Raw genomic sequence first — 81,650 nt, 5'->3', positions numbered from 1 at the left:
CTCGGCCCGAGCAGCCGCCGGAACAGCACCAATCTCCGGCACCGGACATACGACGGTCCGCGCGCCCGCGGTGCTCTGGTCGCCGGTGTCGGCGCCGGCGAACGTGGTGAGGAACCACGTCAGCGCGCCGGCTCCGAGCAGGCCGACAACCGCGATCGCGATACGTCTGTTTCGGCGGGGGATCGCATGGGCACGCGACATCAACACACCTCACGAAGGTCTCGGGACGCCGCGCCTGGGGTGGCGGGGCTGGGTGAGCCGGCTCGCCCTTGAATACGGATCGGTAACGATCAGGGTTCAGATCCGTTGGCGGACGCGCCGGGTCGGACCGCCGGGTCGCCCGCCCCCACCGCCCGGGAAAGCGTTGCGCGCAACCCGCCGGGAAAATTCCCGTCGAGACCAGACAGGACATTACCGGACCTGTCAGGAATACCGTTTCCGCAGCTCCACGCGTCTTGTATGGGAAATTCCGCATGGCGCACCCACGACCCGACCCAGAGTAATATGTGGAATCTGCACGCCCATTCCTGGGGAGGTGAGCGCTGTGGACCGGGACCCCGCCGTGCACCGTGCGGTCGTCGTCGTGGACGTGGAGAAGTTCGGCGACTCCGCCCGGACCCACGCCCACCAGCTCGCGGTCCGGGCGGGCCTCTACGCCGCCGTCGAGCAGGCGTTCGACGAGGCGGGTGTCGCATGGGAACGGTGCGGCCACGAGGACCGCGGCGACGGCATCCTGGTCCTGGTGCCGCCGGACGCGCCCAAGAGCAGGCTCGTCGACCAGCTGCCGGGGCGGCTCGTGGCCGCGCTGCGCCGCCACAACGCGCGCTCGTCCGGTCCGGCCCAGATCCGGTTACGGGTCGCGGTGGACGCCGGCGAGGTCCACCTGGACACGCACGGCATCACCGGCGAGGTCGTCAACCGGGCGTTCCGGCTGCTCGACGCGCCACCGCTGCGGCAGGCGCTGGCCGCCTCTCCCGGCGTGCTCGCGCTCATCACCTCGGACCGGTTCTACGAGGACACCGTGCGGCACGAGCCGGCCGCGGCCCCCGGCGACTACCGGCCCGTGCGGGTCGTGGTCAAGGAGACCGACGTCCGCGCCTGGGTGTGCCTGCCGGACGGGCCGCCAACCGGGTCCACCCGCCGCGCTCCCGGCCTCGTCGGGTGGACGGTCTGGCACCTCGCCGGCGCCCTGGCCCTGCTGTTCGCCCTCGGGGGCGCCTCGGCGCTGGTCTGGTCGACCCGGGCCGAGCTGCTCGACCCGCGGGGTGTGCCGCTCGGCGTCGTCGGCGGGTGGGTCGCGGCGGCGGTCCTGGTCGCCGGCATGGGCGCCGGCATCGTCGCCGCCGTGCGGACCGCCGTGCGGCTCACCCGACCGGTCGGTGCCGACCCCGGCGGCGCGAGCACCGGCGCTGCCGCCGACCTCGCGCGCTGGGTGGAACGGCAGTGGCGCCGGGAGAGCGCCGCTCGTGCCCTCGACCGGCCGGAGCCGCTGCGGGTGCGGTGGTCCTCCACGTCCCGACCGGTCGCCGCCGCACCGGAGGAGGTGCTGGGGCCGGCCGGGCCGGGCGTCCGGGTGCTGCGCCTGCGGCTGGCCGGCGACGTGCACGAGGTCGTGGAGAAGTTCACCCGGCTCCCCTACCGGCAGCTGGTGGTGCTCGGGCGTCCGGGCGCGGGCAAGTCGGTACTGATGATGCTGCTGACCCTCGGCCTGCTCCGGCGGTGGAGCCCCGACCAGCCCGTTCCCGTGCTGCTGAGCCTGACCTCCTGGAACCCGGCCCGCGAGCACCTGCACGCCTGGCTCGCCCGGCGGCTGGTGGAGGAGTACCCGGGACTGGGCAACCGGGAGCGCTACGGGCCCGACGCGGCCGCCCGCCTCGTCGGCTCGCACGCCGTGCTGCCCGTGTTGGACGGCCTGGACGAGATGCCGCGGTCGAGGCAGGCGGCGGCCGTGGCCGGGCTGAACGACGCGGTCGCCGGTGGGCACCCCATCGTCGTCGCGTGCCGCGTGCGTGAGTACGAGGCGGCGGTGACCGCGAGCGGGGCCGCGCTCGGCCGGGCCGCGGTGGTGGAGCTGGAGCCCGTCGACGCGGCGGCTGCCGCCGCCTACCTCCCGGCCGGCCAGGCGGCCGGGACGCGACGGTGGGCGCCGGTACTGGACCGCCTGCGGGACGACCCGAGGGGCTCGCTCGCCGAGGCGTTGTCCACGCCGTTGATGGTCTACCTGGCCCGGGCGGTCTACCGCGGGCCGGCACGGGACCCGGTGCACCTGGGCGACCGGCGGCGGTGGCGCAGCGCCCAGCAGGTCGAGGACCACCTGCTCGACGCCTACCTGCCGGCGCTGTACGCCCCCGGCGGCGCCCCACCCGCCGGCGACCAGCAGGGGGCGCCCGCCCCGCGGGACTACCCGGTCGAGCGGGCCGAGTGCTGGCTGACCTACCTGGCGCGGCGGATGTCGGCGCTCGGTACTCGCGACCTCGCCTGGTGGCAGCTCTCCCAGACCGGCGGCCGGTTCGGCCTCCTGTTCGGGCTCGCCGCGCGCCTGCTCGCGGGCCTGGGGTTCGGGCTGGCGTTCGGGCTGACCTACGGGTTCACCCACGGTCCCGGCCGGGGACTGCTCTACGGCGTGACCTACGCCCTCGCGTTCGGGCTGGGGCTCAGCGCCGGGCTCCGGTTCGACCGGCCCTGGCTGGCCGCGGCGGCGGCCGGGCTCGTGGGGGCCGGCGTGGCCGGGGCCGGCATCGGACCGGCGCTCGGCCCCGCCCTCGGCACCCAGGCCGCACTGGAGGTCGGGTTCATCGCCGGGTTCGGGATCGGCCTGCTCGCCCGCTGCCGATGCCGTTCGGGTGCCCGGCCCCGCCAGATCGAGCTCAGCGCGGCACGGCTGGCCCGGGCGGTGGTCCGGTGGCTGCCGGCCGGCGTCGGGGTCGGGGTGTTCCTGGGCCTGGTCCTCGTTCTGGCCAGCGGCCGGCCCGACTACTTCGCCGCCGGGTTCGCCTACGCCGTCCCGTTCATGATCGGGTTCGGGACCTCCGAGGCCATCGTCATGCCGGTGGACCACCAGGACTCGGTGACACCGGCCTCACTGCTGCGCGGCGAGCGGGCCGCGACGATCGCCCAGGCCATGGCGATGGGCCTCGCAGCGGGCATCGCCGACCTGCTGACCACCTGGACCACGAGCGGGCTGCGGCCCGAGCTGCTGCCCCAGCTCGGGTCGAGCCTGCTGTTCGGTCTCGTCTTCGGCCTCGCCGCCGGCCTCGCGGACGGGGTCAACTCCCCCTGGCTGCGCTACGTGGCGGCCCAGGGCTGGCTGGCACTGCGTGGGCGGCTGCCCTGGCGGCTCATGCGGTTCCTCGACGACGCACACCGGCGGGGCGTGCTGCGCCAGGTCGGCGGGACCTACCAGTTCCGGCACGTGCGGCTACAGGACCGGTTGGCCGACCTCGGCCGCGACGGCGAGGTGCACCGCACGGGCGGGCGGCGGCCCGCGCCTGTCCCGGCCCGTCCCCCGGCCTGGCGCCGGTTGTGGGCAGACTCGCCCGGTGGGCGGACCGTCGTCATGCGCCACCCGTGAGGCGCGGGGGTCTCACGCGGTGGCCAGGCGGGAGACCAGGCGGGTGGTGAGCATCCGGCGCCAGCCACCGCGGTGCATCAACGCCATGACGGCCCCGCCCAGGCCGGGGAAACCGCTGTGCCGCAACAGGAGGTGGGTCCGGCCCGGCTCGGGTTCGGTGAGGGTCCAGACAACCTCGGTGGTGGCCCGCATCCTGCTGCCACGCCAGGTGTAGGCGAGCGTGTGCGGTTCGTCCACCGCCGTGACCTCGCAGTGGACCACGCCGTCCCAGCCGGGCATGGGCTTGGCGTGCACGGTGAACCGCCGGCCGACGACCGGTTCGAAGTCCCGCACCGGCATCATCCACTCGGCCAGCGCGGCCGGGTCGGTCAGCGCCAACCACACCGAGTCCGGCGGGTGGGGCAGTTCGACCTCCACCGTGATGTCCCGGGTCATCATCACTTCCCATCTGTTCGTGTCCGTGCGCGGTCCAGGTAGGACCGCAAGTTGTCGATCTTCTCCGGCCAGAAGTCGCTGAAGATCGCCGCCCAGTCGTACAGCTCGCGCAGCGGCTCGGGCTGGATGCGATACCACCGGCGCCGGCCGTCGCGCCGTTCGGCCACCAGGCCGGCCGCGCGCAGCACCGCCAGGTGGCGGGACAGCATCGGCAGCCCGACGCCGAGCTCCTCGGCGAGCTCGGTGACCGGCACCTCGCGGCGCCCGAGCGTCTCGAGCGCCGCGCGGCGGGTGGGGTCGGCCACCGCACGGAAGACGTCCTCGGCGGCGGCTGGGCGGGGCATACTCAAAAGTTATGGTAAGTGTGAAGTGTTGTCAAGCGTCGCTCCTCGGCGCGGAATCGTGCACGAGGTGGACGTCATCGTGCACCCGCCTGCGGTGAGAGTGGCCTCATGACCAGAACACCGGTGCGGTTGGGCCTGCTCCTCACGCTGCTCGTCGCGGTCCTCGGCCTCCCGGCCGGGATCGCCTCGGCGGCCGGCACGACCGCCCCGCCGGTCGCCCCGCTGGCCGACACCCCGGTCGGTTTCGCGAGCGTCGACGCGCTGGGGCAGAACGGCACGACGGGAGGCGCGGCCGGCCCGACGGTCACCGTCTCCACGGCCGCCGACCTCGAGCACTACGCGGGCCAGAACACGCCGTACACGATCCTGGTCTCGGGCCGCATCACCTTCGACGACATGATCACGGTGGTGGCCAACAAGTCGATCATCGGCGTCGGCTCGAACGCGGAGATCTCGGGCGGCGGCCTGCAGATGGGCTCGACCACCCGCCCCGGCAACAACGTGATCGTCCGCAACATCCGGTTCAGCGACGCGTCGGACGACTCGATCAGCGTGACGAACTCGGCCCACCACGTGTGGATCGACCACAACGAGTTCACCGCCGGCTTCGACGGCCTGCTCGACATCAAGCGCGCCTCGGACTACGTGACGGTGTCCTGGAACCACTTCCACGGCCACAGCAAGACCACGCTGGTCGGCCACTCGGACACCTTCACCGCTGACCGGGGGCACCTGCGGGTGACCTACCACCACAACTTCTTCGACGGCACCGACCAGCGCCACCCCCGGGTGCGGTTCGGCGATCCGGTGCACGTGTTCAACAACTACTACCTCGACAACTCCCTGTACGGCGTGGCCTCCACTGTGGACGCCGGTGTCCTGGTCGAGGGGAACTACTTCCAGAACGTCGCCCACCCGACCTACGTGGGGTACGACGACAGCGGCCCCGGTCGGCTGGTGGAGCGGGACAACGTCTACGTGAACTCGGGGACCCCGGAGACCGCGGGCACGGTCACCGAGCCGCGGACCTACTACGCCTACACTCTCGACGACCCGGCCCAGGTACCCGCGATCGTGCGGGCCGGCGTCGGTGTCGGTGTCGGCAAGGTCAGCGCCCCGGCCGCCCGGGTCGCGCCGGCGGCGGGGCCCGCGGACGGCTTCGCGAGCGTCGACGCCCTCGGGCAGAACGGCACGACGGGCGGGGCCGGCGGGCCCGGCGTCACCGTGACCACGACCGAGGCGTTCCTCGACCACATCGCCCGCCCCGGACCGTACGTCATCCAGGTCTCCGGCACGATCACCCTGCCCACCGGCTCCACCGACGGGATGCACGACGTCGCCTCGGACAAGACCATCGTCGGGCTCGGCGCCGGGGCGAGGCTCGTCGGCGGCGGGCTCAACATCGGCCTCCCGGTGGACGACGCGGTCACCTCGCCGCCACCGGGCGCGGTGCACAACGTCATCATCCGGAACCTGTCGCTGTCCGGGGCGACCGACGACCTGATCAACGTCCAGATGTTCAGCCACCACGTCTGGATCGACCACAACGACTTCTCCGACGGCGACGACGGCGCCGTCGACATCAAGCGCGGCTCCGACTTCGTGACAGTGTCCTGGAACCGTTTCCACGACCACGACAAGACCCTGCTGCTCGGGCACGACGACGAGAACGCCGCCCAGGACACCGGCCGGCTGCGGGTCACCTACCACCACAACTTCTTCGACGGGTCCGACCAGCGCAACCCGCGGGTGCGCTTCGCCGAGCCCGTCCACGTGTACAACAACTACTACCTCGACCTGAGCTACGGGATCGCCTCGGCGATGGACGCCGGCGTCGTGGCCGAGGGGAACTACTTCGACACGGTGAACAACCCCGGACGGGTCGACTTCAGCGGCGACCTGGGCCGGATGGTGGCCCGCGACAACATCCTGGTGAACTGCAACCACGAGATCGAGACGCGGGGCAGCGTCGTCGAGCCGAGGACGTACTACGCCTACGCCGCCGAGCCCGCGGCCAACGTGCCGGCCTCGGTGCGGGCCGGAGCCGGCGTCGGCAAGGTCGCCCCGGCCGCCGCCGCGGCGTCCCCGACGGGCTTCGCCGGCGTCGACGCCCTCGGGCAGAACGGCACGACCGGCGGCGCGGGCGGGCAGGTCGTGACCGCCACCACCACCGAGGAGCTGCTGAGCTACATCGACACCACCGGTCCACTGGTCATCCAGGTCTCAGGCCGGATCGCGATCGACAGCAAGAAAGGCGTCCGTCCGAACAAGACGGTCATCGGGCTGGGCGCCAACGCCGAGATCACCGGGGGCGGCCTGGACTTCCACCGCTCGTACAACGTGATCGTGCGCAACATCCGGTTCACCGACGCCGAGGACGACGCGGTGAACGTGGGCCAGGAGTCCCACCACATCTGGATCGACCACAACGAGTTCGTGAACCCGACCGACGGCGCCGTGGACATCGTGCGCGCGGCGGACTACGTGACCGTCTCGTGGAACTGGTTCCGAGGCACGGACAAGTCCATGCTGATCGGGCACTCGGACGGCAACGCGGGGGAGGACACCGGCCACCTGAAGGTCACCGTGGACCACAACTTCTTCGACGGGTCCAACCAGCGCCACCCGCGGGTGCGGTTCGGCGAGCCGGTGCACGTGCTGAACAACTACTTCCGCGCCAACAGCTCCTACGGCGTGGCCAGTACGATGGACGCCGGGGTCCTGGTGGAGGGCAACAACTTCGAGAACGTTCCCAACCCCGTCCTGGTGGGCTACGCGGAGAGCGGACCCGGTCGCGTCGTCCAGCGGAACAACGTCTTCACCGGCTCGGGCACCCCGCAGACGGCCGGCACGGTCGTCGAGCCGCGTACCTACTACTCCTACACCGTGGACAGCCCGGCGAACGTCCCGGCCATCGTCCGGGCGGGTGCCGGCGTCGGGAAGGTCTGACATGGCTCTGCGCGCCGTCCCCCGCCTCGCCGCGGTCCTCGTGCTGGCCGGGGGCCTGGCCGGCGGCGTCGCCGCCGCGCCCGCGACGGCCGACGCCGACCGGTCGGGCGGGGTCCAGCTCGAGCGCCTGGACCGCGGCCTGGTCGCGGCGACGACCGGGGACGGCGTGTTCCTCAGCTGGCGGCTGCTCGGCCACGAGGTCACTGGACACTCCGAGGCGGGCCTAATCGGCACGGACTTCCGGGTGTACCGGGACGGCAGGCCGGTGGCGACGGTGACCGACAGCACGAACTACCTCGACCGGGCCGGCACGGCCCAGGCCCGCTACCGGGTCGTGCCGCTGGCCGACGGGCGGGAGCGGCCCGGCGCGGGCAGCGCCACCGCATGGCCGGGGAACCACCACACGCTGCCGCTGCGCAAGCCGGCCGACGGCGTCACCCCGGCCGGCGAGGCGTACACCTACCGGGCCAACGACATGAGCGTGGGCGACGTCGACGGGGACGGCGAGTACGAGTACGTCGTGAAGTGGGACCCGTCCAACTCCAAGGACGTCTCCCAGGTCGGGTACACCGGGCCGGTCTACATCGACACCTACGAGCTCGACGGCACCCTGCGGTACCGGATCGACCTCGGGGTCAACGTGCGGGCCGGCGCGCACTACACCCAGTTCCTCGTCTACGACTTCGACGGCGACGGCCGCTCGGAGCTGATGTTCAAGACGGCCCCGGGAACCCGGACCCTCACCTACGACGCCGACGGCGACGTGGTGAGCGAGCGGTACGTCACGATGCCGGCGGAGGACGTCGCCGCGGGCGTCAGCCACGCCGACGACTACCGGCTCTCCCCCGCCGGCTACTACGAGCACGTCGTGACGATGTTCCTCCGCTGGCACACCCATCCCGAGGTGGTGGCCGGGCGGTGGCCGGCGACGCTGGAGGAGGCGTTCGGCATCGAGCCGAGGTACTCCTACCCGCTGTCCCGCGCCGACGCCGAGGCCCTCGCCGACCACTTCATCGACGTCTACGCGCCGAGCCGGAGCAGCCGCAACAACCTCCGCGCGTTCGCCGGATTCATCGTGGACGGCCCGGAGTACCTGACCGTGTTCGACGGCGCGAACGGCCGCGAGCTCCAGACAGTCCGCTACAAGCCGGGCCGCCACGACGACGGGCTGATGTGGGGTGACTACGCGATGCCCCGGATCGAGCCCGCCAACCGCGTCGACCGCTTCCTGGCGACCGTGGCCTACCTCGACGGCCGCCGGCCCTCGGCGGTCTTCGCCCGCGGCTACTACACGCGCTCGACGCTGGTCGCCTACGCCTGGGACGGCCGGCGGCTGCGGGAGCAGTGGTACGTCGACAGCGGCTGGACGCCGATGACCAACCCGTTCAACGACAGCCCGCACGGCCGCGACGGCACCGACCCCGAGTTCGCCACGCTCACCACCCAGGGCGCCCACTCGCTGAGCTCGGCCGACGTGGACGCCGACGGCCGCCAGGAGATCGTCTACGGCGGGGCCACCATCGACCACGACGGCGACCTGCTGTACAGCTCGTTCGACGTGCTGCCGCCGGAGAGCGGCGCGCCGGGCACCCTCGCCCGGCTCGGCCACGGCGACGCCATGCACGTCACCGACATCGACCCCGCGCGCCCGGGCCTCGAGCTGTACATGGTGCACGAGGGCGCCCGCTCGGCGCCGTACGGCCACGCGCTGCGCGACGCCAGGACCGGCGAGGTCCTGTTCGGCGACTACAGCGGCGTCGACACCGGCCGGGGCATGGTCGGCGACGTGCTGCCCGAGCACCCCGGCCTGGAGGTGTGGGCCTCCAGCGCCGAGGCCGCGGCCGAGGACGTGCTCGGCATGTGGACGGCGCGGGGCGAGTACCTCGGCCAGGAGGTGCCCGGGACCAACCAGAGCATCCGCTGGGCGGCCGACATGACCACCCAGATCGTCAACGGCGCCGCGACCGAGACCGTGGAGCCGGCCAGGATCGAGGACTGGCGGCGCGGGGTGCTGCTGGTCGCCGAGGGCACGCTGACCAACAACTGGACCAAGGGAAACCCGTGCCTGGTGGCCGACATCCTCGGCGACTGGCGGGAGGAGCTGGTGGTGCGCACCGATGACAGCACGGCGGTGCGGATCTACCTGAGCACCGAGGTGACCGACCGCAAGCTGTACACGCTCATGCACGACCCCCAGTACCGGGCGGAGGTGGCCCGCCAGCAGACCACCTACAACCAGCCGTCCCACCCGAGCTTCTACCTGGCCTCGGACCTCGACTGGTCACGGGTGCCGCTCCCCCGCGTGCACTACCCAGGCCGCGGGCCGGCCTGAGTCGCACCGGCCGCCTCGCCCTGGCGCCGGCTCGAGCCGGCGCCGGTGTCACCTCGGGCGTGGGGTCTCGAGCGGCTCGAGGAGCCGGCGCGGTGCGTTGAGCCGGACGGAGACGGGATCCACAACGGCCTTTCCCGGCGTGAACCCGGGTCCCGGCTCGATGCGGATCTCCGGGACCGGGACCACCTCACCGCAGCCCCGGCAGCGTCCGTCCGCGCCGAGCAGGGCGCCGTCGCGGTCGTGCCGCAGTGTGCGCTTCGCCCCCGCGGGTGAGTAGTGCGCATCGCCCCAGTTCATCAGGGCGTGCAGGGCGGGCCAGAGCTCGATGCCCTTGTCGGTCAGGCGGTACTCGACCGTGCCGGAACCGTCGTCGTCCCGCGTGAGCACGCCTTCCCGCACGAGGTGCCTGAGCCGCTCGGTCAGGACGGCGCGGGGGATTCCCAGCTGGGTCACGAAGTCACCGAACCGGCGCAGCCCCAGGAACGCGTCCCGGACGATGAGCAGCGTCCACCGCTCGCCGACGATCTCCAGAGCGCGCGCCAGCGAGCAGTTGCGGTCCGCGTACGTGCTGGGTAGCGCCATGACACCACCGTACCCTCGGTAGTTCATTGACTGAACTGGCTCGTGCTAGCGTCTGGTTCGGTCATCGAACTGCCCGGCCGCGGAGAGGACCACCATGAACGAACCATCCGGCGACGAACTCGTCCGGACCCGGACAGTGACCTGGGACGACCCGGAGAAGACCGCCGCCTCGGCGGCCGAACGCAGCGGCCTGGAGTTCATCCAGGCGCTCGCCGCCGGCGAGGTACCACCACCGCCGATCACGAGGCTGATCGACGCCCGGCTGGAGTCGGTCGCGCGGGGCGAGGTGGTGTTCGCCCTCGAGCCGGCCGAGTTCCACTACAACCCCATCGGGTCGATGCACGGCGGAATCTACGCGACGCTTCTGGACTCGGCGGCGGGCTGCGCCGTGCACACGATGCTCCCGGCCGGAGCCGGGTACACCAGCCTGGACCTGAACGTCCGGTTCCTCCGCGCCGTTCGGGTCACCACCGGGACGCTCACCTGTACCGGCACCGTCACCCACTACGGGCGCCGGACCGCGCTCGCCGACGCACGCCTCGAGGACGGCAGGGGCCGACTGATCGCCACCGCGACGAGCACCTGTCTGCTGTTCGACACCTGACGAGCGCGGCGCCCCTGCGGCGCGTCCGGCCCGGTGCCGCTCCCCCGCCTCGCCGGCCGGCCCGCTCAGGCCGACCCGGGGAGGCCGGCGGCGGTCAGCGTGAGGTGCCGGGTGAGCAGCTCCGCCGCCCGGTCGGCGTCGCGGGCCAGGGCGGCCTCCTCGAGCGCGCGGTGCTCGCCGAGGTAGTCGCGGTCCGGGGTGCGGCCCGCCGACCAGCGCCGGGCCAGCTCGCCGGCCAGCCACATCCGGTCGAAGGCCTCCAGCAGTACGGCATTGCCGCAGCCCTCCAGGAGCACCCGGTGGAAGACGTGGTGCGCGGCCGACCACTCGGCGGTGACCGCCCCCCGCTCCACCGCGGGCGTTCGAGCCAGGCGGTGGTGGGCCGCGCGCACCCGGGCCTCCCAGTCCAGGTCCCCCCGCTCGATCGACAGCCGCAGCGTGGCCGGTTCGACGACGCACCGCGCCTCGACCAGGTCCTGCCAGCGCCGGTCGGTCTGGACCGGTACGGCGAAACCGCGGTTGGTGAGGCGGTCGGCCAGGCCGTCGCCGACCAGGCGGACGAGGGCCTCGCGGACCACGGCCAGGCTCACCCCGTGCGTACCGGCCAGCTCCTGGGGCCGCAGCGCCTCGCCGGGTGCGAAGTCACCGCGCAGGATCGCGTCGCGCAGCTCGTCGTACACGCGTCCGGACAGCATCCGCTTCGCCGTCTCGCTCATACACACATCGTAGACCATTTGACAGATAATCGATTATCGGTGCTACTGTCGATCCCATGAACAACCCATTCGCTCGCCTCCCCGAGGCCGCCACCTTCACCGTCACCAGCACGTCGATCAGCGATGGCGGCCCGCTCGCCGCCGAGCAGCTCTCCGGCAGCGACATCTCTCCCCAGCTGTCCTGGTCGGGCGCCCCCGAGGGCACGAAGAGCTACGCCGTCACCGTCTACGACCCGGACGCCCCGACCGGCTCCGGCTTCTGGCACTGGGCGGTCGCCGACATCCCGGCCTCGGTCACCGAGCTGCCCGCGGGCGCCGGTGACGACAGCGGCTCAGGCCTGCCGGCCGGCGCCTACCAGCTGCCCAACGACGCCCGCCTCGCCCGCTTCATCGGCGCCGCCCCGCCGGCGGGCCACGGCCCACACCGGTACGTGACGGTCGTGCACGCGCTCGACGTTCCGACCCTCGGCGTCCCGGCCGACGCCACGCCCGCGTACCTCGGCTTCACGATCGCCGGCCACATCCTGGGCCGGGCCGTGCTGACCGCCACCGCGGAGACGCCCGCCTGAGCTGTCAGGTCCAGTGGTCCAGCCACCGAGGCAGGGGGAGCTCGGTCTCGGCGGCCAGCTCCTGGGCGTCCTGGCGGAGCCGGATCAGCTCGTCCTTGGGATCGGGTGCGGCCAGGACCGCGCGCACGACGCCGGCCAGGGCGTGGGAGTCGTGCTCCTGCGCGGCGGCGCGCAGGGCCGCGGGCACCGCCGAGTCGAAGGCGACGCCGAAGCGGGTCAGGCCGGAGCCGGCACGGGCGCAGGCCGCGCAGCCGCAGTCGGTCACCGCGGTGCCCCGCAGGTCGATCCCCCGCTGCCAGTTCAGCAGCCGGGGGACGAACACCTGCGGGCTCCGCCGGGGCCGGACACCGTCGGCACGGCGGGCCACCGGCCCGCCGAGGTGGCGGGTGGAGGAGGACAGGCCGACCGCGGCGAGCCGGGCGCCCGCGGCCACCGCGGGGATCCCGACCGGACCGGTGCGCAGCAGCTCGAGCCGGCGGCCGGTGCGGGTGCTCCAGCGCAGCAGCCGCTGCAGGCCGGCAACCTTGTAGGAGGAGTCCAGCGGGTCGAACGGCGCGCCGAGCACCAGCGAGACGTCCCGGTCGGCCGCCCGCAGCTGCTCGGCGAGCACACCGCTGTGCCGGGACCCGAGCCAGCCGCCGTCGAGGACCAGCGTCACCGAGACCGGGACCGGGTACTCGCGGTGCAGCTCCGCCTTGAGCTCGTCGAGCTGCCCGATCCGCAGCCGGGTGCCGGCACTGCGCACGACCGGCAGGCCCAGCTCCGCCTGCGCCTCCACCCAGTCGAACCCGGGCAGGTCGAGCTCGAGGCCCAGCTGTCCCTCGACCACCGGCGGCCGGGGCCGGCCCCGCGCCAGGTAGGCCGCCGGGTCGAGGTCCACCCCGCGCAGCTCCCCGGCCCGGGCGAGCGCCCTGGCCACCCGCAGCCCGGACAGGCCCTGCAGGGTCACCCCGCCGAACCGGTCGCGGTTGGCCACGGCCTCGGCCGCGCCGCACCGGCCGAGGTAGGCCTGGACACGGCCGGCCGAGGACCGCGCGGGACCCCGCGTTCGCCGCTCGACTCTGCCGTCCACCATCTGCCGCTCACCACCTCCGGACGTCAACGGTAGGCGAGAAGCGGCGGGTGAGGACTACGGACCTGCCCGGAAGGCGGCAAGCGAGGGCAGCGCGTTACCCGACCAGTCGAACATCGTGAGGTTGTCGTTCGGGTTGCCCTCGCCGGGCGCCCAGCCCACACCCGGCAGCCACTCCGGCTCCCAGGCGAAGAACCCCGCACCCCGGCCGCCCGGCACGGCGGCCAGCACCTCCCGCAGCCGCTCGAAGTAGGCAGCCTGGCCGGCCGGGGTCGCCGGGTAGGCACCGCCGTCGGGCAGCTGACCCGCACTGGTCACGAAGTTTCCGAGGCTGTCGCCGTTGGCCAGGGTCCAGGGGTAGGACGTCTCCACGACGACGAGGTCCTTGCGGTACCGCGTGGACAGGTCGTCGAGGTTGGCGCGCAGGGCGGCGATGTCGCCGTGCCAGAACGGGTAGTACGACAGGCCGATCACGTCGAACGAGACGCCCTGGGCGAGTACGTGGTCGAAGAAGTAGCGCGAGCCGGCGTTGTCCCCGCCCCGGTCGATGTGCACCATCACCAACGGCCGGTTCCCGCCCTGGCCGGCGTACACGCCCTCGATCCCCGCCCTGAGCAGCGTCGCGAACTCCGACCAGTGCTCGCCGTCGTCGCGGTAGACCTCGCCGAGCGGGAACAGCATGCCGCCCGTGATCTCGTTGCCGACCTGCACCATCGCCACCGGGGTGCCCTGGCGCTCGAACGCGGCGACGGCGTCTCGCGTGTAGGCGCGCACGGTTGCGGCGAGCGTGTTCAGGTCCTGCCCGGCCCAGGCCGCCGGCACCGGCTGTTTGCCGGGGTCGGCCCAGAAGTCGGCGTAGTGCAGGTTCAGCAGCACCCGCAGGCCGGCCTGGTGGGCGCGGCGGGCGAGGGTCAGGGCGTCGGCGAGGTCGCTGTAGCCGGCCGGCGGGGCGGTCCAGACGCGCAGGCGGACGTAGTTGGCCCCGCGTCCGGCGAGGATCCGCTCGACCGGGGCGGCACTCCCCCCGTCACGGTAGGTCGTGCCGATCGCCTCGTGCTGGAGGGTGAAGGAGATGTCGGCGCCCCGGATGCGCGGACCCACCGCGGCGGCGGCGGGCACCCGGGCCGCGAGGGAGGCGGCGGTGGCGGCGAGTGGGGCGGCGAGAAGGGTTCGGCGGCGCACAGTTCACTCCTTTGTGGACGGATTGCTACGCTGACTCTCTGACCACCAGCTCCGTCGGCAGGATCATCGCCGCGTTCTCCTCGCCGTCGAGGAGCCGCAGCAGCAGTCGCACCATCTCGGTGCTGATCCGGGCCCACGGCTGGCGGATCGTGGTGAGCGGCGGGTCGCAGGCGGCGGCGATCCGCGAGTCGTCGAACCCCGCCACCGCGACGTCCTCCGGCACCCGCCGCCCGGCCCGGCGCAGCGCCGCGAGCGCACCCGCCGCGGTGAGGTCGGAGGCGACGAACACCGCGTCGACGTCGGGCGCCCCGGCGAGCAGCCGCTCCATCGCGGCCACGCCGCTGGCCTGGGTGTAGTCGCCGGCCACGACCAGCCGCGGGTCGACCTCCCCGAGCACGTCGCGGTAGCCGGCCAACCGGTCCACCCCGCCCGGGGTGTCCGCCGGTCCGGTGATCATCCCGATCCGCCGGTACCCGCGCCGGACCAGGTGCTCGACCATCTGCCGCGCCCCCGCCCGGTCGTCGGAGGCGACATAGGAGATCCGGTGCTCGTGGCCCGCCGGGCGACCGCAGGCGACCACCGGGACCTGCTGGTCGACCAGCTCGTCGACCAGCGGGCTGCCGGTGTGGGTGGAGACCAGCAGCGCGCCGTCGACGTGTCCCGAGGTCACGAAGCGGCTCACCCGAGCGCGGTCGGCCGGCGTCCCGGCGAGGGTGAGCAGCACCGTGATGTCGTTCGCGGCCAGCGCCTGGGTGCAGCCGTGCAGCAGGATGTTGAAGTTCGGGTCCTCGAACAGCCGGTCCTGGGGCTCGGAGAGGATGAACGCCACCGACATCGAGCGCCGGGTGGCGAGGCTGCGCGCGTGCGGGTTGATCACGTAGCCCGTCCGGCGGACCGCCCGGTCGATCGCCGCACGCGCCGGTCCGCTCACGTGGTGGCCGCCGTTGAGCGCCCGGGAGACCGTGCCGCGGGAGACCCCGGCGACGTCGGCGACGTCGTCCATCGTGGGTCGTCTGCGCCTCGCCCCGGTCATCCCCGCACCGCTCCCGTCATCAGGTCGAGCCGCCAGTACCGCTGGAGCGCGAGGAACAACGCGACCAGGGGCAGCACCGACAGCAGCGCGCCGGTGATGACGAGGTTGTAGAGCGCGGGCTGGGAGTTGCCCTGCTTGAGCATGGTGACCAGCCCGACGGTCAGCGGGAACTTCCGGTCGTCGCCCAGCATGATGTACGGCAGCAGGAAGTTGTTCCAGATGCCGACGAACTGGAACAGGAACACGGTCACCAGCCCCGGCACCATCATCGGCAGTGCCACCCGGAGGAAGATCCGCAGCTCCCCCGCGCCGTCGGTGCGGGCCGACTCGACGACCGCGTCGGGCACGGCGGCGGCGGAGTACACCCGGGCCAGGTAGATGCCGAACGGGCTCACGATGCTGGGCAGCAGGACCGAGGCGTAGGTGTCGGCGAGCCCCATCCGGGCCAGCAACAGGTACTGGGGCACGGCCAGGACCACGCCGGGCACGAGCACGCCGGCGAGCAGGACGTTGAAGATCACCGTGCGGCCCGGGAAGGAGTACTTGGCCAGCGCGTAGCCGGAGAGCCCGGACAACGCCGCCGACAGCGCCGCCCCCACCCCGGCGTAGAGCGCGCTGTTGGCCGCCCAGCGCCAGAACAGCCCCGCGCGGTAGGCGGCCAGCTCGGCGATGTTGCCGGCCAGCGCGCCACCCGGCACGAAGGTGGACGTGCTGAACAGCTCCGAGCTGGTCTTGGTCGCGGCGACCAGCACCCAGGCCACCGGCAGCAGGCAGTACGCGGCACCGACCAGCAGGACGAGCGAGGGGAGCCGCGCGGCGCGGACCGGCGCGGCGGCCATCAGCTTCGCTCCCCGGCGAACGCCCGGCCGGCCACGACGCGGAGGAAGACCAGGGAGAAGGTGAGGGTGATCGCGGCCAGCACGACCGAGGTCGCGGCGGCGGAGTGGATGTCGTCCCGGACGAACGCGTCGTTGTAGACCTTCATCAGCGGCGTCCAGGTCGAGGGCAGGGCGTTGGTCAGCGGCGCCAGGGTGGTCGGCTCCGTGTACACCTGCAACGTGGCGATCAGCGTGAACAGCCCTGCCATGATCAGCGCCGGTGTGACGAGCGGGGTCTTCACCCGCAGCGCGATCTGCAGCTCGGACGCGCCGTCCAGCCGCGCCGACTCCGTGACCTCGGGCGGGACCGCGCGCAGGGCGGTGAGGATCACCAGCATGTTGAACCCGACCCCGCCCCACAGCCCGATGTTGGCCACCGCGAACAGCAGGCCAGGCCCGAGCAGCCCCTCCGGGACCGGCAGCGGTGTCAGCGCCGGCAGGTAGAGGAACCCCCACAGCACGCTCGCCACCACGCCCGGCACGGCGTAGGGCAGGAAGATGGAGATGCGGCTGAAGCGGGCGAGGCGAACCCGGGGCCGGTCCAGCAGGAGCGCGAACAGCAGCGCGAGGCCCAGCATCGTCGGCACCAGGAGCGCGCCGTAGCCGAGTACCCGCAGCGCGCCCCGCCAGAGCTCGGGGTCGCCGAGTGCCTGTCGGTAGGTGTCGAGCCCGGCGAAGACCTGGGTCCGGGAACCCCGCCCGAGCCCGAGCCCGCTGACCCGGACCCGGTGCAGGCTCAGGTAGGCCGTGTACCCGATCGGCACCAGCACGAACAACGTGAACAGCACGATCGCCGGGGCGAGGAACAGGTAGGGAACCAGGGCGGGTCCCGGCCGGGCGGCGCCCCGGTCACCGCGCCGCGCCACCGCTAGCCCCGCACCGTGAAGCCGTTCCTGCGCATGTCCGCGACCGTTCTCTCGTGCATGACGCCGACCGCCGCGGAGAACCGCGAGCCCTCGGTGATCGCCGCGCCGAACGCGTCGCGGTAGGCCTGGTAGGCGACGTTCACGTTCGGACCCCAGGTCCACCTCGCCGCGGTGTCCGCGATGGCCTTGGCCTCGGTGTAGAAAGTGGACTGTCCGGGGAGGAACGCCGGCGGCTGGTCCAGCGCCGGACCGGACTGCGCGTCCCTGGCCGCGGGGTAGAGCGAGCCCTCGGTGACCAGGGCCCGGGTGGCGGCGGGGTCGGTGTTGAGCCAGAGCGCGAAGTCCGCGGCGGCCTCGACGTGCTCGGAGCCGGCGGACACGGCGGTCGAGGAGCCGCCCCAGTTCCCGGTGCGTTCCTCACCGGGATTCCAGGTCGGCAGCGGAGCCATGGCCCACTTGCCCCTGGTCCCGGCGGCGACGCTCTCCAGCACCGCGGGCGCCCAGATCGCGCTCGGCCAGGCGAGCAACGTGCCGTCGCCCAACGCCTTGTTCCACTGCGGGGTGTACATCGCCTGGTCGTCCACCACCCCCTCGGAGACCAGACCGCCCCAGAAGTCGGCCACCTCCCGCGTCGGCTCGTCGTCGATGCCGACCGTCCAGCTCTCCCCGTCCACACCCCACCACTGGGCGCCCGCCTGCTGCGCGAGGCCGGCGAACCAGCCGGGATCGTTGCTGGAGAACGTGGTCAGGTAGCTGGACCGGGTCTTCGCCCGCAGGTCCCGGGCCACCTGGGCGAACTCGGTCCACGTCGTCGGCACGCGCAGGCCGTACCGGTCGAACAGGTCGGCGCGGTAGTAGAGCATCATCGGGCCGGTGTCCTGCGGGACCGCGTAGACGCCGTCGGTGCCGAGCGTGACCTGCTCCCAGGTCTCCTCGGCGAACTCCTCCCGCACTTCGCCGACGTGCTCGCCGATGTCGGCGAGGGCGTCGTTGCTGACGAAGGTGGGCAGTGCCTGGTACTCGGCCTGGAGCAGGTCGGGCGGGTTCCCCGCCTCGGCGGCGGTGAGCACCTTGGTGACCAGCTCGTCGCCCATCGTCTGGCGGCTGACCGTGACGTGGACGTCCGGGTGCTCGCGGTTCCAGATGTCGACGACCCGTTCGACGTTGGTCGCCCAGGTCCAGAAGGAGAGCTCGACCCGGCCACCGGGTCCGTCGGACGAGCCCTCGGAGGTGCAGGCCGCGAGCAGGCTCGCGACGGCCAGCAGGAGCGGGATCGGACGGAGCAGGGATCGCATCACACGGCCTCGTTTCGCTGCGTCGCGCCTTGAGGTACGAAAACTGTGAGCGCTTCCAGTCTTTGCCGTGCCGTGACACGCTGTCAATGGCTGACTTGCTGATGTGCCGACACGATCGCGACTGTGAGCGCTCACGGTCGGAGCGGAGGACGCATGCTCCCGCGGCTCGACCGGATCGCCTTCGGCGGCGACTACAACCCCGAACAGTGGCCGCCGGAAGTGTGGGTCGAGGACGTGGCGCTCATGCGCGAGGCCGGCGTGAACCTCGTGACGGTGGGCGTGTTCGCCTGGGCGGAGCTCGAACCGGCCCCCGGCGAGCTCCGGTTCGGTTGGCTCGACCACGTCCTCGACCTGCTCGCCGAGGGTGGGATCGCGGTGGACCTGGCCACCCCGACCGCGGCGCCGCCGCCCTGGTTCAGCCGCCGGCACCCGGACAGCCGGCTGGTCGGCGAGGCGGGCGAGGTGTTCGCGATCGGGTCGCGCCAGTCGTTCTGCCCGAGCTCCCCCGCCTACCGCACCGCCGCCGCGCGGATCACCGAGGAGCTGGCCCGGCGGTACGCCGGTCATCCCGCGATCGTGCTCTGGCACGCGCACAACGAGTACGGCGGCGCCAACCCGTACTGCCACTGCCCGGTGTCCGCGGCGGCGTTCCGGGACTGGCTGCGGGAGCGGTACGGGGACCTCGACGCGCTCAACGCCGCCTGGGGAACCACGTTCTGGAGCCAGCGCTACGGGGACTGGGCGGAGATCGGCGTACCAGGCCCGACCCCGGCCGGGGAGAACCCGGCTCAGCGACTGGACTTCATGCGCTTCTCGGCCGACGAGCACCTGGCCAACTTCCGCGCCGAGCGGGACATCCTGCGCCGCCTGTCCCCCGGTGTCCCGGTCACCACGAACTTTATGGTGCCGACCTGCAAGACCATCGACTACTGGCGCTGGGCGAGCGAGGTCGACGTGGTCGCCAACGACCACTACCTGCGCGCGGAGCGCACCGACAACCATGTGGAGCTGGCGATGGCGGCCGACCTCACCCGGTCGGTCGCCGGCGGTGCGCCGTGGATGCTGCTGGAACACTCGACGAGCGCGGTCAACTGGCAGCAGCGCAACCTGGCGAAGGGACCTGGCGAGCTACGGCGCAACAGCCTGACCCACCTCGCCCGGGGCGCCGACGCGGTCATGTTCTTCCAGTGGCGGGCGTCCCGGTTCGGGATGGAGAAGTTCCACTCGGCGATGCTGCCGCAGGGCGGCACCGACACCGGCGTCTGGCGCGACGTCGTCGCGCTCGGCGCCGCGCTCGGTGCCCTGTCCGAGGTGCGCGGCTCCCGGGTCGCCGCCGACGTCGGGATGGTGTGGGACTGGGAGTCCTGGTGGGCCGTCGAGCTCGCCGGGCGGCCGTCGGCGGACCTGGACTACCGGGAGCGGGTCGAGGCGTACTACGACCGGTTGTGGCGGGCGAACCTGACCGTCGACTTCGTCCGCCCCGGCGGCGCGGAGACCACCCTGCCGCTGCTCGTCGTGCCCAGCCTGTACCTGGTCACCGCCGAGGCAGCGGCGTCGCTGAGCCGTTACGTCGAGGACGGCGGAACCCTTGTGGTCTCGTACTTCTCCGGCATCGTCGACGCGAACGACAGGGTCCACCCCGGACCGTACCCGGGAGCGCTGCGCGAGGTGCTGGGGCTGACCGTCGAGGAGTTCCGCCCACTGCACGCCGGCGAGTCGGTCACCCTGGACAACGGCGCCGTGGCCGACGTGTGGACCGAGCTGCTCCACCCGCGCGGCGCGGAGACCGTCTACTCCTATGTAGACGGACCAGCCGCGGGCTCGCCCGCGGTGACCCGCCATGCCTTCGGCGCCGGTGTCGCCTGGTACGTCTCGACCCGGCTGCGCGGCGAGCACCTCGACCCGATCCTGACCGGCGCCTGCGCCGACGCCGGCATCTCACCGCGCCAGGACGTGCCACCCGGCCTCGAGCTCGTCCGCCGCGGCGACCACCTCATCGCGGTCAACCACACCGGGACCGACGTCGAGCTGGCCGCGACCGGCACCGAACTGCTCACCGACACCCCCTGCTCCGGCCGGCTCGTGGTCCCGGCACTCGACGTCCGCGTCCTGCGCACCGAGAGCGCCGGTTGACAATTGAGTTGAACTCAACTTAAGTTTCTCCCGTGACCACCACCCCGAAGGCGTCCCGCGCCGCCCTGGCCAGGGACCGGCTCCTGCGGGCCGCCACCGACGAGCTGGCCGAGACCGGCGAGCTGGAGGTGGCCGCGGTGGCACGCCGGGCCGGCGTGAGCGTGGGCCTGCCCTACCGGTACTTCGCCACGCGCAGCGGCCTGCTGATCGCGGTCCTGGACGCCTTCTACGAGCGGTTGGGCCAGGCCGCCGCGTTGCGCGTGTACGACGCCGCGACCTGGGCCGACCGTGAGCGCCGGCGAGTCCGCGACTGGGTGACCGCGCTGTATGCCGAGCCGTTGGCGCCCCTGGTGCTGGGTGGGCTGGTGGGTGACGCGGAGGTCGCCGCCGCGAACACCCGTCACCTGCACCTGTTGATCGAGCTGGGGGCCCGCAACATCGCCCAGGCGCAACGCGCCGGCGAGCTGCCGGACGACCGCGACCCCGAACTCCTGGCCGCCGCGACCCTCGGCGGCACCAACACCATGCTCTCGGTCGCGCTCAGCAGAACCCCCCGTCCGTCCGCCGAGAAGGTCATCACCGAGCTGTGGACGGCCGTCCGCGGCACCGTGGGCCTGCCCTCCTGAACACCCAGGCCTCCTGGAGAACACGGAGCTTTGCCATGTCAGAAGAACCGCAAGCGATCGTCGGGCTGGAGGACCTTGGCCGGGACCTGGCCGCGCGGCACCGGGTCACCCGGAGCGCGGGCTCCACTGTGGACCCCGCTGTCGTCGACGCCGACCTCGCCGCGGTGCGACGCCACGGATACGTCGTCCTGGAGAGCCTGATCGGCCCGGCGGAATGCGAGCGGATCCGGGAGGCCGTGACCCCGTTGCTGGACAGGACCGGCCGCAACACCTTCGAGGGCGAACGCACCCAGCGTGTCTACAGCGTGCTCAACAAGACCCGCGGATGCGACGGCCTCGTCGACCACCCGCGGGTGCTGGCCCTGCTGGACCGGCTGTTCCAGCCCAACTACCTGCTGTCCCAGCTACAGGTCATCAACATCAACCCCGGCGAGACGGCCCAGCTCCTGCACCCCGACGACGCGATCTACCCCGTGCCACGGCCGAGGCCGCCGCTGAGCGCGGCGACCGTGTGGGCGATCGACGCCTTCACCGAGGAGAACGGCGCGACCGTGGTCCTGCCGGGCAGCCACCGCTGGGACACCGACCGCAGGCCGGCCGACCACGACGCCCGGCGCACCGCCGTGATGCCGCCCGGGTCGTGTGTGTTCTTCGTCGGCACCCTGTGGCACGGCGGCGGCGCCAACCGCTCCGACCGGGCCCGCCTCGCCGTCACCGCGCAGTACTGCGAACCCTGGCTACGCCCCCAGGAGGCCTTCACCCTGTCCACCCACCGCGAGACGGTCCGCGCCGTCTCCGAGGACATCCGCCGGATGCTCGGCTACAGCATCCATCCACCGTTCGTCGGAATGGTGGACGGCATGCACCCCAAGCGCCTCCTCCACACCTGACGCTTCCCGGGCCGACCGGCCGGAGACCGCCAAGATCCTCGGGCGCCCCCCGGAAACCGCAGGTAGGCTCGGCCGGGTCATGGCCGAGGCGACCGGGACCGACAACTCAGTCCGTCCACATGCGCCGCACGCGGCGGCGGGCGTCGGTCGTGCCGCCGTCCCGGCGGTGGTGGGACTGGCCGCCCAGGGGTGGACGCGCAGGCGGACCACGGCGACGCTCGTCGCGCTGGTGTTGTTGGTCGGCTCGACCACGCTGGTGAACCTCGTGTTGCCGGGATGGGCCTATCCGGTCTGCGGGCTGGTCGTGGCGGGCGCTCTGGTCGCGGTCGCGCGCTGGGCGGGGCTGCGGTCGCGCGCCATCGGGTTCGACCGGCGGCTGCTGGGGCGGGCCGCGGTGTTCGGGCTCGTGGGACTGGGGGTGATCGGGCTCGCCTTCGGGGTGGCACTCGCCGTGCCGGGGCTTCGCGACCTGTTCCGGGACGGCCGGGTGGACACCTCCACCGTCGGCACCCTGCTCTGGGTAACCCTGGTCCGCATCCCGATCGGCACGGTGCTGCTCGAGGAGGTCGCGTTTCGCGGGGTGCTCCCCGCCCTGCTCGGCGCCGGTGCCGACCGGTGGCGGTGGCGACCCGTCCTGCTCACCGCGGCCCTGTTCGGGCTCTGGCACGCCTTCCCCTCGCTGGCGCTGGTGGAGAACGCCGCCGTCGGGCGCGCCTTCGCCGGTGTGCCGCTGGTGGTCGTCTCCGTGCTCGCGATGCTCGGCGCGGCGGTGGCCGGGGTGGTCCTGCACTGGTGGCGGCACACCGGAGGCGGCCTGCTCTCGCCGATGCTGGTGCACCTCGCCACGAACTCGGGCGGCGTCCTCGTCGCCTGGTGGGTGCTCACCAACACCTGACCACGCCGCGAAATCCGCTCAGTGCCCCCCAGGCCAGCCGTCGACGACGTTCGACAGGGCGAGTGCCGAGGACCGGAACGCGTCGCCGCTGTCGAGCTGGTGCGCGAGAACCTGGGTGATCCCGGCTATGGTGCCCACCCCCCGCCCGGCGGCCTTGGCCAGCGCGGAGGCCAGGTTGGCCGGCAGCTGGGCGGAGAGCGCCGAGTGTGAGCCGGCGGTCTGCGTGTTCCCCCAGACGTCGTCGAGCCGCTGGAGGACCTCGAGCAGCTGCCGCCACACCTCCAGCTGGTTGGTGCTCTTCTCCGGTGAGGTTCCCACCGTCTCGCTCATCGCGGTGCACCCGCCGGTACGGCGAGGCGGGCCAAGCGCTGCGGCGTGGGCCACCGGACCTTCCACGCCCAGCCGAGCTTCTCGAAGACCCAGATCAGCCGTGCCGAGATGTCGATCTGGCCCCGACCGACGCCGTGCCGGGCGGAGGTGGGATCGGCGTGGTGCGAGTTGTGCCATGACTCGCCCATGGACAGGATCGCCAGCGGCCAGAAGTTGGCGGACTTGTCCCGGCTGGCGAACGGCCGGTCGCCGATCATGTGACAGATCGAGTTCACCGACCAGGTGATGTGGTGCTGGAACGCGATCCGAGCCAGCCCTGCCCAGAGGAAACCGGTCAACGCGCCCCACCAGGAGAGCGTCAGCACGCCGCCCAGCACCGCGGGCAGGAGCACGCTCAGCGACACCCACAGCGGGAACAGCCGGTCCACCAGCAGGAGGTCCCGGTCGGCGGCCAGATCCGGGGCGAAGCGGTCGATGTTGGTCTTGTCCCGGCCGAACAGCCACCCCATGTGCGCGTGCCAGAAACCCTTGGCCAGGGCGATGGGCGAGGTGCCGAACAGCCACGGCGAGTGCGGGTCGCCCTCCCGGTCGGAGAAGGCGTGGTGGCGTCGGTGGTCGGCCACCCAGCCGATCACCGAGCCCTGGGCCGCCAGACCGCCGGCGATCGCGAGCGCGATCCGCAGTGCCCGGTTCGCCTTGAAGGAGCCGTGGGTGAAGTAGCGGTGGTAGCCGACGGTCACCCCGAGCGTGGACAGGGTGTAGAACACGGCGGCGACGATGATGTCGACCCACCCGATGCCCCATCCCCAGACCAACGGCACGGCGGCCACCAGGGCGAGCAGGGGAATGATCAGGAACGCGCGGATGGTCAGCAGCTCGGTCCGGCCGACCTGGCCGGAGAGGATCGGTTTGGGTTCGGGACGGGCGGGCTCGGCCGGGCGGGCCGGTGCGGCTGTCGTCATGAAAGACCTTTTGTTGTCGCTGAAGGAAGGAGGCGCTGAAGGACGTCGCCGAAGAAAAGGGCGGGGCGAGCGCGGCATGTGGGCCTGGTACCGGGAGACCCGGTACGCCGAAAGAAGACGCCGGCGGCATCGGCCACAGTCAGGGAGGGGTGGCACCGGATCACCGATCCGGATGAACCGCTGGGTTGGGAGCGAGGCCGAGTCTCCACACACCGGCATGCACATCGCTTCCCGCACAACCAACTGTACGGCATGGAACGCGGGCCGGCCGGTCTCGGCGGCGCGGCTCAGCGGTTGGAAGGCGGGAAACGGCCGTCCTGGATGCCGAGCGCGATCAGGTCGGTGTACTGGTCCTGCCAGGACCGTTCCGTCTCCAGCAGGTCCGACAGGCGCTGAACCCACGCGGCGTCCACCGGCGTCACCGCGGACCTCAGGTGGCGTCGCGTCTCCTCGCGGGCGTGGAGCCAGTCGTCCAGCGTCGGGTTGAGCGAGGGACCGCCCTGTTCATCCGCCATGGCCACACCAGACCAGACCGAACGACGTTCGTCCACCCCACGGTACAGGCGACGTGCGGTAGAGTGACCTCGTTGGGGACGGCAGGTGCCGACACTCGGTCGGCGCGGTCCCCAGCAGTTCAGCCCGGTCAGCTCTTGATCGGGGATGGGAGCACCGGCGAACCGCCCGGTTGTCCGCGGGTTTCCGGCAGGAGTTCGGCCGTGACCGCCCGCCGTCACCACCTTCCGACGCTGCCGTCGACCGCCCGACCACGGGCGCTGCCTCGACGTCCGTCACCGGCGGTACCCGGCGCAACCGCACAGAACGGAGTTGCATGATCCCGGTCAGACCCGACCGACCACGCCACGATCCCGGTGGCATTCCCCACGCCAGGGCGCTGCGTTCGACCCTCACCGAGGAGCGCGCCGCGGCCGACGACCTGCGCCCGCTCGCGCTGGCCCTCCAGTCCTACGTCCACGCGGTCGCCGACGCCGTCGGCGTCCCACACGACGCCACGATGTGCGAGGTGACCGACACGGCCACCGCCTACCTCGCCCTGAGCCGGCGCCACCCGGAGCGGCCGGAACAGGACCTGATGCTGCTCTGGAGCGAGGGCCAGGGCTGGTCCGTGGCGGTGGAGACCGCCCCCACCGCGACACCGGTGCTGATCGCCCGCCTCGGCGGCGACCCCGTTCCCCCGCCGCACACCGTCGCCCGCTTCGTCACCGACGCCATCGCCCACCCGGGCGCCCGGCGCCTGGTCGCCCTGCCGCGACCGGTCGACCGACCCGGCCTGATCGAGCGGATGGAGCGCTGCTCCTCTCCGCGATGAGGCCACCCCACCCCACCCATCGATCCGTCAGGACGTCCATGACCGACTCAGCAGTCCTCCTCCACCCGCACCCCACCGTCTTCAGCCACCCCAGTACGGCTGCCACGGTGCCCGACACCCACCCCGACTCCGCGCCTCAGCCCGCCCCGCAACCGGTGTTCTCGAACTCCGGCCGCTAGGGCACGTCCTCACCAGCCCTCGATCGCGGTCTTCGCGCCCCAGCCCGCCGCTGGCGGCGTTGTCGGGACAGGCCAAGTACGACCCCAGCCCGGCCTTCGGCGTGTTCTTCGCGCTCGCGCTGCTGCGGGCGTGGCTGCTGCCCGGGCGCGACCTGCGGCCCAAGCAGGTGGGCATCCTCGAGATCGTGCTGTCGACGCTGCTGCTGGTCGTCGTCACCGCGGCCGGGTGAGCGCCGCTCAGTCCCGGAACGCCTCGGCGCCCAGCCGCCGGCCCAGCACGGCGCGGGCGACCTCGAGCAACGGCTGGTCGTGGCTGAACGCGTGGGCGCGCAGGCGCAGGAACGCGTCCTCGACGTCGATGTCCAGCTCGGCGGCCAGCATGCCGGTGGCCACGTTCACGTCGTCGTAGTGGCCGGGTGCGTCCGCCCTGGCCCAGGGAGCCGACTCGGCCACCCCGTCGCCGGTGTCGACCACCAGCGCGGTGGCGGCCAGGTCGGCCAGGGCCGCCGCGTCGGCCAGCTGGTCGAGCGAGAGCGGGCCCCGGCGGCGGCGGTAGAGCTCCAACGTCCCGAGCGGCGCGGCCCCCTCGCGCAGGGGGAAGGCGAACACCGCGCCGACCCGGCCCGCGGTCAGCTCGGCGAACCCCGGCCAGCGGTGCCCGGCCGCGGCGAGGTCGGGCACCAGCACCGGAACCCCGCTCTGGTAGGCGTCCACGCCGGGGCCCTCACCCGCGGTGTACTGCAGCTCCTCGAGCTGTCCGGCCCACGGCCCGCTGACCGCCACCAGCTCCTCGGTGTGGGTGGAGGACCGCACGGCGATCGAGGTGGCGTCGACACCGACCTGCTCGGCGACGACCTGGCAGACCACCCCGGCCCACCCGGTGAACGTGCGCTGGTCGGCGCGGTCGGCGACCAGCCGCCACAGACGGGCCTGCCGCCTGCTGTCCGCCACCCCGCACCTCCACGCCCACCCGACACCGACCACGGCGGCCGGGCGAGGGCCGCCGTGGTTCACCTCACCGACCGCCGAGGTCCGGCAGGTCCAGCTCCTCGCGCCGCCCGACGACGGTCTGGGCGAGCTCGCGGAGTTTGAGGTTCATGTCCTGGGAGGTCCGCCGGAGCAGGTCGAACGCCTCCTCGGCGCTGATCCCCCGACGTGCCATCAGGACGCCCTTGGCCTGCCCGATCAGGTCCCGGCTGTCGATGGCCCGACGCAGCTGCTCCGCCTCCAGCTCTCCCCTGCGCACTGCCCGGGTGGTGGCGAGGGCCAGCGAGGCGTGGGTGGCCAGCAGCAGCAGCACGTCCCGGTCCTCGGTGGCGAAGGCGTTCCGCTGGCGGGAGTAGACGTTGAGGGCCCCGGACAGCCGCGGGCGTACCGCGTCGGGCAGCAAGGCCGTCGACACCAGCGACCGGAACCCCACCTCCGCCGCGGCCCGGCCGAACCGCGGCCACCGGTCGTCGGTCCCGAGGTCGTCGCTCAGCGCCATCCCCGGGCCACCGGGCCGCGCCGCCTCCACGCAGGCACCCTCGCCGAAACGGTACTGGAGCTGGTCCAGGTCGTCGGCCACCCGGTCGGTCCACACCGGGGTGTGGAACGCCTCGTCGTCGCTGCGCAACGTCACGCTCACCAGGTCCGCCCCCGGCACCAGCGCACGCGCGGCGAACACCACGCGCTCGAGCACCGCGGCGACCGAACCCGACTCGAGCAGCGCCCTGGTCAGCAGGACGAACTGCCGAGCCAGCGATTCGCCATCGAACAGCACGTCCGCGGCGCCCGGCGTCACCTCACGCCGCTCAACCTCGCTCAAACCCACACGCTCCAACCCAGGAGAACCGCCCCGCACGGGGACGGACACGAACCAGGATGCACGCGGGGCGGCCCCAGCCCGGTGCGTGGCCGGCCAGTCGTTTCCGGCCCCACGTCCGCACTTTAGCCCAGACGGCGCCGTGGACCTCGGGCGTCGTGGCGGGCGGGAGCGCTGGTGTGGCGGTAGTCACCGCGACGCACGAGCGCGGGCAGGCCCGGGCCCCTGACGGCCCGGGCCTGCCCGCGCTCGTTACTACCCGGCCCGTCCGTCGGCAGGCCGCCGCTCGTGCAGTCGCACGACCCGCAGACCCGGTGCCGCCTCGATGTCGCGTTCGCAGAACCGGGACGGAACCCACCGCTGCGCCGAGAACAGCCGGGTCTGGTCGGCGTGGTGGCGCGAGGTGGGGTCGCTGGACTGGGAGTAGGTGAGCAGCGTGCTCGCCCGTGGGCATCGGCCGCCGTCGAACGAGACCACCTGGACGTGGCTCGACCCGTGCACGACCTCGGTCGCGCCCCGCGCCGGATCCCAGGTGGTGACGATCATGTTCAGGACACCCTGCACGCCGTGTCCGCCCGAGACCGGGATCGTCCGGCCGCCCCGCACGACGTAGTGGCCGCGGCCGAGCGGGTCGCTCGGGGCCAGCCCGGCGGCGCGCAGCTCCGCGACGGCGTCCCCGAGCGCCTGCCGGACCGCCGGGTCGTCCGTGTCGAGCGTGTTCGGCGTGCCGACCGGGTCGGCCGGGTCGAACGGCACCCGCCAGGGATCCTCGATCTCGGCCACCCGCAGCCAGTACCGCTCGAACAGCAGGGCGCCGCGGCTGTCGGTGTCCATCCGGCGGTCCCAGGCGGCCAGCGCCTCGCACGCGTCGCCGACCGCGACGGTCCCGCCGTCCGAGGTGGGCGCGCGGCCGTCGGGGAAGGCGGCGCACATGGCCGCGGAGGCGGCGGCCGCCTGCTCGCCGACGAAGCTGCGGTTGTCGAACAGCAGGTCACGCATGGAGCGGTGGGTGACTCCGCCGCCGGCCAGCTGTTCCTCGAGCGCGGTGATGGCCATCCGGGTACGCGGGTCGCGCTCGGTGCCGACGGTGCCCATGATCCGCGGGTATCCGGTGATCGGCTGGTGCGGGTTGGTCAGCCAGGCGCTGTCGTTGGAGTTCGCCACGTAGTCGGTCCGGTTGAGAACGGGCATCCTGGCCGCGCCGAAGATCCCGGGCACGACCGCGTCCCGGTCCCGGCCCCAGACGCACTCGCCGCGGGAGCCGTCGAGGATGGGCAGCCCGGTGCGGGGGAACACCGACGAGCCCAGCGGCGTGTCGCACTCCCTGGCCAGCTCGTCGGTCACGTGCGGCACGACCTGGACGTCGGCGTAGAGCGCGTTGCCGGAGCGGTCGGTCGCGATCGTGTTCACCCAGGGGGCGCCCTGGGTGCGGGACAGCGCGCCGAGCACGTCCCGGGTGCTCCGGGCCCGGCCGAGGTCGAACCACGTGTTCAGGCCGCGCAGGTTGCCGAGGTTGGCGTCGCGGAGGGCGTAGGCGGTGGTGGCCGTCCAGGACAGCGGGAGGCCGAGCGCCGGGGAGACCATCGGGCCGTAGCGGGTCGAGTAGAGCGTGCGCCGCACCGTCGAGAGCGAACCGTCGGCCGCCCGGACCGGGACGGCGACCTGCCGGCTGGTCATCCGCTCGGGACGCCCGTCGACCAGGTAGGTCGTCGGTGAGCCGGGCACGAGGTCGAGCTCGTGGAGACCGAACGTGATCGGGGTGGCGACGGTGTGGCTCCACGCGACGTCGGCGTTGAAGCCGATCTGCACCAGCGGGAGACCGAGCAGGCTTCCGCCGCTCACATCGAGCCGGCCCGGCACGGTCAGGTGCGACTGCCAGAACCGCCGCCCGCCGTGCCAGGGGTAGTGCGGGTTGCCGAGCAGCACCCCGCCGCGGCCGTCGGTGCCCGCCGACCCGACGGCGATCGCGTTGCTGCCCATGTCGCCGGTGCCGAGCCCTTCGTCGAGGGCGGCACGCACCCGCGCTGCGGCATCGGGGACAGCGGCATCCGGAGCGGCGGCATCGGGAGCGGCGGCATCGGGAGCGGCGGCGGGGGTGCCGGGAGCGGGCGGGGCCGCGGCGGTGAGCGCGTCGACCATCCGGCCGGCACCCCCGAGCGTCGCCACCGCGTGGAAGTGGCGGTACACGTCGATCTCGCCGATCGGGCGCACCCAGTCCGCGTCGGCACAGGCCGGGTCGGCGATGTCCTCGCCGTTCTCCCGCAGGTAGCGGTTGTACCCGGCGACGTAGCCGCGGACGAGCTCGCGGACCTCGGCCCGCGGGCCGTGCGGCGGCGGCGCGGCCAGTGCCCGCTCCACCACACCGGAGTCGATGACCGAGCGGAAGTACACGTCGCTGCTCAGGCTCGTGCGCGCGGAGCCCAGCGCGCTGTTGCCCGGCGCGTCGGCGCCCAGGTACCGGGACCGCTCGCCGCGGACGGTCAGGTACATGTCGGCCAGGACGCAGACGTTGTCCCTGGCCGTGGCGAACCCGAAGCCGAAGCCGAGGCCGGTGAAGTCCCGCGCGGAGATGTGCGGCACGCCGTACTCGGTGTACCTGATCGTGGCGGAGAGCCCGCGGTCACCGCGGGAGCTCACGGCCGGCGCGGCCGAGGCGGCGCCGGCGACCGTCGCCAGCACGGTCGCCGCGGCCGCGGCGAATGTCGTGACGCGTCGTAGTCGAAACATGCCCCTGTGCATGGCATCTTCCTACCGCCTACCGGCGGCGAGCGGATCAGGGATGTCCCTGACACCATGTCCGGGTGCGCCATGTCGTGATCCAACCCTCCTACGGCACGCCCGAGGCGCGGCGCCACTGGGCGGACACCCTGGACCGGCTGGTGCCGTTCCGCGACCCCAGGTGCGCCGAGGTCCTGACCGACGACGAGCGGACGGCGCTGGAGGCCGCGCACCCCGGAGGCCGGGCCCGGTTCTGGGGCACCACCGACAAGCACGACCGGAAGCTCGACCGGCTGGGCGCCGGGGACGTCGTGCTGCTCACCGGGGGCAAACGCGTCCGGGCGGTCGGCGAGATCGGGTGCGTGCTGCGCAACCCCGAGCTGGCCCGGCGGCTCTGGACGCCGGACCCGGCGAAGTGCCTGTGGAGCAACGTCGTCAGCTTCCGGCACTACCGGGCCAGCGACGTCCCCTACGAGGCCGTCTGGGCCCTGCCCGGGTTCAACGCGGGCGACAACTTCATGGGACTGCGCCTCCTCGGCGAGGACAAGGCGGCGACGATCCTGTCCTGGCTCGGCCTCGACCACTCGGCCGACCCCGCGCCGCCCAGCACCGGGTCAGCAGCCACAGCAGCCCGGGGGCGCCGAGCAGACTGATCCGGAAACTGCCGCAACGCAACTGCTGATCTTGCGGTAAGAAAAGCAGCAGCGAATCGGCGACTGGGGTGATCGATGACTGCGACGCTGGACCCGACGGCACTGCGTACGGCGGTCGACCGGGCGATGTCCGGATCGGCCTACCTGCGGGAGAAACTCGGTGCGGCCGGGATGGGGCCGGACCGGATAGGCGAGCCGGAGGACCTGGCCCAACTTCCGTTCACCACCAAGGAGGAACTCCGGGACACCGCGCCGCTGGACTACGCCGCGGTGCCGGCCGAGCGGATCGTGCGGGTGCACTCCTCCTCCGGAACCACCGGGCGGCGGACCATCTGCGCCTACACCGAACGGGACCTGGCGGACTGGGCGGAGATGTTCGCCCGGTGTTACCGCTTCGCCGGCCTCACCGCGCGGGACCGGGTGCAGATCGCGGTGGGCTACGGGCTCTGGACGGCGGGCGTCGGCTTCCAGACGGCCGCCGAACGGATCGGTGCGATGGCCGTGCCCACGGGGCCGGGCAACACCGAGATGCAGCTGGAGATGATGCGCGAGCTCGGTACGACGGCGCTCTGCGCGACCTCCTCGTTCGCGCTCCTGATCGCCGAGCTCGTCGACCGGCGCGACCTGCGCCCCGGGCTCGCGCTGCGGACGGTGGTCACCGGGTCGGAACGCTGGGGTGAGGCCATGCGCGCCCGCATCGAGTCGCTGCTGGGCGTGGAGACCTTCGACGTCTACGGGCTGACCGAGCTGTGGGGCCCGGGAACCGGCATCGAGTGCGGCCACCACGACGGGATCCACGTCTGGGACGACTACTACCACATGGAGATCGTCGACCCGGAGACGCTGGAACCGCTCCCGCCCGGCGCGGTGGGCGAGATCGTGGTGACCACGCTGACCAAGGAGGCCACGCCGCTCATCCGCTACCGCACCCGGGACCTGTCCTACCTGTACCCGGACCCGTGCCCGTGCGGCAGCCGCTACCCGCGGATCGGACGGATCCTCGGCCGCTCTGACGACCAGATCAAGGTGCGCGGGGTCGCCTTCCTGCCGATGCAGGTGGACACCGTGCTCGCCGACCTCCCGGACGCCGGCCCCGAGTTCCAGGCGCACGTGCACCGGCAGGCCGACGGTCGGGACACGCTCACGGTCCGGGTGGAGGCGGTCGACCGCCCCGGGCTGCGCGAGGAGCTCGAACACCGGCTGCGGGCCAGGACCGGCCTGCGGATCGAGGTCGACCTCGTCGCACCGGGCACGCTGCCCCGCAGCGAGCGCAAGACCCGCCGCGTGTTCGACCACCGCGAGCCATGACCGGAACCGCACTGTCCGGTCGCGAGATCCTGGCCAGCGACGGTCGGATCGCCATCGCGGAGCTGGCCGAGGGGGACCTGGAGCGGGTCGAGGCCGGCGGCGACCGCAGCCTGAACCTGGGCACCGACGACCCCACGCTGCCCTTCCGGGTCACGAGGTCCTGGGCCGCGCTGCTGGACGCGGGCACGGGCGAGCTGCTCGGCGTGATGAGCTGGCGGGCCGTCCCACACATGGCCACGCTCACCGGAACCGCCTGGAACATGGGCATCGACCTCGTCCGGTCGGTTCGCCGGCGGGGGCTCGGTGCGGCGGCCGGCCGCCTGCTGGCCCGCTACCTGTTCGACACGACCGAACTCGACCGGGTCCAGGCCATCACCGCGATCGACAACGTCGGCGGCTGGCGCTCGCTGGAGAAGGCGGGGTTCACCCGCGAAGGCGTCGTGCGCGGCGTCCTGCGGCGCGACGACCGGTTCTGGGACATGGTCTGCTTCAGCGTGCTGCGCACCGACCTGCCGGCTCTCGACGGCGAGCGGGAGGTGCTCGCCCGGCGCGACGAGGTGGTGCTCGCGCGCGCACTGCCCGACGACCACCTGGCGGTCGCGGCGGCGGTCCGGGACGCCGACGACGCGCTCGCGCCCGACCCGGACCAGCGGCTGCCGCTGGTCGCCCAGCCGGTGTACCGCGGCGCGCTGCTGGGCGCGGCGAGCGGCAGCCTGCTCGGCGCGGTGAGCTGGCGCGCGGTGGACCACGGCGGCACCTTCGGCTGCTGCGCCTGGCACCTCGGCGTCGAGGTGGTGCCCCACGCGCGTGGCCGCGGCGTCGGCAGCACGGCGGCTCGCCTGCTGGCCGAGCACCTGTTCGCCACCACCGAACTGGACCGGGTCGAGGCGGCGGTCGACGCCGAGGACCTCGCCGCCCGGCGCGCACTCGAGCGGGCCGGCTTCCGGCGCGACGGGACGGTCCGGGGCGCGCGCGTGCGGGGCGGGCGCCGCCGGGACGCGGTGCTCTACGGGCTGCTGCGCACCGATCCCGGCGGTCCCTGAGCGTTGCTCCTCAGTGGACGTACGGCCAGCCGGCCGAGTCCCAGCCGAGCCAGTTGATGCCGAGCAGCGAGGCTCCGTTGTCGGCGTAGTAGTGGTAGACGATGATGTCGTGGTCGGTGTCGCTGAACACGTCCTGGTGGCCGGGACCGTGGATGCTGCCCTGGCCGGCCAGGATCTCCGTTCCGCCGCCGGAGTTCATCGCCTGCCCGGAGCGGTCGTAGTACGGGCCGGTGACGCTCGTCGCGCGCCCCACCATCACCCGGTACGTGCTCGACGCGCCCTGGCAGCAGCGGTCGAAGGAGACGAACAGGTAGTAGTAGCCGCCCCGTGCGACGATGTTCGGCGCCTCGATCGCCCCGCCGCCGCGACCGGCGATGGAGTGGATCGTGCTGTCGGCGCGCTTGCCGGTGGACGGGTTCAGCGCGACCATCTTGATCCCGGACCAGAACGAGCCGAAGCTCAGCCACCACCGCCCCTGACCGTCGACGAACAGGTCCGGGTCGATCGCGTTGAAGTTGTCCGAGGTCCGCGACTCGATGACCAGGCCCTGGTTGGTCCACGTGCCGGAGTCGCCGCTCGTGCTGGTCGCGAGGAAGATCGCCGAGCGGTTGGAACCGAACGTCGAGGCGGAGTAGTACAGGTAGTACTGGCCGTTGCGGTAGGACAGGTCGGGTGCCCAGAGGTTGCGGTCGCCGCCGGTGTAGGTGGTCGTCCACGGAGCGCCGCCCGGGAAGACCGCGCCCGCGTTGCGGAAGGCCGTCCGGTCCTGGGAGGTCTTCAGGGCGATGTTGGCCCCGGTGTGCGCCACCAGGTACCCACCGCCGGGGCGTTTGACCACGCTCGGGTCGTGCACGCCGACGTCGCCGGTGACGACACCGGGCGGCGGGTAGGCCGCCGCCGGTGCCGCGGTGCCGGTCACGACGGCCGCGACCGTCGCCAGAACGAGTGCGCTTCTTGCCAAGGCACGCATTGGCTGTCCTCGATTCCTGAATCCGCCACTGTGGACGAAATGCCGACAGTGCGGCGGAACTGTGGGAGCGCTCCCAGCGCACCGTAGCGCACGGAAGACGAGCCGGACAAGACCCGGAAAGGGCAAGCACCACAAGGGATCTTGTTGTCGCTAACAGCCGAACAGCTACCTCCCGAACAGCGATTGTTGCCGCAGTGGAGGAAAACTGCCGGACGTCGAAAACTTTCGGTTGTCGCGCCGGGAATCGCGTGTTAGCGTTAACACCAGAGTTGGAAAGTCGATCAGGCCGCCGTCCAACCCCCTGCTCCCGCGGCCCCGCTCCTCGTTCCCAACCGGTGCACCGAGCCGCGCACGCTGCCCTGCGGATCCACTTCGGACAGCGCCGCGCGGTCGCGCCGCGGGTCGAGGCGATCGAACCCCGTCCCGTGCAGCGTCGCAGGGAGGAAACCATGATCTCTACCAACGGGCGCCGGCGTTCACCCGCCCGCCGCCGCGTCGAGCTCGCCGCGGTGGTGACCGCGCTTGTCGCCACGCTCGCCCCGACCCTACCGGCGGCGGCCAGCGCGGCCGCCGGCACCGTCGGCGACGATGACCGAGTGGCCGCCGCCACGTTCACCAACCCCATCAAGCGCAACGGCCCGGATCCGTGGCTCCAGCACTACAACGGGTACTACTACCTGGCCACGACGACCTGGAACTCCACGATCACCATGCGCCGGTCGCGCACGCTCGGCGGCCTGGCCGCCGCGCAGGACACCGTGGTGTTCAACCTGTCCGGCCGGCCCAACGGGTGCTGCAACATGTGGGCACCGGAGTTCCACCTGATCAACGGGCGCTGGTACCTGTACTACGTCGCGGGGCAGAACGTCCAGGACTACAACCCCACCCAACGGCTGCACGTGCTGGAGAGCGACGGCACCAACCCGATGGGCCCGTACCACTTCAAGGCCGACCTCGGGAACACCTGGGAGCTGGACCCGAGCATCCTGAGGCACAACGGAGCGCTGTACCTGCTCGGCAGCGCCATGGACGGCACGCAGAGCCTCACGATCACCCCGCTGAGCAACCCGTACACGATCAGCGGCGCGCGCCGGACGATCAGCCAGCCCACCCTTGCCTGGGAGCGGCAGACCGCCCCGGTCAACGAGGGCGCCGAGCCGCTGTACCACAACGGACGCACGATGCTGGTGTACTCGGCCAGCGCCTGCTGGGGCCCGGACTACAAGCTGGGCCTGCTCACGCTCACCGGCAGCGACCCGCTCAACCGGGCGCACTGGACCAAGTCGCCCAACCCGGTGTTCCAACGCAACGACGCCAACGGGGTGTTCGCGCCCGGCCACAACGGCTTCTTCACCTCGCCGGACGGCACGGAGGACTGGATCGTCTACCACGCCAACGACTCGGCGAGCGGCGGCTGCGACATGAACAGGTCCACCCGGGCCCAGCGGTTCACCTGGAATGCCGACGGCACGCCCAACTTCGGTACCCCGGTCCGGCTCGGCACGCCGCTGGCGGCGCCCTCGGGCGAGCCCGCCGGCTGATCGTCCGCGGGTCAACGGCGCCCCGCGGGGGGCGGGGGCGGCTTCCTCCGGGCCGCCCTCGCCCGTCACCCCTCCGTCCCGAACCACGAGCGAAGACTGGACGACACATGCAGCTGCGACGACGCACCCTGCTGGCCGGCGGGCTGGCCACCGCGGCACTGGCCCGGGCCGGTGTCGGGAACGGGACGGCCGCGGCCGCACCCGGCGACGCCGCCTACGTCATGGGCTACTTCACCGAGTCGCCCAACCGGCTGGGCGACCGTTACGCACTGCACCTCGCGATCAGCACCGACGGTCTGAACTGGACCCCGCTGAACGGGAACAACCCCGTCGCGACCCCCACGGCCGGCACCGGCGGGCTGCGTGACCCGTTCATCATGCGCAAGCAGACCGGCGGGTTCGTGGTCCTGGCCACCGATCTCAACGGCACGGACTTCACCCAGCAGAACCAGTACATCCACGCCTGGGACTCCGCGGACCTGCGCTCGTTCACCGGGTACCGGAGACTGCGGATGCACACCATGCCCACCCACACCTGGGCTCCCGAAGCGTTCTGGGACGCAGCACGGGGCAGCTACGGCATCATCTACTCGGCCAACAGCGGTGGACGCGACGGGTTCTGGGTGAACTACACCACCGACTTCGTCTCGGTCGGCAGCCCACAGCTCTTCTTCGACCCCGGGTTCAACGTCCTGGACGGGACGGTCCACCTCGGAAACGGCGTGAACTACCTGTACTACAAGAGCTTCGTCGACGGCCGGCTCTACGGTGCCCGCTCGAGCACGCTCAACCCGCGCAGCTTCACCACCTACACCGGCGGGGTGGTCAGCGGCGGGATCGAGGCGCCGATCATCGTCAAGGCCAACGACCGCAACGAGTGGTTCCTGTGGGGCGACTCGTACTCCCCGGTCAACGGCGAGCTGTACGCCTGGCGCAGCGGTGACATCAGCCAGGACGCCTGGAGCGCGCTGACCAAGGCGCAGTACACCCAGCCGCTCAACGCCAAGCACCCCACGATCTGCCCGATCACCGCGGCCGAACACGCCGCCCTGCTGTCCCGCTGGGGCGCACCGGACTGGAACCGGGTCAAGTCGTTCAACTTCCCCGACCGGCTGGTCCGCCACGCCGACAACGTCGGGCGGATCGACCCCTACCCGTTCGACCCGTACCAGGACTCCCAGTGGCGCCTGGTCCCCGGGCTGGCCGACCCGGCGGGGGTCTCCTTCCGCTCGGTCAACTACCCCGACCGCTACCTCCGCCACGCCAACTACGCGGTCGGCCTCGCCGCGAACGACGGCAGCACGGGCTTCGCCGCCGACGCCACCTTCCACCGCGTCGCCGGCCTGGCCGACGCGGCATGGACCTCGTTCCGCTCGCACAACCTCCCCGACCGCCACCTCCGGCACGCGGGCTACCTGCTCCGCGTCGACCCGGTCAGCACCGCCACCGACCGGGCCGACGCGACGTTCCGTATCGGCTACTGAGGCGGCCCTCGCCTGGTACCCCATGATCGGACAACGCCACCCGTCGGGGTGGCGCGGCCCGCGGGCCGCCGTCACCGGTGACCTCCTCGCACCGCCGGTGACGGCGTCCTCGCGGCCGTCCCCCGTCCGGCAGTCGCGGATCGGCCGCCACGCCGTTACGTTTCCCAGGCATGCGGGGGTGAGGACACCGCGAACCTGGGGATGTGACATGACCGGAACGACACCACCGGTACGCCGGCTGCTGGCGGCGACCGTGCTCGCGGGCCTGGTCGCCGGCCTGACCGCCTGTACCGTCGACCGGCGCGGGGAGGCGGAGGAGGCCCCGGAGCCCGCCTCGGTGCGGTTCCGCCCGGTGCTCCACACCGTCCCCGCCGACCAGGCGGCCCCGCCGTCCTCGACGTACCCGCCGGCTCCATATCCGACGGCTCCACCCTCCGCCACGCCATCAGCCTCCGCATCGGCCTCCGCCACGCCATCAACCTCCGCGTCGGCCTCAGCGTCGGCATCGGCATCGGCATCGGCGTCGGCCTCAGCGACGCCGTCACCCATTGGCACCGCACCGGCCGAGCCCTCGCGGCAGCGGTTCGACGTCGACGACCTCCTCGCCGTCCAGGCCGCCGCCGACGCGATGGACTGCGCCGCCCAGGACCCCCTGCGGGGCCAGGACGACCCCGCCCTCCCGCTGGTGGCCTGCGACCAGGACGACGCGGTGGTCTACGTCCTCGAGCCGGTGCTGCTGACCGGTGAGGAGATCGCCCGCGCCGAGGCAAGGCGGGAGGAGAGCGGCACCGGCTACGTGGTCGACGTGACGTTCACGTCCACCGGGAGCACGGTCTGGGCGGACTTCACCGCCGACGCCGTGGGGCGGCAGGTGGCGTTCCTGGTGGACACCGAGGTGGTCTCCGCGCCGGAGATCAGGGAGGCCGTGACCGGCGGGACGACAACGATCTCCGGTGGCACGGACGGGTTCACCCGGCTCGAGGCGCAGCGGCTGGCCGCGCGCCTCGGCGGCCAGTGACGCGCCCTAGCTGTACCTAGCTCCGGGTCGACCTGCGGACTACCAGTTCGGGGGTGAACAGCACCTTCTCGTGGCGGTGGTCCCGGTCGCGCGTCTCGCGCAGCAGCAGCGCCGCGGCGGTGCGCCCGAGCTGGCGGCGGGGCTGGCGGACCGAGGTCAGCGGGACCGCGGCGGCGCTGGCGAACTCGATGTCGTCGTACCCCACGATCGCGAGGTCCTCGGGCACCCGGATCCGCATGCTGACGCACTGCTGGAGCAGGCCGAGCGCGAGCAGGTCGTTGGCGCAGAACACCGCGCTGGGCCGGCCGCGGACGGGCAGGCCGGCCAGCCGCTCCCCCGCGCCGCGCCCCTCGGCGACCGTCAGCCCGTTCGTCTCGACCTCGACGAGCCGGTCCGGGTCGAGCCCGGCCTTGGCGAGCGCCTTGAACGCCCCCTCCCGGCGTTCGCGGACCTGGCCGATGGAGGTCGGTCCGCCGACGAACGCAATCCGTTCGTGCCCCAGCTCGACGAGGTGGTCCACCGCCAGCTCCCCGCCCAGCACGTCGTCCACGGCCACCGAGCAGTGGGTGTCCGCCTCGCGCGTGCGGTCGACGATCACCAGCGGGGTGCCGCGCCGGGGCAGCTCGTCCAGGATCGGGGCGTTCGCGTCGGACGGAGTGATCAGGATGCCCTGCACCCGCTGCTGCTCCAGCCTGCTCAGGTAGGACAGCTCCCGCTCGGCGCGGTTGTCGCTGTTGCACATGTACAGCGACAGGTCGTTGGCCTCGGCCTCCTCCTCGATGCCCCGCGCGACGTCGGTGAAGAACGGGTTGCTCCCGTCGAGCATCACGTAGCCGAGGGTCCGGCTGCGACCCGCCCGCAGCTGCCGGGCCGACTCGTTGCGCACGAACCCCAGCTCCGCCATCGCCGCCTGCACCCTGGCCTGGGTGGCGGCGCTGACCGCCTCCGGGTGGTTCAGCACGTTCGAGACCGTGCCGAGCGACACCTTGGCCAGCGCGGCGACATCCCGCACGCTCACCGCGCGGTGCTCGCCGGACGCCACCATCTCCCGCCGCCCCTCGTTGAAACGTTACGCAGACCGGCCGAAGTCTAGCGTTGCGTGATCGGGAATCGGTAGAGCTGGTACAACGCAACCGTTAGCCGCCCGTGTCTTGACGGTTGTGACGGGGGACATATACGTTCCGGACAGCTCAATTGAAACCTTTCATTCACCGGGAGGTGCCGCGATGACGCGGCAGGACGCCACTCCGCTGCTGGAGGTTCGCGACGTCGCCAAGTCCTTCAGCGCCGTGGCTGCCGTCCGCGGCTGCTCCTTCCCGCTGTACCCCGGCGAGGTCCACGCGCTGGTCGGCGAGAACGGCGCCGGCAAGTCGACGATCGTGAAGATGCTGGCCGGTGTGCACCAACCGGACACCGGCACGCTGCTCGTGTCCGGCGAGGAGGCCGCGTTCGCCGGCCCCGCCGACGCCAAGGCGGCCGGGATCGCGGTGATCTACCAGGAACCCACCCTGTTCCCCGATCTGTCCGTCGCCGAGAACATCGCGATGGGCCGTCAGCCGCGCGGGCGGTTCGGCGCCATCGACCGGGGCCGGGTCCGCCGCGAGGCGGCCGAGCTGTTCTCCCGGCTCGGCGTGCGCATCGACCCGGAGCGGCCCGCCCGCGGCCTGTCGATCGCCGACCAGCAGATCGTCGAGATCGCCAAGGCGATCGGCGGCAGTGCCAGCGTGCTGATCATGGACGAGCCGACCGCCGCTCTGTCCGCTGTGGAGGTCGAGCGGTTGTTCGCCGTGGTGCGGACGTTGCGCGACGAGGGCGCTGCCGTCCTGTTCATCTCCCACCGCTTCGAGGAGATCACCGAGCTCTGCGAGCGGGTGACCATCATGCGCGACGGCGCGCACGTCTCCACCGACCTCGTCCGCGACCTCACCGTGGACGAGATGGTCCGTCGCATGGTCGGCCGCGACCTCGACGCGCTGTTTCCCAAGCAGGACGTCGAACCGGGCGCCGTCGTGCTCGAGGTCGAGGACCTGTCCAGGGAGGGCGTCTTCCGCGACGTGTCGTTCACCGTTCGCGCGGGGGAGATCGTCGCGCTCGCCGGTCTGGTCGGATCCGGACGGTCCGAAGTGGTACAAGCGGTGTTTGGTGTGGACGGACGGGACTCGGGAGCTGTCCGGGTGAACGGAAAACGGGTACGGCCGGGCGACCCGAGGTCGGCGATGGCCGCCGGGATGGCGCTCGTTCCCGAGGACCGGCGCCAGCAGGGCCTGGTGATGGACCTGTCGATCCAGCGCAACGTCACGCTCCCCCGCGCGGGCGCGCTCGCCAGGCTCGGCCTGCTGGGCGGCGGCGGGGAGCGCCGTGAGGCCGGTCGGTGGACCGAGCGGCTGCGGACCAGGTACGGCCGGCTCACCGACCCGGTCGGCACGCTCTCGGGCGGCAACCAGCAGAAGGTCGTGCTGGCCAAGTGGCTGTCCACGTCCCCGCGCGTGCTCATCGTCGACGAGCCAACCCGCGGCATCGACGTGGGGACCAAGGCCGAGGTGCACCGGTTGATGTCCACGCTCGCCGCGGAGGGTGTCGCGGTGCTGATGGTGTCCTCCGAGCTGCCCGAGGTGCTCGGCATGGCCGACCGCGTGCTGGTCATGCGCGAGGGGCGGATCGCCGCGGACATCCCCCGCCCGCGGGCGACCGAGGAGTCGATCATGTTCGCAGCCATGGGTCAGGAGGCCAACACATGAGCACGGTGCGCACCCGCCCCGCGGGCAGTGCCGCCTCCTCGTCCGGGTCCTCGGGGCGTAATCCGCTGGCCGCGGTCCTGCGGGCGCGCGAGCTGGGAATCGTGGTGGCTCTCGCCATCCTCGTCGCGTACACCACGATCGCCAACCCGCGGTTCCTGTCCGCCCAGAGCGTGCGGGACATCCTGCTCGGCGCGTCGATCCTGGCCGTGCTCGCGGTCGGCCAGACGATCGTGATCGTCACCCGCAACATCGACCTCTCGGTCGGCTCGGTGCTCGGCCTGACCGCGTTCGCGGTCGGGACGGTGGTCCAGGACAACCCCGGGCTGCCGCTGCCGTTCGCGCTGCTGCTGGGCATGGCGATCGGCGGGGTCTGCGGGATGGTGAACGCGGTGCTGGTCCGCTACGGGCAGGTGCCGGCGCTGGTGGTCACCCTCGGCACGCTCTACATGTTCCGCGGCGTGACCTACCTCTGGGCGGGCGGTCAGCAGATCACCGCGGACGAGCTGCCGCGCTCGTTCCTGTCGTTCGCCAACGAGACCCTGCTCGGCGTGCCGTGGCTGGTGCTCATCGCGCTGCTGGTCACCGTGGCGGCCGGGGTGTTGCTGCGGAACTACCGGGTGGGCCGCGAACTGTACGCGATGGGCTCCAACCCGGAGGCCGCGATGCTCGCGGGGATCAGTGTCGGCCGCAACCTCCTCGGCGCCTTCACGGTCAGCGGTGCGCTCGCCGGGCTCGCCGGCGTGCTGTTCGCGATCCGGTTCGGCACGATCGACGCGGCCGCGGGCACCGGCGACGAGCTCGAGGTCGTCGCCGCGGCAGTGGTCGGCGGCGTCGCCGTGTTCGGCGGCAGCGGCACCGTCTGGGGAGCGGCGCTCGGCGCGCTGCTGCTCACCGTCATCGGCAACTCCCTGGCCGTACTCGACATCAACCAGTTCTGGCAGAACGCCATCGTCGGCGCGCTGATCCTGTTCGCCATCGGGGTGGACCGGCTGGTCGCCGCACGCACCGCCCGAGCGCTGAAGAAGAGGAACTCCCATGTCCGGTAGCGAGAACCGCCTGCGCGGGTCGTTCACCCGGCTGGCCAGCTGGGACGGTGCCGTCATCCTGGTGGCGGTGGTGGCCCTGGTCGTCGCCGCCGCCGCTGTGGACGGGTTCGGCACCAGCAACAACGTCACCTTCATGGTGCTGGACCTGCTGCCGATCGCGCTGCTGGCGCTGCCGATGACGCTGATCATCGTGACCGGCGAGATCGACCTGTCGGTGGCCAGCACGCTCGGCCTCACCTCCGCGGTGATGGGCTCGCTGTGGAACAGCGGGATGGCGATCGAGACGATCATTCCGCTGTGCGTCCTGCTCGGCGCGGTGCTCGGTGCGGTGAACGGGGTGTTCGTGACCGTGTTCAGGCTGCCCTCGCTGGCGGTCACGATCGGCACGCTCGCCCTGTTCCGCGGGCTCGCGCTGGTCGTGCTCGGTGAGTCGGCGGTGGCCGACTTCCCGGTGGTGTTCACCACGTGGGTCACCGGGACCGTCGCAGACACCGCGATACCCAACGTCCTGCTCCCCCTGCTGCTCCTCGCCGCGGTCTTCACCGTGGTCCTGCATGCGACCCCGGTCGGCCGGGCCGTGTTCGCGGCCGGTGCCGGCGAGCAGGCCGCCCGGTTCTCCGGCGTCCGGGTGGACCGGCTGAAGTTCTGGCTGTTCGTGGCGAGCGGCGCGGTCGCCGGTCTTGCCGGTGTGCTGTGGACCCTGCGTTACTCCAGCGCCCGGGCGGACAACGGCCTCGGACTGGAGCTCGCCGTCGTCGCCGCTGTGCTCCTCGGCGGCGTGTCGATCTTCGGCGGCAGGGGCACCATGCCCGGCGTGCTCGCCGGCGTGCTGCTGCTGGCGACCCTGCAGAACGCGCTGCGCCTCGAGGACGTGACCAACGAGGCGCTCAACATCGTGACCGGCGCACTCCTGATCGTCTCCGTGCTGCTGCCCAACATCAGCCGCTCGGTCCGCACCGCCGCGCAACGCAGGCGGCTGCGGCGAACCCCGATCCCCCAACCAGCGACTCCTCCAGCGCCCTGACCCTGACCGATCCCCCAGACGTCCCCGCGTCGAGAAAGGCGACATCGATGTCCCGATTCCGGACCACTCGCGTCCTCACCGCACTCCTGTCGGCGGCCTCACTGGCCGTCGCGCTCACCGCGTGCGGTGGGACGACCAAGAACGACTCCTCCGACGACCAGGGCGGCGGCTCGCAGGCAACCGGGACCGCCGACCCCGAGGCCGAGCTGCAGGAGGGCGTCAAGATGGCGTTCCTGCCCAAGCAGCTCAACAACCCCTACAGCGACATCGAGGTCAGCGGGGGTGAGGAGGCGCTGGGTGAGCTCAAGGGCGAGTACAAGCTCGTCGGCCCGAACGACGCCAGCGCGTCCTCCCAGGTCAGCTACATCAACACGCTGATCCAGCAGCAGCAGGACGTCATCGGCATCGCCGCCAACGACCCGAACGCGGTCTGCCCGTCGCTCAACCAGGCCCGCAGCTCCGGCATCAAGGTCGTCGCGTTCGACTCGGACGCGGCCAAGGACTGCCGCGACGTGTTCATCAACCAGGCCACGACCCAGGGCATCGGCGAGAAGCTCGTCGAGATGGCGAGCAAGCTCGCCGGCGGCTCGGGCGAGATCGCGATCCTCTCGGCGACCGCGAACGCCACCAACCAGAACGCCTGGATCGACGTGATGAAGACCGAGCTGGCGAAGCCGGAGAACAAGGACCTGAAGCTGGTGAAGATCGCCTACGGGAACGACGAGGACCAGAAGTCCTTCCAGGAGGCCCAGGGCCTGCTGCAGTCCTACCCGAACCTCAAGGTGATCGTCTCGCCGACCACCGTCGGCATCGCCGCGGCCTCCCGCTACGTCAGCTCCTCCAACTACAAGGGCAAGGTCGCGATCACCGGCCTCGGTACGCCGAACCAGATGCGGGAGTACATCAAGGACGGCACGGTCAAGGAGTTCGCGCTGTGGAACCCGGCCGACATCGGCTACCTGGCCGCCTACGCCGGCGTCGCGCTTGTCTCCGGTCAGATCACCGGCAAGGAGGGCGAGAAGTTCGAGGCGGGCAAGCTCGGCGAGTACGAGATCGGCGCGGACGGTGAGATCGTCCTCGGCCCGCCGACCGTGTTCGACGCGAACAACATCGACGACTTCGACTTCTAGTCCCTTCCAAGGGAGAGCGGGGCGGCCGGGTGAACCCCGGCCGCCCCGGGAAGGACCCTCCATGGCTCGGTACTGCTTCCGCCTCCAGGTCCGACCCGACCGGTTGGCCGAGTACACCGAACGGCACCGGGCGGTGTGGCCGGAGATGCTCACCGCCCTGCGCGACGCGGGCTGGCGCAACTACTCGCTGTTCGTCGACGAGGACGGCCTGCTGATCGGGTACGTCGAGGCCGACTCGCTCGAGGCGGCCCAGGCGGCGATGGCCGCGACCGACGTGAACCGGCGATGGCAGGCCGAGATGGCCGAGTTCTTCGCCGGCATCGACGGGCGTCCGCCCGACGAGGGCTTCCGCCTGCTGACCCCGGTGTTCAACCTGGACGAGCAGCTCGCCAGATCCTCCCACCGACCAGACGACGAAACGGCGTGATCCCGTGACAGACCTGTCCGCTGTGAAGCGATCCCTGGCGAGCCAGGCGATCGAGACCCCCTCCTGGGCGTACGGGAACTCCGGCACCCGGTTCAAGGTGTTCGCCCAGCCCGGTGTGCCGCGCTCGCCCGAGGAGAAGATCGCCGACGCGGCGACCGTCCACAAGTACACCGGTGTCGCGCCAACGGTCGCGCTGCACATCCCGTGGGACCGGGTGGACGACTACGGCGCGCTGACCAGGTACGCCGAGGACCTGGGCGTGCGGATCGGCGCCATCAACACCAACGTCTTCCAGGACGACGACTACAAGCTCGGCTCGGTCACCAACCCCGACCCCGGCATCCGGCGCAAGGCGACCGACCACCTGCTCGACGCGATCGGCGTCATGGACGCCACCGGATCGCGGGACCTGAAGCTCTGGTTCTCCGACGGCATCAACTACCCCGGCCAGGACGACCTGCGCGAACGCCAGGACCGGCTCGCCGCCGCCCTGCGCGAGACCTACGACCGGCTCGGCGACGAGCAGCGGATCCTGTTGGAGTACAAGCTGTTCGAGCCGGCGTTCTACGCCACCGACATCCCGGACTGGGGGACGTCCTACGCGCACTGCGTCGAACTCGGTCCGAAGGCGACGGTCTGCATCGACACCGGCCACCACGCCCCCGGCACGAACATCGAGTTCATAGTGGCGTTCCTGCTGCGCCAGAACAGGTTGGGCGCGTTCGACTTCAACTCGCGCTTCTACGCCGACGACGACCTGATGGTCGGCGCGGCCGACCCGTTCCAGCTGTTCCGGATCATGTACGAGATCGTCCGCGCGGACGCGCTCGACCCGTCCTACGGGATCGCGTTCATGCTCGACCAGTGCCACAACATCGAGCAGAAGATCCCGGCCGTGATCCGGTCGGTGATGAACGTGCAGGAGGCGACGGCCAAGGCGCTGCTCGTCGACCGGGACGCGCTCGCCACCGCCCAGCGGGCGGGGGACGTGCTGGAGGCCAACGCTGTGCTGATGGACGCCTACAACACCGACGTCCGACCGCTGCTGGCCGAGGTCCGCGCCGACGCCGGGCTCGACCCCGACCCGGTCGGCGCCTACCGGCGCAGCGGGTACCAGCGCAGGATCGAGGAGGAGCGCGCCGAGGGAGCCCAGGCGGGCTGGGGCGCGTAGTTCGTCCATACCGGAGCAAGGAACAAGAGGGACATGAGCACCGAACCCGCGGCCGAACTGGTGGCCAGGAGCAACGCGCTGGGCGCCGACCCGCGCAACACGAACTTCGCCGGCGGCAACACCTCCGCGAAGGGCACGGCGACCGACCCGGTCACCGACAAGCCGGTCGAGCTGCTGTGGGTGAAGGGGTCGGGCGGTGACCTCGGCACGCTGACCGAGGCCGGGCTCGCCGTGCTGCGGCTGGACCGGCTGCGCGCGCTCACCGACGTCTACCCCGGTGTGGAGCGCGAGGACGAGATGGTCGCCGCGTTCGACTACTGCCTGCACGGCAGGGGCGGCGCGGCGCCGTCGATCGACACGGCCATGCACGGCCTGGTCGACGCGACCCACGTCGACCACCTGCACCCGGACTCGGGCATCGCGCTCGCGACCGCGGCCGACGGCAGGGCGCTGACGCGGGAGTGCTTCGGCGACCGCGTCGCCTGGGTCGACTGGCGCCGCCCCGGTTTCCAGCTCGGGCTGGACATCGCCGCGGTCAAGGCCGCCAACCCCCAGGCGATCGGGGTCATCCTCGGCGGGCACGGGATCACCGCGTGGGGCGACACCTCCGCCGAGTGCGAAGCCAACTCGCTGGACATCATCCGCACCGCGGAGCGCTTCCTCGCCGAGCGCGGCGCGGCCGAGCCCTTCGGGCCCGTCGTCCCCGGGTTCGAGGCGCTGCCGACGCGGGAGCGCCGGGCCAGGGCCGCGGAGCTGGCACCGGTGATCCGCGGGCTCGCCTCGACCGACAGCCGCCAGGTCGGCCACTTCACCGACAGCGAGGTCGTGCTCGACTTCCTGGCCAGGGAGAAGCTCGGCCCGCTCGCGGCGCTCGGCACGTCCTGCCCGGACCACTTCCTGCGGACCAAGGTGCGCCCGCTGGTGGTGGACCTGCCGGCGACGGCACCGGTCGAGGAGGTCGCGGCCCGCCTGCGGGAGCTGCACGAGGCCTACCGCGCGGAGTACCGGGCCTACTATGAGCGGCACGCCGAGCCGGACAGCCCGCCAATGCGCGGTGCGGACCCGGCGATCGTGCTGGTGCCGGGGGTGGGCATGTTCTCCTTCGGGCGGAACAAGCAGACCGCGCGGGTCGCCGGCGAGTTCTACGTCAACGCGATCAACGTGATGCGCGGCGCCGAGTCGGTGTCGCGGTACCAGCCGATCGACGAGCGGGAGAAGTTCCGCATCGAGTACTGGGCGCTGGAGGAGGCGAAGCTGCGACGCATGCCGGCCCCGGCACCGCTGGCCGGGCGCGTCGCACTGGTGACCGGTGCCGGCTCGGGCATCGGCCGCGCGGTGGCCGAGCGTCTCGGCGCCGAGGGTGCCTGCGTGGTCGTCGCCGACCTCGACACCGAGGCGGCGAAGGCCGTCGCCGAGGGCATCGGGTCGGCCGACCGGGCCCTCGCGGTCACCGCCGACGTCACCGACGCCGAGGCCGTCCGGGAGGCGGTCGCCGCGGCCGCGCTGGCGTTCGGCGGGCTCGACCTGGTGGTCAACAACGCCGGCCTGTCGATCTCGAAGTCGCTGCTGGAGACCACCGAGCGGGACTGGGACCTCCAGCACGACGTGATGGCCAAGGGCTCCTTCCTGGTCTCCCAGGCCGCCGCGCGGGTGATGGTCGAGCAGGGCATGGGCGGCGACATCGTCTACATCTCCTCGAAGAACGCGGTGTTCGCCGGACCCAACAACCTCGCCTACGGCGCGGCCAAGGCCGACCAGGCACACCAGGTCCGGCTGCTCGCCGCGGAGCTCGGCGAGCACGGCATCCGCGTCAACGGGATCAACCCCGACGGCGTCGTGCGGGGCTCGGGGATCTTCGCCAAGGGCTGGGGGGCGCAGCGCGCCGCCGTCTACGGCGTGCCCGAGTCCGAGCTGGGTGCCTTCTACGCCAAGCGCACCCTGCTCAAGCGGGAGGTCCTCCCCGAGCACGTGGCGGCCGCGGTCGTCGCGCTCACCGCCGGGGACCTCGTGTTGACCACCGGGCTGCACGTCCCGGTCGACGGGGGCGTGGCCGCCGCGTTCCTGCGCTGAACCCCCTTCCGGAAGGAGTGTCATGACCGACACGCTCGACCGGCCGGCGTCGGCCGCCCTCGCCAGGATCACCCCGCGCAGGACGCGGGTCGGCCTGGTCGCCGGCGGTCTCGGCGCCTACTGGCCCCAGTTCCCCGACCTGCTCCCCCAGCTGCGCCGCTCGGCCGAACGGGTCTCGGCCCGGCTCGGCGGGCTTTCCTGCGAGGTCGTCGACGTCGGGTTCATCTCCGACGAGCGCGACGGTGCGGCGGCCGCCGAGCGGCTGCGGGCCGCCGACTGCGACCTGATCGTCGGCTTCCTCACCACCTACATGACCGCTTCGATGCTGGCGCCGGTCGCCCAGCGCTCGGGTGCGCCGGTGCTGCTGATCAACCTGCAGCCCAGCGAGGCGATGGACCACGCCACGTTCGACACCGGCGCCTGGCTCGCCTACTGCGGTGCCTGTCCACTGCCGGAGATGGCCAACGCGTTCCGCCGCTGCGGCGTGGAGTTCCGGTCGGTGTCGGGCTACCTCGAGGACGAGCGGGCCTGGGCGCGGATCGAGCGGTGGGTGCGGGCGGCCGGCGTCCGTGCCGCCCTGCGCCACGGCCGGCACGGGCTGCTCGGCCACCTCTACCCCGGCATGATGGACGTCGCCACCGACCCCACGCTGGTCACCGCCCAGTTCGGCGGGCACGTCGAGATCCTCGAGATCGACGACGTCCGGGTCCGCGCCGAGAAGGCGACCGAGGCGCAGACCGCGGCCAGGGTGGACCTCGCGCGGGAGCTGTTCACCCTCGACGCCTCCGTCGTCGAGGAGGACCTGAGCTGGGCCTGCCGGGTCTCGGTCGCACTGGACCGGCTGGTCGAGGACTTCGGGCTGGACTCGCTCGCCTACTACCACCGCGGGCTCGACGGGGAGACCCACGAGCGGGTCGGCGCCGGCCTGATCCTGGGCGCGTCGCTGCTCACCGCGCGCGGCATCCCCGCCTGCGGCGAGTTCGAGCTGCGTACCTCGCTCGCGATGCTGGTCCTGGACCGGCTCGGCGCCGGTGGCTCGTTCACCGAGTTCCAGGCGCTCAACTTCCGCGACAACGTCGTCGAGATGGGCCACGACGGACCGGCCCACCTGGCGATCAGCCAGGGCCGGCCGCTGCTGCGCGGGCTCGACGTCCTGCACGGCAAGCGCGGCTGGGGCGTGTCGGTCGAGTTCGACGTCGCGCACGGGCCGGTCACCGCGTTCGGCCTCGGTCAGCGCGCCGACGGCACGTTCACGATGATCGCCGCCGAGGGCACCGTCGTCCCCGGACCGCTGCTGGGGATCGGCAACACCACCTCGCGGGTCGACTTCGGCTGCGACCCGGGCGAGTGGACCGACGCATGGTCGGCCTCGGGTGTGGGCCACCACTGGGCCCTGGGCACCGGCCACCGCGTCGGCGAGCTGACCGCGGTCGCCGACCTGCTCGGGCTGGAGCTCACGGTCGTCGCGCCGTGACGGCCGCGCTGCGCCTGGCCGCCGTCGACCTCGGGGCGACCAGCGGCCGGGTCGTGGTCGGCGAGGTGGGCCCGGCGGGAGTGCGCCTGGAGGAGGTGCACCGCTTCCCCAACGGGCCGGTGCGGGCCGGCGGCACCCTGTTCTGGGACGTGCTCGGCATCCACCGCGAGGTGCTGGCGGGGCTGCGCGCCGCCGGAGCGGTGGACGGGATCGGGATCGACTCCTGGGCCGTCGACTACGGTCTGCTCGACGCCGAGGGCACGCTGCTCGGGAACCCCGTCTGCTACCGGGACTCCCGCACCGACGGGGTGGCCGACGCCCTGCACGCCACGGTGTCCGCGGCGGAGCTGTACCGGGTGACCGGGCTGCGCGAGCTTCCGTTCAACACGATCTACCAGCTGGTGTCCGAACGCGACAGTCCACGGCTGGCAGCGGCGGAGACGATGCTGCTGCTGCCCGACCTGCTCGGCTACTGGTTGACCGGCGCGGTGGGCGTCGAACGGACCAACGCCTCCACGACCGGGCTGCTGGACGCGACGAGCCGGGAGTGGGATACCAGGCTCGCCGAACGGGTCGGCATCCCACCCCGGCTGCTGCCGCCGCTGCGCTCCCCCGGCGAACTGGTCGGCCGGACCACGCCGGAGGTGACCGAGGAGATCGGCGCCGCGGCGCCGGTGCCGGTCGTGGCGGTGGGCTCGCACGACACCGCCTCGGCCGTGCTCGGCGTGCCGGCCGGGCGGGACAGCGCGTTCGCCTTCATCTCCTCCGGAACCTGGTCGCTGGTCGGGGTGGAGCTGACCGAGCCGCTGCTCACCGAGCCAGCCAGGCTGGCCGGGTTCAGCAACGAGGCCGGGGTGGACGGCACGGTCCGGCTGCTGCGCAACGTCATGGGGCTGTGGGTGCTGTCGGAGACGCTGCGCACCTGGGCGGCCGCCGGCAACACCGTGGACCTGCCGGCGGCGCTGGCCGCGGCGGCCGCGGCACCCGCCTTCGGCCCGCTGGTCGACATCGACGCGCCCGAGTTCCTCCCGCCCGGCGACATGCCGGCCCGGATCGCCGAGGCCTGCACCGCCACCGGCCAGCGCCCGCCGGCGACGCCGGGCGAGACGGTCCGGTGTGTACTGGAGAGCCTCGCGATGGCCTACCGCCGGGCGGTCCGCGGCCTCGCCGAGCTGACCGACCGCCCCCTGGAGGTCGTGCACCTCGTCGGCGGCGGGACCCACAACGAGCTGCTCTGCGCGCTGACCGCGGACGCCTGCGGCCTGCCGGTGGTCGCCGGCCCCGTCGAGTCGGCCGCGCTGGGCAACGTCCTGGTCCAGGCCCGAGCCCTGGGCGCCGACCTCCCCGACCGGTGGGCGATGCGGGAGCTGGTCGCCCGCTCCCTGGACACCCGTACCTACCTGCCCACCCCCGCCGCACCCAGCTGGGACGCGGCCGAACGCCACTACGCCTCCCTCGACATCTGGCCCCGCCCCTGAACACCGCTCGCCGGCAAGCCATGTCCAGGCGATGTCCAGTGGCCGTCCAGTCGAACTGAGTTCCATCCCTCCCACATGTCCACCCGAAGAAGGGAAGGGAGGGAACTCGATGAACGAAGATCGGAACACGTTCATCAAACGCTTCGCCGCGACCACCGCCGTGGCCGGCGCGCTCGCCGTCGCACCGATGTTGACCGCCGGTACGGCCAGCGCGGAGTCGACGACCACCGCCGGCTCGAGCGTGCTCGCCAACGTGACACCCGGGTCGAGCGACTACGTCGCGATGACCAACTGGGGTTGTTGTCAACAGTCCAACAACGACAGTTGCTGCTGAGTCCTGGTGTGGGGCGCCGACGTCGGACGACCGCGCCCCACACCGGCCCACGACACGAGGCAGGGGGCCTCTCATGCGAGCGAGTCAGTTTCTGGTCCTGTCCGACGAGACGCTTATGGACGACGGCGGCAGGCGGGTCCGCGTCGTGCTGCATACCGCCTCGGGTCAGGTCTACCTGCTCGGCACCGACGTGCTCGACCGCCTGCTGCACCGGCCGGCCCTGCTCGCCGAGAACGAACGAGCCGAAATGGCCGCCGCCGGGATTCTCGTCGCCGACTCCCGGGACGAGTTCAGCGAGATCGTCGAGGAGAACCGCGCTCGGATCGCGGCCAACACCGACCGCATGTTCGTCCTGATGCCCGCGGCGTACTGCAACATGGGGTGCGGCTACTGCGGCCAGAACCACGTCCGGCTGCCGAGACGGGAGCAGCACCGCGACGCGGTCAAGGCGCGGCTGTCGGCGGCCGCGCAGGACCCCGCGACGACCGGCGTCGGCGTCTGCTGGTTCGGCGCCGAACCGATGATGGGCTACGCCCAGATCCTCGACCTGTCGGCGGACATCATCCCGGTGTGCGAGTTCGCTGGCATCCCCTACTCGGCCAAGATGGTGACCAACGGGTCGCTGCTGACCGTGGACAAGATCCGCCGGCTGCACCGCGACTGCCGGGTCACCTCCTTCGAGGTCACCCTGGACGGGCCACCGGCGCGGCACGACGCGCAACGCCCGCTGAAGAGCGGCCGGGGCAGCTTCCACCACATCACCTCGACGATCGCGGCCGCCTGCGCCGCCACCGACCTGCCGGCGCTGCGGTTCAGCATCCGCACGAACATCAGTCGGGCGAACCAGGACGAGCACCGCGAGTTCGCGCGGGCCGCCCGCGACGCCGGCCTGGCCGACGCCAAGGTCCGGTTCTACACGGCGCTGGTCCGCGAGTGGGGCAACGACGTCTCCGACTACGCGGTCGCGCCGGCCGACGTCGTCGACATCGAACGGCGGTGGCTGGACGCCTACGCCGAGTTCGGGTTGACCAGGAGTGAGCTGCCCATCGCCCGCAAGCACATGGTGTGTGTGGCGGTGAACCGGCGGGCCGAGGTCATCGCCCCCGGCGGGGCGGTGCACTCCTGCACCGAGCAGCCGCTGGTGCCCGGCCGCGAGGACACGGCACTGGGTCATGTGACCCGGCTCCCGGCCCCGCGGATCCGCCCGCCCGGTCGCTACGACGACTGGAACGAGCACCTGCTCGGCGACACCGAGGCCTACTGCCCGACCTGCCCGATCTTCCCGATCTGCGGTGGGAGCTGCCCCCTGGTCTGGGGCGAGGGGACGCCGGCCTGCCCGTCGGTCAAGCAGACGCTGCCGATGCGGCTCAGCCGCTACGGCCACGCCCTCGGCCTGCGCACTCCAGAGCCATTAGCCCCTAACGTGTGAAGGCGGGCGGCGCATGCTGGGCCTGGCCACCGCCCGTCGCGCCGCTCGGGTTCCAGCTGCACGCCCTGGCGGCCTGGGCGCTGTTCGCGTTCTGGCCGTTCAGCCGGTTGGTGCACGTGTTCTCGATGCCACTCGGCTACCTGACCCGGCCCTATATCGTCTACCGGAGCCGCGAGCAGCGGCTGGGCAACCGAACCCCTCGCCGAGGATGGGAGCGCACCCCATGACCGACCACCCCGCTGTGACCCAGGTAGACGCCCTGGCCGCCGAACTGCTGGCCGAGGCCGGCACGCACCACTCGCGACGGGCGTCGAGAACCCTGGTCACCGGGACGTCGCAGCGCGCCACCCTGATCGCGCTGAGCGAAGGTGCGGAGCTGGCCGAACACGACTCGCCACCAGCGGCCACCCTGTTCGTCGTCACCGGCACCGTCCGCCTCCACACCCACGATGACGGCGCCATCCTGGCGGCCGGCCAGCTCACCTCCGTCCCCAGCGAGCGGCACGGCCTCATCGCCCTCACCGACGCCGCCGTCCTCCTCACCGTCGCCCTGAGGTAGCCCTCCCCGGTCCACTTGTCGTCAACGGGGTCACGGACTAAGATCCGTTGAAACGTTTCACCACGTAATCCGACGAAGGGCACGGCGGATGGGCGAGGGTGTGAAGCGGCGGACGTTCCTGTGGGGTTCCGCCGTCGCGGGGGTCGGCTTGGGGACGGGTGAGGTCGCGGCGGCGTCGGCCGAGGCCGGGGGTGGCGGACCGACGGTGCGCGAGACCACCGTCGAGTACGCGTCCACGCTGCTCGGCACCGACGTGGCCGCACCCCGACTCTCCTGGAAGGCGGCCAGCGACGAGGGCAGTCGGCAGAGCGCCTACCAGGTGCGGGTCGACGGCGTGTGGGACTCCGGGAAGGTCGACTCCGACCGCACGATCGGCGTTCCGTACGCCGGCCCGCCGCTGCGACCGCACACCCGCTACACCTGGCGGGTCCGCGTCTGGGACGAGCGCGGCCGCGTGTCGGGATGGAGCGCCCGCGGCTGGTGGGAGACCGGCTTCCTCGGCACCCCCTGGAACGCGCGCTGGATCGGGGCGCCGGCCGCGGAGGCACCGCCCGGCTTCGAGGGCGCCTCCTGGATCTGGTCACCGGGGGCCACCCCCAGCGGCGCGCCGACCGGACCGCGGTGGTTCCGACACACCGTGGACGTGGGCACCGAGGTGACCAGGGCGCTCCTGGTCGCCACCGCCGACGACGACTTCACGCTGTACCTCAACGGACGGCGGGTGCTGCACGCCCCCGAGCAGGTCGACGGGTGGAGGCTCGGACGTTTCGCCGACGTCACCGAGCATGTGCGGGACGCCGAGGGCCACCTCGTGCTGGCCGCGCTGGCGACCAACCGCGGCACCGTCTCGGTGAACCCTGGCGGACTGCTCGTCCGGCTGGTGGTCGAGCTGGCCGACGGGCGACAGGAGGTGGTCACGGGACCGGGCTGGCGGGTGAGCGAGACCGAGCAGAACGGTTGGGAGCAACCGGAGTTCGACGACTCCGGCTGGACCGCGGCGACCGTGCTCGCCGCCTACGGCGGCGGGCCGTGGGGCTCCCAGGTCGCGGTGGAGACCACCCAGCCCGCACCGGTCCTGCGTAGACGGTTCACAGTGGACAAGACGGTGACCTCGGCGCGGCTGTACATCTCCGGGCTCGCCTACTACGACGCCGAGCTGAACGGGCGACGTGTGGGACGGCAGGTGCTCGACCCCGGGTTCACCGACTACGAGCGGACCGTCCTGTACGCGACCCACGACGTCACCCGGCAGGTCTCCCGCGGCGCCAACTCGATCGAGGTCGCCCTTGGTCGCGGCTTCTACGGCATGACGACGCCGAACGTCTGGAACTGGCACCGGGCGAGCTGGCACGGCGACCCCCGGCTGCTCGCCCAGCTCGTCCTGACCCACCCGGACGGCTCGCGCACCACGATCGGCTCGGACACCGACTGGGAGGTCGCCGACAGCGCAACCCGCTCGGACTCCCTCTACGCCGGGGAGACCTTCGACGCGACACGCACCCCCGTCTGGCACCCCGCGGTCGCCGTCGACGCGCCGCGGGGCACGCTGCGGGCCCAGCAGCACGAGCCGATCGAGGTCGTGGAGACGGTCCGCCCGGTCTCGGTGACCGAGCTCTCCCCCGGCGTCCACATCGTCGACATGGGACGGACGATGGCCGGCTGGGCGAGGCTGACCGTCACCGCGCCGGCCGGCACCGTGGTCCGGTTGCAGTACGGCGAGAAGCTCGGCGGCGACGGCCACGTGCAGGGCGGCAACGGGCACGTGCCGGGACGCCACCAGCTCGACGAGTACGTCTGCGCCGGCACCGGACGCGAGAGCTGGGAGCCGCGCTTCTCCTACAAGGGTTTCCGCTATGTCGAGGTGAGCGGGCCTCGCCCGGAGGAGGTGCTCGGCCGGGTGGTGCACAGCGCGGTCCCCGACACCGGGACGTTCGCCTGCTCGGAGCCGTTCTACGAGCAGCTCGAACGCGCGATGCGCCGGACGCTGCGCAACAACCTGCACGGCATCCCGACCGACACCCCGATGTACGAGAAGAACGGCTGGACCGGCGACGCCCAGCTCGGCGCGCCGGTCATGGCCTACGCGCTGGGCGTGGCCCGCTTCCTGACGAAGTGGCTCGGCGACCTCGCCGACAGCCAGACCGAGGCCGGCCAGCTGCCGGTGATCGTGCCGAGCGGCGGGTGGGGCTACCAGGAGGCCGCGCCGTCTCCCGAGTGGACGACCGTGTACCCGTTCCTGCTGCGCGAGATGTACCGGGTCTACGGCGACGACCGGGTCGCCGCCGAGCACTGGCCCGCGCTGACCCGCTACCTCGACTGGGAGATCGGCCGGCTGCGGGACGGGCTGGCCGACACCGCCCTCGGCGACTACCTCCCGCCCGGCTACGGCGGCAACCCGCCGGAGGACACCCGGCTCACCGCGACGGCCTACCTGCACCGCGCGCTGGTCGCCACCGCCGAGCTCGCGGACCTGCTGGGGCACACCGAGGTCGCCACCCGCTACCGGCAGGTCGCGGCCACCTGCCGCGACGCGCTCAACGCGACCTTCCTGCGCGACGGCGTCTACCGCACCGACGCCGACCCCGACTACCGCCAGACCTCGAACGCGATACCGCTGGCGTTCGGCCTTGTCCCGCCGGAGGCGGTGTCCTCCGTGGTGGCCGGCCTGGTCGCCGACGTCCGCGCGCGCGGGAACCACCTCAACACCGGCGCCCTCGGCACCAGTGAGCTGCTGCCGGTGCTGACCGCGCACGGGCACGCAGACGTGGCACACGCGATCGCGACCCAGCGCACGTACCCGAGCTGGGGCTACTGGTTCGCGAGCGGCGCCGACACCATGTGGGAGATGTGGCCGCTGGACTCCCGGTCCCGCGACCACTACTTCCAGGGCACGGTCGTGCGGTGGCTGTACGAGAACGTCGCCGGCCTGCGCCCCGGCGACGCCGGGTACCGCCGGTTCACCGTCCGACCCGACGCGCGCGTGGGCGTCGACTGGGCACGCACCGCGCTGGAGACCGTGCGCGGCCGGGCCGCCGTCGACTGGCGGGTGACCGGTTCCTTGCTGGCTCTGACCGTCGAGGTCCCGTTCGGGGCCACCGCCGAGGTACACGTGCCGACAGCCGAACGCCCGGCCCGGGCCCCCCGCGGCGCCCGCCTCCTCCGCGGGGAACCCGGCTTCACCGTGTACGAGGTGCCCAGCGGGCGCTGGTGGTTCACCGGGTCGATCACCCGCTGACGCTCCCCCTCGCGCCGCCGCGCGCCCGGGCCCCTCGTCGGAGGCGGGCGTTGTATGGCTTCGGTGTGGTGTTTGCCTCGTCCGGAGGTCCCCTCGGCCCGGCAGAGGGTCCCGTCGCGCGGTCGCCGTCGCGTTGCGGACCCTGCGCGAGCGACGCCACCTTCCGCGTCACCTCCGCTGCGGGGTGCGCCTCCCGACCGCGTTTTGCCGCCCAAGCCCGGGGTACGCGGCTGGGCGACGCGCGACGGAGGGAGCCCCATGGCCACCGGCACCACCACCGGGTCCCGCGCCGGCACGCCCGCGATCGCCCTGCCGGGAACGGTTCTCGGGCTGGGGCTCGGCGGGTTCGTCGACGGGGTCCTGCTGCACCAGCTCCTGCAGTGGCACCACCTGCTCAGCAGCAGCGACACCGACAACGTCGGCGTGCCCACCTACTCCCCCGACACCGTGCCCGGGCTGCGGATGAACACGCTGTGGGACGGCGTGTTCCACACCTTCACCTGGCTCTGCGTCCTCGTCGGGCTGGCCCTGCTGTACTCGCGCCTGTCGACCTCGCGCGGGCCGGTCTGGCGCTCTGCGGCCCTGTGGGGCTGGGTCCTGGTCGGTTGGGGGCTGTTCAACCTCGTCGAAGGCGTCGTCGACCACCACCTCCTCGGTATCCACCACGTGCGCGGCGGACCGAATCAGCTGTGGTGGGACCTCGGCTTCCTCGCCCTGGGCGCGGCGCTCGTCGCCGGCGGCTGGCTCCTCCAGCGCACGGCGGCGCCGGTCCGGGCCGACGCAGACGACCCGCGGCGGTGAGCACCGTCGACCTCGCCCAGGGCGGGCACGGCGGCCACGGCGGAGGAGGGCACGAGGCGCATGCCGCCGCGTCCGGGTGGCTGCCGCCAGTCCTGGCGGTCGCGCTGGTCGCCGCCGGCTACCTGGTCCTGGCGCTGCGCCAGCACCGCGACGCCCGCGGCTGGAGCCGGTGGCGCACCGCGAGCTTCCTCGCCGGTGCCGTCCTGCTCGCGCTCGCCGTGCTCCCGCAGGCCTCTCCCTACCCCCCGGACGACTTCCGCGGGCACATGCTCCAGCACCTGCTGATCGGGATGGTGGCACCGATGGGCCTGGCCCTCGGTGCCCCGGTCACCCTGCTCCTGCGCGCCGTCCCGACCCGCTGGGGACGGGTCGTCGGCCGGGTGCTGCGCAGCGGCCCGGCCCACGTCCTCGCCCACCCCGCGACGATTCTCGGCCTCAACCTGGGCGGGCTCGTCGCGCTCTACGCCACACCCCTGCACGCCGTGGCGGCCGGTGACGGGCTCACCCACCACCTGGTGCACCTGCACTTCCTGCTGTCTGGCTACCTCTTCGCCTGGGTCATCGCCGGTCCCGACCCCGCGCCCCGCCGCCCGTCGGTGCGTACCCGCCTGGTGCTGCTCGGAATCGCCGTCGCCGTGCACGCCGTGCTGTCCCAGCTGATGTACGCCGGGGTGCTGGGCATCCGCGTGCCGGTCGAGCAGCTGCGCGGGGCGGCGGAGCTGATGTACTACGGCGGCGACATCGCCGAGCTGCTGCTGGCCTTCGCCCTGGTGTCGTCCTGGCGCACGGCCCAGCGCACCGCGGCGTCGAACACCGACACGCTCGCGTCGGCGACCAACCCCGACAGCAGCCCCTCGTCCCCGAGGTAGAGGCCGACCCGGCGGGCCGGCGCGGTCAGGCCGCTGAGCAGCGGGGCACCCCGCTCGAAGCCGAACACCGTCGCCCGGCTCGGGTCGCCGGGCATGGTCGCCGCGACGATCGCGCCGGGCGCGGGCACGGCCCAGCGGACCCGGCCCTCCTGCCGGTAGACCCGGACCGGCCCCGCCAACCCGGCCGACAGCGGTGTCGGCGGCCGGACGAACTCGACGGTGTCCGCGCGGAACTGCTCACCCGCCGAGGCGGCCAGCCCCATGTCGTCGAACACGAACGCCTCCCAGGCGATGGCCGGCACGGCCACGTCCCGGAACTTCGCGGCGACGTCGCCGGAGGCCACCGTGGAGGAGACCAGCACGAGCGCCCGGCCGTCGGCGTCGGTCGGGTCGGCCTCCGTGGCGAGCACCGGGTCCACGGCGAACCCCAGGTGCGCCAACCGGTCCGCGACGTCCTCCTCGCCGGGGGCGAGCCCGCCGGTACCGGGGTTGCCGTCGTCCCCGTACACCAGCAGCGCGTGGTCGGGGGTACCGATCGTGAGGTCGACCGGTGCCGAACGCACCACGGCGCCGGTGGCGTCGGTGACCTCGACGACGACCCGGGCGAGGCGCCGGGGCACCGCACGCCACACCGCGGTGTACGGCGCGCTCGTCGCCGTCCCGACCACCTCACCGCCGACCAGGTAGCGCACCTCGGTGACCGGCACGTCGCCGGACCGGACGGCCGCGGTCAGGGTCACGTCGCTGCCGGGAGCGATCACCGTGCCCGGGTCGGGCGTGGCGAGCGTGACGAGCCGGCCGGCCGCACCCGCCCGGTCGAGGAACGGGTCGACGACCCCGGGCGCCACGGTCACCGGGATCTCCGCCGCGGCTGCCCGCGACCGCTCGAACCTGGCCCGTTCCCGCCAGGCCGTCGTGAGATCGCCGACGTGCTCGGCGGTCAGCGACGCGACGACGGCCGCCCCACCCGTGCCGTAGTGCTCGGCCTTGCGCAGCCACGGGTCGGCGGCCGCGACGAACGCTCCTCCGTCCAGCGCACCGGAGAGCGTGCCCAGCGCGGTTCTCGCGCGGGCGAGCGCGGTGAACCAGCGGGCCAGCGGGGCGGCGGCGCTGCCGGGGCGGCCGGCCGCGAGCGCGGTCTCGAACGCGGCCACGCGTGCCGAGAGCTCCGGCGCGGACGCCGGGTCGAGCGGCGAGGCCCGGTTGGCGTCGGCGAAGGCGGTCAGGGCCTCGACCTGGCGTCCGCCCAACGTCCGCAGCGCGTGACGCCAGGAGCGGTCGGGGTCGTAGCCCGCGGGGTTCCAGGCGTAGTCGGCGACCGTGGTGAGCGCGGGCAGCGACGGCTCGGCCTGCACCATCGGGTTGGCGAGCAGGCCCGCCGAGCCGCTGGCGGCGGGCCGCGGTCCCCGGCCGGTCAGCGGGCCGAGGTAGAGCCGGTCCGGCTGGGCGTCGTTGACGGGGTAGTTGTCCCACAACACGAGCGGGTGCGCGTACCGGGCACGGGCAGCGGCCACGTCCGCGTCGCTGATGGTGGGTGAGATGACCTGCTGCCCGGTCCACATCACATGCACGGCCGGCGGTACCAGCGCGGCGAACCGGTCCTTGTAGACGCTCGCCGCGGTTCCGTTGTACTCGGTCGGCACGGTCAGCAACGGGCCGGTGCCGCGCCGGGGGGCCAGGAACTCGCGGGCGAACCGGTCCAGCAGGTGGGCCTGGGCGGCGGCCGCGGGTGAGGCGTCGCCACCGAACCGCTCGAGGTCCGACGGGCAGTGCAGCTGGGCGGCGATGTCGTCGAAGAACAACGCGAAGGACCGCACCCCGACGTCGTAGAGCGCCTGGGTCTTCGCGGTGAGCAGGCGGAAGTCGTCGTCGCCGGAGTAGCAGACGTCCGCGCCGGGCGACAGCGAGAACACGAATTCGACATGCCGCCGCGCCGCGCGCCGGGTCAGCTGGGCGAACTCGCCGAGCCGGGCGGCGGGGTACGGGTCGCGCCAGAGCTCGCGGTGGTACGGGTCGTCCTTGGGCGCGTACACGTAGGTGTTGAGCTTGTTGCGGCCCTGGAAGTCCAGTGCGCGCAACCGGTCCGCCTGGGACCAGGGCGTTCCGTAGAACCCTTCGACCACCCCGCGGAACGGCAGCTCGGGCCAGTCCAGGACGACAAGTCCGGGCAGCGCGTCGGCGCCGGGCCGCGGCCGGATCACCTGCCGCAGCGTCTGGACGGCGTGGTACTGGCCGGCACCGTCCACCCCGGACACCACGAGCATCCACCCGCGCCGGTTCCCCGCGGCGGCCAGCAGGTAGCCCCCGGACGGCAGGCGGGCGACCCGGGAGGAGTCGGCGCCCGGTACGGACCGGTGGTCGGCCGGGCCGCCGACAAACACGGTCAGCCGGGCGGCCGGTCCCTGGTCGCGCACGACGTGGGTGGCACCGGCGGAACGCAGCAGCGCGGCGGTCTCCCGGACGGCGGCCGGGTCGCTGTGCCGCCCGGTGACCAGCCGCACCCGGGGCGGGACCACGACCTCTCCCCCGGTGGAGGTCATCGAGCGGGGGGTCGGGGAGACGACGGGCAGGCGGTCGGGCGCCTCGCGGGTGGCCGTAGCGGGAGCCGCCAGTCCCGACAGGACCAGCAGGAACAGCAGCACGGCCGTCGCCACCCTGCGCATGGGTCTCCTCCTCGTCCCCGGCCGTGGCGCGGCGATGCGCCACGGCCGGGATGCTACGGAGGTTCTCGCGCGGATGTCACCCGCGCGAGGGCCGGCTCAGCGGCGAAGGGCGTCCCGGATGGCGTCGCGGGCGCGGTCCATGATGGCCAGCGGCGGGCCGAGCAGGAAGTTGGCCGCCGGGCTCGTCACGTTCGGGTGCGGCCGGGTGGGCGCGATCCGCTCCGCGGCGCGGACGGCACCGGCGAGCGACACGAGCCGGTCGCGGTCCCTGCCCTGCCGCAGGATGGGGAACTCCGCGGACTCCTCGTGCTCGGCATGGGCCAGCACGTCCTCGCGGAGCTGGATCAACAGGGTGTCGAACCCCTCGGCCTTGGGGCCGATGTCGGTCATGGTCTCGAGCAGCTCGGTAGCCCGCTTCTCCTCGGCGAGCCGGGCGTCGACGACCTCCTCCCCGCCTTCCATCGCGCGGATCTCCGGGTGGATGAGCTCCTGCTCGGCCGTCTCGTGCACCGACAGCAGGCGCACGAGGTCGGCGAACAGCGACTCACGGTCCTGCTCGGGGGCCTGCTCGAGGTCGGCGAACAGGCGGCGGATCTCCTCGTGCTGCCGGCACAGCAGGTCGATGACGTCCTCGCTGGTGTCGGTTGTGGTCTCGTCGGTCTTGTCGTCCGACACGGCGTCTCCTCTGTTCTCGGCTCGCGTCCTGTCTCGTTCGGGCTGGCGGCTACCCCCGGTGGGCAGGGCGAAACCTGCCCACCGGGGGCGGCGGCACAGCCGGTCAGTCCGGCGGTTCGACCTCGCCGGCCTCCTCACGCACGTCCTGGTCGTCGTCGGGCTTCTTCCGCTCGACGTCGTGACCGTCCTCGTCGACGTTGAGGTCCTCCAGCCGGGGGGTGCCCGGCGCGTGGGGCGCCTCCGGGGGTGCATTGCTTGGTTCGGACATGCCTGGGGTTACCCGGCTGGGCCGGGCTCACGCCGGCACGATCAGCTGACGTTGACGTTCTGGTCGACCTCGGTGGCCAGGCCCGGTGTACCCCGATTCACCCGGTCGAAGTCACACCGCGTCGCGTGTCGGCGGCCCGCGCGAGGAAAGCCCTTGCCTGAGCCGAGTCGAGCGCGCTAGCGTCGATGAGCCGGGTTTGATCGTTTCAATCCCACGGGCGGGAGGTCGGCCATGCGCCGTCGACGAGGACCGCGCGTCGTGGGGGTGCTGGCGGCAGTGCTCCTGACCCTCCTGCCCGGTTCGGCCGCGGCGGAGTCGGGCAACCGCCCGCCGGACGCACCCGCCAGGCTCACCGTGGACGGCCGGGTGGACCCCCTCGCCGTCGACGGTCGCCCCGGCTTCGGCTGGCTCCCCCGCGACCGCGACGGCAACGAGGCGCAGACCGCGTACCAGCTCCTGGTGACCGACGCGACCGGGCGGAACCGGGTCTGGGACAGCGGCCGGGTGCGCTCGTCCCGCCAGTCCTGGGTGGCCTACGCGGGTTCCCCGCTGTCCCCCGGCACCACCTACCGGTGGACCGTGCGCACCTGGGACCGCCGCGGAGCGGCCTCGCCCTACGCCCGCCCGGCCTCCTTCGACACCGGGCTCGGTGCCCGCGACTGGTCCGGCGCGTCCTGGATCCGGCGGGTGACGACCGGCAACGACGCCGCCGACGAGTGGACGCTGGCCCGGCGCACGGTCCGGCTCGGCGTCGCCCCGGTGGTGCGGGCCCGCGCGTACGTGGCCGCGATGGGCGACTGGGAGCTGCACGTCGACGGGCGCACGGTCGCCCGCGGCTCCTCCTACGGCTACCCCGGCGAGGGCTACTACGACGTGGCCGCGCTGTCCCGGCTGGCGCCGGGCCGGGCGATGACGGTCGGCGTCCGCTACCACTACTGGGCCTGCCGCTGCCAGGGCCGGGCACCCGGACCGCTGCCGCCGGAGGGCCCGTCCGGGCTGCTGGTCAAGGTCGTCGTCGAGCACACCGACGGCACCCGGCAGGTCCTGGTCTCCGACGACTCGTGGCAGGTGGCTCGGGACACCTCGCACGACGTCAGCACGCTCACCTACCGCAACTCCGACGCGGGCGACCGGGTCGAGCACATCGACGCCACCCGGGAGACACCGGGCTGGGACCGGCCGGGGCACACCGGCCAGGGCTGGGCACCCGCCTCGGTGATCGGCCCCCACCCGCGGCCCGCCCCCCCGAGCTGTACCGGCTACCCGGGCGACTCCGCCCCCTGCGCCTTCACCGACCTCGCGGCCCAACAGGCCCACCTGCGGCGGTGGACCGTCCGCCCGGTCTCGGTCCGGCGGCTGCCGGACGGGACGGTCTTCGCCGACATGGGCCGGGTGATCTCCGCCGTGCCCAGCGTGCGCTTCCGCGACGGGACGGCCGGGCACCGGGTCAGCATGACCACGAGCTACCGGCGCAACAACACCACGCTCGCCGCACCGGCCGCGGCTGGTGCGCGGGAGGTGTCGCTGGCCGCGACGGCAGGCGTGCACGTCGGCGACGAGCTCGTCGTCGACGCCCCGGCGGCCGGGTACGGTCCCGGCTGGCCGGAGTCGCGGACGGTGGTCTCGGTCGGTTCACAGGGGACCGTCGGGGTGGACGCGCCGCTCCGCCGCGCGCACGCCGCCGGCGCCTGGGTGGAGAACTCGCGGGCCGGCACCTCCGGCCTCGACACCCAGGGCAGCGACCTGCGCTTCCACTACACGCAGCGGGACGGGCGCCAGGTGGCCGAGCCGTTCACCTACTGGGGCTGGCGGTACCTGCAGATCGACGACCCGGGCGAGACCCTGTCCGCCGACCAGATCACGGCCGTGGCGCAGGCTACCGACGTGCGCCCTGGCGAGGCCGCCACCTTCGACAGCAGCGACGACACCCTGGACGCGGTGTTCCGGCTGATGGTCCACTCCGCGCTGCACTCGGCGCAGAACGTCTTCCTCGACACCCCCACCCGGGAGAAGGGCCAGTTCCTCGGGGACGCCATCGACATCTCGTTCGCGACGATGGAGGCGCTGGGCGAGCGCGGCCTCACCCGGCAGGCCATCGTCGAGTTCGCGCACTCGCAGGCCCGCTACTGGCCCAGCGGTGCGCTCAACGCCGTCTACCCCAACGGCGACGGCCGCCGGGACATCCCGGACTACACCGAGATGTTCCCCGAGTGGATCATGCGCTACCACCGGCTCACCGGGGACTCCGAGTTCGTGGCACGGCTCCTGCCGACGCTGCGGCGGGTCGCCGACTACGTCTGGGCCGCCGTGGACGACACCGGCCTCGTCCACCGGCTCCCCGGCGGCAGCGGCCCCTACGAGAACGGGATCATCGACTGGCCGGCGGCCATGCGCTACGGCAGCGTCGTCACCGACAACGGGTCCCGGACCGTGGTCAACGCGCTCGCCGTCGGTGCGATGCGGGCCGTCGCGGACGCGGCCGAGGTCGTCGGCGACCACGCCGGTGCCCGGGTGTACCGGGACCGCGCGGACACCATCGCCGACGCGATGAACGAACGGCTGCGCGAGCCGGCGAACGGTCTCTACGCCGACGGTCTCGCACTGTCCACAGGGGAGCGAATTCCGCACTACTCGCAGCACGCCCAGAGCTTCCCGCTCGCCTACGGCGTGGCACCGGCCTCGGCCCACCCCGTCCTCGGCGAGTACGTCGAGAGCCTCGGCGTGCGGCAGGGGCCGATGACGCTGCGCCAGCTGCTCACGGCGCTGCACCGGACCGGGCGGCCGGACGCGATCCTGCGGCTGCTCACCAACCCCACCGACGACGGCCCGGCCCAGGTCCTCGCCGAGGGCGGGACGTTCCTGTGGGAGCAGTGGACGCCCGGCTGCGCGCAGGCGCCGTGCGCGGGGCCCGAGGTGAACCAGAACAGCAGCGAGAGCTTCTCCCACGGCTGGGGAGCCGCCGGCATCAGCGCGGTGCTGGAGTCGCTGCTCGGCCTCGAGGTCACCGGTGCCGGAGCGGACACGGTGCGGATCTCCCCGCCGGTCAGCCGGCTGCGCGCCGCCGCCGGTACCGAGTGGACCGAGCGCGGCCCGGTCGGCGTCGACTGGGAGCGCGGCGGGCACGGGCTGGAGCTCGCGGTGTCGGTGCCGGTCAACGTGACGGCGACGGTCGTCCTCCCCGCCGCACCCCGCGGGTACCGCGCCTGGGGTGCCGGCGCGCCACGCGTCGTCGACTCCGGCGACGGTCGGGTCGTCTTCACCGTCGGATCTGGACGCACACACTTCGAGGAGCGGTGATGTCCGCAGCAGCGAACCGCCGAACGGCCCTACGGCTCGGCGCGGCCGGCGCCGCGGGTGGGGGGCTGGCCATGTCCGGCGCCACTCCCGCGTCCGCCGACCCGAGCACCGCGGGTGTCGTGGCCGGGCCGGTGTTCGACGTCAGGCGGTACGGCGCGAAGGGCGACGGCCGCACGATCGACTCGCCGGCCATCAACCGGGCGATCGCCGCCGCGGCGAAGAACGGGGGGACCGTGTTCTTCCCCGCCGGGACCTACACGAGCTACTCGGTCCGCCTGCGCAGCGACGTCACGCTCCACCTCGACCGGGGCGCGACGCTGCTGGCGGCGCAGCCGCGGGACGGGAAGGGGTTCGACGCCCCGGGCGAGGGAGCCGGGAACCCCTACCAGGACTTCGGTCACAGCCACTGGCGGGCGAGCCTGATCTGGGGCGAGGGCCTGGAGAACATCGGGATCGGCGGTCCGGGGCGGATCGACGGCGCCGCGCTGGTGCGAAACATGACCCCGGAGAGCCCGCCGGGAACCGGCGACAAGGCGATCGCGCTCAAGCTCTGCCGCAACGTGGTGATCCGGGACGTCACGATCGTGCGAGGCGGTCACCTCTCGATCCTGCCCACCGGGGTGGACAACCTGTCCATCCACAACGTCACGATCGACACGGTCCGGGACGGCATCAACGTGGACTGCTGCCGCAACGTGCGGATCTCGCACTGCACGGTCAACACCCACGGCGACGACGCCATCGTGCTCAAGAGCTCCTACGCCCTCGGCTTCCCCCGGGCCACCGAGAACGTGACGATCGCCGACAGCATGGTGAGCGGCTACGACGTCGGAACGCTGGTCGAAGGGACCTTCGGCCGCGAGGACCCCCTGGCCGCCGACCGGGACGGACCGACCGGGCGGATCAAGTTCGGCACGGAGTCCAACGGCGGCTTCCGGAACATCGCGATCTCGAACATGATCTTCGAGCGATGCCGGGGGCTGGCCCTGGAGACCGTCGACGGCGGCCTGCTCGAGGACGTGACCATCAGCAACATCACGATGCGGGACGTGTCCAACACGCCGTTCTTCCTCCGGCTCGGCGCACGCATGCGCGGCCCCGCCGGGCGGGAGATCGGGAAGCTGCGGCGGGTCAGCATCAGCGACGTGACCGTGCACAACGCGGACCCCCGCTACCCCTCGATGATCGTCGGCCTGCCCGGCCACGACGTCGAGGACGTCCGGATCAGCAACGTGCGGGTGCACATGCGCGGTGGCCTGTCGATGACCGAGGCGGCCGAGCAGCCGCTGGACCTCATCAACACGTTCTTCGCCGAGCCGGGAGCGCGCGAGCCCTACGCGGTCCCCGACCGGCCGCAGTCCTATCCCGAGCCGTCGATGTTCGGCATCCTGCCGGCATGGGCCTTCTACGTCCGCCACGCGACCGGCGTTCGGATGGACAATGTGGACGTCCACTTCGAGCGTCCGGACACCCGTCCCGCGGTCGTGCTGGAGGACGTACGGGACGCCGACCTCCACCGGGTCCGGCTGTCCAAGGCCGAGGGAGCGCCCACCTTCGTCCTGCGGGACATGAGCGACTTCGCGTTGCACCAGAGCCGCCCGGTGGGCGAGGCCCGCATCCCCGGCCACGTCGTCCACGAGGAACTGTGATCATCTCTATTGCAAGTTCTATGCAATAGCGGCTAGCGTTCGGCCATGACCGAGATCCGTCGTTCGCTGTTCCTCCATGCGCCGCTGCGGCGGATGCCCCACCAGGTCCTCCAGCGCCTCCTGGAGCACCTGCCGCCCGACACCCCGCCCGACGGGCCCGACGGCCCGGTCGCCCGGCTCGAGTCCAGGGTGGCCGCCCTGCTCGGCAAGCCCGCGGCGCTGTTCTTCCCGAGCGGCACGATGGCCCAGCAGGTCGCCCTGCGCGTGCACGCGGAACGGCGCGGCCGGTCGAGCTTCGTCGCCCACCCGCAGAGCCACCTGCTGGTCTGGGAGCAGCAGGGCTACCACGCCCTGCACGGCCTCACCTGCCAGATCGTCGGCGACCACAACGACCTGGTCACCACGACCGACCTGGCCGCGGTCACCGAACCGCCGGCGGCACTGGTGCTCGAGCTGCCCCAGCGTGACATCGGCGGCCGGCTGCCCACGTGGGCGGAGCTGGGCGAGCAGGTCGAGTGGGCGCGTTCCCGGGGCGCCGCGACCCATCTGGACGGTGCCCGGCTGTGGGAGGCGCAGACCTACTACGAACGGCCCTTCGCCGAGATCGCCGCGCTGTTCGACACGGTCTACGTCTCCCTCTACAAGGCCCTGCAGGGTGTCCGCGGGGCGATCCTGGCCGGGGACGAGGAGACCATCGGCCACGCTGCCGTGTGGCGGCGGCGCCACGGCGGGGCGATCGTCGACGCCTGGCCGCTGGCGGCGGTCGCGGAGCTGGGCCTGGACGAGCTGCTGCCCCGCATGCCGGCGTTCCGCGACCACGCCGTCGCGCTGGCCGAGGCGATCAACGCCGACGGGGTCGCCCGCACCGTGCCCTCCCCGCCGCAGACGCCGATGTTCCACGTGCACCTGCCGGCGGCCAAGGCCGCCGTCGAGGCGGCCGTCGAGGAACTGCTCGCCGAGCAGGGGGTCCAGCTGTTCGGCCGGGTTCGCTCGGCCCCCGACCCGGCGCGGTGCAGCTTCGAGGTGACCGTCGGCGAGAACGGCATGGAGTTCACCCCGGCCGAGGTGGCCGCCCTGGTCCGCGACCTCGTCGACCGGGCGACCAGGATCGCGGCGGCGTGAGGTACACCGGGGCCGAGGTGCTCGCGGTCGCCGACGCGTTCACCGACGCCGTTCTCGACGTGTTCGGCGGGCCGCCGTGGGAGCACCGGGACCGGGCGGCGATCCTGGAACGGCTCCGGCGGGACGTGCACCGGCCCGGCTTCACCGCCATTCTGTCCTTTTCGGACAGCGGTGCGGTGGACGGGTTCGCGACCGGCTGGATCACCGGCGCTCCCTTCCGGACCGATCGCGCCTACGGCCGGGTGACGGCACGGCTCGGGCCCGAGCGGGTGGCCGACCTCCTGGTCGGCGCGCTCGAGGTGGACGAGCTCGGCGTGCGCGAGCGGGTACGCGGCACCGGCCTGGGCCGGCGGCTGCTCGCCGAGCTGACGACGGAGGCCCCGGACGGGCACGCCTGGCTGCTGACCTCACGACACGCGCACGACGCCGTGGCGTTCTACCGCCGGGCAGGCTGGTGGGAACCGGAAGCCGTGCCTGGCATGGACAACGACGTCCTCGTGTTCCTGTCACCGACCCACACCGGGCGTTTCGACAGCGCCGCCGGGAGGTAACCATGCGAGTGGATCAGCACAGCCCGTGGTGGCGCGACGCCGTTGTATACCAGGTCTACGTCCGCAGCTTCGCCGACCGCGACGGGTCCGGTGTCGGCGACATCGCCGGGATCCGCTCGCGGCTCGGCCACCTGCGGGACCTCGGAGCCGACGCCCTGTGGATCACGCCGTGGTACCGCTCGCCCATGGCCGACGGCGGCTACGACGTAGCCGACTACCGGGACATCGACCCGCTGTTCGGCACGCTCGCCGACGCCGAGGCCCTGCTCGAGGACGCGCACCGGCACGAGCTGCGGGTGATCGTCGACCTGGTACCCAACCACACCTCCGACCAGCACCCCTGGTTCCGCCGGGCGCTGGCGGCCGGCCCCGGCTCGCCCGAGCGCGACCGCTACGTCTTCCGGCCGGGCGGCGCGGACGGCACGCCGCCCAACGACTGGCGCAGCGTGTTCGGCGGTCCGGCGTGGACCAGGACCGCCGACGGGGAGTGGTACCTGCACCTGTTCGCCCCCGAGCAGCCCGACCTGAACTGGAACCACCCCGAGGTGCGTGCCGAGTTCGAGGACATCCTGCGGTTCTGGCTGGACCGCGGCGTCGACGGCTTCCGCATCGACGTCGCCCACGGCCTGGTCAAGGCGGACGGTCTGCCGGACGTGGGGGCCGACCTCGAGGACCTGATGGAGCCGCCGGACCCGCCGGACCACCCGCACTGGGACCGGCCGGAGGTGCACGAGATCTACCGCGCCTGGCGCCGGGTGGCGCAGGAGTACGGCCCGGACCGGATCTTCGTCGCCGAGGCGTGGGTCGCCCCGCCCTACCGGTTGGCCCGGTACGTGCGCCCGGACGAGCTGCACACCGCGTTCAACTTCGACTTCCTGCGCTGCCCCTGGGACGCCGGCCGGTTCCGCGCGGTGATCGACTCGAGCCTCGCGGCGCTGGGCGCGGTGGGTGCACCGGCCACCTGGGTGCTGTCCAACCACGACGTGACCCGCCACGTGACCCGCTACGGGCGCCCCGACACCCGGGGTACCGGTCCGCAGAGCGAGCCGGTGGAGCCGGCCGACCTCGAGCTCGGCACCCGCCGCGCCAGGGCCGCGGTGCTGCTGATGCTGGCGCTGCCCGGCAGCGTGTACCTCTACCAGGGCGAGGAGCTCGGTCTGGAGGAGGTCGAGGACCTGCCCGAGGAACTGCTGCAGGACCCGACCTGGCACCGTTCCGGGCGCACCGCGCGCGGCCGGGACGGGTGCCGGGTGCCGATCCCGTGGGAGGGCGACGCTCCCCCGTTCGGCTTCTCCCCCCACGGCTCCCGGCCCTGGCTGCCGCAACCCGAGCACTGGCGCGACCGGACGGCGGCGGCCCAGGCCGCCGACCCCGGCTCGATGCTCTCCCTCTACCGCACCGGGATCGCCCTGCGCCGCAACCACAAAGCCCTCGGCGACGGCGACCTGTCCTGGCTGGACACCCCGCCCGGCGTGCTCGCCTTCCGCCGGGAACCGGGTCTGCTGTGCGCGGTCAACCTCGGCTCCACCCCCTGGCCGCTGCCCGAGCACGAGGAGGTGCTGCTGTCCAGCGCCCCGGTCCGGGACACCCTGCCGCCGGACACGGCGGTCTGGCTCGCGGTCTAGGTGTTCTGTCCTGTGAGGTTGGGAACGCGGCTGGCGGGTGGTTGGCACCTACCCCGGTACACCGGCGTGCTCCCGCGGCGGGACCGGGACCCTGGCCAGGTCCTCGGCCACGACGACGTCGCCGTCGAAGATCCCGGCCGCCTCGTCGTGGAACGCGCGGGGGTCGGCGTAGCGGGCCGAGAAGTGGGTCAGCACGAGCCGGCGGACCCCGCACTCGCGGGCGACCCGGGCCGCCTGCGCCGCGGTGAGGTGCCCGTACTCGGCGGCGAGCCCGGCGTCCTCGTCGAGGAAGGTCGACTCGATCACCAGCAGGTCCACCCCGTCGGCGAGCGCGTACACCGCGTCGCAGAGCCGGGTGTCCATCACGAACGCGAACCGCTGTCCCGGCCGCGGCACGCTCACCTCGGCCAGCTCCACCCACCTGCCCCGGTGCTCGAGAACGCCCTCGCGCTGCAGCACGCCCACGTCCGGGCCGCTCACCCCCAGCCGCGTCAGCGCCTCGGGGAGCATCCGCCGCCCGTCCGGCTCGACCAGCCGGTAGCCGAACGCGTCGACCCGGTGGTCCAGGCGGCGCGCCTCGAGCGTCCCGAACGCCCCGGTCGCGACCGGACCGTCCCGCTCCACCGGCACCTCACGCAGCTCCGCCACCTCGTGGAAGGAGGTCGCGTACCGCAACCGCCGGAAGAACTCGGCACCCGAGGCCGGGTAGTGCGCCTCGACGACGTGCGGCACCCGGTCCAGCGAGAGCCGCTGCACCACGCCCGGCACGCCCAGGCAGTGGTCACCGTGGAAGTGCGTGAGGCAGACGCGGTCGATCTCCCGCGCGCTCACCCCGGCCAGCAGCATCTGGCGCTGGGTGCCCTCGCCCGGGTCGAACAGCAGACCCTCCGCGTCCCACCGCAGGAGGTACCCGTTCTGGTTGCGGTACCGGGTGGGCGCCTGGCTCGCGGTCCCGAGCACGACCAGCTCACGTGAGGACACCGCGAGAGAATCCCACGTATCGTGCACCGACCCCAGGGGGACCCGTGCGAGTTCTGGTGACCGGCGCGACCGGCTTCGTCGGGTACGCCGTCGTCGCGGCGCTGGCCGAGCGTGGCCACGCCGTGACCGCGCTCGGCCGGCGCGGGAATGCTCCGCCCGGGGCCGACCGGCTCGTCCGAGCCGACGTTCGCGATGCCGACGCGGTGGCGGCCGCCGCGGCCGGGGCCGACGCGGTCTGTCACCTCGCCGCGCTCGTCCGGGTCCGCGACTCGTTCGCCGAGCCGCTGGAGTACTGGCGGACGAACCTGGTCGGCACGCTCAACGTCCTGTCCGCGCTGCGCACCCGCGCGGAGCCCGCACGCCTGGTCCTGTCCTCCACCGCCGCCGTCTACGGCAGCCCGCGGCGTCAACCCGTCGACGAGGACCAGCCGGCGGACCCGCGGAACCCGTATGCGGCGACCAAGCTGGCCGCCGACCTCGCCGCGGCCGACCTCGCGGCGAGCGGCGCCGTCGGCGCGGTCAGCCTGCGCGCCTTCAACGTCGCCGGTGCCGCCGCCGGCCGGGCCGACACCGAGCTCACCCGGCTCATCCCGAAGGTCCTCGCCGTGCGGGCCGGCAATGCGCCGGAGCTGGTGGTCAACGGCGACGGGTCGGCCGAGCGCGACTTCCTGCACGTCGCCGACCTGGCCGACGCGTTCGTGCGCGCCCTGGACGCCTGCGTGCCCGGCCGGTGGCGCGCCTACACCGTCGGCAGCGGCCGGCGCACGACGATCCGCGACGTCCTCGCCGTCGCCGAGGAGGTCACCGCGGGCCCCGTGCCCGTACGGTTCGCGCCGGCCGCCGACGAGCCCCCGGTCCTGGTCGCCGACCCCACCCGGGCGAGGACCGAGCTCGGCTGGCACCCCGTCCGGTCCGACCTGCCCACCATCCTCGGCGACGCCTGGCAGGCCGTCCGAGGCGGCTGAGGACGTTCCCTAGGACGACCCGCGGCCGCGGTCGTCGTGGCCCTCGTCGGAGCGCTGGCGTAGGACCTGCTCGCGGGCGGCTCCGCTGTCGGGCTCGGCGGCCAGTCCGCGGTAGATCATGTCGACCTTCTCGTCCGGCAGGTGGGGCGCCAGCAGCGGGACGTCGGGGTCGACGACCGCCTCGACGACGACCGGGCGGTCGGCGTCGAACGCCTCCTGCCACGCCTTGTCCACCGCGTCGGGCGAGTCGACCCGGATGCCGCGCAGGCCGAGCAGCTCGGCGTAGTTGGCGTAGGGGAACTCGGGCACGCGCTGGGAGGTGGCGAAGCGCGGGTCGCCCTCCATCTCGCGCTGCTCCCAGCTGACCTCGTTGAGGTCCCCGTTGTGCAGCACCAGCACGACGAACCGCGGATCGGCCCAGGAGCGCCAGCGGTCGGCGACGGTGATCAGCTCGAGCAGCCCGCTCATCTGCATCGCCCCGTCGCCGGCGAGCGCGACGACCGGGCGGTCCGGCGCGTCGAGCTTGGCCGCGAGCCCGTAGGGCAGCGCACAGCCCATCGCCGCGAGGTAGCTCGACACGTGCGCCGGCACGCCGGGCGGCAGGCGCAGGTGCCGCGCGTACCAGTAGGTCGAGGAGCCGACGTCGACCGCGACCCGCACGTCCGGGGGCAGGTGGTCGGACAGGCGGCGGACGACGAGCTCGGGGTTGAGCGGCTCGGCCGGGTGCCCGGTGCGCCGCTCGGCAAGCTCCCGCCAGCCCGAGACGCTGCGCGCCACCCGCTCCTGCCAGGTCCGGTCCGGGTTGCGCGACAGGTGGCCCAGCAGCTCGCGCAGGGTCTCCCGGGTGTCCCCGACCAGCGCCACCTCGACCGGGTACTTGGCGCCGACGACCTTGGCGTCGATGTCGACCTGGACGGCCCTGGCCTGCCCCGGCTTCGGGTAGAACTCGGTCCACGGGTCGTTGGAGCCCACGATCAGCAGCGTGTCGCACTCGGCCATCAGCTCCGCGCTCGCGGTTGTGCCCAGGTGGCCCATGACGCCGGTGTGCCACGGCGCGTCCTCGGAGAGCACCGGCTTGCCCACGAGCGACACGGTGACCCCGGCGCCCAGCCGGTCGACGACCGCCTCGACCTCGCGTTCGGCACCGACCGCCCCCCGGCCGACCAGCAGCGCCACCTTGTGACCGCTGTCGAGCACGGACGCGGCGCGGCGCAGGTCGTCCTCGGTGGGCACGACCCGGGACCGGCCGACGGTGACCGAGGACGGCACCACGCCGTGGGTGTGCGGGAGCTCCCCGGGCGCGTCCGCCCGCTGCACGTCGTGCGGCAGGATCAGGCAGGTCGGCGTGCTGGTCGCGATGGCGGTGCGCATGGCGTTGTCGAGCACCATCGGCAGCTGCTCGGGCCGGAACACCGTCTGCAGGTACTGCCCGCACACGTCCTTGAACAACGCATGCAGGTCGACCTCCTGCAGGTAACCGCTGCCCAGCGCGGTCGAGACGACCTGTCCGACCAGCGCCACCACCGGGCGGCGGTCCAGCTTCGCGTCGTAGAGGCCGGCGAGCAGGTGGATCGCGCCCGGTCCCTGGGTGGCGAGGCACACCCCGGGCGTCCCGGTGTACTTGGCGTGGCCCGAGGCCATGAACGCGGCCATCTCCTCGTGCCGGGTGGGAACGAACTCCGGGTCGCCGCCGGCCCGGTTCAGCGCGGCCAGCACCGGGTCGACACCGTCCCCGGCATAGCCGAACACCCGCGCGACGCCCCAGGAGCGCAGGCGGTGCACAAGGGCGTCGGCGACCGTGCCGCCGGTGGGACTACCTTCGCTCATGGCTCCTCCTCGACGCGGGCGATCTTCCTGCCGGCGTTCCCACCGACACGCGGGGCAAACCCGGGGCGCCGCCACCATCCGCGCCGGAGGCCAGGAATGACCGACCCGCACCCGCCCGACCCGTTCAACGCCGGGGAACCCGCCCCGACCGGGACCGCCGGGGTCACCCTCGTCGCGGGCGGGACCTTCTGCCTGTCCGACGCCACCGGCGACATCGCGCCCGGCGCCGCCCACGGCCTGTTCGTCCGGGACACCCGGGTGCTCTCGCGTTGGGAGCTGCGCCTGGACGGGCACCCCGCCCAGGCGTTGACGGTCCTGGCGCGGGAGGCGTTCGGCGCCCGCTTCGTCCTGCGCGCCGGCAGCACGCTGCTCCTGGTGCGCGACCGGGTCGTCGACGACGGTCTGCGCGAAACCGTCACCGTGCACAACCTGGGCCGCGAGCCGGCCGAGGTGCGGCTGGAGCTGACCGTGGCGGCGGACCTCGCCGACCTGTTCGCGGTCAAGGAGGGCCGGGCCCGACCCGGCGGCGCGGAGCCGCGCGTGGTCGGCGGCGAGCTGCTGCTGGGTGACCCGGACGGCGCACGGGGCGTGGCGGTCGGTGCCACCGCGGGGCCGGCCGTGCTGCCGGGCACACTGAGCTGGCGGGTGGTGGTGCCGGCACGGAGCCGGTGGTCGACCGAGGTGACCGCCCGGCCGCTGGACGCCCCGGCCCGGCGCGGGCCGGCCGGCGGGGCCCGGGCCTGGCGGGCCGCGTGCACCGAGGTGACCGCGGGCGACCCGGCCCTGACCGGCGTGCTGCGCCGTTCGGTGAGCGACCTGGGTGCGCTGCTGATGCACGACCCGGCCCACGGCCGGCCCTTCGTGGCCGCCGGGGCGCCCTGGTTCATGACCCTGTTCGGCCGGGACAGCCTGCTGACCGCGTGGATGGCGTTGCCGCTGGACGTCGGTCTCGCCCTGGGCACCCTGCGGGTCCTGGCCGAGGCGCAGGGCCGCGCGGTCGCCCCGGCGAGCGAGGAGGAGCCCGGCCGGATCATGCACGAGCTGCGCCGGGGCCCGGACAGCGCGGCCGTGCTCGGCGGCAGCCGCTACTACGGCACGGCCGACGCGACGCCGCTGTTCGTGATGCTGCTGGCCGAGTGCTGGCGGTGGGGCGCCGACGAGGAGGCGGTGCGCGCGCTCCTCCCGGCCGCCGACGCGGCGCTGGCCTGGACCGCCCGGCACGGCGACGGTTTCGTCGCCTACCGGCGGGTCACCGACCGCGGCCTGGTCAACCAGGGCTGGAAGGACAGCGCCGACGGCGTGAACGACGCCGGCGGCCGGTCGGCCATCCCTCCGATCGCGCTCTGCGAGGTCCAGGGCTACGTTTACGCCGCGTTGCTCGGCCGAGCCGAGCTCGCCGAGTGGTTCGACGACCCCGCCGGCGCGGCCCGGCTGCGCGAGCGGGCGGAGCGGCTGCGGCAGCGGTTCGCCGAGAGCTTCTGGCTACCCGAGCGAGGCTGGTTCGCCATCGCCCTGGATGGCGACAGGCGGCCGGTGGACGCGTTGACCAGCAACGCGGCGCACTGCCTCTGGACGGGCATCGCCACCGACGAGCACGCGGCCGTGCTGGTCGAGCGGCTGGGCGAGCCGGACATGGACACCGGCTACGGCCTGCGCACGCTCGCGGCGTCGATGGGCGCCTACAACCCCATGAGCTACCACAACGGCTCGGTCTGGCCGCACGACACCGCCATCGCCGTCGCCGGTCTGCTCCGCTACGCCCACCTGCCCGGGGCGGTCGAGCTGGCCCAGCGGCTGGCCGGCGGCGTCCTGGACGCCGCCGCCGCGTTCGGCGGTCGGCTGCCGGAGCTGTACTGCGGCTTCGCCAGGGAGGAGTTCAGCCCGCCGGTGCCCTACCCGACGTCGTGTTCGCCCCAGGCGTGGGCGGCCGCGGCCCCGCTGCTGCTGGTCCGCGCGCTCCTGGGACTCGACCCGCACGTCCCGCGCCGGACGCTGTCCACCACCCCGCGCCTGCCGCCGAGCTGGGGCGGCATCACCCTGTCCGGCCTCGGCCTCGGCCCGGTCACCGTCGACCTCACCGCCACCGCCGACACCGCCACCGTCACCGGCCTGCCCCCCGACTGGTTCTAGCTAGGTGGCTTCCCATCGAGCGGCGGCCGCCGGGGACAGATGGCGGCGTGCGCGGCGCATCAGCTCGTGCAGGGCCGGCCCGTGCTCGGCCGCCAGCTCGGCGTTGTGCGTGACGACGTCGAGCTCGTTGGCCGCGGTGATCTCGACGAAGCCGCGGACCAGCCACTCGGCCGGCACGGTCGTGGCCCCGGTGAACCGGTCGGTGAACGCCACCTCGGACTGGTCCAGCCGCGGGTAGACCGCCGACCGGTCGCAGCTGCCGTACAGGTACACCAGCGACTCCGCCGCCGGGCCGATGGCCTCGACGAGCCGCGCCCGCTCCTCGAGATCGAGCAACGCGACGCCGAAGCCGTCGGTGCCGTAGGCGGCGTGGCAGAGGCCGGCGAGCTGGACCGGCGCCGGCGCGCCCCACTCCGCCAGCAGCTCCCGCACCCGCCGCAGGTGGGCCAGCAGCGTCCCACCCGGGTGCGGGAGCTCGCCCGCCCCGGTCTCGACGAGCAGCGCCTCGGCCCGCTCGAGCTCGCCGCTCACGGGGACGGGACCAGCATGCCGTGCAGCACGAGATCGCGGACGACCGGCAGCGCGGCGGACCGGTCGAGCTCACCGTAGGCGAGCTCGAGCAGGGTCAGCAGGTCCTCCAGGGGCAGCTCGCCCCGGCAGCCGGCGACCAGGCGCGCGGTCGGCTCGTCGACCTCGTGTTGCCAGCCGGGGCCGTCGGTACGGTGCAGCCTGCGAACGAGGGAAGCCCAGCCGGTCTCGGCCGGCTCGTGGACCTCCTCCAGCAGGACCGTCGGCGGCACGGTGAAGCGGGTGCTGGCCAGCTCGCCCTCGTTCCCGCGCAGCCACGCGACGTTGTCCAGCCAGCGCGCGGTCTCCGGTCCCAGCGGGTCGTCGTAGGCGTGGCGCAGGTCCTCGCAGACGACGCGGGTCGGGGTCTCGTCGGTGCGCCGCAGGGTCACGTAGCCGAAGCCGACGCCCTCGACGTCGTTGGCGGCGAACCAGTCCAGCCAGGCGTCGGCCTGGGCGCGCCCCTCCGGCGACCGGGGGTCGATGCCGGCGTCGCGCAGCCAGGTCCCGACGTAGAGGGCGGGGTCGGCGACGTCGCGCTGGACGAACCAGGCGTCCACGCCCCGCGGCAGCCAGGAGTCGACCCGGTCCGCCCAGTCCTCGCCCCTGCGGTGCAGCCAGGACGCGAGCAGCTGACCGACCCCGCCCTCGGTGAGGTGGTCGGGCATCCGCCGCACGACCAGCTCGCTCGCGCCGTCGCCGGCGAGCCCCGCGTCCCGGTAGACGTAGTCCACCCGCGCCGGGCCGACGACGAAGGGCGGGTTGCACACGATCTGGTCGAACCGGCGCTCCCCCACCGGGTCGAACCACTCGCCCCGCAGCAGCTCCACGTCCAGCTCGTTGAGGTGGACGGTGCCCCGGGCCAGGGCGAGCGCCCGCGGCGACAGGTCGGTCGCCGTGATCCGCCGCGCGTGCGAGCTGGCGTGCAACACCTGCACGCCGCAGCCGGTGCCGAGGTCGAGAAGGGTGTCGACAGGACGGCGGGCGGTGGCGCGGGCGAGGCTGACCGAGGCGTGGCCGACGCCGAGCACGTGGTCCGGCCGGACCGGACCGCCACGCACGTCCGAGTCCAGGTCGGCGACCACCCACCAGTTGTCCTCGTAGGGGCGGATGTCCAGGCCGGCGCGCAGGTCCGGCGTGAGGATCTCGGCCGCGACGGCCTCGTCGAGGTCGAGCGGGCCGAGCGCGGCACGCACCGCCCGCTCCGGCTCGGCCTCGCCGAGCAGGAACAGGCGGATCAGCGTGCCGAGCGGACCGGCCTCCCGACTCGCCCGTCGGGCCGGCTCCGGCTCACCCCGGCCGAGCGCGGCGTGGGCGTGCCGGCCGAGCAGCGCCACGACGCCGTCGGCGGTGTACCCGGCGGTCAGGAACGCCTCGCGCAGCCGGGCACACAGGTCGGCGGACAGGTCGGGGTTCACGCAGGGCATGCTCCCATGAGCCCGACGGCGGCTGACGGGGACATATCGCCTGTCTGGAGCATCGCTCGCGGGCCGATGAACCGCGGTGGGGTGATTGGCCCGCGCCGGGGAAGGTGGAGGGCGACCGAGCAGGAGACCTCCGCGCTCGCAAGGAGCAGACCATGACCACCGCCTTCGCCACCCCGAACGACCTCCGGTCCGACACCAGCGAACGCTGCGACCGCTGCAGTGCCGAGGCGAAGGTCCTGGCCCTACTGAACACCGGCGGCGAGCTCGTGTTCTGCCGCCACCACGCCCGCGAGCACCGCGCCGCGCTCGAGCCACTGGCGCTGATCATCGAGCACGGCGCCGACTAGCCAGGCAGCTCACCCGGGCGCTACTCCGGCGCCTCCGTGCGGCGCCTCTGTGCGGACCACGGCGACCGGGCAGGCCGCGTGGTGCATGAGGTGCTGGCTGGTCGAGCCGAGCACCAGGCCGGCGAAGCCGCCCCTGCCCCGGCTGCCCACGACGACGAGCCGAGCCCGGTCGGCGTAGTGCAGCAGCGCGCGGGTCGGGTGATCGCGGACGAGCTGGCGGGTGACCCGCACCTGTGGGTACTTCTCCTGCCAGCCGGCCAGCCGCTCGGCCAGCACGACCGTGGCCTGCTCCTCGAGCAGCCCGAAGTCGACGGCCAGGTAGCCGGCCGCGAGGGCGTTGGCCAGGGCCGGGTCGGTCCAGCTGTGCACGGCGACCAGGTCGGTGCCCAGCGCGGCGGCCTGCTCGAAGGCGAACGCGATCGCGGCCTCGCCCACCGGTGTCCCGTCGACGCCGACCACGACCGGTCCCCCGTCCGAGGCGCCGCGCACGACGACGACCGGGCAGTGCGCCCGCCCGGCGAGCCCAACCGAGGTCGAGCCGAGCAGCAGCCCGGTGAACCCGCCGTGACCACGGGTGGCGACGACCACCACCGCGGCCGTCTCGGACTCCCGGACCAGCACCTCGACCGCCGTCCCGTCCACCGTGACGGCCTCGATCCCGAGGTCGGGCGCGGTCTGCAGGGCCTGGGCCCTGGCCGCCTCGAGGTAGCCGTCCTTCTCGCGGCGCAGCGCGTCACGCAGGCTGTCCTGCTCGACCACGCCGGGCGGGTACCGGAACGGAAGCTCGAAGGCATACACCAGGCGCAGCGGTGCTCCGCGTCGCCGTGCCTCCTCGGCCGCCCACGAGACGGCGCCCAACGCCGCCACCGACCCGTCGACGCCGACAACCACCGGGTGCCGCTCGCCCATCATGACCACTCCCTCGCCTCTCGTCCGTCTCCACCACCAACCCTGCTGGCCCGCGGAGATCCCCGACAGGGACGAAAGACATGCGACTGGGTCTGAAGGTCACCGCTCGCTGTCATGATGTTCCTATGGAGTCCACCCGGGTGGACCGCTGGCTGTGGGCGGTCCGACTGACCAAGACGAGGCCGGACGCCGCCGCGGCCTGCCGAGCGGGACACGTGCGCGTCAACGACCACCCCGCCAAACCCGCGACGACCGTGTCCCCCGGGGACGAGGTACGCGCCCGGGTCAACGGAACGACCCGGGTCGTCGAGGTGGTCCGCGTGATCCAGAAGCGAGTAGGCGCCTCCGACGCGGCCACCTGCTACCTCGACCGCACCCCGGCGCCGCCACCCGAGGCAGCCGTTCCGGTCGCCTTCCGAGACCGCGGCGCGGGTCGACCGACCAAACGGGACCGTCGCATCCTCGACAAGTTCCGCTCGGGCCGGTGATCGAGCGGCTTCCTCGTACACCCCCCCGGCGCAGGGCGACCGCGAGACCGCGAATCGCGCCCACAATGGACGGATGGCAGGTGCCGAGGATCTCGTGCTGCCGCGCCAGGGTCGGCTCCCCAACTCCGCCCCGCGTGACGGCGTGGCATCGGTCACGCCGTGGGAGCCGGCGGAATGCCGGCCCGCCGCACCCCGTTCTCCCAGGCGTACACACGGAGAACCATCATTCTCCGCCAGAGCGAGCAGGAAGGAGTGCCTGCGATGCCGTTCATCAAGGTGGGCACCGAGAACAGCACCGACATCGAGCTCTACTACGAGGACCACGGCACCGGCCAGCCGGTCGTGCTCATCCACGGGTACCCGCTGGACGGTCACTCCTGGGAGAAGCAGAGCGCCGCACTGCTCGCCGCCGGGTATCGGGTGGTGACCTACGACCGGCGGGGGTTCGGGCGGTCCAGCCAGCCCACCGTCGGCTACGACTACGACACCTTCGCCGCCGACCTCAAGGTCGTCCTGGACACGCTCGACCTGCGGGACGTCGTGCTCGTCGGCTTCTCGATGGGCACCGGCGAGGTCGGGCGCTACCTCGGCACCTACGGCTCCGACCGGGTCGCCAAGGCGGCCTTCCTCGCCTCCCTCGAGCCCTTCCTCCTGCGCACCGACGACAACCCCACCGGTGTGCCGCAGGAGGTGTTCGACGGGATCAGCGCCGCCGTCACCGCCGACCGGTACGCCTACTTCACCGACTTCTACAAGAACTTCTACAACACCGACGAGACCCTCGGCAGCCGGCTCTCCGAGGAGGCGCTGCGCAACAGCTGGAACGTCGCGGCCGGCGCGTCCTGGTTCGCCTCCAGCGCCGCGGTCCCCACCTGGGTCACCGACTTCCGCGCCGACATCCCCAAGATCGACGTGCCGGCACTGATCCTGCACGGCACCGCCGACAACATCCTGCCGATCGACGCGACCGGACGCCCCTTCCACGAGCTCCTGCCCGACGCCACCTACGTCGAGATCGAGGGCGCGCCGCACGGCCTGCTCTGGACCCACGCCGACGAGGTGAACGAGGCACTGCTCGCCTTCCTGCGGGACTGAGCCCCGGCCCGCCCGGCGCGGCGAGGTGTCGCGCCGGGCGGTGCGGGTACGCGTACCGCATGGGCTACCGCGACGACGTCCTCGCCCTGACCCGGCCCCTGGCCGGGGCGGAGGACCTCGACGCGCTGCTGGACCGGGTCGGCCACGCGCGGGTCGTGATGCTCGGCGAGGCCACCCACGGCACCCACGAGTTCTACCGCTGGCGCGCCCTGCTGACCCAGCGCCTCGTCGCCGAGCTCGGGTTCTCCTTCGTCGCGGTCGAGGGGGACTGGCCGGACTGCGACCGGGTCGACCGCAGCGTCCGCGCCCTGCCCGGCGGGGACGAGGACCCGCGGACCGCGCTCGCGGCCTTCCGCCGGTGGCCCACCTGGATGTGGGCCAACGAGGAGGTCAGCGACTTCTGCCGGTTGCTGCGGGCGGCCAACGCCGGCCGGGAGCCCGCGCACCGCGTCGGCTTCCACGGGCTGGACGTGTACTCCCTGTGGGAGTCGCTGCGCGAGATCCTGGGCTACCTGCGTGAGCACGACCCCGCCCAGGTGCCGGCCGCCCTGGCCGCCTACCGCTGCTTCGAGCCGTTCGGCGGGGACGCGCACGGCTACGCCCGGGCCAACCGGCTCACCGACGCCAGCTGCGAGAACGAGGTCGTCGACCTGCTGGTCCGGCTGCGGGAACGGGCGGTGGCCGACCAGGCCGCCGGGCCAGCGCGCTTCGGCGCCTGGCAGAACGCCGAGATCGTGGCCGGTGCGGAGCGTTACTACCGCGCGATGGTCGCCGGCGGGCGGCAGTCCTGGAACGTGCGCGACCGGCACATGGACGACACCCTCGACCGGCTGCTGACCCACTACGGGCCGGGCGCCCGGGCAGTGGTCTGGGCCCACAACACCCACGTCGGAGACGCCAGGGCGACCACGATGGCCGACGCAGGAGAGATCAACATCGGACAGCTGGCCCGCCAGCGATGGGGCGCCGA

Annotated in this window: 69 protein-coding genes and 2 pseudogenes (1 of these 71 only partly in view); 44 read left to right on the top strand and 27 right to left on the bottom strand. The window is 73.0% G+C overall.

Annotated features, from left to right (window positions below; genetic code table 11):
- Positions 1-201: hypothetical protein (locus BU204_RS41340; protein WP_233160381.1), on the bottom strand; the 201-nt coding region annotated here is incomplete at its 3' end.
- Positions 202-544: 343 nt separating this feature from the next.
- Between BU204_RS41340 and BU204_RS17525 the strand changes: the two genes are divergently transcribed.
- Positions 545-3,571, top strand: a complete 3,027-nt coding sequence (locus BU204_RS17525; RefSeq protein WP_075126755.1) for a hypothetical protein — start codon at positions 545-547, stop codon at positions 3,569-3,571.
- Positions 3,572-3,583: 12 nt separating this feature from the next.
- Here BU204_RS17525 and BU204_RS17520 read toward each other — a convergent pair whose 3' ends face one another.
- Together BU204_RS17520 and BU204_RS17515 are read right to left on the bottom strand one after the other, a co-directional pair.
- A complete protein-coding gene (locus BU204_RS17520) occupies positions 3,584-4,006 on the bottom strand; it encodes an SRPBCC family protein (RefSeq protein WP_075126770.1) in 423 nt (140 codons plus the stop codon).
- A gap of 2 nt (positions 4,007-4,008) precedes the next feature.
- The gene (locus BU204_RS17515) at positions 4,009-4,350 is read right to left on the bottom strand and encodes an ArsR/SmtB family transcription factor (RefSeq protein WP_075126754.1); all 342 of its coding nucleotides are present in this window, start codon (positions 4,348-4,350) and stop codon (positions 4,009-4,011) included.
- 108 nt (positions 4,351-4,458) lie between these two features.
- Here BU204_RS17515 and BU204_RS41335 point away from each other — a divergent pair, with 108 nt between their 5' ends.
- On the top strand, positions 4,459-7,299 hold the full coding sequence (locus tag BU204_RS41335) for a pectate lyase family protein (protein WP_075126753.1): 2,841 nt from the start codon (positions 4,459-4,461) through the stop codon (positions 7,297-7,299).
- 1 nt (position 7,300) lies between these two features.
- Positions 7,301-9,631: a rhamnogalacturonan lyase gene (locus BU204_RS17505; protein ID WP_075126752.1), complete on the top strand. Its 2,331-nt coding sequence runs from the start codon at positions 7,301-7,303 to the stop codon at positions 9,629-9,631.
- Positions 9,632-9,679: 48 nt separating this feature from the next.
- Here the strand turns inward: BU204_RS17505 and BU204_RS17500 are convergent, their stop codons facing one another.
- Positions 9,680-10,213, bottom strand: a complete 534-nt coding sequence (locus BU204_RS17500) for a winged helix-turn-helix transcriptional regulator (RefSeq protein ID WP_075126769.1) — start codon at positions 10,211-10,213, stop codon at positions 9,680-9,682.
- A gap of 94 nt (positions 10,214-10,307) precedes the next feature.
- Here BU204_RS17500 and BU204_RS17495 point away from each other — a divergent pair, with 94 nt between their 5' ends.
- Positions 10,308-10,817, top strand: a complete 510-nt coding sequence (locus BU204_RS17495; protein WP_075126751.1) for a PaaI family thioesterase — start codon at positions 10,308-10,310, stop codon at positions 10,815-10,817.
- Between the two features lie 65 nt (positions 10,818-10,882).
- Here BU204_RS17495 and BU204_RS17490 read toward each other — a convergent pair whose 3' ends face one another.
- Positions 10,883-11,533, bottom strand: a complete 651-nt coding sequence (locus tag BU204_RS17490; RefSeq protein ID WP_075126750.1) for a GntR family transcriptional regulator — start codon at positions 11,531-11,533, stop codon at positions 10,883-10,885.
- Positions 11,534-11,589: 56 nt separating this feature from the next.
- On the opposite strand from BU204_RS17490, the gene BU204_RS17485 reads away from it, so the two are divergent.
- Positions 11,590-12,102, top strand: a complete 513-nt coding sequence (locus tag BU204_RS17485) for a YbhB/YbcL family Raf kinase inhibitor-like protein (protein WP_075126749.1) — start codon at positions 11,590-11,592, stop codon at positions 12,100-12,102.
- Between the two features lie 4 nt (positions 12,103-12,106).
- On the opposite strand, the gene BU204_RS17480 is transcribed toward BU204_RS17485, so the two are convergent.
- The 6 genes from BU204_RS17480 to BU204_RS17455 are packed head-to-tail and all read right to left on the bottom strand — an operon-like array spanning position 12,107 to position 18,428.
- Complete coding sequence (locus tag BU204_RS17480) at positions 12,107-13,177, bottom strand: hypothetical protein (protein ID WP_075126748.1); 1,071 nt, start codon at positions 13,175-13,177, stop codon at positions 12,107-12,109.
- Positions 13,178-13,231: 54 nt separating this feature from the next.
- Positions 13,232-14,356 carry a glycoside hydrolase family 53 protein gene (locus BU204_RS17475; RefSeq protein ID WP_075126747.1) on the bottom strand — a complete coding sequence of 375 codons (1,125 nt, stop codon included), beginning with the start codon at positions 14,354-14,356 and terminating at the stop codon, positions 13,232-13,234.
- Between the two features lie 25 nt (positions 14,357-14,381).
- Positions 14,382-15,389, bottom strand: coding sequence for a LacI family DNA-binding transcriptional regulator (locus tag BU204_RS17470; protein WP_075126746.1), 1,008 nt, complete (start codon positions 15,387-15,389; stop codon positions 14,382-14,384).
- On the bottom strand, positions 15,386-16,228 hold the full coding sequence (locus tag BU204_RS17465; protein WP_075126745.1) for a carbohydrate ABC transporter permease: 843 nt from the start codon (positions 16,226-16,228) through the stop codon (positions 15,386-15,388). The genes BU204_RS17470 and BU204_RS17465 overlap by 4 nt, the downstream gene beginning before the upstream one ends.
- A complete protein-coding gene (locus BU204_RS17460) occupies positions 16,228-17,133 on the bottom strand; it encodes a carbohydrate ABC transporter permease (RefSeq protein ID WP_075126744.1) in 906 nt (301 codons plus the stop codon). The genes BU204_RS17465 and BU204_RS17460 overlap by 1 nt, the downstream gene beginning before the upstream one ends.
- 2 nt (positions 17,134-17,135) lie before the next feature.
- A complete protein-coding gene (locus tag BU204_RS17455) occupies positions 17,136-18,428 on the bottom strand; it encodes an ABC transporter substrate-binding protein (protein WP_075126743.1) in 1,293 nt (430 codons plus the stop codon).
- Positions 18,429-18,581: 153 nt separating this feature from the next.
- Here BU204_RS17455 and BU204_RS17450 point away from each other — a divergent pair, with 153 nt between their 5' ends.
- From BU204_RS17450 to BU204_RS17435, 4 genes are all read left to right on the top strand, one after another.
- Positions 18,582-20,561: a beta-galactosidase gene (locus tag BU204_RS17450; protein WP_075126742.1), complete on the top strand. Its 1,980-nt coding sequence runs from the start codon at positions 18,582-18,584 to the stop codon at positions 20,559-20,561.
- Positions 20,562-20,593: 32 nt separating this feature from the next.
- On the top strand, positions 20,594-21,187 hold the full coding sequence (locus tag BU204_RS17445) for a TetR/AcrR family transcriptional regulator (protein ID WP_075126741.1): 594 nt from the start codon (positions 20,594-20,596) through the stop codon (positions 21,185-21,187).
- Between the two features lie 35 nt (positions 21,188-21,222).
- On the top strand, positions 21,223-22,077 hold the full coding sequence (locus BU204_RS17440; RefSeq protein WP_143229555.1) for a phytanoyl-CoA dioxygenase family protein: 855 nt from the start codon (positions 21,223-21,225) through the stop codon (positions 22,075-22,077).
- 79 nt (positions 22,078-22,156) lie between these two features.
- Complete coding sequence (locus tag BU204_RS17435) at positions 22,157-22,972, top strand: CPBP family intramembrane glutamic endopeptidase (protein WP_083661391.1); 816 nt, start codon at positions 22,157-22,159, stop codon at positions 22,970-22,972.
- 18 nt (positions 22,973-22,990) lie between these two features.
- On the opposite strand, the gene BU204_RS17430 is transcribed toward BU204_RS17435, so the two are convergent.
- The 3 genes from BU204_RS17430 to BU204_RS17420 form a co-directional block, all read right to left on the bottom strand.
- A complete protein-coding gene (locus BU204_RS17430) occupies positions 22,991-23,302 on the bottom strand; it encodes a hypothetical protein (RefSeq protein WP_075126740.1) in 312 nt (103 codons plus the stop codon).
- Entirely contained in the window at positions 23,299-24,264 is a 966-nt protein-coding gene (locus BU204_RS17425; protein ID WP_075126739.1) for an acyl-CoA desaturase, read from the bottom strand. Before BU204_RS17425 ends, BU204_RS17430 begins: the two co-directional genes overlap by 4 nt.
- 287 nt (positions 24,265-24,551) lie before the next feature.
- Positions 24,552-24,779, bottom strand: a complete 228-nt coding sequence (locus tag BU204_RS17420; RefSeq protein ID WP_075126738.1) for a hypothetical protein — start codon at positions 24,777-24,779, stop codon at positions 24,552-24,554.
- Positions 24,780-25,093: 314 nt separating this feature from the next.
- Here BU204_RS17420 and BU204_RS17415 point away from each other — a divergent pair, with 314 nt between their 5' ends.
- Positions 25,094-25,591: a DUF6292 family protein gene (locus BU204_RS17415; RefSeq protein ID WP_143229554.1), complete on the top strand. Its 498-nt coding sequence runs from the start codon at positions 25,094-25,096 to the stop codon at positions 25,589-25,591.
- A 238-nt stretch (positions 25,592-25,829) separates the two neighbouring features.
- Positions 25,830-26,000 carry a hypothetical protein gene (locus BU204_RS40115; protein WP_158073475.1) on the top strand — a complete coding sequence of 57 codons (171 nt, stop codon included), beginning with the start codon at positions 25,830-25,832 and terminating at the stop codon, positions 25,998-26,000.
- A 7-nt stretch (positions 26,001-26,007) separates the two neighbouring features.
- Here the strand turns inward: BU204_RS40115 and BU204_RS17410 are convergent, their stop codons facing one another.
- The 3 genes from BU204_RS17410 to BU204_RS17400 form a co-directional block, all read right to left on the bottom strand.
- On the bottom strand, positions 26,008-26,721 hold the full coding sequence (locus BU204_RS17410) for a GAF and ANTAR domain-containing protein (protein ID WP_143229553.1): 714 nt from the start codon (positions 26,719-26,721) through the stop codon (positions 26,008-26,010).
- A gap of 64 nt (positions 26,722-26,785) precedes the next feature.
- Entirely contained in the window at positions 26,786-27,553 is a 768-nt protein-coding gene (locus BU204_RS17405) for a GAF and ANTAR domain-containing protein (RefSeq protein WP_233160385.1), read from the bottom strand.
- A gap of 276 nt (positions 27,554-27,829) precedes the next feature.
- Positions 27,830-30,313: a penicillin acylase family protein gene (locus BU204_RS17400; protein ID WP_143229552.1), complete on the bottom strand. Its 2,484-nt coding sequence runs from the start codon at positions 30,311-30,313 to the stop codon at positions 27,830-27,832.
- Between the two features lie 62 nt (positions 30,314-30,375).
- Between BU204_RS17400 and BU204_RS17395 the strand changes: the two genes are divergently transcribed.
- From BU204_RS17395 to BU204_RS17385, 3 genes are all read left to right on the top strand, one after another.
- A complete protein-coding gene (locus BU204_RS17395) occupies positions 30,376-30,945 on the top strand; it encodes a hypothetical protein (RefSeq protein ID WP_075126737.1) in 570 nt (189 codons plus the stop codon).
- Positions 30,946-31,020: 75 nt separating this feature from the next.
- Complete coding sequence (locus BU204_RS17390; RefSeq protein WP_075126736.1) at positions 31,021-32,253, top strand: phenylacetate--CoA ligase family protein; 1,233 nt, start codon at positions 31,021-31,023, stop codon at positions 32,251-32,253.
- Complete coding sequence (locus tag BU204_RS17385; protein WP_075126735.1) at positions 32,250-33,296, top strand: GNAT family N-acetyltransferase; 1,047 nt, start codon at positions 32,250-32,252, stop codon at positions 33,294-33,296. The genes BU204_RS17390 and BU204_RS17385 overlap by 4 nt, the downstream gene beginning before the upstream one ends.
- A gap of 10 nt (positions 33,297-33,306) precedes the next feature.
- On the opposite strand, the gene BU204_RS17380 is transcribed toward BU204_RS17385, so the two are convergent.
- Positions 33,307-34,266 carry an arabinan endo-1,5-alpha-L-arabinosidase gene (locus BU204_RS17380; RefSeq protein WP_075126734.1) on the bottom strand — a complete coding sequence of 320 codons (960 nt, stop codon included), beginning with the start codon at positions 34,264-34,266 and terminating at the stop codon, positions 33,307-33,309.
- A gap of 449 nt (positions 34,267-34,715) precedes the next feature.
- Between BU204_RS17380 and BU204_RS17375 the strand changes: the two genes are divergently transcribed.
- From BU204_RS17375 to BU204_RS17365, 3 genes are all read left to right on the top strand, one after another.
- Positions 34,716-35,807, top strand: a complete 1,092-nt coding sequence (locus BU204_RS17375; RefSeq protein ID WP_233160380.1) for a glycoside hydrolase family 43 protein — start codon at positions 34,716-34,718, stop codon at positions 35,805-35,807.
- Positions 35,808-35,914: 107 nt separating this feature from the next.
- The gene (locus BU204_RS17370; RefSeq protein ID WP_075126733.1) at positions 35,915-37,291 is read left to right on the top strand and encodes a glycoside hydrolase family 43 protein; all 1,377 of its coding nucleotides are present in this window, start codon (positions 35,915-35,917) and stop codon (positions 37,289-37,291) included.
- A 208-nt stretch (positions 37,292-37,499) separates the two neighbouring features.
- A complete protein-coding gene (locus tag BU204_RS17365) occupies positions 37,500-38,309 on the top strand; it encodes a SecDF P1 head subdomain-containing protein (RefSeq protein ID WP_075126732.1) in 810 nt (269 codons plus the stop codon).
- A 16-nt stretch (positions 38,310-38,325) separates the two neighbouring features.
- On the opposite strand, the gene BU204_RS17360 is transcribed toward BU204_RS17365, so the two are convergent.
- Positions 38,326-39,354 (bottom strand): LacI family DNA-binding transcriptional regulator, encoded by a 1,029-nt coding sequence (locus BU204_RS17360; RefSeq protein ID WP_075126731.1) that lies wholly within the window; start codon positions 39,352-39,354, stop codon positions 38,326-38,328.
- A 181-nt stretch (positions 39,355-39,535) separates the two neighbouring features.
- On the opposite strand from BU204_RS17360, the gene BU204_RS17355 reads away from it, so the two are divergent.
- The 16 genes and pseudogenes from BU204_RS17355 to BU204_RS41330 all read left to right on the top strand — a co-directional run.
- Positions 39,536-41,047, top strand: a complete 1,512-nt coding sequence (locus BU204_RS17355; RefSeq protein ID WP_075126730.1) for a sugar ABC transporter ATP-binding protein — start codon at positions 39,536-39,538, stop codon at positions 41,045-41,047.
- Complete coding sequence (locus BU204_RS17350) at positions 41,044-42,093, top strand: ABC transporter permease (protein WP_075126729.1); 1,050 nt, start codon at positions 41,044-41,046, stop codon at positions 42,091-42,093. The genes BU204_RS17355 and BU204_RS17350 overlap by 4 nt, the downstream gene beginning before the upstream one ends.
- Positions 42,083-43,117 carry an ABC transporter permease gene (locus tag BU204_RS17345; protein WP_075126728.1) on the top strand — a complete coding sequence of 345 codons (1,035 nt, stop codon included), beginning with the start codon at positions 42,083-42,085 and terminating at the stop codon, positions 43,115-43,117. Before BU204_RS17350 ends, BU204_RS17345 begins: the two co-directional genes overlap by 11 nt.
- A gap of 47 nt (positions 43,118-43,164) precedes the next feature.
- The gene (gene rhaS, locus BU204_RS17340) at positions 43,165-44,247 is read left to right on the top strand and encodes a rhamnose ABC transporter substrate-binding protein (protein ID WP_075126727.1); all 1,083 of its coding nucleotides are present in this window, start codon (positions 43,165-43,167) and stop codon (positions 44,245-44,247) included.
- A gap of 61 nt (positions 44,248-44,308) precedes the next feature.
- Positions 44,309-44,674: an L-rhamnose mutarotase gene (locus BU204_RS17335; protein ID WP_075126726.1), complete on the top strand. Its 366-nt coding sequence runs from the start codon at positions 44,309-44,311 to the stop codon at positions 44,672-44,674.
- A 4-nt stretch (positions 44,675-44,678) separates the two neighbouring features.
- Positions 44,679-45,845 carry an L-rhamnose isomerase gene (gene rhaI / locus BU204_RS17330; RefSeq protein ID WP_075126725.1) on the top strand — a complete coding sequence of 389 codons (1,167 nt, stop codon included), beginning with the start codon at positions 44,679-44,681 and terminating at the stop codon, positions 45,843-45,845.
- A gap of 33 nt (positions 45,846-45,878) precedes the next feature.
- Positions 45,879-47,915 (top strand): bifunctional rhamnulose-1-phosphate aldolase/short-chain dehydrogenase, encoded by a 2,037-nt coding sequence (locus BU204_RS17325; protein WP_075126724.1) that lies wholly within the window; start codon positions 45,879-45,881, stop codon positions 47,913-47,915.
- Positions 47,916-47,937: 22 nt separating this feature from the next.
- The gene (locus BU204_RS17320) at positions 47,938-49,389 is read left to right on the top strand and encodes an L-fucose/L-arabinose isomerase family protein (protein ID WP_075126723.1); all 1,452 of its coding nucleotides are present in this window, start codon (positions 47,938-47,940) and stop codon (positions 49,387-49,389) included.
- Positions 49,386-50,867: a rhamnulokinase gene (locus BU204_RS17315; protein ID WP_233160379.1), complete on the top strand. Its 1,482-nt coding sequence runs from the start codon at positions 49,386-49,388 to the stop codon at positions 50,865-50,867. Before BU204_RS17320 ends, BU204_RS17315 begins: the two co-directional genes overlap by 4 nt.
- Before the next feature lie 109 nt (positions 50,868-50,976).
- The gene (locus BU204_RS17310) at positions 50,977-51,201 is read left to right on the top strand and encodes a hypothetical protein (protein WP_075126722.1); all 225 of its coding nucleotides are present in this window, start codon (positions 50,977-50,979) and stop codon (positions 51,199-51,201) included.
- Between the two features lie 73 nt (positions 51,202-51,274).
- Positions 51,275-52,630 carry a radical SAM/SPASM domain-containing protein gene (locus BU204_RS17305; protein ID WP_075126721.1) on the top strand — a complete coding sequence of 452 codons (1,356 nt, stop codon included), beginning with the start codon at positions 51,275-51,277 and terminating at the stop codon, positions 52,628-52,630.
- 38 nt (positions 52,631-52,668) lie between these two features.
- A pseudogene (locus tag BU204_RS17300) lies at positions 52,669-52,857 on the top strand (respiratory nitrate reductase subunit gamma); the annotation flags it as partial.
- Positions 52,854-53,189: a cupin domain-containing protein gene (locus BU204_RS17295; RefSeq protein ID WP_075126720.1), complete on the top strand. Its 336-nt coding sequence runs from the start codon at positions 52,854-52,856 to the stop codon at positions 53,187-53,189. The pseudogene BU204_RS17300 and the gene BU204_RS17295, both read left to right, overlap by 4 nt.
- Positions 53,190-53,277: 88 nt before the next feature.
- Positions 53,278-56,424, top strand: a complete 3,147-nt coding sequence (locus tag BU204_RS17290) for a family 78 glycoside hydrolase catalytic domain (RefSeq protein WP_075126719.1) — start codon at positions 53,278-53,280, stop codon at positions 56,422-56,424.
- A gap of 258 nt (positions 56,425-56,682) precedes the next feature.
- Positions 56,683-57,225 (top strand): DUF2243 domain-containing protein, encoded by a 543-nt coding sequence (locus BU204_RS17285; RefSeq protein ID WP_075126718.1) that lies wholly within the window; start codon positions 56,683-56,685, stop codon positions 57,223-57,225.
- Positions 57,114-57,950: pseudogene (locus BU204_RS41330) on the top strand (cytochrome c oxidase assembly protein); the annotation flags it as partial. The gene BU204_RS17285 and the pseudogene BU204_RS41330, both read left to right, overlap by 112 nt.
- 2 nt (positions 57,951-57,952) lie before the next feature.
- Here the strand turns inward: BU204_RS41330 and BU204_RS17275 are convergent.
- The 3 genes from BU204_RS17275 to BU204_RS41325 all read right to left on the bottom strand — a co-directional run bounded on the left by BU204_RS17275 (position 57,953) and on the right by BU204_RS41325 (position 61,700).
- Entirely contained in the window at positions 57,953-60,757 is a 2,805-nt protein-coding gene (locus BU204_RS17275; protein ID WP_075126716.1) for a beta-N-acetylglucosaminidase domain-containing protein, read from the bottom strand.
- Positions 60,758-60,853: 96 nt separating this feature from the next.
- On the bottom strand, positions 60,854-61,432 hold the full coding sequence (locus BU204_RS17270) for a hemerythrin domain-containing protein (protein WP_075126715.1): 579 nt from the start codon (positions 61,430-61,432) through the stop codon (positions 60,854-60,856).
- A gap of 103 nt (positions 61,433-61,535) precedes the next feature.
- A complete protein-coding gene (locus BU204_RS41325) occupies positions 61,536-61,700 on the bottom strand; it encodes a hypothetical protein (protein ID WP_233160378.1) in 165 nt (54 codons plus the stop codon).
- Positions 61,701-61,931: 231 nt separating this feature from the next.
- Here BU204_RS41325 and BU204_RS17265 point away from each other — a divergent pair, with 231 nt between their 5' ends.
- From BU204_RS17265 to BU204_RS17245, 5 genes are read left to right on the top strand one after another with little or no spacing between them, the layout of a single operon-like run.
- Positions 61,932-64,997 (top strand): alpha-L-rhamnosidase-related protein, encoded by a 3,066-nt coding sequence (locus BU204_RS17265; protein WP_083661387.1) that lies wholly within the window; start codon positions 61,932-61,934, stop codon positions 64,995-64,997.
- Positions 64,997-66,646 (top strand): rhamnogalacturonidase, encoded by a 1,650-nt coding sequence (locus BU204_RS17260; RefSeq protein WP_075126713.1) that lies wholly within the window; start codon positions 64,997-64,999, stop codon positions 66,644-66,646. The genes BU204_RS17265 and BU204_RS17260 overlap by 1 nt, the downstream gene beginning before the upstream one ends.
- Positions 66,647-66,691: 45 nt before the next feature.
- Complete coding sequence (locus tag BU204_RS17255) at positions 66,692-67,768, top strand: threonine aldolase family protein (protein ID WP_075126712.1); 1,077 nt, start codon at positions 66,692-66,694, stop codon at positions 67,766-67,768.
- The gene (locus tag BU204_RS17250; RefSeq protein ID WP_075126711.1) at positions 67,765-68,319 is read left to right on the top strand and encodes a GNAT family N-acetyltransferase; all 555 of its coding nucleotides are present in this window, start codon (positions 67,765-67,767) and stop codon (positions 68,317-68,319) included. The genes BU204_RS17255 and BU204_RS17250 overlap by 4 nt, the downstream gene beginning before the upstream one ends.
- Before the next feature lie 2 nt (positions 68,320-68,321).
- Positions 68,322-69,944, top strand: a complete 1,623-nt coding sequence (locus BU204_RS17245; RefSeq protein WP_075126710.1) for a glycoside hydrolase family 13 protein — start codon at positions 68,322-68,324, stop codon at positions 69,942-69,944.
- Positions 69,945-69,992: 48 nt separating this feature from the next.
- On the opposite strand, the gene BU204_RS17240 is transcribed toward BU204_RS17245, so the two are convergent.
- Positions 69,993-70,925: a ribonuclease Z gene (locus BU204_RS17240; protein WP_075126709.1), complete on the bottom strand. Its 933-nt coding sequence runs from the start codon at positions 70,923-70,925 to the stop codon at positions 69,993-69,995.
- A 44-nt stretch (positions 70,926-70,969) separates the two neighbouring features.
- Between BU204_RS17240 and BU204_RS17235 the strand changes: the two genes are divergently transcribed.
- Complete coding sequence (locus tag BU204_RS17235) at positions 70,970-71,890, top strand: NAD-dependent epimerase/dehydratase family protein (protein WP_075126708.1); 921 nt, start codon at positions 70,970-70,972, stop codon at positions 71,888-71,890.
- Positions 71,891-71,899: 9 nt separating this feature from the next.
- On the opposite strand, the gene BU204_RS17230 is transcribed toward BU204_RS17235, so the two are convergent.
- The gene (locus BU204_RS17230) at positions 71,900-73,717 is read right to left on the bottom strand and encodes a thiamine pyrophosphate-requiring protein (protein WP_075126707.1); all 1,818 of its coding nucleotides are present in this window, start codon (positions 73,715-73,717) and stop codon (positions 71,900-71,902) included.
- Between the two features lie 96 nt (positions 73,718-73,813).
- On the opposite strand from BU204_RS17230, the gene BU204_RS17225 reads away from it, so the two are divergent.
- A complete protein-coding gene (locus tag BU204_RS17225; protein ID WP_075126706.1) occupies positions 73,814-75,847 on the top strand; it encodes an amylo-alpha-1,6-glucosidase in 2,034 nt (677 codons plus the stop codon).
- Here the strand turns inward: BU204_RS17225 and BU204_RS17220 are convergent, their stop codons facing one another.
- Positions 75,848-76,378 carry a DUF6817 domain-containing protein gene (locus BU204_RS17220; protein ID WP_075126705.1) on the bottom strand — a complete coding sequence of 177 codons (531 nt, stop codon included), beginning with the start codon at positions 76,376-76,378 and terminating at the stop codon, positions 75,848-75,850.
- Complete coding sequence (locus tag BU204_RS17215; RefSeq protein WP_075126704.1) at positions 76,375-77,841, bottom strand: N5-glutamine methyltransferase family protein; 1,467 nt, start codon at positions 77,839-77,841, stop codon at positions 76,375-76,377. Before BU204_RS17215 ends, BU204_RS17220 begins: the two co-directional genes overlap by 4 nt.
- 152 nt (positions 77,842-77,993) lie before the next feature.
- Between BU204_RS17215 and BU204_RS17210 the strand changes: the two genes are divergently transcribed.
- Positions 77,994-78,188, top strand: a complete 195-nt coding sequence (locus BU204_RS17210) for a DUF7455 domain-containing protein (RefSeq protein ID WP_075126703.1) — start codon at positions 77,994-77,996, stop codon at positions 78,186-78,188.
- A 9-nt stretch (positions 78,189-78,197) separates the two neighbouring features.
- Here BU204_RS17210 and BU204_RS17205 read toward each other — a convergent pair whose 3' ends face one another.
- On the bottom strand, positions 78,198-79,100 hold the full coding sequence (locus tag BU204_RS17205) for a universal stress protein (protein WP_075126762.1): 903 nt from the start codon (positions 79,098-79,100) through the stop codon (positions 78,198-78,200).
- A 122-nt stretch (positions 79,101-79,222) separates the two neighbouring features.
- Between BU204_RS17205 and BU204_RS17200 the strand changes: the two genes are divergently transcribed.
- From BU204_RS17200 to BU204_RS17190, 3 genes are all read left to right on the top strand, one after another.
- On the top strand, positions 79,223-79,585 hold the full coding sequence (locus tag BU204_RS17200) for an RNA-binding S4 domain-containing protein (protein WP_075126702.1): 363 nt from the start codon (positions 79,223-79,225) through the stop codon (positions 79,583-79,585).
- Positions 79,586-79,846: 261 nt separating this feature from the next.
- Positions 79,847-80,680: an alpha/beta fold hydrolase gene (locus tag BU204_RS17195; protein ID WP_075126701.1), complete on the top strand. Its 834-nt coding sequence runs from the start codon at positions 79,847-79,849 to the stop codon at positions 80,678-80,680.
- 59 nt (positions 80,681-80,739) lie between these two features.
- Positions 80,740-81,650, top strand: the 5' portion of a protein-coding gene (locus BU204_RS17190; protein ID WP_075126700.1) for an erythromycin esterase family protein. It continues 385 nt past the right edge of the window; only the first 911 of its 1,296 coding nucleotides appear in the window; its start codon is at positions 80,740-80,742; the stop codon falls past the right edge of the window.

The organism is Actinophytocola xanthii (genome assembly GCF_001921205.1).
In the GTDB taxonomy this organism is placed as follows: domain Bacteria; phylum Actinomycetota; class Actinomycetes; order Mycobacteriales; family Pseudonocardiaceae; genus Actinophytocola; species Actinophytocola xanthii.
This window is presented reverse-complemented; position numbering and strand designations above follow the sequence as displayed.

Bases quoted from the DNA above. Each gene is read 5' to 3' on its own strand.
- BU204_RS17520 (WP_075126770.1), bottom strand. From the start codon at position 4,006: ATGACCCGGGACATCACGGTGGAGGTCGAACTGCCCCACCCGCCGGAC.
- BU204_RS17515 (WP_075126754.1), bottom strand. From the start codon at position 4,350: ATGCCCCGCCCAGCCGCCGCCGAGGACGTCTTCCGTGCGGTGGCCGAC.
- BU204_RS41335 (WP_075126753.1), top strand. From the start codon at position 4,459: ATGACCAGAACACCGGTGCGGTTGGGCCTGCTCCTCACGCTGCTCGTC.
- BU204_RS17505 (WP_075126752.1), top strand. From the start codon at position 7,301: ATGGCTCTGCGCGCCGTCCCCCGCCTCGCCGCGGTCCTCGTGCTGGCC.
- BU204_RS17500 (WP_075126769.1), bottom strand. From the start codon at position 10,213: ATGGCGCTACCCAGCACGTACGCGGACCGCAACTGCTCGCTGGCGCGC.
- BU204_RS17495 (WP_075126751.1), top strand. From the start codon at position 10,308: ATGAACGAACCATCCGGCGACGAACTCGTCCGGACCCGGACAGTGACC.
- BU204_RS17490 (WP_075126750.1), bottom strand. From the start codon at position 11,533: ATGAGCGAGACGGCGAAGCGGATGCTGTCCGGACGCGTGTACGACGAG.
- BU204_RS17485 (WP_075126749.1), top strand. From the start codon at position 11,590: ATGAACAACCCATTCGCTCGCCTCCCCGAGGCCGCCACCTTCACCGTC.
- BU204_RS17480 (WP_075126748.1), bottom strand. From the start codon at position 13,177: ATGGTGGACGGCAGAGTCGAGCGGCGAACGCGGGGTCCCGCGCGGTCC.
- BU204_RS17470 (WP_075126746.1), bottom strand. From the start codon at position 15,389: ATGACCGGGGCGAGGCGCAGACGACCCACGATGGACGACGTCGCCGAC.
- BU204_RS17465 (WP_075126745.1), bottom strand. From the start codon at position 16,228: ATGGCCGCCGCGCCGGTCCGCGCCGCGCGGCTCCCCTCGCTCGTCCTG.
- BU204_RS17455 (WP_075126743.1), bottom strand. From the start codon at position 18,428: ATGCGATCCCTGCTCCGTCCGATCCCGCTCCTGCTGGCCGTCGCGAGC.
- BU204_RS17450 (WP_075126742.1), top strand. From the start codon at position 18,582: ATGCTCCCGCGGCTCGACCGGATCGCCTTCGGCGGCGACTACAACCCC.
- BU204_RS17440 (WP_143229555.1), top strand. From the start codon at position 21,223: ATGTCAGAAGAACCGCAAGCGATCGTCGGGCTGGAGGACCTTGGCCGG.
- BU204_RS17435 (WP_083661391.1), top strand. From the start codon at position 22,157: ATGGCCGAGGCGACCGGGACCGACAACTCAGTCCGTCCACATGCGCCG.
- BU204_RS17430 (WP_075126740.1), bottom strand. From the start codon at position 23,302: ATGAGCGAGACGGTGGGAACCTCACCGGAGAAGAGCACCAACCAGCTG.
- BU204_RS17425 (WP_075126739.1), bottom strand. From the start codon at position 24,264: ATGACGACAGCCGCACCGGCCCGCCCGGCCGAGCCCGCCCGTCCCGAA.
- BU204_RS17420 (WP_075126738.1), bottom strand. From the start codon at position 24,779: ATGGCGGATGAACAGGGCGGTCCCTCGCTCAACCCGACGCTGGACGAC.
- BU204_RS17415 (WP_143229554.1), top strand. From the start codon at position 25,094: ATGATCCCGGTCAGACCCGACCGACCACGCCACGATCCCGGTGGCATT.
- BU204_RS17400 (WP_143229552.1), bottom strand. From the start codon at position 30,313: ATGCACAGGGGCATGTTTCGACTACGACGCGTCACGACATTCGCCGCG.
- BU204_RS17390 (WP_075126736.1), top strand. From the start codon at position 31,021: ATGACTGCGACGCTGGACCCGACGGCACTGCGTACGGCGGTCGACCGG.
- BU204_RS17385 (WP_075126735.1), top strand. From the start codon at position 32,250: ATGACCGGAACCGCACTGTCCGGTCGCGAGATCCTGGCCAGCGACGGT.
- BU204_RS17380 (WP_075126734.1), bottom strand. From the start codon at position 34,266: ATGCGTGCCTTGGCAAGAAGCGCACTCGTTCTGGCGACGGTCGCGGCC.
- BU204_RS17375 (WP_233160380.1), top strand. From the start codon at position 34,716: ATGATCTCTACCAACGGGCGCCGGCGTTCACCCGCCCGCCGCCGCGTC.
- BU204_RS17370 (WP_075126733.1), top strand. From the start codon at position 35,915: ATGCAGCTGCGACGACGCACCCTGCTGGCCGGCGGGCTGGCCACCGCG.
- BU204_RS17365 (WP_075126732.1), top strand. From the start codon at position 37,500: ATGACCGGAACGACACCACCGGTACGCCGGCTGCTGGCGGCGACCGTG.
- BU204_RS17360 (WP_075126731.1), bottom strand. From the start codon at position 39,354: ATGGTGGCGTCCGGCGAGCACCGCGCGGTGAGCGTGCGGGATGTCGCC.
- BU204_RS17355 (WP_075126730.1), top strand. From the start codon at position 39,536: ATGACGCGGCAGGACGCCACTCCGCTGCTGGAGGTTCGCGACGTCGCC.
- BU204_RS17350 (WP_075126729.1), top strand. From the start codon at position 41,044: ATGAGCACGGTGCGCACCCGCCCCGCGGGCAGTGCCGCCTCCTCGTCC.
- BU204_RS17345 (WP_075126728.1), top strand. From the start codon at position 42,083: ATGTCCGGTAGCGAGAACCGCCTGCGCGGGTCGTTCACCCGGCTGGCC.
- rhaS (WP_075126727.1), top strand. From the start codon at position 43,165: ATGTCCCGATTCCGGACCACTCGCGTCCTCACCGCACTCCTGTCGGCG.
- BU204_RS17335 (WP_075126726.1), top strand. From the start codon at position 44,309: ATGGCTCGGTACTGCTTCCGCCTCCAGGTCCGACCCGACCGGTTGGCC.
- BU204_RS17325 (WP_075126724.1), top strand. From the start codon at position 45,879: ATGAGCACCGAACCCGCGGCCGAACTGGTGGCCAGGAGCAACGCGCTG.
- BU204_RS17320 (WP_075126723.1), top strand. From the start codon at position 47,938: ATGACCGACACGCTCGACCGGCCGGCGTCGGCCGCCCTCGCCAGGATC.
- BU204_RS17310 (WP_075126722.1), top strand. From the start codon at position 50,977: ATGAACGAAGATCGGAACACGTTCATCAAACGCTTCGCCGCGACCACC.
- BU204_RS17305 (WP_075126721.1), top strand. From the start codon at position 51,275: ATGCGAGCGAGTCAGTTTCTGGTCCTGTCCGACGAGACGCTTATGGAC.
- BU204_RS17295 (WP_075126720.1), top strand. From the start codon at position 52,854: ATGACCGACCACCCCGCTGTGACCCAGGTAGACGCCCTGGCCGCCGAA.
- BU204_RS17290 (WP_075126719.1), top strand. From the start codon at position 53,278: ATGGGCGAGGGTGTGAAGCGGCGGACGTTCCTGTGGGGTTCCGCCGTC.
- BU204_RS17285 (WP_075126718.1), top strand. From the start codon at position 56,683: ATGGCCACCGGCACCACCACCGGGTCCCGCGCCGGCACGCCCGCGATC.
- BU204_RS17275 (WP_075126716.1), bottom strand. From the start codon at position 60,757: ATGCGCAGGGTGGCGACGGCCGTGCTGCTGTTCCTGCTGGTCCTGTCG.
- BU204_RS41325 (WP_233160378.1), bottom strand. From the start codon at position 61,700: ATGTCCGAACCAAGCAATGCACCCCCGGAGGCGCCCCACGCGCCGGGC.
- BU204_RS17265 (WP_083661387.1), top strand. From the start codon at position 61,932: ATGCGCCGTCGACGAGGACCGCGCGTCGTGGGGGTGCTGGCGGCAGTG.
- BU204_RS17260 (WP_075126713.1), top strand. From the start codon at position 64,997: ATGTCCGCAGCAGCGAACCGCCGAACGGCCCTACGGCTCGGCGCGGCC.
- BU204_RS17255 (WP_075126712.1), top strand. From the start codon at position 66,692: ATGACCGAGATCCGTCGTTCGCTGTTCCTCCATGCGCCGCTGCGGCGG.
- BU204_RS17245 (WP_075126710.1), top strand. From the start codon at position 68,322: ATGCGAGTGGATCAGCACAGCCCGTGGTGGCGCGACGCCGTTGTATAC.
- BU204_RS17230 (WP_075126707.1), bottom strand. From the start codon at position 73,717: ATGAGCGAAGGTAGTCCCACCGGCGGCACGGTCGCCGACGCCCTTGTG.
- BU204_RS17225 (WP_075126706.1), top strand. From the start codon at position 73,814: ATGACCGACCCGCACCCGCCCGACCCGTTCAACGCCGGGGAACCCGCC.
- BU204_RS17215 (WP_075126704.1), bottom strand. From the start codon at position 77,841: ATGCCCTGCGTGAACCCCGACCTGTCCGCCGACCTGTGTGCCCGGCTG.
- BU204_RS17210 (WP_075126703.1), top strand. From the start codon at position 77,994: ATGACCACCGCCTTCGCCACCCCGAACGACCTCCGGTCCGACACCAGC.
- BU204_RS17205 (WP_075126762.1), bottom strand. From the start codon at position 79,100: ATGATGGGCGAGCGGCACCCGGTGGTTGTCGGCGTCGACGGGTCGGTG.
- BU204_RS17200 (WP_075126702.1), top strand. From the start codon at position 79,223: ATGGAGTCCACCCGGGTGGACCGCTGGCTGTGGGCGGTCCGACTGACC.
- BU204_RS17195 (WP_075126701.1), top strand. From the start codon at position 79,847: ATGCCGTTCATCAAGGTGGGCACCGAGAACAGCACCGACATCGAGCTC.